Below are 115,343 nucleotides of genomic sequence, written 5' to 3'. Positions count from 1 at the left end.
GCGACGCTAGCTGCGTCTTATCCGGCGTATAAGTTCATTAAATTCAATGTGTTGATAATCGTTTGCATCCGGCACGCCGTTACCGTACCAACCGCAATTGCTGTAAATTGCCGTCGATATGCAAATCGGTTTGTAAGCGGGCAATATCGCGGCACAGAAACGCCATCTCTTTATGGGTTTCTAATTTTTTGCGCCACTTTTCGGCAACCGCATCCAGATTCTCATATATCCCTTCCAGACTCTGAAACTCGACCAGCAGCTGCGTGGCGCTTTTGGGTCCGATCCCCGCAACACCCGGTACCTTTGAACTGCTGATCCCCGCAAGCCCCCAGTAATCGGGCAACTGCTGCGGTTGAACGCCAAATTCTTTATCGATAAATGGCGCATCCAGCCAACGTTTCTGGAAGTAATCACGAATACGTAATGTCGGTGAAAGTAACTGACAGTAGCCTTTATCTGTCGAAACAATCGTTGCCTGATGCCCGGCCTGTGTCACTTTGACCGCCAGCGTGGCGGCTAAGTCATCGGCTTCGTTACCGCTGGCTGACCAGCACGGGACGCCGCGTTGCTCAAAGGCGGTGCGTAGTGCAGGCATCTCGTCGTGCAACTCTTCCGGCATTGGCGGTCGACCCGCTTTGTAATCTGGTAAACGCTGATGACGCCAGCCGCTACTGCGGTTTTCATCATCAAAAACGGCGACCGCGTGGGTTGGCTGGCTGTGCATAATGAGCTGATCGAGCGCGTGCTGGCAGGTTTCGACACAGGGCGAACCCTGAACGGCATGAACACGACGAATAAGATTCAGTGCATCGACAATAAGCAAATGAACAGCCACGATAACCCCCTTAAAGATCAGGCGATAAGGGTAACATTCGATGCCGGAACAGGCTATGGCTGGTTGAGAAAACGGGAAGAGGCCTCGCAAAACGAGGCCTCCGGGAGAGATTAATCGCAGGCAACGATCTTCATTGCCAGGCCACCGCGAGAGGTTTCGCGGTACTTGGCGTTCATATCTTTACCTGTTTCGTACATGGTCTCGATAACTTTATCGAGGCAGACGCGCGGCTCGCTGGTACGGCGCAGCGCCATACGCGCGGCGTTCACCGCTTTTACTGCCGCAATGGCGTTACGCTCGATGCACGGTACCTGCACCTGTCCAGCAACCGGGTCACACGTCAGACCGAGGTTATGCTCCATGGCGATTTCCGCCGCGATGCACACCTGCGCCGGGCTTGCGCCTAACAGTTCTGCCAGACCAGCTGCCGCCATAGAGCACGCCACGCCAACTTCACCCTGGCAACCCACTTCGGCACCAGAAATCGACGCGTTCATCTTATAAAGAGAACCAATGGCGCTGGCTACCAGCAGGTAACGAGCCAGTGAGTTAGCGTTCACTTCGCGGATAAACTTATCGTAGTACGCCAGCACAGCCGGGATAATCCCGCACGCACCGTTAGTCGGCGCAGTCACCACGCGACCGCCAGCAGCGTTCTCTTCGTTCACTGCCAGTGCAAACATGTTGATCCAGTCAACAACCGCCATCGGGTCAGTGGTGGTTTTATCCTGGCTGACCAGCATCCGGCGTAGTGCCGCAGCACGGCGTGGTACGCGCAGTTTGCCAGGCAACACGCCTTCGGTAGAAATACCGCGCTCAATACCGCCGCGCATGACTTCCCATACGTTCGCCAGGTGCTGTTCCAGCTCTTCTTTGCTGTGCAGCGCCAGCTCGTTTTTCATCATCAGGCCAGAGAGTGACAGCCCGGTTTCCTGACAATGTTTTTGCAGATCGGCTGCTGAACTATACGGATAAGGAACTTCAACCGGTGCGCTATCCTGCTGGCCAAAATGTTCTTCATCAACGATAAAGCCACCGCCGATAGAGTAGTAAGTCTGGCTGTAAACGACTTTATCGCCCGCCAGCGCGGTAATGCGCATACCGTTTTCATGCAGAGAAAGGTTGTCGGCATGGAAGTTCATGCACTGATCAACCGGGAACTCCACTTCATGCTGACCGTTTGCCAGCATCAGGCGACCATGAGTATTCACATCCTGAATAAAACCAGGGATGGAATCGATATCCACGGTATCCGGCAGGTTACCCGCCAGGCCCATAATAATGGCGATATCAGTGTGGTGGCCTTTACCAGTCAGAGAGAGCGAGCCGTACACGTCAACCACCACGCGGGTCACGTCTTTAAGCAGGTTACGGGCAATCAGATCGTCGGTAAATTGTTTACCCGCTTTCATTGGTCCAACGGTATGAGAACTGGAAGGGCCAATGCCGATTTTGAAAATATCGAATACGCTAATCATAGGAAATACATCGCGTTAAAACGGAGGAAGCGCCGCCCGAAAGCGGCGCGAAAGGACTTAGCTGAACAGAGAGTAGAAGATTGCGGAGATTGCAATCAGACCCATCACGACAACGAATACGTTGCTGATGTGACCGCTGTACTTACGCATTGCCGGTACTTTCTGAATTGCGTACATCGGCATCAGGAACAGGATCATCGCGATGATTGGGCCGCCCAGGGTTTCAATCATACCCAGGATGCTCGGGTTCAGGGTGGCAACAATCCAGGTCGTTACCAGCATGAACAGCGCAGTGATACGGTTCAGCTTGTTGATTTCGATAGACTTACCTTTACCACGCAGAGATTTAATCACCATACCGTTGAAGCCTTCACGTGCGCCCAGGTAGTGGCCGAGGAAGGATTTGGTGATAGCGATAATCGCGATAATCGGAGCCATCCACGCGATAACCGGTGCGTTAAAGTGGTTAGCCAGGTAAGACAGAATCGAGATGTTCTGCTCTTTAGCCGCAGCCAGGTCTGCCGGAGTCAGGCTCAGTACGCAGCTGAATACGAAGAACATTACGGTCAGCACCATCATGATGTGTGCGAATGCCAGGATCTTCGAGCATTTCTGTTCTGCCATATCGCCGTACTCTTCACGCTTCGCAACAGCGAAAGAAGAGATGATCGGAGAGTGGTTGAACGAGAACACCATTACTGGAATTGCCAGCCACAGGGTCATCCACAGACCGTTTCCGGTTGCCGATGCAGTGTCCAGAGACAGCGTTTCCAGTGCTGCGCCGTTCCACTGCGGGATCAGGTACAGAGCCAGCAGCATCAGTACGCCAACAAACGGGAATACCAGAATACTCATCGCTTTAACGATCATCTGCTCACCGAAGCGAACGATGGTCATCATACCCACGATCAGGATCAGCGACAGAATCGCACGCGGCGGTGGTGTCATACCCAGCTGGTGAGACATGAAGCTTTCAACTGTATTGGTGATTGCCACGCTATAAACCAGCAGGATCGGGTAGATAGCGAAGAAGTAGAGCAGGGTAATCAGTTTACCTGCGCCAATACCAAAGTGTTCTTCTACAACCTCGGTGATGTCTTCGCCTGGGTTTTTACCAGACAGTACGAAGCGAGTCAGGCCGCGGTGAGCAAAAAATGTCATCGGGAACGCAAGGATAGCCATGATGATCAGCGGGATCATACCGCCAACACCGGCGTTGATTGGCAGGAACAGCACGCCCGCGCCGATTGCCGTGCCGTAAAGGCCCAGCATCCACATGGTGTCTGTCTTGCGCCAGGCACTACGAGAGTCTTTCGACGCAATCGTGCTGGTTTGAGTCGTTTCCATCTATTTCTCCTGGAGGAATGCAAATAATTCAGCTTTTAGCCAGTTCAGCCCGGGAAGGTGCCTGACCGTAAAAATGAAATCTGTCTATCGGCGATGGCTTAATCATTTACCGCCGTAATAATTTGAGGGCGGAAAGATACACACAAGTTATGTATCTATCAGTGATCTTGATCCCAAATACAATAATCTACTTGGAAGATAGATTATCCCAACGCTTTACTCTGTAAATCAAAAGTAAAAGAGAATTTAAGGGCAATATTTGCCCATTAAACGACATCTGACTTCTTCCGGGGCGCGCAATATATGTAGGTTGAACTGAAAAAATCAATACTTTTAGTTAATCATGGCGATAATTTCTTTTTCATAGCGATAAAATGTGGTTTATGAAAATAGGGAAACGTTTGCGTTGCAATATAAATTGTATGACATATTAACTGTGATGATATTTGTTGCGTGAGGGTGGTAAGAAACATTCATATAACAAATGAAATGAGTTGATGAGTAAGTGACCAAAAACGAGAAAACCCGGCAACAAACGTCACCGGGGGAGGGGAGATTACGTGCAGATTTCGTAGCAAGGGATGTAGGCTGAGCCTGGCAACTTCATACGATGCTGGGCAACAAAACCCTGTAGCAGGTCATCCATACGACGCATAATCTCTTTATCGCCGTTGATTTTATAAGGACCAAACTCTTCAATGGCGCGAATACCGACTTCTTTTACGTTACCCGCCACAATACCGGAGAACGCACGGCGCAGGTCGGCAGCCAGCACTTCAACGGGTTGATCCGGGTAAAGCTTCAGATTAGCCATATTCTCGTGAGACGGCTCAAACGGCATTTGCAAATCTGGCGCAATGCGCATTGACCAGTTAAAGCTGTAGGCATCGCCTGTGTCGCGGCGATTTTCTTTCACCAGCGGCATCGATTTTTTCATCTGACGAGCGACTTCAGCGGCGTCATCAATGATGATGCGGTAATGGCGGCGCGCGTTTTCACCCAACGTATGCACGACAAACTCGTCCAGTACGCGGAAGTAGTCGGCGCTCTCTTTCGGGCCGGTGAGGATCAATGGTAAAACCTGATCTTTGTTGGCCGGGTTCATTAAAATTCCCAGCAAATACAGCAACTCTTCTGCCGTACCCACACCGCCAGGGAAGATAATGATACCGTGAGCGATACGGACAAACGCTTCCAGACGTTTTTCGATATCCGGCATGATGATCAATTCGTTGACCAGCGGGTTAGGCGGTTCAGCGGCGATAATCGACGGCTCTGTCATACCAATAAAACGACTGTCTTTGTAACGCTGCTGTGCGTGTCCGACCGCAGCGCCTTTCATCGGCGCTTCCATCGCTCCCGGACCACAGCCGGTGCAGATATTCAGCTCACGCAGGCCCAGCTGATTCCCTACGCGACGGGCATACAAATACTCGTTTTCGTTAATTGAGTGCCCGCCCCAGCAGACCACCATATTTGGCGCTTCACCAACATGCAGCGCGCGAGCGTTACGCAAGATGGAAAAGACCAGGTTAGTGATGTGGACGGAGTTGTCGAGATTCAGGTTGGGAAAACGAACGGTGTTATGGATTTGCCCGTAAACGAAGAGAATGTCACGCAGAACCGCGAACAAGTTGGCCTGCAAAGCGCGAATAATTCGCCCATCGACAAAAGCCTCTTCCGGGGGATTAATCAGTTCCAGCTTTACGCCGCGTTCACGGCGCAGGACGTTAATATCGAAATTTTCAAAACGAGACAGCAATTCTTTGCTGTTATCGGTCAAACTACCGGAGTTCAGTACGGCAAGTGAACAGTTGCGAAACAGTTGATAGAGGTCGCTGCTGGCGGTGCGTTTAAGCATATCCACTTCCAGCTGCGACAACATATCCATGGAGCCAAGCGGGCTAATATGTGTAATCAAGAAAAACTCCTTATGGGACGAATATCGTCATTCCCTTTGATTACAATAGCCCTGCCTGATGACCTTTCACAACCTTCTGCGTGAATCCAGCACGCAAAATTGAGAAAAAATTTATTGCCGAACCAGTCTTGTGGTCGATGGGACAAAATCGCTATTACTGCGCCACGGGTTAATGTCCAGACCGCCACGACGGGTATAACGTGCGTAAACGCTCAATTTCTCTGGCTGGCAGAAGCGTAACAGGTCATTAAAGATGCGTTCCACGCACTGTTCGTGGAACTCGTTGTGATGACGGAAAGAAACCAGGTAACGCAGCAGTTTTTCTCTGTCAATTTGGCGTCCACGATACTGAATTTGGATCGATCCCCAATCTGGTTGATGGGTGATCAGGCAATTTGATTTCAGCAGGTGGCTGACGAGCGTCTCTTCTACTACTTTTTCTCCACTGGTGGCATTCTCCAGATAGTCAGTAGTGAATTCATAGTTATCGATAGTGATATCCTGGTCATCAATGCAAGTGCCATTGAAATGACCTATCGGTTGGCCTTCCAGTTCATCAAGACGATATAACGCCACGCTAACCTTACCCTGAGCGCAAGTGCTTAAGTCGCGCTCCAGCGTCTGGCGCACCTCATCCCAGTTATTAAAACGCGTCTGGTTAAAACTGTTGAGATAGAGCTTAAAACTCTTCGACTCAATCAGATTTGCGCTGGTGTAATCAAGTTCAACATGACCGACGGCGACCTGCGGCAAACCTTTCGCATTCAGCCAGGAAAGTTCATATAGCGTCCAGATATCCGTACCGTGAAAAGGCAGGTTATCCGCTTTCAGACCCAGCGGATCGCGATTCAGACTACGCGGAACGCCTTGCAGTAGGCTGGCGTCATAGGTATCCCGGTAATCGGTTGATTTTCCAAGAGTCAGGCCCGCAAGTACCTGATGGTTTGCATAAGAAGACATGTTTCACCGTCATAAACCAGATAAACTAAACGACAAGTGTATCTGGTTTAAGTGAAGAGAGAAATTAGTGGACGATTTGACCGCACAAGCCCTGAAAGATTTTACTGCACGCTACTGCGATGCGTGGCATGAAGAGCATAAAAGCTGGCCGTTGAGTGAGGAACTGTACGGCGTTCCTTCACCGTGCATTATTTCAACCACCGAAGACGCCGTATACTGGCAACCCCAGCCGTTTACCGGGGAACAAAATGTAAACGCGGTTGAACGCGCTTTTGATATTGTGATACAACCCACAATTCATACCTTTTATACGACTCAGTTTGCCGGGGATATGCACGCGCAGTTTGGCGATATTAAACTGACATTGCTGCAAACCTGGAGTGAAGACGACTTCCGTCGGGTGCAGGAAAATCTGATTGGTCATCTGGTGACTCAGAAAAGGCTAAAATTGCCGCCCACGCTATTTATCGCGACGCTGGAAGAAGAGTTAGAGGTGATCTCGGTGTGTAATCTCTCCGGTGAAGTGTGTAAAGAGACGCTGGGAACACGTAAACGGGCGCATTTAGCCTCAAATCTTGCGGAATTCCTTAATCAACTTAAGCCTCTTCTGTAATCCAAATACCCCATTTGGTTGTGAGAGATCTCTTACAGACTCTGTAGGAGATCGCCAGGAAATAAGCGAATACTTAAAAAGATAAGAATCGTTATTTTCATTTAAAATCAATATATTGCTTGTTAATCCTTAACTTTCATATGAAATTTTCCTTAAGGCATTGTCTGTAAGCGCCTTGTAAGACTTCGCGAAAAAGACGATTCTATCTTCGTCGACAGGGAGTCAGACAACGAAGTGAACATCAGGATGATGACACTTCTGAAGGACACACCAGGATGGTGTTTCAGGGAAAGGCTTCTGGATGAAGCGAAGAGGATGACGCAGGACGCGTTAAAGGACACCTCCAGGATGGAGAATGAGAACCGGTCAGGATGATTCGGTGGGTCAGGAAGGCCAGGGACACTTCAGGATGAAGTATCACATCGGGGTGGTGTGAGCAGGAAGCAATAGTTCAGGATGAACGATTGGCCGCAAGGCCAGAGGAAAAGTTGTCAAGGATGAGCAGGGAGCAACAAAAGTAGCTGGAATGCTGCGAAACGAACCGGGAGCACTGTGAATACAGTGCTCCCTTTTTTTATTCCTGCTATTCTTCGCGGCAGTTTTTCTTATTGAGGTTGCTTTATGACCACTCATGACCGCGTTCGTCTCCAGTTGCAGGCGCTTGAAGCGTTACTGCGTGAACATCAGCACTGGCGAAACGATGAACCCCAGCCGCATCAATTTAATAGTACCCAACCGTTCTTTATGGACACCATGGAACCACTGGAGTGGTTGCAGTGGGTGCTGATCCCGCGAATGCACGATTTGTTAGAAAACAACCAGCCGTTACCGGGCGCTTTTGCCGTTGCTCCCTATTATGAAATGGCGCTGGCGACGGACCACCCGCAACGCGCGCTTATTCTGGCTGAGCTGGAAAAACTGGATGCTCTTTTTGCGGATGATGCGAGCTAATGCTGGAAATACTCTATCAGGATGAATGGCTGGTTGCGGTAAATAAACCCTCCGGCTGGCTGGTTCACCGCAGCTGGCTGGATCGCGACGAGAAAGTAGTGGTCATGCAAACCGTGCGTGACCAGATAGGCCAGCATGTGTTTACTGCTCATCGTCTGGACCGACCAACTTCTGGTGTGTTGTTGATGGGATTATCCAGCGAGGCCGGACGGCTGCTGGCACAACAGTTTGAACAGCACCAAATCCAGAAACGTTACCATGCGATTGTGCGCGGCTGGTTGATGGAAGAAGCAGTTCTGGATTATCCACTGGTGGAAGAACTGGACAAAATCGCTGATAAATTTGCCCGCGAAGATAAAGGCCCACAGCCAGCAGTGACGCATTATCGCGGTCTGGCGACCGTAGAAATGCCGGTAGCGACCGGACGTTACCCGACCACGCGCTACGGCCTGGTGGAACTGGAGCCGAAAACCGGACGCAAGCACCAGCTCCGTCGCCATCTTGCCCATTTGCGCCACCCGATTATTGGCGACAGCAAACATGGTGATTTACGCCAGAATCGCAGCGGTGCTGAACATTTTGGCCTTCAGCGGTTAATGTTGCATGCCAGTCAGTTGTCATTGACGCATCCTTTTACTGGCGAGCCGCTGACTATTCACGCGGGCCTGGACGACACCTGGATGCAGGCGTTATCACAATTTGGCTGGCGCGGTCTGCTTCCTGAAAATGAAAGGGTTGAGTTCAGTGCGCCATCGGGTCAGGATGGAGAGATAAGTTCCTAATCCAGGGAGAAAACGGTATGGCGGAAATTGGTATTTTTGTCGGCACCATGTACGGAAATTCGCTGTTAGTGGCGGAAGAAGCAGAAGCAATTCTGACCGCACAGGGCCACAAAGCAACGGTATTTGAAGATCCTGAATTAAGCGACTGGCTGCCCTATCAGGATAAGTATGTTCTGGTGGTTACGTCCACGACCGGGCAGGGCGACCTTCCTGATAGCATTGTGCCGCTCTTTCAGGGAATCAAAGATACCCTGGGCTTCCAGCCGAATCTGCGTTATGGCGTGATTGCGCTCGGCGACAGTAGTTATGTGAATTTCTGCAATGGCGGCAAACAGTTCGATGCCTTGTTGCAGGAACAGAGCGCTCAGCGAGTGGGAGAAATGCTGTTGATTGACGCCAGTGAGAACCCGGAACCGGAAACGGAATCAAATCCGTGGGTCGAACATTGGGGCACGCTGTTGTCCTGATACGTTCAGCGAGCGGTAAATGCCGTTTTAGCGGTGTAAATGCCGTTTTAGCGGTGTAAATGCCGTTTTAGCGGTGTAAATGCCGTTTTAGCGGTGCTGAATCGAATCTTTTCAGGCAAATGCCAGTAAAAACTGCTTCATAGCGCGGATTTTTACTGGCGTTTGCCTGGAGTCAAGCGATCCATTTCATACTCTTCTTTATTTCTTCGTTTTAACCCTTCCTTTCTTGTTCTTGTTTTCATTTCCGTGAAGTGGATTCCACCGTCCAGGGCTAATGCCAAAATTGGGCCTCATTGAACGCATTAATGTTGTGTTGTTGCACGGTGAGCCGCTATGGCGCGCTTTTTATACTGCTATTGCCAGATATAAACACGCGCCGTATTCGGCGAACGACCTATAAAAACGGCAAAAAACACCCTACGTCACCTCTGATTTCCTGGCGATGTCGCAGTCCAGAGTGAGCGTGGCTAACGCGAATTTTCAGGAGTGCAACAATGAGTTCTTTAAGTCAGGCTGCGAGCAGTGTGGAAAAACGCACGAATGCTCGTTACTGGATAGTGGTGATGTTGTTTATCGTCACATCCTTCAACTACGGCGACCGCGCTACGCTTTCTATTGCCGGTTCGGAAATGGCCAAAGATATCGGCCTTGATCCCGTGGGAATGGGCTATGTGTTCTCTGCCTTCTCATGGGCTTATGTTATCGGGCAGATCCCTGGTGGTTGGTTGCTGGATCGTTTTGGTTCAAAACGCGTCTACTTCTGGTCGATCTTTATCTGGTCGATGTTTACCTTGCTGCAAGGCTTCGTCGATATCTTTAGTGGATTCGGCATTATCGTTGCCCTGTTTACGCTGCGCTTCCTGGTCGGGCTTGCTGAAGCGCCATCTTTCCCCGGCAACAGTCGCATTGTTGCGGCCTGGTTTCCGGCGCAGGAAAGGGGAACGGCGGTGTCGATTTTTAACTCCGCTCAATACTTCGCAACGGTGATCTTCGCGCCGATTATGGGCTGGCTGACGCATGAAGTGGGCTGGTCACACGTCTTCTTCTTTATGGGCGGTCTGGGGATTGTCATCAGCTTTATCTGGTTGAAAGTCATCCACGAGCCAAATCAACATCCGGGGGTAAATCAGAAAGAGCTGGAGTACATCGCCGCGGGTGGCGCGCTGATCAATATGGATCAGCAAAACACCAAAGTTAAAGTGCCGTTCAGCGTGAAGTGGGGGCAGATCAAACAACTGCTCGGGTCACGGATGATGATCGGCGTTTATATCGGTCAGTACTGTATCAACGCCCTGACTTACTTCTTTATTACCTGGTTCCCGGTTTATCTGGTGCAGGCGCGTGGGATGTCGATTCTGAAAGCGGGCTTTGTGGCTTCCGTTCCGGCGGTTTGCGGTTTTATCGGCGGTGTGCTGGGTGGGATTATTTCCGACTGGCTGATGCGCCGCACGGGATCGCTGAACATTGCGCGTAAAACACCGATCGTAATGGGCATGTTGCTGTCGATGGTGATGGTGTTCTGCAACTACGTCAACGTTGAGTGGATGATCATCGGCTTTATGGCGCTGGCCTTCTTCGGTAAGGGCATCGGGGCGCTGGGTTGGGCAGTAATGGCAGATACCGCGCCAAAAGAGATCAGCGGTCTTTCCGGTGGCCTGTTCAACATGTTCGGTAACATTTCTGGCATCGTCACGCCAATCGCAATTGGTTATATCGTTGGCACGACTGGCTCCTTTAATGGGGCGCTGATTTATGTTGGTGTTCATGCCTTAATCGCGGTACTGAGCTACCTGGTGCTGGTGGGCGATATCAAGCGTATCGAGCTGAAACCTGTCGCGGGGCAATAAGATGACGACACAATCCAGTCCTGTTATTACTGATATGAAAGTCATTCCGGTCGCCGGGCACGATAGCATGTTGCTTAATATTGGTGGGGCGCATAACGCATATTTCACTCGCAATATTGTGGTACTCACCGATAACGCCGGGCATACCGGCATTGGTGAAGCGCCAGGCGGAGAGGTGATTTATCAGACATTGGTCGATGCTATTCCGATGGTGCTGGGCCAGGAAGTTGCGCGCCTGAATAAAGTGGTTCAGCAGGTGCATAAAGGTAATCAGGCAGCCGATTTTGATACCTTCGGCAAAGGTGCCTGGACTTTTGAATTGCGCGTTAATGCCGTGGCGGCGCTGGAAGCCGCCTTGCTTGACCTGCTAGGTAAGGCGCTGAATGTTCCGGTCTGCGAACTGTTGGGGCCAGGCAAGCAACGCGAGGCTATTACCGTCCTCGGTTATCTGTTTTATATCGGTGATCGGACCAAAACCGATCTTCCTTATCTGGAAAATACGCCGGGCAACCATGAGTGGTATCAATTGCGGCATCAGAAAGCGATGAACAGCGAAGCCGTTGTGCGTCTGGCGGAAGCTTCACAGGATCGCTATGGCTTTAAAGATTTCAAACTTAAGGGCGGGGTGTTACCTGGCGAGCAAGAAATCGACACTGTTCGTGCATTGAAGAAACGCTTCCCGGATGCGCGAATTACCGTTGATCCCAACGGTGCATGGCTGCTTGATGAAGCAATTTCTCTGTGCAAAGGGCTGAATGATGTTCTCACCTATGCTGAAGATCCATGCGGCGCTGAGCAGGGTTTCTCCGGTCGTGAAGTGATGGCTGAGTTTCGACGGGCGACCGGCCTGCCCGTCGCGACCAACATGATTGCCACCAACTGGCGCGAAATGGGCCATGCGGTAATGCTTAATGCGGTGGATATTCCACTTGCCGATCCGCATTTCTGGACGCTTTCCGGTGCAGTCCGCGTAGCGCAGCTTTGCGACGACTGGGGGCTGACCTGGGGCTGCCATTCCAATAACCACTTTGATATCTCTCTGGCGATGTTTACCCATGTGGGTGCGGCGGCACCGGGTAATCCTACCGCTATCGATACCCACTGGATTTGGCAGGAGGGCGATTGTCGCCTGACCAAAAATCCGCTGGAGATTAAAAACGGAAAAATTGCCGTTCCTGATGCGCCCGGTCTGGGCGTGGAACTGGACTGGGAGCAGGTACAAAAGGCGCATGAGGCCTATAAACGTCTGCCTGGCGGTGCGCGTAACGACGCGGGCCCGATGCAGTACCTGATCCCCGGCTGGACCTTTGACCGTAAACGTCCCGTTTTCGGCCGTCATTGATTTTGAAAAAGGACATAAATATGAGTTCTCAATTTACGACGCCTGTTGTTACTGAAATGCAGGTCATCCCGGTGGCGGGCCATGACAGTATGCTGATGAATCTGAGTGGTGCACACGCACCGTTCTTCACGCGTAATATTGTGATTATCAAAGATAATTCTGGTCACACTGGCGTAGGGGAAATTCCCGGCGGCGAGAAAATCCGTAAAACGCTGGAAGATGCGATTCCGCTGGTGGTGGGTAAAACGCTGGGTGAATACAAAAACGTTCTGACGCTGGTGCGTAATACATTTGCCGATCGTGATGCCGGCGGGCGCGGTTTGCAGACATTTGACCTGCGGACCACTATTCATGTGGTTACCGGGATAGAAGCGGCAATGCTGGATCTGCTGGGGCAGCATCTGGGGGTTAACGTGGCATCGCTGCTGGGCGATGGTCAACAGCGTAGCGAAGTCGAAATGCTCGGTTATCTGTTCTTCGTCGGTAATCGCAAAGCCACACCGCTGCCGTATCAAAGCCAGCCGGATGATAAATGTGACTGGTATCGCCTGCGTCACGAAGAAGCGATGACGCCGGATGCGGTGGTGCGCCTGGCGGAAGCGGCATATGAAAAATATGGCTTCAACGATTTCAAACTGAAGGGCGGTGTACTGGCCGGGGAAGAAGAAGCAGAATCTATTGTGGCACTGGCGCAACGCTTCCCACAGGCGCGTATTACCCTCGATCCTAACGGTGCCTGGTCGCTGAACGAGGCGATTAAAATTGGTAAATACCTGAAAGGTTCGCTGGCTTATGCAGAAGATCCGTGTGGTGCGGAGCAAGGTTTCTCCGGGCGTGAAGTGATGGCAGAGTTCCGTCGCGCGACAGGTCTGCCGACTGCAACCAATATGATCGCCACCGACTGGCGGCAGATGGGCCATACGCTCTCCCTGCAATCCGTTGATATCCCGCTGGCGGATCCGCATTTCTGGACGATGCAAGGTTCGGTACGTGTGGCGCAAATGTGCCATGAATTTGGCCTGACCTGGGGTTCACACTCTAACAATCATTTCGATATTTCCCTGGCGATGTTTACCCACGTTGCCGCTGCTGCACCGGGTAAAATTACTGCTATTGATACGCACTGGATCTGGCAGGAAGGCAATCAGCGTCTGACCAAAGAACCGTTTGAGATCAAAGGCGGGCTGGTACAGGTGCCGCAAAAACCAGGATTGGGCGTAGAAATCGATATGGATCAGGTGATGAAAGCCCACGAGCTGTATCAGAAACATGGGCTTGGTGCGCGTGACGATGCGATGGGAATGCAGTACCTGATTCCTGGCTGGACGTTTGATAACAAGCGCCCGTGCATGGTGCGTTAAGACAGAAAACCAAAACCGGCTCTTTCAGGAGCCGGTTTGAGACTGATGCCAAACGCAAAATTGCCTGTTGCGCTACGTATCAGGCCAACATACTTTTTAATTCATTGAATTTAATTGGTTTTGTAGGCCGGATAAGGCGTTAACGCCGCATCCGGCATAAACACAGGCACCTTGTCACCAATCTGAAACCAGCGTCATAAAAAGCCGATTGCTACTCGACAAGACGTCCATTACCCGAGAATTTTGCTGGCTTCGCGCGCTACATTATCCATCTCGTCCAACAGTTCCAGCAGCTCCGGCTCCAAATCTTCTTCTTTAGTACCGCTACGTAGCTGTTGTTCGATCAGTTGGCAGAGATTCTTCATACGCGGCACACCGCTATAGCCGCAACTGCCATGCAGTTTATGAATCAAATCAACCAGGCCTTCCGGGTTTTCTCCAACCAGCTGTTCCTCAACTTTGTTGCGAACTTCAGGCAGGAAATCGAGTAACATTTGCAGCATATCGCGCGCTAAATCGGTTTTTCCTGCTGCCTGGCGTAGTGCCAGTTGCCAGTCGAGGGTCGCATTCGGGTTCACCACAATTTCGTTGACTTCGGGCGTCACGACGCGAGAGGAAATACCGCTGCCAGGCTTGTAGCGCAACAGCAAATTATGCAATCGTTCTTCTTCAATCGGTTTCGCCAGATAATCGCTCATCCCTGCGCCAAGCAGCTTCTCTTTTTGCCCGGCCATTGCATGCGCCGTTACCGCGATAACTGGCGTTTGTTGCTGATGGGGGAGCTGGTGGATGAGTTCGCAGGCCCGAATGCCGTCCATGTCCGGCATTTGAATATCCATTAAGATCAAATCGAACGGCATCTGTTTCGCCCGTTCAACCGCCTGATGCCCGCTATCGCAAAGTTCCACATGTTGCACCATATCTTCCAGCAATGCGCCGATAAGTTTCAGGTTAGCGGGGTTGTCATCAACCGCCATGACTGTCATTGCCAGCTTACTTTCATCGGTTACAGGCAAAAGCGTGTTTTGTTTGTGATGACAAAATTCCGTCAGGGCAGGTAACAGGCGCGTAGGTGTTAATGGTTTCAGCAGACACGCGCCGATACCATCTTGCTTAAGTTTTTCAGCATTGACTTGTGCATGGCAAGGAAGTGCCAGCATCAGAAAATCGGTCATCGATACCGCTTTCGCTAATCGCTCATGTTGCATTGTTAGCGGCTCGCGGAAGGTCACCGCAATGCCTAATAACATCATGTCGTAATGCGCGGGAGGCAGCGCGGAGAACGTTGGGCTATAAACCACTTCCAGCGGCGTTTCACTTAAAATATCCAGCGTGCATTGCGCTGCTGCGGAGTTTGGTTCGACATAGGCCAGGCGCTTGCCGGCGAGGCATTGGGTGGATGGCCCTTCGATAATAATGTTCGGATTCAGATCGAGATTAATGTGGAACCAGAAAGTTGAACCGCGATTCGGCTGGCTATGGAACGAAATATCGCCGCCCATTTCATTAACCAGTTTTTGTGTAATCACCAGCCCCAGCCCGGTGCCACCATGACGGCGGGAAATACTGGCATCAGCCTGTCGGAAGGCCTGGAATAAGCGCGATTGATCGCGTTCCGGAATACCAATGCCGGTATCCCGAATCTGCACTTCAATCTGCACTTTGGTATTACTCAGCGCACGTTTTTCTACCAGAATATCAATGTTGCCATTCTCGGTGAATTTAATTGCATTCCCTACCAGGTTAGTGATGATTTGCTGTAATCGTAGTGGGTCGCCGATAACGTTATCAGGCACGTCGCTTTTAATATTGAGCGTCAGTTCCAGCCCTTTATCGTGAGAAGAATGTGCCAGCAGGGTAACGACTTCATCCAGCGTGCTGCGTAGTGGGAATGGAATACTTTCCAGAATCAGCTTACCTGCTTCCAGTTTCGAGAAGTCGAGAACATCATTAATAATTGCCAGCAAATTATTTGCCGAACGTTCAATCGTATTCAGGTGATCGCGCTGCGTTGGTGTTAATTCTGTTTTCAGCGTCAGGCGGGTAAAGCCAATAACACCATTCAGTGGTGTACGCAGTTCGTGTGACATATTTGCCAGAAACTCGGATTTAATACGCGCCGCTTCCTGGGCGCGCTTTTTCGCCAGATCCAACTCAACGTTCTGAATTTCCATCTGCTCCAGCGTTTCACGCAGATCGGACGTCGCCTGGTCGATATTGTGCTGCATCTCTTCGTGATAAGCAGCCAGCGACATTGCCATCGAGTTGATACCGTTTTTCAGCATATCCAGCTCACCAAGCATAAATCCTTCCACCCGGCTGTCGAGTTGCCCGCGACGGATGCGGTCGACGGTATTCACCATGTTGCGAATCGGACCGGTTACATCGCGCATTAAGCGCCAGCCAAAAATAAGCGCAATACCGATACAAAACAGCATCATCACGCTGGAAATAAAGATCTCTTTATATTGCTGCAAGCGAACCGATTTAAGATCCAGCTCCAGCGCAATATATCCCAGCATATTTTGACTATTTTTGGCATCGCTACTGGGCGATTCGTCGGGGGAGTAACTCTCAGAAATAATCGGCGTGCGGAGGATCATAATATCGCCGTCACGAGTGACAGTGAGCTGGCGAGGAAACGGCACGTTGCTGCCGAGCTGCATTGATGAGGGATCAAGATGAAAATTGGAAGTGACAAAGAGTCGGTTATTTTCATCATAAACCGAAATCGCGCGAACAATATCGGAATGGCGACGATGCAGTACGCTTATTAACTGACCGATAGATTCGCGATTTTGCAGGCTCATGCCATATTCAGTAGAAACTGCAAGCGGCTCAATAATGCTGGCTCCGGCATCTTCCAGTTGACGCTGCAAGTCGTTATAGCGATGCACAACGAAAAAGATACTCAGCAATAAACCAATAAGGACGGTCGGTGCCAGGATCAGAATCATCATGCGTGCGCGCAGGCTGTAGTTGGTCATGGAGTTCCGTTATGGGACAATTAAGGTCACACTGTTAAATTGAGAAAGTCTCGCCAATGGCGCAATTCTACTCTGCAAAACGACGCACGACGACGCGTCAGATCATAACTGTTTCAGTCAACGACCTCGACTCTTTTGGTCAGGGCGTGGCACGACATAACGGCAAAGCGTTATTTATTCCTGGATTACTGCCACAGGAAAACGCGGAAGTTACTGTTACTGAAGATAAAAAACAATACGCCCGCGCTAAAGTCGTACGCCGGTTAAGCGATAGCCCGGAACGCGAAACGCCACGCTGCCCTCATTTTGGCGTATGCGGCGGCTGTCAGCAACAACACGCCAGCGAGGATTTACAGCAGCGAAGCAAAAGTGCGGCACTCGCCCGATTAATGAAACACGAGGTCTCTGAAGTGATCGCCGATGTTCCCTGGGGCTATCGCCGTCGCGCGCGTTTAAGTTTGAACTACTTACCGAAAACACAGCAACTTCAGATGGGGTTTCGCAAAGCGGGCTCCAGTGACATTGTCGACGTTAAACAATGTCCCATTTTAGTGCCCCAACTTGAAGCATTGCTGCCCAAAGTCAGGGCATGCCTGGGCAGCTTACAAGCTATGCGCCATCTTGGTCATGTTGAACTGGTACAGGCAACCAGCGGCACGCTGATGATTTTGCGCCATACCGCACCGCTAAGTTCGGCAGATCGCGAAAAACTGGAACGCTTTTCGCATTCTGAAGGCCTGGATCTGTATCTCGCCCCCGATAGTGAGATACTCGAAACCGTCTCTGGTGAGATGCCCTGGTATGACTCAAACGGGTTGCGCTTAACTTTTAGCCCGCGCGATTTTATTCAGGTCAATGCGGGTGTGAACCAAAAAATGGTAGCGCGTGCGTTGGAATGGCTGGATGTGCAACCTGAAGATCGCGTACTGGATCTGTTCTGCGGTATGGGCAACTTTACACTGCCATTGGCGACACAAGCTGCCAGTGTGGTGGGTGTAGAAGGTGTTCCGGCGCTGGTGGAAAAAGGCCAGCAGAATGCGCGTCTTAATGGCTTACACAATGTGACGTTTTATCACGAAAATCTTGAAGAAGATGTCACAAAGCAGCCGTGGGCGAAAAACGGCTTCGATAAAGTGTTGCTGGACCCGGCGCGAGCAGGTGCCGCAGGAGTTATGCAGCAAATTATAAAACTGGAACCTATTCGTATAGTTTATGTATCCTGTAACCCTGCAACGCTGGCTCGGGATAGCGAAGCGTTATTAAAAGCAGGATATACCATTGCGCGACTGGCGATGCTGGATATGTTCCCACACACGGGACATCTGGAATCGATGGTACTTTTCTCGCGCGTTAAATAGTTACGATTTGCCGATTTCGGCAGGTCTGGTCCCTAAAGGAGAGGACGATGGTTGCGGTAAGAAGTGCACATATCAATAAGGCTGGTGAATTTGATCCGGAAAAATGGATCGCAAGTCTGGGTATTACCAGCCAGAAGTCGTGTGAGTGCTTAGCCGAAACCTGGGCGTATTGTCTGCAACAGACGCAGGGGCATCCGGATGCCAGTCTGTTATTGTGGCGTGGTGTTGAGATGGTGGAGATCCTCTCGACATTAAGTATGGACATTGACACGCTGCGGGCGGCGCTGCTGTTCCCTCTGGCGGATGCCAACGTAGTCAGCGAAGATGTGCTGCGTGAGAGCGTCGGTAAGTCGGTCGTTAACCTTATTCACGGCGTGCGTGATATGGCGGCGATCCGCCAGCTGAAAGCGACGCATACCGATTCTGTTTCCTCCGAGCAGGTCGATAACGTTCGCCGGATGTTATTGGCGATGGTCGATGATTTTCGCTGCGTGGTCATCAAACTGGCAGAGCGTATTGCTCATCTGCGCGAAGTAAAAGACGCGCCGGAAGATGAACGCGTACTGGCGGCAAAAGAGTGCACCAATATCTACGCGCCGTTGGCGAACCGTCTTGGGATTGGACAACTGAAATGGGAGCTGGAAGATTACTGCTTCCGTTATCTCCACCCGACCGAATACAAACGCATCGCAAAACTGCTGCATGAACGCCGTCTCGACCGCGAACACTATATCGAAGAGTTTGTCGGCCATCTGCGCGCTGAGATGAAAGCTGAAGGCGTTAAAGCTGAAGTGTATGGTCGACCGAAACACATCTACAGCATCTGGCGCAAAATGCAGAAAAAGAACCTCGCCTTCGATGAGCTGTTTGATGTGCGTGCGGTACGTATTGTCGCCGAGCGTTTACAGGATTGTTATGCCGCACTGGGGATAGTGCACACTCACTATCGCCACCTGCCGGATGAGTTTGACGATTACGTCGCTAACCCGAAACCAAACGGTTATCAGTCTATTCATACCGTGGTTCTGGGGCCGGGTGGAAAAACCGTTGAGATCCAAATCCGCACCAAACAGATGCATGAAGATGCAGAGTTGGGGGTTGCTGCGCACTGGAAATATAAAGAAGGCGCGGCAGCTGGCGGCGCACGTTCGGGACATGAAGACCGAATTGCCTGGCTGCGTAAACTGATTGCGTGGCAGGAAGAGATGGCTGATTCCGGCGAAATGCTCGACGAAGTACGCAGCCAGGTCTTTGACGACCGGGTGTACGTCTTTACGCCGAAAGGTGACGTCGTTGATTTGCCTGCGGGATCAACGCCGCTGGACTTCGCTTACCACATCCACAGTGATGTCGGGCACCGCTGCATCGGGGCAAAAATTGGCGGGCGCATTGTGCCGTTCACCTACCAGCTGCAGATGGGCGACCAGATTGAAATTATCACCCAGAAACAGCCGAACCCCAGCCGTGACTGGTTAAACCCAAACCTCGGTTACGTCACAACCAGCCGTGGGCGTTCGAAAATTCACGCCTGGTTCCGTAAACAGGACCGTGACAAAAACATTCTGGCTGGGCGGCAAATCCTTGACGACGAGCTGGAACATCTGGGGATCAGCCTGAAAGAAGCAGAAAAACATCTGCTGCCGCGTTACAACTTCAATGATGTCGACGAGTTGCTGGCGGCGATTGGTGGCGGGGATATCCGTCTCAATCAGATGGTGAACTTCCTGCAATCGCAATTTAATAAGCCGAGTGCCGAAGAGCAGGATGCCGCCGCGCTGAAGCAACTTCAGCAAAAAAGCTATACGCCGCAAAACCGCAGTAAAGATAACGGTCGTGTGGTGGTTGAAGGTGTCGGTAACCTGATGCACCACATCGCGCGCTGCTGCCAGCCGATTCCTGGAGATGAGATTGTCGGCTTCATTACCCAGGGACGCGGTATTTCAGTACACCGCGCCGATTGCGAACAACTGGCGGAACTGCGCTCCCATGCGCCAGAACGTATTGTTGATGCGGTATGGGGCGAGAGCTACTCCGCCGGATATTCGCTGGTGGTCCGCGTGGTGGCTAATGATCGTAGTGGGTTGTTACGTGATATCACGACCATTCTCGCCAACGAGAAGGTGAACGTACTTGGCGTTGCCAGCCGTAGCGACACCAAACAGCAACTGGCGACCATCGACATGACCATTGAGATTTACAACCTGCAAGTGCTGGGCCGCGTGCTGGGTAAACTCAACCAGGTGCCGGATGTTATCGACGCGCGTCGGTTGCACGGGAGTTAGTCTTACATAGCTGGATATGGCGTCAGCCGTATCCAGCGATATCTTTTACTCGAAGGTATTACACCTGACAGACCCGCAATTTTCAGGACATTCTAATGAATCAAATCGACCGTTTGCTCACTATTATGCAGCGCCTGCGCGATCCGGAAAACGGCTGCCCGTGGGATAAAGAGCAGACATTTGCCACCATTGCGCCTTACACCCTTGAAGAAACCTACGAGGTGCTGGACGCCATCGCCCGTGAAGATTTTGACGATCTTCGCGGTGAACTGGGCGATCTGCTGTTCCAGGTGGTGTTTTACGCACAAATGGCTCAGGAAGAAGGGCGCTTTGACTTTAATGATATATGCGCCGCGATCAGCGATAAATTAGAACGTCGCCATCCGCATGTTTTTGCTGACAGTTCTGCCGAAAATAGTAGTGAAGTGCTTGCCCGTTGGGAGCAAATCAAAACCGAAGAGCGCGCGCAGAAAGCGCAGCATTCGGCGCTGGACGATATTCCTCGTAGTTTACCGGCTTTAATGCGTGCGCAAAAAATCCAGAAACGTTGCGCCAACGTTGGTTTTGACTGGACGACGCTTGGTCCGGTAGTCGATAAAGTCTACGAAGAGATCGACGAGGTGATGTACGAGGCACGGCAGGCTGTTATCGACCAGGCTAAACTGGAGGAGGAAATGGGCGACCTGCTGTTTGCCACGGTCAATCTGGCTCGTCATTTAGGGACAAAAGCGGAAATCGCATTGCAAAAAGCGAACGAAAAATTCGAGCGTCGTTTTCGCGAAGTGGAGCGTATTGTTGCCGCGCGTGGACTGGAAATGACAGGTGTTGACCTCGAAACAATGGAAGAAGTCTGGCAACAGGTAAAACGGCAGGAAATTGATCTCTAAGGGAATTACGTGGTCAAGCGCGATTTGTGTCATTTTTTAAATGACAAGCGCTTGATTTGCGTCAAAAACATTTACCCCAAAGGGGCTATTTTCTCACTCCTGATTTCAATAGTGCGCTGGCAAAGAGGAGGGATAATGAAAGTTTGTGGCACAGGTCATGTTCGGGTATACTGCTTTCCCGTCCTGGTTATTCCATCGTCTTTTCAACCTAACTTCTCAGGTTCAGCATGACAACGAACTATATTTTTGTGACCGGCGGGGTCGTATCCTCTCTGGGTAAAGGTATTGCCGCAGCCTCCCTCGCAGCCATTCTTGAAGCCCGTGGCCTCAATGTGACCATCATGAAACTGGATCCGTACATCAACGTCGATCCAGGTACTATGAGCCCAATCCAACACGGGGAAGTGTTCGTTACCGAAGACGGCGCTGAAACCGACCTGGACCTGGGGCACTACGAGCGTTTCATTCGTACCAAAATGAGCCGCCGCAACAACTTCACCACGGGTCGTATCTACTCTGACGTTCTGCGTAAAGAACGCCGCGGTGACTACCTCGGCGCAACCGTACAGGTTATTCCGCACATCACTAACGCTATCAAAGAGCGCGTGCTGGAAGGCGGCGAAGGTCATGACGTGGTACTGGTCGAAATCGGCGGTACAGTAGGTGATATCGAATCCCTGCCGTTCCTCGAAGCGATTCGCCAGATGGCTGTTGAAATTGGCCGTGAGCACACCCTGTTTATGCACCTGACGCTGGTGCCGTACATGGCAGCGTCTGGTGAAGTCAAAACCAAACCGACTCAGCACTCTGTAAAAGAGCTGCTCTCCATCGGTATCCAGCCTGACATCCTGATTTGTCGTTCAGATCGCGCCGTTCCGGCGAACGAACGTGCGAAGATTGCATTGTTCTGTAATGTTCCGGAAAAAGCGGTTATTTCTCTGAAAGACGTCGATTCCATCTATAAAATTCCGGGCCTGTTGAAATCGCAGGGGCTGGACGATTATATTTGTAAACGATTCAGCTTAAACTGCCCGGAAGCGAATCTGTCCGAATGGGAACAGGTTATCTTCGAAGAAGCGAATCCGGTAAGTGAAGTCACCATTGGTATGGTCGGCAAGTACATTGAACTGCCGGACGCTTACAAATCCGTGATTGAAGCACTGAAACACGGTGGGCTGAAGAATCGTGTCAGCGTCAACATCAAACTGATCGATTCACAAGATGTTGAAACGCGCGGCGTTGAAATCCTTAAAGGTCTGGACGCAATCCTCGTACCTGGCGGTTTCGGCTATCGTGGCGTAGAAGGCATGATTACGACCGCGCGTTTTGCGCGTGAGAACAATATTCCTTATCTGGGCATTTGCCTGGGTATGCAGGTGGCGTTAATTGATTACGCTCGCCATGTTGCCAACATGGAGAACGCCAACTCTACGGAATTTGTGCCAGACTGTAAGTACCCGGTTGTGGCGCTGATTACCGAGTGGCGCGATGAAAACGGCAACGTTGAAGTTCGTAGCGAGAAGAGCGATCTCGGCGGTACCATGCGTCTCGGCGCACAGCAGTGCCAGTTGGTTGACGATAGCTTGGTTCGCCAGCTGTACAATGCGCCGACAATTGTTGAGCGTCATCGTCACCGTTACGAAGTCAACAACATGCTGTTGAAACAGATTGAAGATGCAGGTCTGCGCGTTGCGGGCCGTTCCGGGGATGATCAGTTGGTCGAGATCATCGAAGTTCCGAATCACCCGTGGTTCGTGGCTTGCCAGTTCCATCCGGAGTTTACTTCTACTCCACGTGATGGTCACCCGCTGTTTGCAGGCTTTGTGAAAGCCGCCAGCGAGTTCCAGAAGCGTCAGGCGAAGTAAGAAAAAAGTTAGAACGGCAACGCGTACCCTGGGTACGCGTTGTTTGTCTGGAGTTTCAGTTTAACTAGTGACTTGAGGAAAACCTAATGTCCAAAATCGTAAAAATCATCGGTCGTGAAATCATCGACTCCCGTGGTAACCCGACTGTTGAAGCCGAAGTACATCTGGAGGGTGGTTTCGTCGGTATGGCAGCTGCTCCGTCAGGTGCTTCTACTGGTTCCCGTGAAGCTCTGGAACTGCGCGATGGCGACAAATCCCGTTTCCTGGGTAAAGGCGTAACCAAAGCTGTTGCTGCGGTAAACGGCCCGATCGCTCAGGCACTGATTGGTAAAGATGCCAAAGATCAGGCTGGCATTGACAAGATCATGATCGACCTGGACGGCACCGAAAACAAATCCAAATTCGGCGCGAACGCAATCCTGGCTGTATCTCTGGCTAACGCCAAAGCTGCTGCTGCCGCTAAAGGCATGCCGCTGTATGAGCATATCGCTGAACTGAACGGCACTCCGGGCAAATACTCCATGCCGGTTCCGATGATGAACATCATCAACGGTGGTGAGCACGCTGACAACAACGTTGATATCCAGGAATTCATGATTCAGCCGGTTGGCGCGAAAACTGTGAAAGAAGCCATTCGCATGGGTTCTGAAGTTTTCCATCACCTGGCAAAAGTTCTGAAAGCGAAAGGCATGAACACTGCTGTTGGTGACGAAGGTGGCTATGCGCCGAACCTGGGTTCCAACGCTGAAGCTCTGGCTGTTATCGCTGAAGCTGTTAAAGCTGCTGGTTATGAACTGGGCAAAGACATCACTCTGGCGATGGACTGCGCAGCTTCTGAATTCTACAAAGATGGTAAATACGTTCTGGCTGGCGAAGGCAACAAAGCGTTCACCTCTGAAGAATTCACTCACTTCCTGGAAGAACTGACCAAACAGTACCCGATCGTTTCTATCGAAGACGGTCTGGACGAATCTGACTGGGACGGTTTCGCATACCAGACCAAAGTTCTGGGCGACAAAATCCAGCTGGTTGGTGACGACCTGTTCGTAACCAACACCAAGATCCTGAAAGAAGGTATCGAAAAAGGTATCGCTAACTCCATCCTGATCAAATTCAACCAGATCGGTTCTCTGACCGAAACTCTGGCTGCAATCAAGATGGCGAAAGACGCTGGCTACACTGCAGTAATCTCTCACCGTTCTGGCGAAACTGAAGATGCTACCATCGCTGACCTGGCTGTTGGTACTGCTGCAGGCCAGATCAAAACTGGTTCTATGAGCCGTTCTGACCGTGTTGCTAAATACAACCAGCTGATTCGTATCGAAGAAGCTCTGGGCGAAAAAGCACCGTACAACGGTCGTAAAGAGATCAAAGGCCAGGCATAAGTCTGACTTTATCTGATTTAAAAATGCCAGCCTTCGGGCTGGCATTTTTTATGGTTGAGTTACCAGCGACCGGACGCGCCGCCACCGCCAGAAGAACCGCCCCCGCCGCTAAAGCCACCGCCTGAGCCTCCGCCACTTGAGCCGCCACCGGAAGAGGATGAAGAAGAACCTTTTCTTGAAGCTCTTTCTTTACCGAGCTTCTTGTATTTAGCGCGTAGCTTTTTATTAACGATAAGCCAAAAAATAAGCAGTGGTACGATGGCAAAAGGCGTGAGCATACCGCAGGCAACGATTAAATTGGTCCATGGTCCTGGCTCGGCAACATAGAGGAATACCATCCCGTAAATGGCGCCAGTGAGAGTGATCCAGGGTAAATTCGACGGATCGGTAAAAACAATAAAATATGAAAGTACCGCCAGCAATATAATTACAGCAAGCGATAATGGAATAAAGGGATTGATACTGTAATAATCCCCCCTGTCTTCCGATAATTCACCATTCAACAGAAGCGCGCCGATATTTTCGCTTGCCAGTGTTAATCCACCCATCAGGTCATCACTTTTGAAGGCAGGGATCAAAATATCTCTGATAATCTTCGCCGCTTGCAGGTCGGTAACCACCCCTTCCAGCCCGTAGCCAACCTCAATACGAACAGCATGCTCCTCCCAGGCAACCAGAAGTAAAATACCATCGTTTCTCTGCTTATCTCCCAGTTTCCAGCTATCAAAAACGCGTGCTGCATATTGTTCAATGGAATCGTCTCCGGTGGACGGCACTACTAATACAGCGACCTGCGCCCGTGTTTTATGTGTAATATCCTGCAGCTGCTGCGTTAGCGATTGCTGTTCAGACGTGCTTAACGTACCAGTAATATCAGTCACTTGTTGGCGCAGCTCCGGCACAGCAATTTGCTGGGCAAGCCCGGGAAGGCTCCACAAAGCAAGTAGAATAAAGATTAAGCGCATTACGATCACCAACGGCCGGATGAACCGCCGCCTCCTGAAGAACCGCCACCACCGCGGAAAGAATTTCTCGACGAAGAGCGAGAATGAGCATTACGATTCCCCGTTTTCCTGTTGCTTTTTTCTCCTGATCCCAGCTTAAGATTGCCAGTAAATTTGGCCACAATGATCAGCAGAACGATGCCAGCAATGGTTATTGGGCCGATAAAATGATCAATTAACCCAATAATTGTTGAGATGAATGCAATATCTTTATTACTGGCGAACACCAGGCACCATCCCACAATAATTATCAGCATCACGACAAACAATGAATTTCGTCCTGATTCACGAACCTGCGGAGTCTTCTTTTGTTTTTTCACTTTAGCGTTTTTATTTTTTGGGGTCAGCATCATAGGAAATACGCGGCACATATTAAAAACTACCGCGAGACGCTGCTTGCAGGTTGTTGCTAACAATAAACTAAAACAAACGACCGATACCCGCCGAATGATGACATCGTCCTGAAAGGAGAAAAACCAGACCATAGGGGTAATCATCGATATCATCCATATGCCACGCCCTGGGCGGCTGGCAAATCGCCAGAGGACAACGATGGCAACGATCATCAGCAGTGTCCAGGCAAGACAAGGCAGCGAACGTTGCGGATTAGCAAACAGATGATTGGCTAAAGCATCCAAAGGGCTAAGGTTCGCTTTGATATGGGTAAACTGTGCGATGCTTTCAATTCCGCCCGTTAATCCAGCAAAGAGATTGTTTTTTTCGAATTCTGGCTGCATATGGTAACGAACAATTTGCGAAGCTTGTTCCGGCGGCAACATCTGTTCCAGTCCATGTCCAATCTTCATTGACGCCAGCCCTTCCGGCCATACGACGAGAATTAAGATACCTTCGCCATATCGCTTCTCTCCAACGGGTTTCCAGTGATATACCCCGTATCTCTGCGAGGCTGCAAGTTTAATGTTTTTGCCCCCTGTGGTCGGCGTGACCAACACGGCCACCTGGAAGTGGTTTTGCTGCTCGAGAGTCTGTAATTGTTGAGTTAAAGCAGTTTGTTCTTCTGTCGTTAATGTCCCGGTTAAGTCAGTTACTGAAGGCAATTGTTCAGCGAATACCTGAAAACCGCATAGCATCAGAAGTAAGAGAAAAATACGCATATCAATTCCTTTTGTTACCAGCGCCCGGAAGCGCCACCGCCACCAGATGAACCGCCACCACCGCTGAAATTGTCATTGTTGAATGAAGAGGATGACGATGATGAATAGTGGGAGGAAGAATTGCTTCTTGTATGGCGTGATGGCTGGTTGGCATCACGCATCGAATCCCGAACCTTTTTGCCGAAGGGGGTAAAAGCGATGGCGACAGCCAGGAACGGTGTGGCGAAGCAGAGTAATGTTGCGAGTACTCCCCAGCTTCCGCTGAAGCCTGCTATAGGTAAAACAAAGGCCAGTACAATAGCTGCGAAGCAAATTACTCCCAGCGTTTTGATATATCCTCTGGCAGAAATAAACGTCAGTACTATCGCCCAGACTAACAAAGCCCACCAACCGCTAAAAGGCAAAGGGTGATCGGTCGGTGTTATCGTTGCTAAATTATTCCCCGTCAGACGACTTTCAATATCGCTGATTCCCTTTTGCAAACCACCAGCCAGGTCCCCTTTTTTAAATGCCGGAATAATACTGTTGCGAATAATTTTCCCGGACTGTGCATCCGTAATAATACCTTCCAGTCCGTAACCGATTTCAATACGCACGGTATGATCCTGCCAGGCGACTAACAGTAGAACGCCATCATCGTGGTCTTTATCACCCGGTTTCCAGCTATCGAATACCCGCGTTGCGTACTGCTCGATGGTTTCATCGCCAGTTGTTTCAACCACTAACACGACCAACTGTGCGTAGTTTTTTTGCGTCAGGGCTTTAATCTGGTTGGTCAGGGTGTTTACTTCGCTGTTTGTTAATGTGCCGGTTAAGTCATTCACATACTTGGGTGATTCAGGTACTGGAATTTGTGTGGCAAACACAGATGAACAGAAGAAAGCCATAAGGAAGATAAAATTTCGCATAGAACTTCCCCGCTTAATGAGCATTAGCATTCTGGCTAAAATCTATTGTTGGGGCTTTACTTACTGCGGCGACATCATCCGGCAAATAATTTTTCTTTGGTGTGTAATCCATGACCTTTGCGGTTAACACAGCGGGGAATTTGCGGATAGTGACATTATATTGTTCAATGGCTTTAATATATCTTCCTCGCGCAACGGCAATCCGATTTTCACTTCCTTCAAGCTGTACCATTAAATTTTGATAGAGTTCCTGAGATTTTAACTCAGGGTAACGCTCACTAATTATCGTTAACTGACCGAGAGTGCGAGTCACCTGCGCTTGAGCCTGTTGCCAGGCTTGTAATTTTTGTTCATCGCCCGGAGTTTGCTGAAGATCGCTACTGGCGCGATTAGCCTGGCTACGAGCCAATGTTACGGCTTCCAGTACATCTCGTTCATGGCTGGAATAACCTTTAATGCTGGCGACAAGATTAGGAATAAGATCGGCGCGACGTTGATATTGATTCAATACCTCAGACCAGGAGGCGTTAACCTGCTCATCATAGGTTTGAATATCGTTATATCCACAGCCTGATAAATTGAAAATAAATATAATTACGATGAATATTCTGAGCATGTTTAAATCCCTTTTAATTAATTCCTTAAAACATAATACTCTGCTTCATTTTATTCTTTATGATCTAATCCACTTTTTGCCTTAAAACTGCCTGTAACAGAATGTTAATAAGACATGATTGTTGTGGCAGGATCTGCAATAATTAACAATTATCCACTTCACAGAGAATGCTATGCAGTACCCGATTAACGAGATGTTCCAGACCCTGCAAGGTGAGGGTTACTTTACCGGCGTCCCCGCCATTTTTATTCGTTTACAGGGATGCCCGGTTGGCTGTGCCTGGTGCGACACCAAACACACCTGGGAAAAGCTTGAGGATCGGGAAGTCTCCCTTTTCAGCATTCTGGCGAAGACCAAAGAGAGTGATAAGTGGGGGGCGGCGAGCAGTGAAGACTTGCTGGCTGTCATTGGTCGCCAGGGATACACCGCGCGGCATGTGGTGATTACGGGTGGTGAGCCTTGCATTCATGATTTGCTGCCACTGACTGACCTGCTCGAAAAGAACGGTTTTAGCTGCCAGATCGAAACCAGTGGTACTCATGAGGTACGCTGCACACCGAATACCTGGGTTACCGTATCGCCAAAGCTGAACATGCGCGGCGGCTATGAAGTGTTGTCACAGGCACTGGAGCGAGCCAACGAAATCAAGCATCCAGTGGGACGCGTACGTGATATTGAAGCACTGGATGAACTTTTGGCGACGCTGACCGATGATAAACCGCGAGTCATTGCACTGCAGCCGATTAGCCAAAAGGATGATGCCACACGATTGTGCATTGAAACCTGCATTGCTCGTAATTGGCGTTTGTCGATGCAAACACATAAATATCTAAATATTGCCTGATTAAACATTTATAAGCGTTATAAATGGGTGGAACCTGTAAAGATTTCTACTCATTTATATTGTTTGTCGCCTCTGAAAACTCCTCCATTTTACCCATCCAGGGCTAATCATTAGCATTCTCTACAAATTCTGCGGCATTAATTTTTCGCTGGAGTGAAAATTATTGCGGTAAAGTTTGGTAGATTTTAGTCGGTATAGGATTACTTTAAATATTTAGCTTTTCAATCAATGGATTAAGTGCTCTTTAACATAATGGATGTGTTGTTTGTGTGATACTATAAAGTTGGTAGATTGTGACTGACTTAAAAAATCAATAATTAATAATAGGTTATGTTTAGTGAGTTCCCCGCGCCAGCGGGGATAAACCGTCTGGGCCGGATTCGATCCCGCGCGTACCGGAGAGTTCCCCGCGCCAGCGGGGATAAACCGTACAATCCCGCATCGAAACTGAATACCCCGATGAGTTCCCCGCGCCAGCGGGGATAAACCGTTGCCCAGGCTTTTGCGAAAATTTGTGATTTGGAGTTCCCCGCGCCAGCGGGGATAAACCGACACGGGGCAGATTGAGCAGGACTGCGACCTCGAGTTCCCCGCGCCAGCGGGGATAAACCGGCAGCAGATTTACAAACAGATCGGAGATTACTGAGTTCCCCGCGCCAGCGGGGATAAACCGCGCGGCCTGCGCTCGCGTAAAATCAGTTGCAGGAGTTCCCCGCGCCAGCGGGGATAAACCGTCCGCGCAAGCCTATATAAACCAGATTGATCAGAGTTCCCCGCGCCAGCGGGGATAAACCGCGAAATCGCACGCGCTTCCCGCATGGGGGAAAGAGTTCCCCGCGCCAGCGGGGATAAACCGTGTAAAAGTCTTGGTTTTGGCGCATCATTTGTGAGTTCCCCGCGCCAGCGGGGATAAACCACCATATAACCCGTTATCTCTTTCTCAAGTTTTTATATTAGCAGTACTCGTATTAAGCAATATATCCACGTAACACCTCATGTTCAAAATAGCTCTCCATATATGAGAAGTTCACAATTATCGATACAAAAAATCAAATTTAATTAAAGTGTTAGTTGTATGATACTTAAATCATTAAGAAATTATCATATATTATTTTTTTAATATTGAATTGATGTTTGTTAATTTTTTCTTTAGGATAGTAGTTTGTTTTTTAAGCTTATTATTCATTGATTAAGTAATAAATCTGGAAATTTGTCTTTGTTTTGAGGCTAATGAGTGGTTTTACATAATCGCCTCTATACGCTGTTGATGAATAGTTCTTATGAATAAAGATATCCAGTTCATACTTTAAGTGAAAATTGATAAAGTGCGATTCGTATTGTCTTTTATTCTAAAGACATCGAGTGTAGTTAATATTCCTTGTAAAAACAGGGATAAACCGAACTAGTTAAAGTTTTTATTATGTTCCCTGCATCAGCGGGGATAAACCGGACTTGTTATCATTTTTTAAGTTGTCGAACTTATGTTCCCCGCGTCAGCGGGGATAACCATTCAGGTACGTTCATGCCGGGCAGTTTCCCGCCCGGCCTTCCTCACTTACGCATTCGACCAGCTCTGGATCGAATCCGCATTCCCCAATTCCCCATGCATCACTTCATACGATTTTTTCAGGATTACATCAGTATGTTTGGTTAACTCCTTGAAAATGCCTTTATTCATCGCGTCGTAGCGTTTGGCATTGTTCTCAACAGGCATAAAGATATCTTTCACGCGAACCATTTTGTCGACAGCCGTTGCGTAATCCGGGTATAGCCCCAGACCTACCGCCGTATTGATCGCTGCCCCCAGACTTGCACAACCATTAATGGCGTTACGGCGTGCCGGAAGGTTGAACACGTCGGCAAAAATCTGCATAAACAGATCGCTGTTCGAACCGCCGCCAGTAATGATCACATGTTTGGCAAAGTGATTCATTTCATTACACATATTGTCGTAATTGTTCTTCAGCGTCAGCGCCACGCTTTCCAGTATCGAACGATATATCCATGCGTAATCCATGCTGGAATCAAAGCCGATCATAATCCCGCGTTTGTACGGTTCCCACGGATTGGTCAGCCAGTCCAGCACCGTCATCAGACCATTACAGCCAGGCGGCACACAAGACGCTTTCTTGTTGAGTAAATCTTCCGGTGAAAGATCCTGTGCTTTGGCATCCTGAATTAACGACTCGCCTAACATGTCGCGCAGCCAGCTCACTGTCCACATGCCTTTGCGGATACCGTAACCTTCATACAGCAATGTTTGCGGAATAGAAGACATAATTGGCCAGTACGCCACCGGATCTTTCGGCAGTGCTTTGCCGTTCATCATCAATGCGATGTAAGTGCCAAGAGAAATTACCGCAGTTTCATTATCCAGTAATCCGGCCCCCAGAGCTTCTACCGGTTTATCACTGGTGGTACAAACAACCGGCAGTCCTGCCGGGAAATGTGTCGCCAGTGCGGCTTGTGGTGTGATATGTCCGAGGACGGTGCCAGGCATTTGCACATCAAAAAGCATATGACGGGGGATATTAAACTTCTCCATGACTGCGGCATCTTCACTCCATGCCCAGGTCTTATAATCCACCGGCCACTGACCAAAATAGTTGGCGATATTGTCTTTAAACTCGCCGGTTAAGCGATGCGTCAGATAACCTGAAAAAGAGGTGACATATGCCACGTCAGGATTCGTATGTTCGTAAGGGCGTGTAACGCGTGCATCCTGCCAGCTAATCAACGGCGCAGCTGGCGTGCCATCGGCTTTCAATAACGCACGGCAGCAACGGATGGATCCCAGACCAATACCGACAATATCTTCTTTATTCCCGGCAAACTGACTCATCAAATCGTGACCGGCAAAACATAATGATGCCCATAAATCGTCGTCAGGATGTTCTGCGGTATCGGCATCTGGCGTGTGCATCGGCTGCAATAAGCCTTTGCCTTCGCAAACCACATTACCTTCCAGATCATACATCACCACTTTTGTGCTCTGACTTCCGCCATCAATCCCTATGATGTATTTTTTCGACATGATTTTTCTCCTGTAATTTTCTGGACTTACTTGCTGCTAGCCATAGCAGGGGCGCTATCAGCAGTACGAATTTTTTGGAACAGCAAAAAGGTAAAGACGATCACCATGGCAAGCGCCGCCATGCCCATCAGCCACATATTGCGGTAGGCTTCTGCAGCGGGCAGGGTGTCTTGCCAGTAGCCGATAATCGGGTAAACGAAGACATCCGGCAGGAATCCAATCACCGAACAAATACCTACCGTGGTGCCCATAATGTAAGACGGTGTTCTCGCTTCGCCAGGGCAGGCCCAGTACAGCCCGCGTGAGGCGTAACAGGTGAATCCCAGCAGTAAAATCAGGCCAATCCCCATCGCGACCGATTGCGGGTTAGAGTTCGTGACGAGCAGGGCAGTTAACGCCAGCAAGCCGAGTACGGAAAGGATTTGGATCACGCGGGTAGGGGATTTCACTTTGCTGTAGGTGGTGATAATGCCACCAAGTGGGCCGCACAGTGCGCGGAAGATTTTGTTGATCACAATCCCCATGTAGCTCGCCGCCACCAGCGACATGCCGTACATTTCGGTCAGATAGTTGGTGGAGTAACTCAGAATGGCGTAGATGGTGAAGACACCAAAAATCACCATGCTGCAATACCAGGTGGTGCTGATGCGCAAAACAGCCAGGATGTCGCTAAGCTGGAATGACTGTTTTTCTTCGTTATTGGTATTGCGCAGGTTGTTGTTATCGCTAACAAAAAACCAACACAAAATGCCCAGCAGAATGTAAACCACACTATAGATAATAATGACCGTTTTCAGGCTGGCGCTGTCATCCGGTGCAAAGCGAGAAAAGACCCACATGGTAAACACCGCCAGCGACATTACACCGACGCCGCGCAGCCCTTCCATCCAGCCCATAATTTTCCCTTGCTCGCTATGATCGCCCAGCAACGAGGCGGCTTTAATCGACACCGACCACAGCATTAAAATCGTCGTTATCGCAAAGGCGACCTGAATACAGAGCATTACCCACAGCGGTGGATATGTTGCCATTAACAGACCCAGTAATCCGGTAATGATCATCGCGGAAGTAATCATTTTGCGGTGTGAAAATTTATCGGCAATAACGCCGCTGGGGGCATAAAGAATAATAGCCGCAATACCAAAGGTACTCATTATTAAACCTATCTCGGTATTGCTGAATCCCATAAATTTCGCCATGGGAATTTGATAAATATAACGTAAATAAGCCAGGTCGAAACTAACGCCGCCGCTAAAACTAATTATCGCGAGGGTTATCCAACGGCGATATGAGTTGTGTTGCATATCGTATTCCCATTTGTAATAGACAAAAAAAAGAGAAAAGTAAGCCGCCCTTTCAGGTGGATTACTTTTCTCAGGTCTCTAGTAATTGCAATAAGAAATAACATGGAAAGCAGTGGTGTTGTGTGAGAGTAATCACGCTTCTGCTTTTTAAAATTATTTGACAATTCGAATATAACACTGTGATTACGATCACATTAGCGATTATGCCCTTATGATAAAAATTATCTCCAGTTACCAGAGATAATGAGAAAGGTAACTTCCCTCTCGCGGGGGAAGTTACCTTTCTTTTTTTTTGCCTTACGGAAATTGGAGCTAACTATGTCAATCGAATCTCTCAATGCGTTCTCAATGGATTTTTTCTCCCTGAAAGGTAAAACCGCAATTGTTACCGGCGGGAATAGCGGTTTAGGCCAGGCATTTGCCATGGCGCTGGCCAAAGCAGGCGCAAATATCTTTATTCCAAGCTTCGTTAAAGATAACGGCGAAACAAAGGAAATGATTGAAAAACAGGGTGTTGAGGTGGACTTCATGCAGGTGGATATCACCGCAGAAGGCGCGCCGCAGAAGATAATCGCCGCCTGTTGCGAACGTTTCGGTACCGTCGATATTCTGATTAACAATGCCGGTATTTGTAAGCTGAATAAGGTGCTGGACTTCGGTCGTGCCGACTGGGACCCGATGATTGATGTGAACCTGACCGCCGCATTCGAGTTAAGCTATGAAGCTGCAAAAATTATGATCCCGCAGAAAAGCGGTAAAATCATTAATATCTGTTCATTATTCTCTTACTTAGGTGGACAATGGTCACCTGCATATTCTGCCACTAAACATGCTCTTGCCGGATTCACCAAAGCTTACTGTGATGAACTAGGTCAATATAATATTCAGGTAAATGGTATTGCCCCTGGCTATTATGCAACAGATATTACGCTGGCGACACGCAGTAATCCAGAAACCAATCAGCGCGTTCTTGATCATATTCCGGCAAACCGTTGGGGCGATACTCAGGATTTAATGGGCGCAGCCGTATTCCTCGCAAGTCCGGCATCGAATTATGTCAACGGACATTTATTAGTGGTTGATGGTGGTTATTTAGTGCGCTAATCCATAACGGTGGTTTCTGTTTTCTCTTATTAATGATTATTCCATTTTTATTATCAGGAAGGAATTACTATGTCTTTATCTCGCGCAGCGATTGTCGACCAGCTAAAGGAAATTGTTGGTGCAGATCGCGTAATTACCGATGAAACAGTATTAAAGAAGAACAGTATTGACCGTTTTCGCAAATTTCCGGATATTCATGGCATTTATACTTTGCCGATTCCGGCAGCGGTCGTAAAACTCGGTTCCACAGAACAAGTATCCCGTGTGCTGAATTTTATGAATGCGCACAAAATTAACGGTGTGCCGCGTACCGGTGCTTCCGCTACCGAAGGTGGGCTGGAAACCGTTGTGGAAAACTCGGTGGTGCTCGACGGCTCTGCCATGAATCAAATCATTAATATTGATATTGAGAATATGCAGGCCACGGCGCAATGCGGAGTTCCGCTGGAAGTGCTGGAAAACGCGTTGCGTGAAAAAGGTTACACCACGGGGCATTCTCCGCAGTCAAAGCCGCTGGCGCAGATGGGCGGCCTGGTAGCAACCCGCAGTATCGGGCAGTTCTCCACACTCTACGGCGCAATCGAAGATATGGTCGTTGGTCTGGAAGCAGTATTGGCTGATGGCACCGTAACACGCATTAAAAACGTACCACGCCGCGCGGCAGGCCCGGACATTCGTCACATCATCATCGGCAACGAAGGTGCATTGTGCTATATCACTGAAGTAACTGTGAAAATCTTTAAGTTCACCCCGGAAAACAACCTCTTCTACGGCTATATCCTGGAAGACATGAAAACCGGCTTCAACATCCTGCGTGAAATCATGGTGGAAGGGTATCGTCCGTCGATCGCTCGTTTGTATGACGCTGAAGATGGCACCCAACACTTCACCCATTTTGCTGACGGAAAATGCGTGCTGATCTTTATGGCTGAAGGTAACCCTCGCATTGCGAAGGCGACGGGCGAAGGGATTGCTGAAATCGTGGCACGTTACCCGCAATGCCAGCGAGTGGACAGCAAGCTGATCGAAACCTGGTTTAACAACCTGAACTGGGGACCGGATAAAGTAGCTGCCGAACGTGTGCAGATCCTCAAAACCGGCAACATGGGCTTTACCACCGAAGTGTCCGGCTGCTGGAGCTGCATTCACGAAATCTACGAAAGCGTTATTAACCGTATTCGTACCGAGTTCCCGCACGCCGACGACATCACCATGCTGGGCGGTCACTCCTCTCACAGCTACCAGAACGGCACCAACATGTACTTCGTTTACGACTACAACGTTGTTGACTGTAAGCCGGAAGAGGAAATCGACAAGTACCACAATCCGCTCAACAAAATCATCTGCGAAGAAACCATTCGCCTCGGTGGTTCGATGGTGCACCACCACGGCATTGGTAAACATCGCGTTCACTGGAGCAAGCTGGAACACGGCAGCGCGTGGACGTTGCTGGAAGGTCTGAAAAAGCAGTTCGATCCTAACGGCATTATGAATACGGGTACTATCTATCCGATTGAAAAATAATGTGTCAGGCAGCGTTCCGCGATGACGGGGCGTTGCCTTTTCGGCTTCTCAGGCGAGAAGCCGTTCTTATTACCGGACAATGAAGGGATAAAGATGAACACTTCACCGGTGCGAATGGATGATTTACCACTTAACCGTTTTCACTGCCGCATTGCTGCGCTCACTTTCGGCGCACACCTGACCGACGGTTATGTCCTCGGCGTCATTGGTTACGCCATTATTCAGCTTACGCCCGCCATGCAACTGACGCCGTTTATGGCGGGAATGATTGGCGGCTCAGCACTCCTTGGTTTGTTTCTTGGCAGCCTGGTTCTGGGCTGGATCTCCGACCATATTGGGCGACAAAAAATCTTCACCTTCAGCTTTTTGCTGATTACGCTTGCTTCGTTTTTACAATTTTTTGCCACCACGCCAGAGCATCTTATTGGACTGCGCATTTTGATTGGCATTGGTCTGGGAGGCGATTACTCAGTCGGTCACACCTTGCTGGCTGAATTTTCCCCGCGCCGCCACCGCGGTATTTTGCTGGGCGCGTTCAGCGTGGTGTGGACTGTAGGCTATGTGCTGGCAAGTATTGCCGGACATCACTTTATTAGCGAAAGCCCGGAGGCCTGGCGCTGGCTGCTGGCATCGGCAGCTCTGCCCGCATTGTTGATTACGTTATTACGCTGGGGAACGCCAGAATCGCCACGCTGGCTACTGCGCCAGGGGCGTTTTGCAGAAGCTCACGCTATCGTGCATCGCTATTTTGGTCCCCATGTTTTACTGGGCGATGAAGTGGCAACGGCGACCCATAAACACATCAAAACCTTGTTCTCTTCGCGCTACTGGCGGCGCACAGCGTTTAACAGCGTCTTCTTTGTCTGCCTCGTAATCCCATGGTTTGTGATTTATACCTGGCTGCCAACTATCGCCCAGACTATTGGTCTGGAAGATGCGTTGACCGCTAGCCTGATGCTTAATGCGTTGTTAATTGTGGGTGCGCTGCTGGGATTAGTTCTGACGCACCTGCTGGCACATCGCAAATTTTTGCTGGGAAGTTTTTTGCTGCTGGCGGCAACGCTGGTAGTGATGGCTTGTTTGCCTTCCGGCAGTTCATTAACGCTGCTGCTTTTTGTTCTCTTCAGCACCACCATTTCGGCAGTCAGTAATCTGGTGGGCATTTTGCCTGCGGAAAGTTTTCCTACTGACATTCGCTCGCTGGGCGTCGGTTTTGCCACCGCCATGAGTCGGTTGGGCGCGGCGGTAAGTACTGGCCTGCTGCCGTGGGTGCTGGCGCAGTGGGGAATGCAAGTCACCTTATTGCTCCTGGCGGCAGTGTTGTTGGTTGGTTTTGTCGTGACCTGGCTATGGGCACCAGAAACCAAAGCACTCCCGCTGGTGGCGGCGGGAAATGTTGGAGGTGCGAATGAACATTCTGTTAGCGTTTAAAGCCGAACCGGATGCCGGAATGCTGGCGGAAAAAGAGTGGCAGGCGGCGGCTCAGGGTAATAGCGGACCGGATGTTTCGCTTCTGCGAAGTTTGCTCGGTGCTGATGAACAGGCTGCCGCCGCGCTGCTGTTGGCGCAGAGAAAAAACGGTACGTCGATGTCTTTAACCGCGTTGAGCATGGGGGATGAACGGGCGTTGCACTGGCTGCGCTATCTTATGGCTCTTGGGTTTGAGGAAGCTGTATTGCTGGAGACGGCGGCAGATCTGCGCTTTGCGCCGGAATTTGTCGCTCGCCATATTGCCGAATGGCAGTACCAGAATCCGCTGGAGCTGATAATTACTGGCTGCCAAAGCAGCGAAGGGCAGAATGGGCAAACGCCATTTTTGCTGGCGGAAATGCTGGGCTGGCCCTGCTTCACCCAGGTGGAGCGTTTTACTCTCGACGCGCCGTTTATCACCCTTGAACAGCGTACTGAAAACGGGCTGCGCTGTTGCCGGGTTCGCTTGCCTGCGGTGATTGCCGTGCGTCAGTGTGGTGAAGTGGCCTTGCCAGTACCGGGAATGCGCCAGCGAATGGCTGCGGGGAAAGCAGCAATTATCCGTAAAACTGTTGCTGCCGAATCGCCAGCGATGCAGTGTCGGCAACTGGCAAGAGCAGAGCAACGACGCGGAGCGACGCTGATTGATGGGCAAACGGTAGCAGAAAAAGCGCAAAAGCTATGGCAGGACTATTTACGCCAAAGGATGCAGCCATGAATATCGCAATTGTGACAATAAATCAGGAGAATGCCGCAATAGCGAGCTGGCAGGCGGCGCAGGATTTCAGCGGTTGTACCCTGGCGCACTGGAAGATTGAACCTCAGCCCGCTGTGGCGGAACAGGTGCTGGATGCGCTGGTGGAACAGTGGCAGCGAACGCCTGCGGACGTTGTTCTCTTTCCGCCGGGAACGTTTGGCGATGAACTGTCGACCCGGCTGGCCTGGCGTTTACATGGTGCAAGCATCTGCCAGGTGACTTCGTTAGATATTCCAACCGTAAGCGTGCGCAAATCCCACTGGGGAAATGCGCTAACGGCGACGCTGCAAACAGAAAAACGCCCGCTATGCCTTTCCCTGGCGCGTCAGGCGGGAGCAGCGAAAAACGCCACGTTGCCCTCTGGTATGCAGCAACTGAACATTGTCCCAGGTGCGCTTCCCGACTGGCTGGTTAGCACAGAGGATCTGAAAAATGTTACCCGTGACCCATTAGCTGAGGCCAGACGGGTGCTGGTGGTGGGGCAGGGCGGAGAGGCAGATAACCAGGAAATCGCTATGCTGGCAGAAAAGCTGGGAGCCGAAGTGGGCTATAGTCGGGCGCGAGTAATGAACGGTGGCGTTGATGCCGAAAAAGTGATTGGTATTTCCGGACATTTGCTGGCACCTGAGGTGTGTATTGTTGTTGGCGCTTCCGGCGCAGCAGCGTTAATGGCGGGCGTACGCAATAGCAAGTTTGTGGTGGCGATTAATCATGACGCCAGCGCGGCGGTATTTTCACAGGCAGATGTTGGCGTGGTTGATGACTGGAAAGCGGTGCTGGAGGCACTGGTGACAACCATTCACGCAGATTGCCAATAACGTGCTGCCGGATGATCCTGCCTACGGTTCTGGCCTGGGGACTTGTAGGCCTGATAAGACGCGTCAAGCGTCGCATCAGACGCTGAATGTCGGATGTGGCGTGCAGCCTACAAATCACACAAATTCAATTCGTTACGATTATCCCGTCAAAGCAATTTTTTCGCTAGCGTCCAGACCCCGGTATTCGTGGTGGAAAGCGCCACGACACCTGCGTTAATCGCATTACGCGCATCTTCTTCATCGCACACCAGCCCGCCAGCAATCAGCGGTTGGCGGATTTTCTCCGTCACCCAGCCCAGCACTTTGGGCATACAGCCTGGCAGGATCTCAATACAATCCGGATTCGATTGCGCAACTTGCTTATCAATGTTGTGAAACGAAATTGAATCAACAATAAACAGGCGATGAATACAGAAAAAACCTTCCGCTCTTGCCGCTTTCAACATTGAGGCTTTGGTACTGATAATGCCGTCCGCCTCAGTCACCAGTTTCAAAAACTGAATCACCACTTCTTTATTTGACGCGCCTTCCAGCAAATCAACATGAATAAAAGCATATTTTCCGGCGTTCTTAATCTTTTTAACGATATTACTGATGGTGCAGATATTGCCGTACAACACGGAAATAAACTGGCATTCAGAGTCGATTGCCAGTTGCAGGCTGGCATTATCTTTAACGGCAGCAATCACCGGATTCTGGCGGAGCAGGTGTAAGAGGGGCATAAATTATCCTTATTATTTATCCAAAACGGTAGGTGATGCCGAATCCGGAAGGCGGATAGCGCCACTGTTGTAGTGTTGATTCGTCGCACAGCAAACGGCAGGTGCCACACTCCAGGCAGCCGCGATAATCAACGCGTAAGTCACCTTCCGGTGTGAGCGAAAAAAGACCAGCCGGACAAGCGTTAATCAACCGTTGTACCGTCTGACGCTCAACGGAGTCAGCCGGAACAATGTGCGGCGCATCGGCAACGCGCCAGAGATTACGGGCTACAGACATCGCAGACTCATGATAACATCGCCCGCCAGATGCCACAGGCCGTGACGACGTAAATGACGCCAGAATAACTGGCGCAGCGGTGGAACAGGTTTATCACCCTGATCCCATAAATCACGGGAAATATCCTGCATTAACGCAGGCCATGCACGGTACCATCCAGGGCGTTGCAAAAGCGCCGGAACATGCTGATAACGTTGTAGAACATCCCATAGCAGGCTGCGCTCTATGTTGTGATGATAAAGCGCAAACAGATTTTGCGGCTCGCGGTGCTGGCAGGCGCTTATCAGCGTTTGTGCCGCCGCCTGCGCGCCAGTCAGCGCCATATCCATGCCGCGCACGGAAATTCCGGTATTGACGCAACTGCGCAACGCATCGCCCAGCAGCAGCCAGCCGTTACCGGCGTATTGCACCGGCATACTGTGCAAGCCACCTTCTGGCACCAGATGCGCACCATACTCCAGTGATTCCGTGTTTTTGATAAGCGGGCGCACTGCCGGATGCGTTTTAAAGCGAGCCAGCAGCTCGCTTGCCGGAACACGACTTTGCGTAAGGGAAGAGAGCGGGCAAACAATCCCTAACGAGAGCGTTTGTTGATTAGTATAAAGAAATGTGCCGCCGGGTAAGTCATCACAGATCCCGCCGCTGAACAGCAACGCTGCGCCTTCGTTATTCTCCAGATGAAAACGTTCTTCAATAGCGGATGTTTCAAGCGCCAGCACTTCTTTGATCCCCAACGCCATCGCTTCGCCAGCAGGACGAGTCACTAACCCGTGACGTTCAGCCAGGACGCTGTTGGCTCCTTCTGCCAGCACCACATAACGGGCGCGGAGAATATCGTCACCACAAATGACACCACACACCCTGCCGTTTTCTTCATACAGCGCATCCACCGTCGCACCGGGGATGCATTCGACACCTTCTTTTTCGGCTTCGGCAACCAGCCACGGATCGAACCGTGCACGTAATACACTCCAGGATTCACCGCCGGGCTGTAAGCTGGAAAACGTCGTTGCGCCATCCGGCGTTAACAGGGAAAGGCTTTCGTGAGTGATGCGTCGTTCAAGAGGCGCGGTCAGATGAAATTGTGGGAGGAGTTCCGCGAGCGCCTGGGTATATAAACGCCCGCCGGAAAGATTTTTGCTGCCGGGGATTTCAGCGCGTTCCAGTAACAAAACGGATAAACCCGCTCGCGCGCAGCGTAACGCGCAAGCGGTGCCTGCAATACCGGCACCAATAATAATAATGTCGCAGTCGTCTTCCATGTCATGCCCCAGATATCCAGAACACAACACCCTAACATAGCGTTACTTAAGGGAAATTGACCGCCGACACACTCTTATCATTCGCCGCGATAGATGCAACCTGCGGTGCAGGTTTCTTTCACCATAACCGCACTTAACAGCGGAACAACCGGTTTAACCTGATCCCAAATCCATTTTGCTAAAACCTCGCTGGTCGGGTTTTCCAGGCCAGGAATATCATTGAGATAATAGTGATCGAGGCGCTCGTAGGTTGGCTTAAACGCCGCTTTTAGTTCAGCGAAATCGATAATCCAGCCCGTATGCGGATCGACTTCCCCGGTAATTTCCAGTCGCACCATAAAGGAATGCCCGTGCAGGCGACCACATTTATGCCCTTCCGGGACGTGTGGTAAGCGGTGAGCGGCTTCGAAGGTGAAATCTTTAAATAACGTGGTGGACATCATAATTTCTCTACAGGACGATAAAACCGCCGTAGAGTACCGGAAAGGCTGTTTTTTCGCATTATCTAAAACGACTTTGTTGCGCAAAATCGCTGATTTATCTTAATGATTGGCTAAATTCATTTGTTTTTCATTGGGTTGGTTAATCTGTTTTGTTGTTAAAGACTATTGCTAAAACAGGTTAGTCGATTTGGTTATTAGTTATCGCTATCCCGTCTTTAATCCACACCGTTCACCCCGTTAACCTTACCTTCTCTTCTGTTTTATGGGCGCTGACAGGGCGCAGAAACAGCTTTGCTTACTGGAACATAACGACGCATGACGACACAGGTCCCACCTTCCGCGTTGCTTCCGTTGAACCCGGAGCAACTGGCACGCCTTCAGGCGGCCACGACCGATTTAACTCCCACCCAGCTTGCCTGGGTTTCTGGCTATTTCTGGGGCGTGCTCAACCAGCAGCCTGCTGCGCTTGCAGCGACGCCAGCGCCCGCCGCAGAAATGCCGGGTATAACTATTATCTCCGCCTCGCAAACCGGCAATGCGCGCCGGGTTGCTGAAGCATTACGCGATGATTTATTGGCGGCAAAACTGAACGTTAAGCTGGTGAACGCGGGCGACTATAAATTCAAACAAATCGCCAGCGAAAAACTGCTTATCGTGGTGACGTCAACGCAAGGGGAAGGGGAACCGCCGGAAGAAGCCGTCGCGCTGCATAAGTTCCTGTTCTCCAAAAAAGCGCCGAAGCTGGAAAACACCGCATTTGCCGTGTTTAGCCTCGGCGATAGCTCTTATGAATTTTTCTGCCAGTCCGGGAAAGATTTTGACAGCAAGCTGGCGGAACTGGGCGGTGAACGCCTGCTCGACCGTGTCGATGCCGACGTTGAATACCAGGCTGCTGCCATCGAGTGGCGCGCCCGCGTGGTTGATGTTCTGAAGTCCCGTGCGCCTGTCGCGGCACCTTCGCAATCCGTCGCTACTGGCGCGGTAAATGAAATCCACACCAGCCCGTACAGCAAAGACGCGCCGCTGGTGGCGAGCCTTTCGGTTAACCAGAAAATTACCGGGCGTAACTCTGAAAAAGACGTTCGCCATATCGAAATTGACTTAGGTGACTCTGGCCTGCGTTATCAGCCGGGTGACGCGCTGGGCATATGGTATCAGAACGATCCGGCACTGGTGAAAGAACTTGTCGAACTGCTGTGGCTGAAAGGCGATGAAACTGTCACCGTTGACGGCAAAACGCTGACCCTGAGCGAAGCGCTCCAGTGGCACTTTGAACTGACCGTCAACACCGCCAACATTGTTGAGAACTACGCCACGCTTACCCGCAGCGAAACGCTGCTGCCGCTGGTGGGCGATAAAGCGAAGTTACAGCATTACGCCGCGACCACGCCGATTGTTGACATGGTGCGTTTCTCTCCGGCGCAACTGGATGCCGAAGCGCTGATTAATCTGCTGCGCCCGCTGACCCCGCGCCTGTATTCCATCGCCTCCTCGCAGGCGGAAGTCGAGAACGAAGTGCACGTTACCGTTGGTGTGGTGCGTTACGACGTGGAAGGCCGCGCCCGTGCGGGTGGTGCCTCCAGCTTCCTCGCGGATCGTGTGGAAGAAGAGGGTGAAGTCCGCGTCTTTATCGAACATAACGATAACTTCCGCCTGCCAGCCAATCCGGAAACGTCGGTGATTATGATTGGCCCAGGCACCGGCATCGCGCCGTTCCGCGCCTTTATGCAGCAACGCGCCGCCGACGAAGCGCCGGGGAAAAACTGGCTGTTCTTTGGCAACCCGCACTTTACGGAAGATTTCCTCTACCAGGTGGAATGGCAGCGCTACGTCAAAGAGGGCGTGCTGACGCGTATCGATCTTGCCTGGTCGCGCGATCAAAAAGAAAAAATTTACGTACAAGACAAACTGCGCGAACAGGGCGCGGAGCTGTGGCGCTGGATCAATGACGGTGCCCACATTTATGTCTGCGGCGACGCTAATCGCATGGCGAAAGATGTTGAGCAGGCACTTCTGGAAGTGATTGCCGAATTTGGTGGCATGGACACCGAAGCGGCGGATGAATTTTTAAGTGAGCTGCGCGTAGAGCGCCGTTATCAGCGAGATGTCTACTAATGAGCGAAAAACATCCAGGGCCTTTAGTGGTCGAAGGAAAACTGACAGACGCCGAGCGCATGAAGCTTGAAAGCAACTACCTGCGCGGCACCATTGCGGAAGATTTAAACGACGGTCTGACCGGCGGCTTTAAGGGCGATAACTTTCTGCTGATCCGCTTCCACGGCATGTATCAACAGGATGACCGCGACATTCGCGCCGAACGTGCTGAACAGAAGCTGGAGCCGCGCCACGCGATGCTGTTGCGCTGCCGTCTGCCGGGTGGCGTGATCACCACCAAACAGTGGCAGGCGATCGATAAATTTGCCGGTGAAAACACCATTTATGGCAGCATTCGCCTGACCAACCGCCAGACGTTCCAGTTCCACGGCATTCTGAAAAAGAACGTCAAACCGGTGCACCAGATGCTGCACTCGGTCGGTCTTGATGCGCTGGCGACTGCTAACGACATGAACCGTAACGTACTCTGCACCTCGAACCCTTACGAGTCGCAGTTGCACGCGGAAGCATATGAATGGGCGAAGAAAATCTCTGAACATCTGCTGCCGCGTACCCGCGCGTATGCGGAGATCTGGCTCGATCAGGAAAAAGTCGCCACCACCGATGAAGAACCGATCCTCGGTCAGACTTATTTGCCGCGTAAATTCAAAACCACGGTAGTGATCCCGCCGCAGAACGATATCGATCTGCACGCCAACGACATGAACTTCGTGGCGATCGCCGAAAACGGCAAGCTGGTGGGCTTTAACCTGCTGGTGGGCGGTGGGCTTTCCATCGAGCACGGCAACAAGAAAACCTACGCCCGCACGGCGAGTGAGTTTGGTTATCTGCCGCTGGAGCATACGCTGGCGGTGGCAGAAGCCGTCGTGACGACTCAGCGCGACTGGGGTAACCGTACCGATCGTAAAAATGCCAAAACCAAATACACGCTGGAGCGCGTGGGGGTTGAGACGTTTAAAGCGGAAGTGGAGCGTCGCGCGGGGATCAAATTTGAACCGATCCGTCCATATGAGTTCACCGGACGCGGCGATCGTATTGGCTGGGTTAAAGGCATTGATGATAACTGGCACCTGACGCTGTTTATCGAAAATGGTCGCATCCTTGATTATCCTGGGCGTCCGCTGAAAACCGGCCTGCTGGAGATCGCGAAGATCCACAAAGGTGATTTCCGCATTACGGCGAACCAGAATCTGATCATCGCCGGAGTGCCGGAAAGCGAGAAAGCGAAGATCGAGAAGATCGCCAAAGAGAGCGGGTTAATGAATGCCGTCACGCCACAGCGTGAAAACTCAATGGCCTGCGTGTCATTCCCGACTTGCCCGCTGGCGATGGCCGAAGCGGAGCGTTTCCTGCCGTCTTTTATCGACAACATCGATAATTTAATGGCGAAACATGGTGTCAGCGATGAGCATATCGTGATGCGTGTAACAGGCTGCCCGAACGGTTGTGGTCGCGCGATGCTGGCGGAAGTGGGCCTGGTGGGTAAAGCGCCGGGTCGCTACAACCTGCATCTTGGCGGCAACCGCATTGGGACACGTATCCCACGGATGTATAAAGAAAACATCACCGAACCGGAAATCCTGGCGTCGCTTGATGAACTGATAGGGCGCTGGGCGAAAGAGCGCGAAGCGGGTGAAGGCTTCGGCGACTTTACGGTGCGTGCGGGCATCATTCGCCCGGTGCTCGATCCGGCGCGCGATTTGTGGGATTAACCATCAGCCCGGTCTTGTAGGCCTGATAAGACGCGTGAGCGTCGCATCAGGCAAGGCAAACAGTGAGGAATCTATGTCCAAACTCGATCTAAACGCCCTGAACGAACTGCCGAAGGTAGATCGCATTCTGGCGCTGGCAGAAACTAACGCCGAACTGGAAAAACTGGACGCTGAAGGCCGCGTTGCCTGGGCGCTGGATAATCTGCCCGGTGAATATGTACTTTCTTCCAGTTTCGGCATTCAGGCGGCGGTGAGCCTGCATCTGGTGAATCAGATTCGCCCGGATATTCCAGTGATCCTCACCGATACGGGTTACTTGTTCCCGGAAACCTACCGCTTTATTGACGAGTTAACGGACAAACTCAAACTCAACCTGAAAGTGTACCGTGCTACCGAAAGCGCAGCCTGGCAGGAAGCACGCTACGGTAAACTATGGGAGCAGGGCGTTGAAGGCATTGAAAAGTACAATGACATCAACAAAGTCGAACCGATGAACCGGGCGCTGAAAGAACTGAATGCGCAAACGTGGTTTGCTGGCCTGCGCCGCGAACAATCCGGCAGTCGCGCCAATTTACCGGTGCTGGCAATTCAGCGTGGCGTATTTAAAGTGCTGCCGATTATCGACTGGGATAACCGAACGATATATCAGTATCTGCAAAAACATGGCCTGAAATATCACCCATTATGGGATGAAGGATATTTATCGGTCGGTGATACCCATACAACCCGTAAATGGGAACCCGGCATGGCGGAAGAAGAAACGCGTTTCTTTGGCTTAAAAAGAGAATGTGGGTTACACGAAGGGTAAATATTGCCGGATAAATTAAACGCCTCTGTCAGAAATGATGGGGGCGTTTTTATTTTGCGAGCAGCATTCCTGATTTTAAACGTGAACGCCGCTGGAAGAATTATCAGGTATAGAATGGCGTTGGGTGCTTGAGGCTGTCTGGCGTTAAGCATTCGCGAGGTTCCAGATGGACAAAAGCCCCAGGCGATATTTCTATCAACCTGAGGCCAGCGTTCGAACCTAAGCAATTCGAATGTTAGTCTCTTCTTTGCAGGGAGGCAAGACATGCTGACAAAATATGCCCTTGTGGCAATCATCGTACTGTGTTGTACAGTACTGGGATTCACGCTGATGGTAGGCGACTCGTTGTGTGAGTTGAGTATCAGAGAACGTGGTATGGAGTTTAAGGCAGTTCTCGCTTACGAATCGAAGAAGTAGCCACCACGCGGGGGTAAAACCCCGCGTATTGAATTGTGATGGTTTGGTCTCCTGCACCCTTTTTTAATTTATATTGTTTATGTGAATATTATGCCTATGTTTATTATTCATATATATTACTGATGAAAATTATTTGATTATTCATAATGTAAATATTTTATTGGACGATATATATCACAGATAATTTTTAATATATGCGTAAATATCCTTTAAGTTTACTGAAGGATAAAAATATTGTGACTTTTTTTGATTTCTGGGGAAAAACCCGACGCGGCGAGAAAGACGGGGGCGACGACTATCACCTTCTTTGCTGGCATTCGCTGGATGTAGCCGCGATGGGCTATTTAATGGTTAAAAGCAATTGCTTCGGACTGGCTGACTATTTTCGTCAATTAGAGATTTCTGACAAGGAACAGGCGGCTCAATTTTTCGCCTGGTTGTTGTGCTGGCACGATACTGGTAAATTTGCCCGCTCATTTCAGCAACTTTACCTGCACCCGAAACTCAGGGTTCCGGAAGGTGCTAGAAAAAATTACGAAAAAATCTCTCATTCAACGCTGGGCTACTGGTTGTGGCATCATTATTTAAGTGAATGTCAGGAGTTACTTCCTTCCTCTTCACTCTCTCCCCGCAAACTTACACGTGTAATAGCGATGTGGATGCCCATAACTACCGGGCATCATGGTCGCCCGCCTGACCGTATTGATGAACTGGATAATTTTCTGCCTGAAGACAAAGCTGCCGCGCGAGATTTTCTTCTTGAAATCAAACCACTGTTTCCGCTCATAGAGATCCCCGCATTCTGGGATGATGATGAGGGCATTGAACTTATAAAACACCTTTCCTGGTATATCTCTGCAACCGTCGTACTCGCAGACTGGACGGGATCGTCAGCGCGGTTTTTTCCACGCGTTGCACAGGCAATGGATATTAAAGATTACTGGCAGAAGGCTTTAGTTCAGGCTCAAAACGCCTTAACCGTCTTTCCTCCAAAAGCACAAACCGCGCCTTTCACCGGAATTAATACGCTGTTTCCTTTTATTGAGAATCCGACACCGTTACAGCAAAAGGTGCTGGATCTGGATATCAGCCAGCCAGGGCCACAGTTATTTATTCTGGAAGATGTGACTGGCGCAGGTAAAACGGAAGCGGCGCTTATCCTGGCGCACAGGTTGATGGCTGCGGGTAAAGCGCAGGGTTTGTTTTTTGGCCTGCCAACAATGGCAACGGCCAATGCCATGTACGATCGACTGGTCAAAACCTGGCTTGCTTTCTATTCGCCAGAGTCCCGCCCCAGCCTGGTGCTGGCACACAGTGCCCGAACATTAATGGACCGCTTTAATGAATCACTCTGGTCCGGTGATTTAGTCGGGTCAGAAGAACCGGATGAACAAACGTTCAGTCAGGGATGTGCGGCCTGGTTTGCCGACAGTAACAAGAAGGCGCTACTGGCTGAAATTGGCGTCGGCACGCTGGATCAGGCGATGATGGCTGTGATGCCGTTCAAACATAATAATCTGCGGCTTCTGGGACTGAGTAACAAAATCCTGCTGGCTGATGAGATCCATGCCTGTGACGCTTACATGTCATGCATTCTTGAAGGGCTGATCGAGCGGCAGGCGCGTGGCGGAAACAGCGTCATTTTGCTTTCTGCCACGTTATCTCAACAGCAGTGCGACAAACTCGTTGCTGCCTTTGCGCGTGGTACAGAGGGCCAGCAAGAAGCTCCGTTCCTGGAAAAGGATGATTACCCCTGGCTGACGCACGTTACGAAATCCGATGTGCATTCACACCGGGTAGCGACGCGCAAAGACGTTGAGCGTAGCGTGAGCGTGGGTTGGCTTCATAGCGAACAAGAATGTATTGCGCGTATCGAATCGGCAGTAAGTCAGGGGAAATGCATCGCCTGGATCCGGAATTCTGTCGATGACGCTATTAAGGTTTATCGTCAGTTGCTTGCCCGCGGCGTCATTCCTGCTTCCAGCCTTTCTCTGTTTCATAGCCGCTTTGCTTTTAGCGATCGCCAGCGAATTGAAACGGAAACGCTGGCACGCTTCGGTAAAGAAGATAGCTCACAGCGTGCCGGAAAAGTCCTCATTTGTACTCAGGTCTTAGAGTCGAGCGTTGATTGCGATATGGACGAAATGATTTCCGACCTGGCCCCTGTTGATTTGCTGATCCAGCGAGCGGGGCGATTACAGCGGCATATCCGCGATATTAATGGTCAGTTAAAGCGTGACGGAAAAGACGAGCGTTCCCCTCCTGAATTGCTGATTCTGGCCCCCGTCTGGGACGACGCTCCAGGTGACGAATGGTTCGGCAGTGCCATGCGTAACAGTGCATATGTCTATCCCGATCATGGACGAATCTGGCTGACGCAGCGTGTACTGCGTGAGCAAGGCGCTATTCAAATGCCACACGCAGCCCGCCTTCTTATTGAATCAGTCTACGGTGAGGACGTGGTAATGCCGGAAGGATTTGCCCGCAGCGAGCAGGAGCAAGTGGGCAAATATTACTGCGATCGCGCAATGGCTAAAAAGTTTGTGCTGAACTTCAGGCCTGGCTATGCCGCCAATATCAACGATTACCTTCCGGAAAAGCTGTCGACACGTCTGGCGGAGGAGTCTGTTTCCCTGTGGCTGGCTACCTGTATTGCCAGTGTGGTGAAGCCTTATGCCAACGGTGCTCACGCATGGGAAATGAGCGTTGTCAGAGTGCGTCGAAGCTGGTGGAAAAAACATCGGGATGAGTTTTCTTTACTGGAAGGGGAAGCGTTCAGGCAGTGGTGCATTGAACAGCGGAAAGATCCGGAGATGGCAAACGTGATTTTAGTTACCGATGACGAAAGTTGCGGGTATTCGGCTATGGAAGGATTGACTGGCAAGGTTGGTTGAGATGCCTGCGACAGGGCTCTCTGAATAGTTGATACACCGAAAAGGATGGAATGATGGACAACCGACCTAGGATGGTCTTTTTTACGAGAGGATGCGTATGAACTCGTTTTCACTTCTGACAACCCCGTGGTTGCCCGTTCGTTATAAAGACGGAACGACAGGCAAACTGGCGCCTGTCGATCTGGCGGATGAAAATGTTGTCGATATTGCTGCGCCACGGGCAGATCTCCAGGGAGCGGCATGGCAGTTTTTGCTGGGGCTACTACAAACCAGCTTTGCGCCAAAAGATCATCGTCGTTGGGATGATATCTGGGAAGACGGACTGGAATCTGAAAAGCTACGGGAAGCATTGCTGTCCTTAGAACACGCTTTCCAGTTTGGGCCAGATTCCCCTTCATTTATGCAGGATTTCGAGGCGCTCACAGGAGATAAAGTTCAGGTCGCTTCGCTACTGCCTGAGATTCCCGGCGCTCAAACAACGAAGTTTAATAAAGACCACTTTATCAAGCGTGGTGTAACGGAATACCTGTGCCCACATTGTTCTGCGTTAGCTCTGTTCTCCCTACAGTTAAATGCGCCGTCAGGTGGTAAAGGCTACCGCACCGGTTTACGCGGCGGTGGGCCGATGACCACTCTGATTGAATTACAGGAATATCAGGGCAATCAACAAACGCCCTTGTGGCGCAAACTGTGGCTCAATGTGATGCCGCAGGACGAAGCCGACTTACCGCTACCCAAAAAATTTGACGATCTGGTTTTCCCCTGGCTTGGCCCGACGCGTACCAGCGAACTGGCCGGTGCGGTGGTAACCGATGATCAGGTTAATAAACTCCAGGCGTACTGGGGAATGCCGCGGCGTATTCGTATTGATTTTAATACCACGACAGTCGGCAACTGCGATATTTGCGGCGAGCAGAACGACGCGCTCCTGAGCCTGATGACGACCAAAAATTACGGCGCGAATTATGCCATGTGGCAGCATCCCTTAACGCCTTACCGTGTACCCCTTAAAGAGGGCGGCGAGTTTTACTCGGTCAAACCACAACCAGGCGGTTTAATCTGGCGCGACTGGTTAGGCCTTATCGAAACGGGTAAATCAGAAAACAATACGGAACTTCCCGCGCTGGTGGTGAAACTCTTTAATGCCAGCAGTCTCAAGCAGGCAAAAGTGGGCCTGTGGGGATTTGGTTATGATTTTGACAACATGAAAGCGCGCTGTTGGTACGAACACCATTTTCCGCTGCTGCTCGATAAAAAAGAAGGCCAGATACCGAAGCTGCGGCTGGCTGCGCAAACGGCTTCACGGATTCTGAGTCTGTTACGGAGTGCATTGAAAGAAGCGTGGTTCTCCGATCCAAAAGGTGCACGGGGTGATTTCAGTTTTGTGGATATCGACTTCTGGAACAAAACTCAGCATCGCTTCCTGAGGTTAGTGCGCCACATTGAAGAAGGTCAGGATGCGGATGAATTACTCAGCAAATGGCAAAAGGAAATTTGGTTATTCGCGCGTCAGGATTTTGACGAGCGTGTCTTCACCAATCCATATGAGCCCGTTGATTTGAAACGCGTCATGCCCGCGCGCAAGAAATATTTTACAACATCGGCGGAGAAGCAAAATGCTAAAGCCGCCAGGGAGAAAAAGCAGGAGGCTGCTGAATGAGTATTGTAAAAGAGGAGCACAAAGCCACGCTGCGTAAATGGCACGAAGAGTTGCAGGAAAAACGCGGCAATCGTGCCAGTCTGCGGCGTAGCACAACGGTTAATGATGTTTGTCTGTCAGAAGGGTTTCGTTCTCTGCTGATGCAGACCCACACTTTGTGGAAAATTGAAGCACAAGAGTGGCGTTTTACCGCACTGGCGCTGGTCGCCGCAGTTAGCGCCAATGTTAAAGCTATTGATGAACGGCAGCCTTTTGCCGCGCAGCTGGCGGCGGTAATGTCGGAGGGGCGTTTTACTCGCCTGTCGGCAGTAAAAACGCCTGATGATTTACTGCGTCAGTTACGTCGCGCGGTCAAATTATTAAATGGTTCCGTCAATCTTATCTCTTTGGCAGAAGATATTTTCCGCTGGTGCCAGGAGAGCGACGACCTGCTCAATCATCACCGCCGCCAGCAGCGGCCAACAGAATTTATCCGTATCCGCTGGGCGCTGGAATATTACCAGGCTGGCGACGCCGATAACGAACAAAATTAATAAAGGACTATCTCATGACGACATTTATTCAGCTTCATTTGTTAACCGCTTACCCTGCTGCCAACCTTAACCGTGATGACACCGGTGCGCCAAAAACTGTGGTACTGGGTGGAGCAACGCGTCTGCGCGTTTCCTCACAAAGTCTGAAACGTGCGTGGCGCACTTCTGCACTTTTTGAACAGGCACTGGCGGGCCATATTGGTATTCGCAGTGGGCGTATTGCGCGTGAGGCGGCAACTATCCTGATTGAGAAAGGCATCGAAGAGAAAAAAGCCATCGAATGGGCGGCAAAAATTGCGGATTATCTTGGGAAAGCTAAAAACGACAAAAAACCAAAAGATCCGCTCACTAACGCCGAAACTGAACAGCTAGTCCATATCAGCCCGGCAGAATTTGACGCCGTAAAAGCGCTGGCCCATCAACTGGCCGAAGAAAAGCGCGCGCCAAAAGAGGAAGATCTCGCTTTGTTACGTAAAGATCGCATGGCGGTAGATATCGCTATGTTTGGTCGTATGCTGGCGAATAAACCCGAATTTAATGTTGAAGCCGCCTGCCAGGTCGCGCATGCATTTGGTGTCAGTGAAACGATTGTCGAAGATGATTTTTTCACCGCCGTTGATGATTTGCGCCAGGCTTCTGAAGATGCCGGTGCCGGGCATCTTGGTGAAACCGGATTCGGTTCTGCGCTGTTCTACACCTATATCTGCATCGATAAAGATCTGCTGGTCGAAAACCTCGGCGGTGACGAAGCGTTAGCTAATCAGACCTTGCGCGCCTTTACGGAAGCCGCACTTAAAGTCTCCCCAACCGGCAAACAGAACAGCTTTGCCAGCCGTGCCTACGCCTCCTGGGCGCTGGCAGAAAAAGGCACTGAACAACCACGCTCTCTGGCGGCGGCTTTCTATGAACCCATTAATGGCACCCGGCAGTTAGATGTGGCGGTGCAGCGTATTACAACGCTTCGCGAAAATATGAATACGGTCTATGAACAGAAGACCGAATGCGCAAGCTTTGACGTGATGAACAAACAGGGAAGCATGAAGGACGTGCTGGACTTTATCTGCGCGTAAGGGGCGGCTAATGAGCCAATATTTGATTTTTCAGCTTCATGGGCCAATGGCATCCTGGGGCGTCGATGCCCCCGGCGAAGTGCGTCATACCCATGAACTGCCTTCGCGCTCAGCATTGCTGGGGCTGCTGGCTGCCGGGGTAGGGATTCGGCGTGATGATACCGAACGATTAAACGTGTTTAACCGCCACTATTCACTGGTGGTTTGCGCCAGCCGTAACCCGCGCTGGGCACGGGATTATCACACAATCCAGATGCCAAAAGAGGTGCGTAAAGCGCGTTATTTCAGCCGTCGCGAAGAGTTGAGCGACCCTGATCTTCTGAGCGCGATTATCTCCCGGCGCGACTACTACACCGACGCCTGGTGGATGGTGGCGGTGGCAACAACAGCCGATGCGCCTTACAGCCTCGAACAGTTGCAGGGCGGTTTACGCCATCCAGTTTTTCCGCTTTATCTGGGGCGAAAAAGTCATCCGCTGGCATTACCACTTGCGCCGTTACTGCTTGAAGGCAACGCGTCTGATGTTTTACGTAACGCATATCACCAGTATCAGGAGCATTTCCACGACCTGAAAATCGCACTCCCGAAACTTCAGGATGAATGCTGGTGGGAAGGGGAGCACGACGGCCTGGTCGCGAGCAAAATATTGCGCCGCCGGGATGTTCCTTTAAATCGTCAGCAATGGTTGTTTGGGGAACGCACCGTCAATCAGGGGCCGTGGCTCAGCAAGGAGGAACCATGTACCTCTCAAGAATAACCTTACATACCGGCCAGCTTTCGCCTGCGCAGTTGCTGCATCTGGTGGATCGCGGGGAATATGTGATGCATCAGTGGCTGTGGGATCTCTTCCCTGGCGGCAAAGAAAGGCAATTTCTTTATCGTCGGGAAGAACTCCAGGGCGCGTTTCGCTTTTTTGTACTGTCGCAGGAACGCCCGGCAGAAAGTGAAACGTTCACCATCGAATGCCGGTCATTTGTGCCCGAGCTGCGTACCGGACAACAACTTTGTTTCAACCTGCGGGCGAATCCAACAATCTGTAAAGCGGGCAAGCGCCACGATCTGCTGATGGAGGCGAAACGGCAGGTGAGGGGGCAGGCGGAAGGAAGTGATGTCTGGTTGCATCAACAACAGGCGGCGCTGGACTGGCTGGCAGCGCAGGGGGAGAGAAGCGGTTTTACACTGCTGGATACCTCGGTTGATGCCTACCGACAACAGCAACTGTGGCGGGAAAACTCCCGGCAACTGATCCAGTTCAGTAGCGTGGATTATACGGGGATGCTTACGGTCACCGATCCCGGGTTATTTCTGCAACGTCTGAGCCAGGGGTATGGCAAAAGCCGCGCGTTCGGCTGTGGTCTGATGCTGATCAAACCCGGAGCAGAGGCGTGACGTTTGTACCACTGAGTCCGATCCCGTTAAAAGATCGCACCTCTATGATCTTCCTCCAGTACGGTCAAATCGACGTACTGGACGGCGCTTTCGTGCTGATCGACAAAACCGGGATCCGCACGCACATTCCGGTGGGATCGGTCGCCTGCATTATGCTCGAACCGGGAACGAGAGTTTCCCACGCGGCGGTGCATCTGGCCGCCACGGTGGGGACGCTACTGGTCTGGGTCGGTGAAGCGGGTGTTCGCGTCTACTCTTCCGGACAACCCGGTGGGGCGCGTGCTGATAAGTTACTCTACCAGGCAAAGCTGGCTTTAACGGAAGATCTACGTCTGAAGGTGGTGCGCAAAATGTATGAATTACGTTTTCGTGAGCCACCGCCAGCTCGCCGTTCAGTGGAGCAGCTACGTGGAATTGAGGGATCCCGCGTTCGCCAGACGTATGCATTACTGGCGAAACAATATGGTGTGAAATGGAATGGTCGCAAATACGATCCTAAAGACTGGGAAAAAGGCGATGTTGTGAATCGCTGCATCAGTGCTGCCACATCATGTCTGTACGGTATTTCTGAAGCGGCAGTATTAGCCGCGGGATAAGCGCCCGCTATTGGATTTATCCATAGTGGCAAACCGCTTTCATTTGTTTATGACATAGCCGATATCATTAAATTTGATTCGGTTGTGCCAAAGGCATTTGAAATAGCAGCGAGGCAACCCGCAGAACCAGATAAAGAAGTCAGGTTGGCCTGTCGTGATATTTTCCGTAGCAGTAAGTTAACGGGCAAATTAATTCCGTTAATCGAGGAAGTGCTTGCCGCAGGTGAAATTGAACCACCACAACCCGCGCCGGATATGTTACCGCCTGCCATCCCTGAACCTGAAACGCTGGGCGATAGCGGTCACCGGGGACGCGGCGGATGAGTATGGTCGTCGTTGTTACAGAAAATGTCCCTCCGCGCTTACGTGGACGGCTCGCGATCTGGCTCCTGGAAGTGCGTGCCGGTGTTTATGTCGGAGATACGTCCAAACGTATTCGGGAGATGATCTGGCAGCAAATCTCTCAACTGGCAGGTTGCGGAAATGTGGTAATGGCCTGGGCGACCAATACCGAGTCGGGTTTTGAATTTCAGACCTGGGGTGAAAATAGACGTATTCCGGTGGATTTGGATGGGGTGCGTTTGGTTTCTTTTCTTCCTGTTGATAATCAATAAGTTATCTGTTCTTTAAAAATAAGGAAATGTTTTAATTTAGTTGGTAGATTGTTGATGCGGAATAAATTTGTTTAAAAACAGTTATGTATGCTTAGTGTGTTCCCCGCGCCAGCGGGGATAAACCGATGATCCAGCGCGGCGGCTCATATGAAACTGGGTGTTCCCCGCGCCAGCGGGGATAAACCGAACGACGCACAGGATATAATGCTTGGCCTGGGGTGTTCCCCGCGCCAGCGGGGATAAACCGTGACCGCCGATACGTTTGCTGGCGCGGCAGAAGTGTTCCCCGCGCCAGCGGGGATAAACCGGTTACCGCGACTCATGCGACGATAAAAAATACGTGTTCCCCGCGCCAGCGGGGATAAACCGGTGCCGCGACTCACCAGATAGAAATAACGCAAGTGTTCCCCGCGCCAGCGGGGATAAACCGGCTACCCCATTTGCACGCTGAGTTTGATTTCTGTGTTCCCCGCGCCAGCGGGGATAAACCGGAGTAACCACGGTGGCAAAAATATCAGGGGTGGTGTTCCCCGCGCCAGCGGGGATAAACCGCCACATCCAGCATTTGCTGAGGTGAAATCCAGGTGTTCCCCGCGCCAGCGGGGATAAACCGTTAACTTCCTGCGTCTGCTTGGGGGAATGGCCGTGTTCCCCGCGCCAGCGGGGATAAACCGTTAGCGTGTGATTTTCCGTGTTATAGGTTAGCGTGTTCCCCGCGCCAGCGGGGATAAACCGGCGGGATTGTTCCGTTTGCCCGCGCCACCAGCGTGTTCCCCGCGCCAGCGGGGATAAACCGGGGCCGACGGTCGCAGTGCTGGACCATTTCAAGTGTTCCCCGCGCCAGCGGGGATAAACCGAAGGGGACGGCTACGGGACGCCGCCTATTGACGTGTTCCCCGCGTCAGCGGAGATAAACCGGAAATAGCTTTTGCTGATCATCACGGTTTAACGTGTTCCCCGCGCCAGCGGGGATAAACCGTTTCGCGGTTGCGCAGAGCCGCCGCCGAGGCAGTGTTCCCCGCGCCAGCGGGGATAAACCGGGTAAAAACACGGTCTGAACCGACATTCATGTGTGTTCCCCGCGTCAGCGGGGATAAACCGGACGCACTGGATGCGATGATGGACATCACTTGGAGTTCCCCGCCCCTGCGGTAGAACTCCCAGCTCCTATTTTCAAACCCATCAAGACGCCTTCGCCAGCTCCTTCACCAGCGGTAGCATTATCCGCATAACATCACGGCAGCGACGTTCTATTCTTCCTGGAAGTGCCTTATCAATATGTTGTTGATTATCCAGTCTTACGTCATGCCAGCTATTTCCCGCAGGGAATGCAGCTGTTTTTGCGCGTTGCTGATAACCATCCTTATTCCCAAGATTCCAATTTGTTGCTTCTACCGAAAGTACGGCAATACCGGCTTTGTCGAAAACTTCGGCGTCATTACAACAGCCAGTACCCTTCGGATAATTTTTATTCAAACCCGGATTGGTCGTTGCGGCAATTCCATGACTACGCGCAATTGCCAGCGCCCTGTCGCGCGTTAATTTCCTTACTGCTTCAGGGGTTTTTACGCCGCTGTTGAAATACAATTTATCGCCAACAATTAAGTTATCGAGATTAATCACCAGCAGCGTATTTTTCTTTTCGGTGTCACTCATCCGCTTGAGTAAATTCTCAGCACCTAATTTCCCTTCCTCTTCACCACTGGTCGCCACAAATCGAATACCATACTCGGTAGGCGTATTTTTCAGGCGTTCTGCCAATTCCAGCATGACACCTAAGGAAGGTGCGAACAAGTCCCTGATATGAGATCATGTTTGTCATCTGGAGCCATGGAACAGGGTTCATCATGAGTCATCAACTTACCTTCGCCGACAGTGAATTCAGCAGTAAGCGCCGTCAGACCAGAAAAGAGATTTTCTTGTCCCGCATGGAGCAGATTCTGCCATGGCAAAACATGGTGGAAGTCATCGAGCCGTTTTACCCCAAGGCTGGTAATGGCCGGCGACCTTATCCGCTGGAAACCATGCTACGCATTCACTGCATGCAGCATTGGTACAACCTGAGCGATGGCGCGATGGAAGATGCTCTGTACGAAATCGCCTCCATGCGTCTGTTTGCCCGGTTATCCCTGGATAGCGCCTTGCCTGACCGCACCACCATCATGAATTTCCGCCACCTGCTGGAGCAGCATCAACTGGCCCGCCAATTGTTCAAGACCATCAATCGCTGGCTGGCCGAAGCAGGCGTCATGATGACTCAAGGCACCTTGGTCGATGCCACCATCATTGAGGCACCCAGCTCGACCAAGAACAAAGAGCAGCAACGCGATCCGGAGATGCATCAGACCAAGAAAGGCAATCAGTGGCACTTTGGCATGAAGGCCCACATTGGTGTCGATGCCAAGAGTGGCCTGACCCACAGCCTGGTCACCACCGCGGCCAACGAGCATGACCTCAATCAGCTGGGTAATCTGCTGCATGGAGAGGAGCAATTTGTCTCAGCCGATGCCGGCTACCAAGGGGCGCCACAGCGCGAGGAGCTGGCCGAGGTGGATGTGGACTGGCTGATCGCCGAGCGCCCCGGCAAGGTAAGAACCTTGAAACAGCATCCACGCAAGAACAAAACGGCCATCAACATCGAATCCATGAAAGCCAGCATCCGGGCCAAGGTGGAGCACCCATTTCGCATCATCAAGCGACAGTTCGGCTTCGTGAAAGCCAGATACAAGGGGTTGCTGAAAAACGATAACCAACTGGCGATGTTATTCACGCTGGCCAACCTGTTTCGGGCGGACCAAATGATACGTCAGTGGGAGAGATCTCACTAAAAACTGGGGATAACGCCTTAAATGGCGAAGAAACGGTCTAAATAGGCTGATTCAAGGCATTTACGGGAGAAAAAATCGGCTCAAACATGAAGAAATGAAATGACTGAGTCAGCCGAGAAGAATTTCCCCGCTTATTCGCACCTTCCCTAAACCTGCGGCGTTATCATCCATTCCTTGTAACGTCAGCCCGCCGAGATTGGCATCGGCGTCAGCATCGCTCAGCGGGGCGTAAGTATCCAGATGCGCCATAATGATGATCTGCTGCGGCGCTTTGCCTTCATGAGCGGCAATCACCGTACTTCCCGTCACGTTATGCCAGCTCTTGCGATTATCGCGGGCGGTATAAATATACCGACTATTAAATGTCCGAATATCACTGCGATAACCCATTTGCTGAAACTGTTGGCGAATATAATCGGCAGATAACATTTCTGCTGGAGTTCCGGTCATGCGTCCCGGAAAGAAAGTAGCAATATGTCGTGCCTGAGTATTAGCAAAATCGCCAGGTTTAGATGACGAGGCGTGTACGGGGAGAATAAAGCATACGCCGAGCGCCAGGGCAGCGGTACGGTGGCGCAATGCGGAAAACATAGTGAGTCCTTAAATACCATGCAAATTTTTTTACCGCCATAGTATGAAACTGCCGATGCGCTAAAACAATTTCAAATCTTCCTAAACGCCCGAAATCCGGTGCCTTAAGCACTTTTTGATATTAGCTTTGCCAAATCGTTATTCCGTTAAGGAACTACTCATTCTAATTGGTAATTTCATTCGTTCTCCTGCGCTCCCTATAGTCGAAACATCTGATGGCAAGAAAATAGCGGTATTGCAAAGGAACGGTTATGGATCAAAAACGACTTACTCACCTGCGGCAACTGGAGGCGGAAAGCATCCACATTATTCGCGAGGTGGCGGCAGAATTCTCAAATCCGGTGATGCTCTACTCTATCGGTAAAGATTCCAGCGTCATGCTGCATCTGGCGCGCAAGGCGTTTTATCCAGGTACGCTGCCTTTCCCGTTGCTGCATGTCGATACCGGCTGGAAATTCCGCGAGATGTATGAGTTCCGCGATCGTACGGCTAAAGCCTACGGCTGCGAGCTGCTGGTGCATAAAAACCCGGAAGGCGTAGCGATGGGGATTAATCCATTCGTTCATGGCAGCGCGAAACATACCGATATTATGAAAACTGAAGGCCTGAAACAGGCGCTGAACAAATACGGTTTTGATGCCGCCTTCGGTGGTGCGCGCCGCGACGAAGAGAAATCCCGCGCTAAAGAGCGAATCTACTCTTTCCGTGACCGCTTCCATCGCTGGGATCCGAAAAATCAGCGCCCGGAGCTGTGGCACAACTACAACGGGCAAATTAACAAAGGCGAAAGCATCCGCGTCTTCCCGCTCTCTAACTGGACCGAGCAGGATATCTGGCAATACATCTGGCTGGAAAATATTGACATTGTTCCACTGTATCTCGCTGCGGAACGACCGGTTCTGGAACGCGACGGTATGTTGATGATGATTGATGACAACCGTATCGACCTGCAACCGGGAGAAGTGATTAAAAAACGGATGGTGCGTTTCCGTACGCTGGGCTGCTGGCCGCTGACCGGTGCGGTGGAGTCAAATGCACAAACACTGCCGGAAATCATCGAAGAGATGCTGGTTTCCACCACCAGTGAACGTCAGGGTCGCGTGATTGACCGCGACCAGGCGGGATCCATGGAGTTGAAAAAACGTCAGGGGTATTTTTAAGATGAACACCGCACTTGCACAACAAATCGCCAATGAAGGCGGCGTCGAAGCCTGGATGATTGCGCAACAACATAAAAGCCTGCTGCGTTTTCTGACTTGTGGTAGCGTCGATGACGGAAAAAGTACCCTGATTGGTCGTCTGCTGCACGATACCCGCCAAATCTACGAAGATCAGCTCTCATCGCTGCATAACGACAGTAAGCGTCACGGCACCCAGGGCGAAAAGCTGGATCTGGCTCTGCTGGTGGACGGCCTGCAAGCTGAGCGCGAACAGGGCATCACCATTGACGTGGCTTACCGTTATTTCTCTACCGAGAAGCGTAAATTTATTATCGCCGATACCCCAGGGCACGAGCAGTACACTCGCAATATGGCGACTGGCGCATCGACATGTGAACTGGCGATCTTACTGATCGATGCCCGTAAAGGCGTGCTCGATCAAACCCGTCGTCACAGTTTTATCTCCACACTGTTGGGGATCAAACATCTGGTCGTGGCGATCAACAAAATGGATCTGGTGGGTTACAGTGAAGAGACGTTCACCCGTATTCGCGAAGATTATCTGACGTTTGCCGGGCAGCTGCCGGGTAATCTGGATATCCGCTTTGTGCCGCTCTCTGCACTGGAAGGCGACAACGTGGCTTCGCAAAGTGAAAGTATGCCGTGGTACAGCGGTCCGACACTGCTCGAAGTGCTGGAAACCGTGGAGATCCAGCGAGTGGTGGATGCCCAGCCAATGCGCTTCCCGGTGCAGTACGTTAATCGCCCGAATCTCGATTTTCGTGGCTACGCCGGAACGCTGGCATCCGGTCGAGTGGAAGTCGGGCAACGTGTCAAAGTGCTGCCCTCTGGTGTGGAATCAAACGTCGCGCGGATCGTGACTTTTGATGGCGATCGCGAAGAAGCCTTTGCCGGAGAAGCGATCACCCTAGTGCTGACGGATGAGATCGACATCAGCCGTGGCGATCTGCTGCTGGCGGCAGACGAAGCGTTACCGGCTGTGCAGAGCGCGTCGGTGGATGTGGTATGGATGGCGGAACAGCCGCTTTCCGCGGGCCAGAGTTATGACATCAAAATTGCCGGTAAGAAGACGCGTGCTCGTGTTGATGGTATTCGTTATCAGGTTGATATTAATAACCTTACCCAACGCGAAGTTGAAAACCTGCCGCTGAACGGCATCGGCCTGGTGGATCTCACTTTTGACGAGCCACTGGTGTTAGATCGTTATCAGCAAAATCCGGTTACCGGTGGGCTGATTTTTATCGATCGCCTGAGCAATGTGACCGTGGGTGCCGGTATGGTGCACGAGCCAGTTAGCCAGGCAACTGCTGCGCCATCTGAATTCAGTGCATTTGAACTGGAATTGAATGCCCTGGTTCGTCGCCACTTTCCGCACTGGGGCGCACGCGATTTGCTGGGGGATAAATAATGGCGCTGCATGACGAAAACGTCGTCTGGCATAGCCATCCAGTCACTGTACAACAACGCGAGCTACACCACGGTCATCGTGGTGTAGTGCTGTGGTTTACCGGCCTCTCCGGGTCCGGTAAATCAACGGTCGCCGGGGCGCTGGAGGAGGCGTTACATAAACTCGGCGTCAGTACGTATCTGCTGGATGGCGACAATGTTCGCCACGGATTATGCAGCGATCTCGGTTTTAGCGATGCCGATCGTAAAGAGAATATCCGTCGCGTCGGTGAAGTGGCGAATTTGATGGTTGAAGCCGGACTGGTGGTGCTGACCGCATTCATCTCGCCACACCGCGCCGAACGCCAGATGGTTCGTGAACGCGTAGGAGAAGGGCGCTTTATCGAAGTATTTGTCGATACGCCGCTGGCGATTTGCGAAGCCCGCGATCCAAAAGGCTTATATAAGAAAGCGCGTGCCGGTGAACTGCGCAACTTTACGGGAATAGATTCCGTTTACGAAGCGCCTGAATCGGCAGAAATTCATCTCAATGGTGAACAATTAGTAACAAATTTGGTACAGCAATTATTAGATCTGTTGAGACAGAACGATATTATCAGATCCTGAGACACCACCGGGTTTCCATGCCCGGTTCGTCAAAGTAACAGGATCAAATATGCGTAATAGCCATAACATTACACTAACAAATAACGACAGCCTTACTGAGGATGAAGAAACCACATGGTCACTGCCTGGTGCCGTGGTCGGTTTTATCTCCTGGTTATTTGCGCTGGCGATGCCGATGTTGATTTATGGCTCTAACACGCTGTTCTTCTTTATCTACACCTGGCCTTTCTTTCTGGCACTGATGCCTGTCGCAGTAGTGGTGGGGATTGCGCTGCATTCATTGATGGACGGAAAGCTACGCTACAGTATTGTTTTCACCCTGATGACAGTAGGCATTATGTTTGGCGCACTGTTTATGTGGCTACTGGGCTAATTTGTACTTTCTTGTCTCCTCTGTTCATAATTCAAACCGTAACTAATAATGAGATTATGTTCTGCACGCCCTGGGTATACGTAACAATGGACAAATGTGGTACATTTGCCCGCGTTGTCGCGGTATCCCCAACAGAGGATGTAGAGTCGTCTTCGGATGCATGGGATGATGATGCCGTTTTTCAGGGGGCAGGATGGGTAAACTAACGCTGCTGTTGCTGGCTATTCTGGTCTGGCTACAGTATTCGCTGTGGTTCGGTAAGAACGGTATACATGACTATACCCGCGTCAATGATGATGTGGCGGCACAGCAAGCTACAAACGCGAAACTTAAAGCGCGAAACGATCAACTTTTTGCCGAAATTGACGATCTCAATGGCGGCCAGGAGGCGCTCGAAGAGCGTGCGCGTAATGAACTCAGCATGACCAGGCCGGGCGAAACTTTTTATCGTCTGGTGCCTGACGCGTCGAAGCGCGCACAGTCTGCGGGGCAAAACAATCGATAAATCAGCCCGGGAATTAACATGGCAACCACTCATTTGGATGTTTGCGCCGTGGTTCCGGCGGCCGGATTTGGCCGTCGAATGCAAACGGAATGTCCTAAGCAATATCTCTCAATCGGTAATCAAACCATTCTTGAACACTCGGTGCATGCGCTGCTGGCGCATCCCCGGGTGAAACGTGTCGTCATTGCCATAAGTCCTGGCGATAGCCGTTTTGCACAACTTCCTCTGGCGAATCATCCGCAAATCACCGTTGTAGATGGCGGTGATGAGCGTGCCGATTCGGTGCTGGCAGGTCTGAAAGCCGCTGGCGACGCGCAGTGGGTATTGGTGCATGACGCCGCTCGTCCTTGTCTGCATCAGGATGACCTCGCGCGATTGTTGACGTTGAGCGAAACCAGCCGCACGGGGGGGATCCTCGCCGCACCAGTGCGCGATACGATGAAACGTGCCGAACCGGGCAAAAATGCTATTGCTCATACCGTTGATCGCAACGGCTTATGGCACGCGCTGACGCCGCAATTTTTCCCTCGTGAGCTGTTACATGACTGCCTGACGCGCGCTCTAAATGAAGGCGCTACCATTACCGACGAAGCCTCGGCGCTGGAATATTGCGGATTTCATCCGCAGTTGGTCGAAGGCCGCGCGGATAACATTAAAGTCACGCGCCCGGAAGATTTGGCACTGGCCGAGTTTTACCTCACCCGAACCATCCATCAGGAGAATACATAATGCGAATTGGACACGGTTTTGACGTACACGCCTTTGGCGGTGAAGGCCCAATTATCATTGGTGGCGTACGCATTCCTTACGAAAAAGGATTGCTGGCGCATTCTGATGGCGACGTGGCGCTCCATGCGTTGACCGATGCATTGCTTGGCGCGGCGGCGCTGGGGGATATCGGCAAGCTGTTCCCGGATACCGATCCGGCATTTAAAGGTGCCGACAGCCGCGAGCTGCTACGCGAAGCCTGGCGTCGTATTCAGGCGAAGGGTTATACGCTGGGCAACGTCGATGTCACTATCATCGCTCAGGCACCGAAGATGTTGCCGCACATACCACAAATGCGCGTGTTTATTGCCGAAGATCTCGGCTGCCATATGGATGATGTTAACGTGAAAGCCACTACTACGGAAAAACTTGGATTTACCGGACGTGGGGAAGGGATTGCCTGTGAAGCGGTGGCGCTACTCATTAAGGCAACAAAATGATTGAGTTTGATAATCTCACTTACCTCCACGGTAAACCGCAAGGCACCGGGTTGCTGAAAGCCAATCCGGAAGACTTTGTGGTGGTGGAAGATTTGGGCTTTGAGCCTGATGGTGAAGGTGAGCATATTCTGGTTAGAATCCTCAAAAACGGCTGCAATACCCGTTTTGTGGCGGATGCACTGGCGAAATTCCTGAAAATTCATGCCCGTGAAGTCAGCTTCGCTGGGCAAAAAGACAAACATGCTGTAACGGAACAGTGGTTATGTGCTCGCGTGCCGGGCAAGGAAATGCCCGATCTGAGCGCCTTTCAACTGGAAGGCTGCCAGGTGCTGGAGTATGTGCGGCACAAGCGCAAGCTGCGTTTAGGGGCGCTGAAAGGTAACGCCTTTACCCTGGTTCTGCGCGAAGTGAGCAATCGCGATGACGTTGAACAACGTCTGATCGATATTTGCGTAAAAGGTGTACCGAACTACTTCGGTGCCCAACGTTTCGGGATTGGCGGTAGCAACTTGCAGGGCGCGCTGCGCTGGGCGCAAACCAATACTCCGGTGCGCGATCGCAATAAACGGAGTTTTTGGTTGTCGGCAGCCCGCAGTGCGTTGTTTAATCAGATTGTTGCTGAGCGCCTCAAAAAAGCAGACGTTAATCAAGTTGTTGACGGCGATGCGCTACAATTAGCCGGACGTGGTAGCTGGTTTGTCGCAACCACCGAAGAACTGGCGGAATTACAGCGTCGCGTCAACGATAAAGAGCTGATGATAACCGCCGCATTGCCGGGCAGTGGCGAATGGGGAACTCAGCGTGAAGCGTTGGCATTCGAACAAGCAGCTGTCGCCGCAGAAACTGAATTACAAGCCTTACTGGTGCGCGAAAAAGTTGAAGCCGCGCGCAGAGCGATGCTGCTGTATCCGCAACAATTAAGCTGGAACTGGTGGGATGACGTCACCGTAGAAATCCGTTTCTGGCTTCCGGCGGGTAGTTTTGCAACCAGCGTTGTCAGGGAACTTATCAACACAACAGGTGATTATGCGCATATTGCTGAGTAATGATGACGGGGTACATGCACCCGGTATACAAACGCTGGCGAAAGCCTTGCGTGAGTTTGCTGACGTTCAGGTGGTCGCCCCCGATCGTAACCGCAGCGGCGCTTCAAATTCTCTGACACTGGAATCCTCCCTGCGCACGTTTACCTTTGAAAATGGTGATATTGCTGTGCAAATGGGAACCCCGACCGATTGCGTCTATCTTGGCGTGAATGCTCTGATGCGTCCGCGCCCGGACATTGTTGTGTCCGGCATTAACGCCGGGCCGAATCTGGGGGATGATGTTATTTATTCCGGTACGGTAGCCGCCGCGATGGAAGGCCGTCATTTAGGTTTTCCGGCGCTGGCCGTCTCGCTTGACGGGCATAAACATTACGACACTGCCGCGGCGGTAACCTGTTCAATTTTGCGCGCACTGTGTAAAGAGCCGCTGCGCACCGGACGTATTCTTAATATTAACGTTCCGGATTTACCATTGGATCAAATCAAAGGTATTCGCGTGACGCGCTGCGGTACACGACATCCGGCAGATAAGGTGATCCCGCAGCAAGATCCGCGCGGCAATACGCTGTACTGGATTGGCCCGCCGGGCGGTAAATGTGATGCCGGTCCGGGGACCGATTTTGCTGCGGTAGATGAGGGCTATGTCTCCATCACGCCGCTGCATGTGGATTTAACTGCGCATAGCGCGCAAGATGTGGTTTCAGACTGGTTAAACAGCGTGGGAGTTGGCACGCAATGGTAAGCAGACGCGTACAAGCACTTCTGGATCAATTACGTGCGCAAGGTATTCAGGATGAGCAGGTGCTGAATGCACTTGCCGCCGTGCCGCGTGAAAAATTCGTTGATGAAGCGTTTGAACAAAAAGCCTGGGACAATATCGCCTTGCCGATAGGTCAGGGGCAGACAATTTCGCAGCCGTATATGGTGGCGCGAATGACCGAATTACTCGAGCTGACGCCGCAGTCGCGGGTGCTGGAAATTGGCACCGGTTCGGGATATCAAACGGCAATCCTGGCGCATCTTGTCCAGCATGTTTGCTCGGTCGAACGGATTAAAGGTTTGCAGTGGCAGGCGCGTCGCCGCCTGAAAAATCTTGATTTACATAATGTTTCAACCCGTCATGGCGATGGATGGCAAGGTTGGCAGGCACGTGCGCCGTTTGACGCTATCATTGTTACGGCGGCACCGCCGGAAATTCCAACTGCACTAATGACGCAGCTGGACGAAGGCGGGATTCTCGTCTTACCCGTAGGGGAGGAGCACCAGTATTTGAAACGGGTGCGTCGTCGGGGAGGCGAATTTATTATCGATACCGTGGAGGCCGTGCGCTTTGTCCCTTTAGTGAAGGGTGAGCTGGCTTAAAACGTGAGGAAATACCTGGATTTTTCCTGGTTATTTTGCCGCAGGTCAGCGTATCGTGAACATCTTTTCCAGTGTTCAGTATGGTGCCTTGCACGGTAATTATGTCACTGGTTATTAACCAATTTTTCCTGGGGGATAAATGAGCGCGGGAAGCCCAAAATTCACCGTTCGCCGCATTGCGGCTTTGTCACTGGTTTCGCTATGGCTGGCAGGCTGTTCTGACACTTCAAATCCACCGGCACCGGTAAGCTCCGTTAATGGCAATGCGCCTGCAAATACCAATTCTGGTATGTTGATTACGCCACCGCCGAAAATGGGAACGACGTCTACAGCGCAGCAACCGCAAATTCAGCCGGTACAGCAGCCACAAATTCAGGCTACTCAACAACCGCAAATCCAGCCAGTACAGCCAGTAGCTCAGCAGCCGGTACAGATGGAAAACGGACGCATCGTCTATAACCGTCAGTATGGGAACATTCCGAAAGGCAGTTATAGCGGCAGTACCTATACCGTGAAAAAAGGCGACACACTTTTCTATATCGCCTGGATTACTGGCAACGATTTCCGTGACCTTGCTCAGCGCAACAATATTCAGGCACCATACGCGCTGAACGTCGGTCAGACCTTACAGGTGGGTAATGCTTCCGGTACGCCAATCACTGGCGGAAATGCCATTACCCAGGCCGACGCAGCAGAGCAAGGAGTTGTGATCAAGCCTGCACAAAATTCCACCGTTGCTGTTGCGTCGCAACCGACAATTACGTATTCTGAGTCTTCGGGTGAACAGAGTGCTAACAAAATGTTGCCGAACAACAAGCCAACTGCGACCACGGTCACAGCGCCTGTAACGGTACCAACAGCAAGCACAACCGAGCCGACTGTCAGCAGTACATCAACCAGTACGCCTATCTCCACCTGGCGCTGGCCGACTGAGGGCAAAGTGATCGAAACCTTTGGCGCTTCTGAGGGGGGCAACAAGGGGATTGATATCGCAGGCAGCAAAGGACAGGCAATTATCGCGACCGCAGATGGCCGCGTTGTTTATGCCGGTAACGCGCTGCGCGGCTACGGTAATCTGATTATCATCAAACATAATGATGATTACCTGAGTGCCTACGCCCATAACGACACAATGCTGGTCCGGGAACAACAAGAAGTGAAGGCGGGGCAAAAAATAGCAACCATGGGTAGCACCGGAACCAGTTCAACACGCTTGCATTTTGAAATTCGTTACAAGGGGAAATCCGTAAACCCGCTGCGTTATTTACCGCAGCGATAATTCGGCGGAACCAGGCTTTTGCTTGCTAGTTCCGTCAAGGGATCACGGGTAGGAGCCACCTTATGAGTCAGAATACGCTGAAAGTTCATGATTTAAATGAAGACGCGGAATTTGATGAGAACGGAGTTGAGGTTTTTGACGAGAAAGCCTTAGTTGAAGAGGAACCCAGTGATAACGATTTGGCTGAAGAGGAGCTGTTATCGCAAGGGGCCACACAGCGTGTGTTGGACGCGACTCAGCTTTACCTTGGTGAGATTGGTTATTCGCCACTGTTAACGGCCGAAGAAGAAGTTTATTTCGCGCGTCGCGCACTGCGTGGAGATGTCGCTTCACGTCGCCGGATGATTGAAAGTAACCTGCGTCTGGTCGTGAAGATTGCCCGCCGTTATGGCAATCGTGGTCTGGCGCTGTTGGACCTGATCGAAGAGGGCAACCTGGGGCTGATCCGCGCGGTAGAGAAGTTTGACCCGGAACGTGGTTTCCGCTTCTCAACATACGCAACCTGGTGGATCCGCCAGACGATCGAACGGGCGATTATGAACCAAACCCGTACTATTCGTTTGCCGATTCACATCGTAAAGGAGCTGAACGTTTACCTGCGAACCGCACGCGAGTTGTCCCATAAACTGGACCACGAACCAAGTGCGGAAGAGATCGCAGAGCAACTGGATAAGCCAGTTGATGACGTCAGCCGTATGCTTCGTCTTAACGAGCGCATTACCTCGGTAGACACCCCGCTGGGTGGTGATTCCGAAAAAGCGTTGCTGGACATCCTGGCCGATGAAAAAGAGAACGGTCCGGAAGATACCACGCAAGATGACGATATGAAGCAGAGCATCGTCAAATGGCTGTTCGAGCTGAACGCCAAACAGCGTGAAGTGCTGGCACGTCGATTCGGTTTGCTGGGGTACGAAGCGGCAACACTGGAAGATGTAGGTCGTGAAATTGGCCTCACCCGTGAACGTGTTCGCCAGATTCAGGTTGAAGGCCTGCGCCGTTTGCGCGAAATCCTGCAAACGCAGGGGCTGAATATCGAAGCGCTGTTCCGCGAGTAAGTAAGCATCTGTCAGAAAGGCCAGTCTCAAGCGAGGCTGGCCTTTTTCTTTTGTTTGGGAAGTCGGTGTGTTTTGTCGCCTGGATAAGACTCGTCAGCGTCCTACCCGGCAATCAGCATCCTATTTGCTCATCATCTTGCGCACCAGCTGCATAAACAGCTCCTGCTCTTCTCCACTCAAACGCCCCAAAAATTCCGCATCCACACTGTCACCAATCGGTATCGCCGCAGCAAGTACCTTTTCTCCTTCGGCAGTCAGCCAGACAAAGCGTCGCCGCTTGTCAGCGGCGTCATGTTCACGTCTGACTAAGCCACGATTTTCCATTCTTGCCAACATTTCTGCCAGCGTTGCTTTGGTGCTGACTGCTGCTTCTATCAGTGCCACCTGTTCAATACCAGGCTTATCAGCAATGGCGCGCATCACCGCGTACTGTGGTTTGGTGAGGTCAGGTAACTCGTGCTGCCAGCGAGCCGTGTGCTGCTGAAAAAGCTGTCGTAACTGATGGAACGCTTTATTTCGTAACGCCATGTAAACTCCGGGCAAACTATCTGCCGCTATCATAGCGGTTTTTCAGTGACGAAGAAGATGTTGTTACTTTTCAGTGCTTGCCGCGATGAAAACAGAGGCGTATTTTAATAATAACGTTCGTATACGAACAATTAAGAGAATAAACAATGAGACTGATCGTCGGGATGACAGGGGCTACCGGTGCGCCTCTTGGGGTGGCATTACTGCAAGCGCTGCGGGAGATGCCGAATGTCGAGACTCATCTGGTGATGTCGAAGTGGGCGAAAACCACCATTGAACTGGAAACGCCTTACAGCGCTCGCGATGTTGCCGCCCTCGCAGACTTCAGCCATAACCCGGCGGATCAGGCTGCGACTATCTCTTCCGGCTCCTTTCGTACCGACGGCATGATCGTTATTCCATGCAGTATGAAAACGCTCGCCGGTATCCGCGCTGGTTACGCCGATGGTCTCGTAGGGCGCGCGGCGGACGTCGTGCTCAAAGAAGGCCGCAAACTGGTGCTGGTGCCGCGTGAAATGCCGCTTAGCACAATCCATCTCGAAAATATGCTCGCACTTTCGCGCATGGGTGTGGCGATGGTGCCGCCGATGCCTGCCTTTTATAACCATCCCGAAACGGTAGATGACATTGTCCACCATGTGGTAGCCCGCGTGCTGGATCAATTTGGCCTCGAACATCCTCACGCCAGGCGCTGGCAAGGATTGCCGCAGGCCCGGAATTTTTCTCAGGAGAATGAATAATGGCATTTGATGATTTACGCAGCTTTTTACAGGCGCTTGATGACCACGGCCAGTTACTGAAAATCAGCGAAGAGGTGAACGCGGAACCGGATCTGGCAGCCGCAGCCAACGCCACCGGGCGTATCGGCGACGGCGCGCCCGCGCTTTGGTTTGATAATATTCGCGGCTTTATCGATGCCCGCGTGGCAATGAACACCATCGGTTCCTGGCAGAACCACGCGATTTCCCTCGGCCTGCCGCCAAACACCCCGGTTAAAAAACAGATTGATGAGTTTATCCGCCGCTGGGATAACTTCCCCATTGCCCCGGAGCGCCGCGCCAATCCAGCCTGGGCGCAGAACACCGTCGATGGCGACGAGATTAACCTGTTCGATATTCTGCCACTGTTTCGTTTAAACGACGGTGATGGCGGTTTCTATCTCGACAAAGCGTGCGTAGTTTCCCGCGATCCGCTCGACCCGGATAACTTCGGCAAGCAGAACGTCGGTATCTATCGTATGGAAGTGAAAGGCAAACGTAAGCTCGGCCTGCAACCGGTGCCGATGCACGATATTGCCCTGCATCTGCATAAAGCGGAAGAGCGCGGTGAAGATCTGCCGATTGCGATCACGCTCGGTAACGATCCGATCATCACGCTGATGGGGGCCACGCCGCTGAAATATGATCAGTCCGAGTACGAAATGGCGGGCGCGCTGCGCGAAAGTCCGTACCCGATTGCCACCGCCCCACTGACCGGTTTTGATGTACCCTGGGGCTCGGAAGTGATCCTCGAAGGAGTCATCGAAAGCCGCAAACGCGAGATTGAAGGGCCATTCGGTGAGTTTACCGGCCACTACTCAGGCGGGCGCAATATGACCGTCGTGCGCATTGATAAAGTCTCTTATCGCAGCAAACCCATTTTTGAATCGCTCTATCTCGGGATGCCGTGGACGGAAATCGACTACCTGATGGGGCCAGCCACCTGCGTGCCGCTGTATCAGCAACTGAAAGCCGAGTTCCCGGAAGTGCAGGCGGTGAACGCCATGTACACCCACGGCCTGCTGGCGATTATCTCCACCAAAAAACGCTACGGTGGCTTTGCCCGCGCGGTGGGCCTGCGTGCGATGACCACGCCACACGGTCTGGGCTACGTGAAGATGGTGATTATGGTCGATGAAGACGTTGATCCGTTCAACCTGCCGCAGGTGATGTGGGCGCTCTCCTCGAAAGTGAACCCGGCAGGGGATTTGGTGCAGTTGCCGAATATGTCCGTGCTGGAACTCGACCCCGGCTCAAGCCCGGCCGGTATCACCGACAAGCTGATTATCGACGCCACCACGCCTGTCGCCCCGGACAACCGTGGTCACTACAGCCAGCCGGTGGTGGATTTACCGGAAACCAAAGCCTGGGCTGAAAAACTGACCGCTATGCTGGCCGCACGTAAATAAGGAGAACAAGATGATTTGTCCACGTTGTGCCGATGAACAGATTGAAGTGATGGCGAAATCGCCGGTAAAAGATGTCTGGACGGTCTACCAGTGCCAGCATTGCCTCTATACCTGGCGCGATACCGAACCGCTGCGCCGCACCAGCCGCGAACATTATCCCGAAGCGTTCCGCATGACGCAGAAAGATATTGATGACGCGCCAATGGTGCCGAGCATTCCGCCACTGCTGGTGGCAGATAAGCGTTAATAAAAAAGTGCCGGGTAGAGGCTTTGCCTTACCCGGTCTTGTCATTTTATTTTATAAAACGATAACCGCCCGCTTTCCGGCGAGCCGGTATCAATATAAACCTGATTGGCAAATGTCTGGATATTTGTAAACATCATATGCCCGAAGATAAAACAGTCGGCACCGTTTATTTCTTTTAACTCGCCTTTGAGTGATTTCTGCACGCGATCAACAGGCCAGAGTACCTCTCTTTCCGCTACTTCCTTGCCAAACTGATATTCATCACCCGGATAATCTGCATGTGCGATAACATATTTTATAATATCGTTGGTGATTTCTATAATATGCGGAAGATGATGAAAGCGAAGCAACAGGTCTATTGCTTCTTTTTGTTCTGAATCATTTAACTCAAAGAACCAGTCACCGCCACTGGCAAGCCACATATTGCCATCGCCAGTCGCGAAGGCATCAAGCGCCATTGCCTCGTGGTTGCCTTTAACCGATGTAAACCAGGGCTGGTTTAACAGGCGTAGCACGTTAAGACTATCCGGCCCACGATCAATATTATCGCCTACGGAAATAAGTAAGTCAGTTTCGGGGCAAAAAGAGAGTTGGTGTAAGCGGGATTGTAATAATTGATAATCGCCATGAATATCACCAACGGCCCATATATGGCGATAATTAAATGATTCTATTTTGTGATAGCGAATAGATGGCATTGATTTGAGCATTTTGGTTTGGAGTTAGTCTATTTTTTTTGAAATAATGGCGTTGATCTGTTTATCAGTAAATTGACCTTGGGCTTTGGCTTTATTTAACCAGAGCAACGCTTCTTCTTTATTTATGCCATTTCCATCAAGCCCCCAGGCATAAATTTGTCCTAAAGTAATTTGTGCAATAGGTAAGTTTTGAGTAGCAGCTTTCTCAAACCAGTATTTAGCCTGTCGTATATCTTTGGGAACGCCCTGACCATTAAAAAAAAGTGTCCCGTAATTATATTGGCCGAGTCGCTGACCCTTTTCTGCCGCTATTTTTAAGTGAGGGATAGCTTCAGCATACTTATTCTCTTGAATTCCGATAATCCCTAAGTTTGCATGTGCAATAGGATTGTCCTTCTGTACTGCTTTCTGAAGCCAATACTTGGCTTTGTTAATGTTTTGGAATTCCTGTGGGCCAAATTGATAAATATTCGCACAGTTTATTTGAGCTTGTTCATTCCCTTTTTCTGCCGCTTTCTCATACCAGTATATCGCAATACGATAGTTAGGCCCCGTATTATCATATCCGTAATGATAAATCTGTCCTAAGTAAAATTCAGCTTCATCATAATTTTGCTTTGCTGCAAGGTTGAGCCAATAAAATGCTTTGTTTATATCCTTCACTGAAGGACTTTCAGATAGACCATTCAGGTATATGAGTCCCATCACCGTTTGTGAGGCTTTATCGCCATGTTGAGCCTTGGCAATGATATCCTGCAGTTTATTTCGTGATTCCTTCGTAATATTATTTAATACTTGCTCGGGAATATCAAAATGTGAAGGGGTATCTTCGGCGCCTATTGCAGTGGCGCTAATTATTAAAATTATTGATGCAATCGTTATTCTCATTTTTTTCTTGAATGTTTTGTTCTTAATAGTGTTTATTTTACTCCTTTTTTATCTATCGGATAAGAGATATATGAGCCCCGAAGTTTAATCGGGGCTCATTAATATTACACCAGACTCTTCAAGCGATAAATCCACTCCAGCGCCTGACGCGGAGTCAGTGAATCCGGGTCGAGATTTTCCAGTGCTTCGACCGCAGGCGACGTTTCTTCTGGCACTGACAGCAAAGACATTTGCGTACCATCCACTTGCGTAGCGGCGGCGTTCGGCGAAATGCTTTCCAGCTCACGCAGTTTTTGCCGTGCGCGCTTAATAACCTCTTTTGGCACGCCCGCCAGAGCTGCAACCGCCAGGCCGTAGCTTTTGCTCGCCGCGCCATCCTGCACGCTGTGCATAAAGGCAATGGTGTCGCCGTGCTCCAGTGCATCGAGATGCACGTTAGCCACGCCTTCCATTTTCTCCGGTAACTGGGTCAGCTCGAAATAATGGGTAGCAAACAACGTCAATGCCTTAATCTTATTCGCCAGATTTTCAGCGCACGCCCACGCCAGCGACAGACCATCGTAAGTGGACGTTCCACGCCCAATCTCATCCATCAGCACCAGACTGTACTCGGTGGCGTTATGTAAAATATTGGCGGTTTCGGTCATTTCCACCATAAAGGTTGAACGCCCGGATGCCAGATCATCCGCTGCCCCTACGCGGGTAAAGATGCGATCGATAGGTCCAATCTCGACTTTTTGTGCCGGTACATAGCTGCCGATGTAGGCCATCAGCGCAATCAGTGCGGTCTGGCGCATATAGGTACTTTTACCGCCCATATTCGGACCGGTAATGATCAACATGCGACGCTGCGGCGACAGGTTCAGCGGGTTGGCGATAAATGGCTCGTTCAGTACCTGTTCAACCACCGGATGGCGGCCTTCGGTGATGCGAATACCCGGTTTATCAATGAAGGTCGGGCAGGTGTAGTTCAGGGTATAGGCCCGCTCCGCCAGGTTAACCAGCACATCAAGTTCTGCCAGTGCGCTTGCGCTCTGTTGCAACGCTTCCAGATGCGGCAACAGCAGGTCGAACAGCTCTTCATAAAGCTGTTTTTCCAGTGCCAGTGCTTTGCCTTTTGAGGTGAGAACTTTATCTTCGTACTCTTTTAGCTCTGGAATAATGTAGCGTTCGGCGTTTTTCAGCGTCTGGCGGCGCATGTAGTTAATCGGTGCCAGATGGCTTTGTCCACGGCTGATCTGAATGTAATAACCATGCACCGCGTTAAATCCGACTTTCAGCGTGTCCAGGCCGGTACGTTCACGCTCGCGGACTTCCAGACGCTCCAGATAATCGGTCGCGCCGTCAGCCAGCGCGCGCCACTCATCCAGCTCTTCGTTATAGCCCGATGCGATAACACCACCGTCGCGCACCAGTACCGGCGGTGTGTCGATAATGGCCCGCTCCAGCAGATCGCGCAGTTCGGCAAACTCACCCATCTTCTCACGCAGCGCCTGTACCGGAGCGCTATCGACATTTTCTAACTGCGCACGCAGCTCCGGCAGTTGCTGGAAAGCGTGACGCATACGGGCCAGATCGCGTGGGCGAGCAGTTCGTAAAGCCAGACGTGCCAGAATACGTTCCAGGTCGCCGACCTGACGCAGCACCGGCTGTAGCTCGGCGGTGAAATCCTGCAATGCGCCAATAGTTTGCTGGCGCTCAAGCAACACGCGGGTATCGCGCACTGGCATATGCAGCCAGCGTTTCAGCATACGACTACCCATTGGCGTTACAGTGCAGTCGAGCACTGAAGCCAGCGTGTTTTCCGCACCGCCCGCCAGGTTCTGAGTAATTTCCAGGTTACGACGTGTCGCGGCATCCATAATGATGCTGTCCTGCTCACGTTCCATGGTGATAGAACGAATATGCGGCAGGGTCGTGCGTTGAGTATCTTTCGCATACTGCAACAGACAACCGGCAGCACAAAGTCCGCGCGGCGCGTTCTCGACGCCAAAACCGACCAGATCGCGGGTGCCAAATTGCAGATTCAACTGCTGGCGCGCGGTGTCGATTTCAAACTCCCACAGCGGACGACGGCGCAGACCGCGACGACCTTCAATTAACGACATTTCAGCAAAATCTTCTGCATATAGCAGTTCCGCCGGATTAGTGCGTTGCAGTTCTGCCGCCATCGTTTCCCGGTCAGCCGGTTCGCTCAGGCGAAAACGACCGGAACTGATATCCAGCGTCGCGTAGCCGAAACCTTTGCTGTCCTGCCAGATAGCCGCCAGCAGATTGTCCTGGCGCTCTTGTAACAGGGCTTCATCGCTGATGGTGCCCGGCGTAACGATACGCACAACTTTGCGCTCAACCGGACCTTTGCTGGTCGCCGGATCGCCAATTTGTTCGCAGATGGCAACGGACTCGCCCTGATTCACCAGTTTGGCGAGGTAGTTTTCCACCGCATGGTAGGGGATCCCCGCCATCGGGATCGGCTCTCCCGCCGAAGCACCGCGTTTGGTCAGTGAAATATCCAGCAGTTGCGACGCGCGTTTTGCGTCGTCATAAAACAGTTCATAAAAATCACCCATCCGGTAAAACAGCAGGATCTCGGGATGCTGGGCTTTCAGCTTGAGATACTGCTGCATCATGGGCGTATGGGCATCGAAATTTTCTATTGCACTCATGGGGTTATGTCCGGTTCCCTGATATTAAATGGGGTGTGATGGTTTTTATTTTCGTTGTAATCACATAAGGCGCACATGATACCGGAGTTAATCATTTCAGGGGAAGAAGCGAACGGCGAGTTCTTGATGGTGATTCCGGGAAAGATGCTGTTTTGCAGCTTTTGCGTGATGCTTATGAAGCAAGTACGCAAAATTGTATCGGTTGGCTAACCCTTCTTCTTTAGAGTCATAGTGCCCTTTAAGATTAAGTTGTAATATAAATGCATCTTAATGAGATGGAGGCAGCATGTCCGGCAAGCGTATCTCTCGTGAAAAACTGACGATTAAAAAAATGATCGATCTTTATCAAGCGAAATGCCCGCAGGCGTCAGCGGAGCCGGAGCATTACGACGCGCTGTTTGCCTACGCGCAAAAGCGGCTGGATAAATGTGTGTTCGGCGAAGAGAAACCAGCCTGTAAGCAGTGTCCGGTGCACTGTTACCAGCCTGCAAAGCGTGAAGAGATGAAACAGATTATGCGTTGGGCCGGGCCGAGAATGCTGTGGCGTCATCCGATCTTAACCGTGCGTCATCTCATCGATGACAAGCGTCCGGTGCCGGAGTTGCCAGAAAAATATCGTCCAAAGAAATAAATCTGCCGGAGAGCCATACTCTCCGGCAAATAAGGCGTTTACGCTTTGGTGGCAATCAGGATGGCTGATGCTTTGATCAATGCAATAACGCGCGAGCCAGTGGTGAGTTTCATTTCATCCTGACTTTCATTTGTTACCACTGCCACAATTTCAAAACCCGCATCCGTTTTGATATGGACAGTGGCGTTCACTGCGCCTTCGGTGATTGTCGACACGCTGCCAGCAAATTGGTTGCGAGCAGAGAATTTCAGTCCACAGTCTTCCGTTGCCAGCGTGACCCACGGGGCTTTAATCAGGGCAATCGCTTCTTTCCCTTTTGCCAGACCAAGAGCCTGCTGGCTGCTGTGAGTCACAATTGCCACCAGTTTTGCACCACCTGCCAGCGTCAGTTCTACTTCATCATTCACAGCGCCCATTGCTACTGCGCTAACCGTTCCGGTTAATTGATTTCTTGCTGAAACTGCCATACTGCCTCCTTTCATTGAATGTTGATCGAGTATAACCACATCTGTTAAATCAATGCCGATTTATCAATTCCAAGCCGCTTCATCCGTGACAGCAGGGTCGTGCGTTTCAGCCCCAGACGTTGCGCAGCGCCTTTAGGCCCGGCAACCACGCCGTTAGTTTCTTTCAGCACGCGAACAATCAACTGATATTCATCTTCGCCCTCCTGAGCGACAACTGTTGCGGCAGGCGGCGTTTCTGGTTCCGGTAAAACAATATCTGGCAATGACAGCTGCAGCACGTTGCCGCGTGTCAGCAATACTGCGCGCTCAATGACGTTTTCCAGTTCGCGTACGTTACCCGGCCACTCCATGTTGCTCAAGGTGCGCAGCGTCTCGGCAGGAATGCTGTCGATATTACGCCCCAGACGACGGGCAATTTTGAAGGTAAAGGCTTTCGCCAGCAGCGGAATATCTTCCGGACGCTCGCGTAGTGGCGGCAGGTGGATCGGGAATACGTTCAGGCGGTAATAGAGATCGCTACGGAACTCTCGGTCGGCGACCATTTTTTTCAGATCGCGGTTAGTTGCGGCGATTAGACGCACGTCCGTCTGAATGATTTTGTTGCTGCCGAGACGTTCAAACTCCTGTTCCTGTAATACACGCAGCAACTTCGGCTGTAACTCCAGTGGCATATCGCCCACTTCGTCGAGGAACAGGGAGCTTTTATCCGCCAGTTCAAAACGACCGATACGCTGGGCGCTGGCACCGGTAAAAGCCCCACGCTCATGACCAAACAGATCGCTCTCCAGCAATCCGGCAGGCATCGCCGCGCAGTTCATTTTGACCATGCGGCGATTATTACGCCCACTGAGATTATGGATCGCGCGGGCAATCAGCTCTTTACCTGTACCAGTTTCACCGAGGATCAGAACAGTACTGTCACTTTGCGCCACCATTTCAACTTGTTTAAGTACGCTGTACATGGCTTCGCTGCGGCCAATAATCTCGCCAAATTCACTATCAACATTGTTGAGCTGCTCGGTCAGGGCGAGGTTTTCATCAACCAGCCGTTCTTTCAGACGATGGATTTCCTGATAGGCGAGGGCGTTATCGACAGCGATTGCCACACGTTCGGCAATCTGGCGCAGTAAATTCAAATTGGTAGTGGTAAACACTTTCTCTTCGCATTGCGCCAGTTTCAGCACGCCCAGCATGGTATCGCCAGACATCAGCGGTAACAGGCACAAGGTTTGAATCTGGTTGCCCCAGGTGTCGAACAACATGCGTTCATAGGGGGCTAAATCGTCCCGCTCGTGGAGATTAATCAGCAGCATCTCTTTGCTTTTGAACACGCGTTCGGTGAGGGTTCCGGCTTCATCGACTTCGCTCTGTTCGTGGGCGGGATGTTGTTTATCAAGATAGTGAGTGGAGTAGATGTTGAGTTTGTTTTTACGGTGGCTGCGTAAGACAATGCTGATATCGTCAATGTCGAAATAGTAATGGATTTCTTTGGCGACTTCGCTGACCAGTTCGTCCATATCCAGGCGGGAAAGCACCGCGTTGGTGATGGCGACCAGGATGCGGAAGTTATCGCGTTCCCGGCATAACAACTCATAGTCAACATTGTTAACGACTCGACTCTGGATTTGTTCGGTGACGACAGAAACGATCTGCGTAAATGTTTGCAGACGATTGAACTCTTTTTCGCTCCAGGGGCGATCGTCATAACGAATAAATTCACAGCCACCAAAAATATGCCCTTCTGCCGCCAGTGGCATCAGGCAATAGTGACCAAATTTTGGGTATAGCCCACCTGCGGCCAGCTGCGGCCAGGTTTCACAAAATTCTTCGTAACTGCAATGCAGCGTATCAGGGCGCGACAAAATGCTGCGTACCGGACCGTGTGCCAGAACAGTTTCGTCTTCATATTTAATGGGGGTGTCTTTTTCACGCGACGCGTAATAAGACGCACGTTGAGTCTGCGCTTGCCACAACACAATAGCCGCGTTGTCGGCGAGCGCAGAACGCTTTACCAGTAGCGAAAGAGCCTCACACAGCGAGGCCAGATCGGGCTGCTGCAATAGTGTCCGAGTGATGTCGAACAAACCTTGTTGTCCGAGATCACTCATCGGTGTATATGACATTTTGTTCTTCCAGGAAAGCACCGCAAAGCGGTGCAAAAGGTCATTGACTAACTATAGGAGATTTAGAATTTTATTAGCATATACGCGGTAACGGTTCGGCGTGTGGTAAATCGAGGGTTCGTTTCACGCCATACAGACCGGCAAGACGAACACCTTTACGTTCCACCACTTCACCAATCAGCGCCGCGTCTTTCCCCAGTGGATGGGAATGTAACGCTGCCAGCACTTGCTCTGCCGCGTTGCGTTCAACGGCGATCACCAGTTTGCCTTCGTTGGCAAAGTTAAGGGCGTCCAGTCCCAGCAGTTCGCAAACGCCGCGCACGGCTGGTTTAACCGGCAGTGCCGCTTCTGAAATTTCAATACCACAACCGCAGGCTGCCGCGAACTCATGTACCACCGCGTTTACACCACCACGGGTGGCATCACGCAGCGCTTTCACGCCGGGAATGTCACGCAGCGTCTGAATAAGCGGCGTTAGTACCGCACAGTCGCTGACCAGTTCGCCATCCAGCCCCAGCTGCTCACGCAGGTTAAGGATAGTCGCCCCATGGTCGCCGAGTGTACCGCTAACCAGCAATACATCGCCTGCGGTTAGCGTCTGTGCGCCCCAGTGAATATTCGCCGGAATTGCGCCCATGCCAGCGGTGTTGATAAACAGTTTATCTGCCGCGCCGCGCTGCACCACTTTAGTATCGCCAGTGACGATGGCAATGCCTGCCGCGCGGGCGGTTTCTGCCATGCTGGTCACTACGGCTTTCAGTGTCTCCATCGGCAATCCTTCTTCGAGGATAAAGCCACAGGAGAGATAGCGCGGAATAGCGCCACTGACCGCAACGTCATTCGCGGTGCCGCAAATCGCCAGCTTGCCGATATTACCGCCAGGAAAGAACAGCGGGTCAATGACGTAACTGTCGGTGGAGAACGCCAGACGGTCGCCTTCCGCTACCAGCTGCGCCAGATCAAGACGTGCCTGATCTTCCTGCTCTGCCAGCCACGGGTTGGCAAAGGCTTCCATAAACAGGCTGTTGATTAATTGCTGCATCGCCTGGCCGCCGCTACCGTGGGCGAGTTGGATATTATTCACGCTTCACTCTCCTGCTGACGATACTGATACCACGCGGCGCACGCTCCTTCGGAGGAAACCATCAGCGCACCAAACGCGGTTTGAGGATTACAGGTGTTACCAAACAGCGGGCATTGATGCGGCTTACATTTGCCCGTTAATACTTCGCCACAACGTGCGCGCGGGTCATCGCAGACCTGCTGCGGTGCCGGGCGGAAATGCGCTTCGGCATCGAATCGTTGATAATCCGGCGTCAGGTGTACACCAGAAGATTCAATCACGCCTAAGCCGCGCCATTCGCTGTCGCCGTTGACACAGAACACATCGGCAATCGCCTGTTGCGCCAGCAGGTTACCGGCATCCGGCACCACCCGACGATACTGATTCTCTACCTTGCTGTGGGCCGCTATTTTCTGCTCCACCAGCATCACCACGCCTTGCAGTAGATCAAGGGGTTCGAAACCAGCGACCACCAGCGGACGATGAAAATCGCTGGCGATAAAATTATAGGCATCAGTGCCGATAACCATACTAACGTGACCGGGCGCAAGAAACGCGTCGATACCGTTATCCGGCTCTTCCAGCAAACTGCGCAGCGTCGGGATAAGCGTAATATGCTGGCAGAAGAAGTAAAAATTCTGCACATCACGCGCTTTCGCCTGTTGCAGAGTGATGGCCGTCGTCGGCATGGTGGTTTCAAAACCTAAGCCGAAGAACACCACTTTGCGGGTTGGATTCTCCTGCGCCAGTTTCAACGCATCCATCGGCGAGTAAACGATGCGCACATCGGCACCGCGTGCCTTTGCCTGTAACAGCGAACCCTGTTTCCCTGGTACGCGCATGGCGTCGCCAAAGGTACAGAAGATGACTTCCGGATGGCTGGCAATCTCCACGCAGGTGTCGATTCTGCCCATCGGCAGTACGCACACCGGGCAACCGGGACCGTGGATAAACTCAACGTTTTCCGGCAGCAACTGGTCGAGGCCGAATTTAAAAATGGCGTGGGTATGACCGCCACACACCTCCATAATCCGCAGAGGGCGTTCGGCGGTGTAAGAGAGATGTGAAGCACGTTCGCGCAGATGCTCAATTAACTGCATCACCTGTTCCGGCGCGCGATATTCATCAACAAAACGCATTATTTTTCCTCGCCATACAACAGCGCACCGACATCCGGCTCAACGTCAAACATGTTTTGTAAGGCGTCGAGAGTGTCGCGTGCTTCGGCTTCATTAATTACGCTCATGGCAAAGCCAACGTGAACCAGTACCCACTGGCCCACGCGTGGCTGACCGTTTTCATCGCAGCTGCCGACTAACGTTAAATCGACGTCGCGCTGAATGCCGCAGACGTCGACTTTCGCCTGGTTGCCGTCAATGGTGCGGATCTGGCCGGGAACGCCTATGCACATCGCTGTGTCTCCAGCCAGTTCAGCCACTGGTCCATCCCTTCGCCGCTGGTGGCGGAAATAAGGATGATTTCAATTTCTGGATTGACTTCGCGGGCGCAGGCGATGCACTTCTCAACGTCAAAGTTGAGATACGGCAGCAGGTCAACTTTGTTGAGCAGCATCAGCGAGGCGGCGGCAAACATATGGGGATATTTCAGCGGTTTGTCTTCACCTTCGGTAACGGAAAGCACCGCCACTTTGTGTTTTTCACCGAGATCGAAGCTCGCCGGGCATACAAGGTTGCCAACGTTTTCGATAAACAGAATACCGTTATCGTCCAGTGGCAGGCGCGGCGCGGCGTCGGCAATCATCTGTGCGTCAAGATGGCAGCCTTTACCGGTGTTCACCTGAATCGCTGGTGTGCCGGTAGCGCGAATGCGTGCGGCATCGTTCACGGTTTGCTGGTCGCCTTCAATAACCGCGCACGGAACGCTGTCTTTCAGGCGCATTAAGGTTTCCGTCAGCAGGGTGGTTTTACCGGAACCAGGGCTGGAAACCAGGTTGAGCACCAGTTGCTTGCGGGCAGCAAAGCGCGCGCGGTTGCGTTCAGCCAGACGGTTGTTTTTGTCCAGCACGTCAATTTCAACTTCCAGCATCCGGCGCTGGCTCATGCCCGGCGCGTGAGTGCCCGCTTCGCCATGACCGTAATGCAGGTCGCCTTCTTCAGTCTGGCTGGGGGTAAATTCAGGCGTTTTAATGCCGGTGATTTTCATCTTCGGGCGTGCCGCCGGGGCAAATGGCGCGCTACGAAACGCGGAATGAGGGTTATGTTCATCACCCTCGATATACAGGTTGCCTTCACCGCAACCGCATGTTGTACACATCGCTCACTCCTGGTCTATTTCTATCCGCCGAATCTGTAAACCGTCGTCTGCCACAATCTGTAGCATGTCACCATGACACTGTGGACAGCGGCGGACGCGCTGGGTCAGTAGCGTCACATACTGTTGGCATGTTTCACACCAGCATTCGGCCTCTTGTTCTTCGAGGTGCAGTTTACAACCTTCCGCCACGCTGCCGCGGCAAACCAGATCAAAACAAAAGGCAAGAGAGCTGGTTTCGACACAAGAAAATGCGCCAATTTTGAGCCAGACCCCAGTTACGCGTTTTGCGCCGTGTTTTGCGGCCTGCTGTTCGATCAATTCCAGTGCCCGTTGGCAGAGGGTTATTTCGTGCATATCGCCTCCCATTAACTATTACCAGCCATAAGCAATAATTGTGCCAGTGTTGATTATCCCTGCGGTGAATAATGTCGATGATGTCGAAATGACACGTCGACACGGCGACGAAATTCATCTTTATCTTAAAAATCTGTTTCATAACAATGAATTAAAAGTTGGCACAGAAAATGCTTAAGGCTGGCATCTCTGTTAAACGGGTAACCTGACAATGACTATTTGGGAAATAAGCGAGAAAGCCGATTACATCGCACAGCGGCATCGTCGCCTACAGGACCAGTGGCACATCTACTGCAATTCGCTGGTTCAGGGGATCACGTTATCGAAAGCGCGCCTGCATCACGCCATGAGCTGCGCGCCGGACAAAGAACTCTGTTTCGTCCTTTTTGAACATTTTCGCATTTACGTCACCCTGGCGGATGGCTTTAACAGCCACACCATCGAGTATTACGTCGAAACAAAAGATGGCGAAGACAAACAGCGGATTGCGCAGGCGCAACTGAGCATTGACGGCATGATTGATGGCAAGGTCAACATCCGCGATCGCGAACAGGTTCTGGAACACTATCTCGAAAAAATCGCTGGCGTTTACGACAGCTTATACACCGCCATTGAAAACAATGTGCCGGTGAATTTAAGCCAACTGGTAAAGGGACAAAGCCCGGCAGCATGAGCTGAGGCTTTGCCCGTTTTGCAGGCGTTACGCCTGTTTGGGGATGGGCGTGTCGATGAGTGTCGAAAATGACATTTCATCGGCATGTTTTCGTCAAAAATGACAATCACCTGAGGAATGCCTGGTGAATCGTTTTGTAATTGCTGACTCCACGCTCTGTATCGGCTGCCACACCTGTGAGGCCGCCTGTTCAGAGACGCATCGCCAGCACGGCCTGCAATCAATGCCGCGCCTGCGAGTGATGCTCAATGAAAAAGAATCTGCGCCGCAGCTCTGTCACCACTGTGAAGATGCGCCTTGTGCGGTGGTCTGCCCGGTTAACGCCATCACCCGCGTTGATGGGGCCGTGCAGTTGAATGAAAGTCTGTGCGTAAGCTGCAAACTGTGCGGCATCGCCTGCCCGTTTGGCGCAATTGAATTTTCCGGCAGCCGTCCGCTGGATATTCCGGCAAACGCCAATACCCCGAAAGCGCCACCGGCACCGCCTGCTCCGGCGCGTGTCAGCACATTGCTTGACTGGGTGCCAGGTATTCGCGCGATCGCCGTCAAATGTGACCTTTGTAGTTTTGATGAACAAGGTCCGGCCTGCGTGCGGATGTGCCCTACTAAAGCCCTGCATCTGGTGGATAACACCGATATCGCCCGCGTTAGCAAACGTAAGCGTGAGCTGACCTTTAACACGGACTTTGGCGATCTCACCTTGTTTCAGCAGGCTCAAAGTGGAGAGGCTAAATGAGCGCAATTTCCCTGATCAATAGCGGCGTGGCGTGGTTTGTCGCCGCCGCTGTTCTGGCATTTCTCTTTTCTTTTCAAAAGGCGCTAAGCGGCTGGATAGCCGGAATTGGCGGCGCGGTGGGTAGTCTGTATACGGCAGCCGCGGGCTTCACTGTACTGACTGGCGCGGTTGGCGTGAGCGGTGCGCTATCGCTGGTAAGCTACGATGTGCAAATCTCTCCGCTTAACGCGATTTGGCTGATTACGCTCGGTCTGTGCGGTCTGTTTGTCAGCCTCTATAACATTGACTGGCATCGCCACGCGCAGGTGAAGTGCAACGGCTTGCAGATCAATATGTTGATGGCTGCCGCCGTCTGCGCCGTCATTGCCAGCAACCTCGGCATGTTCGTGGTAATGGCCGAAATCATGGCCCTGTGCGCGGTGTTCCTTACCAGCAACAGCAAAGAGGGCAAACTGTGGTTTGCGCTGGGGCGTCTTGGCACTCTGCTGCTGGCGATTGCCTGTTGGCTGCTGTGGCAGCGTTACGGCACGCTGGATCTGCGCCTGCTGGATATGCGTATGCAACAGCTGCCGCTCGGTTCCGATATCTGGCTGCTCGGTGTGATTGGTTTTGGCCTGCTGGCCGGGATTATTCCGCTGCACGGCTGGGTGCCGCAGGCACATGCTAACGCCTCTGCGCCAGCTGCCGCGTTGTTTTCCACGGTAGTCATGAAAATTGGCCTGCTGGGCATTTTAACCCTGTCACTGCTGGGCGGTAATGCACCGCTGTGGTGGGGGATCGCGCTGCTGGTGCTCGGTATGATCACCGCGTTTGTCGGCGGTCTGTATGCGTTGATGGAACATAATATCCAACGTTTGCTGGCTTACCACACCCTGGAGAATATCGGCATTATCCTGCTGGGGCTGGGCGCTGGCGTAACGGGTATCGCGCTCGAACAACCGACGCTGATTGCCCTTGGTCTGGTCGGTGGTCTGTACCATCTGCTTAACCATAGCCTGTTCAAAAGCGTACTGTTCCTCGGGGCGGGGAGCGTCTGGTTCCGTACCGGTCATCGCGATATCGAAAAACTCGGTGGCATTGGCAAGAAAATGCCGGTTATCTCCATCGCCATGTTAGTCGGGCTGATGGCAATGGCGGCGCTGCCGCCGCTGAACGGGTTTGCCGGGGAATGGGTTATCTATCAATCCTTCTTCAAACTGAGCAATAGTGGCGCGTTTGTTGCCCGTCTGCTGGGGCCGCTGCTCGCAGTGGGTCTGGCAATTACCGGTGCGCTGGCGGTGATGTGTATGGCGAAAGTCTATGGCGTCACGTTCCTCGGCGCGCCGCGTACCAAAGAAGCCGAAAACGCCACCTGTGCGCCGCTCCTGATGAGCGTAAGCGTAGTGGCACTGGCGATTTGCTGCGTAATTGGCGGTGTTGCTGCGCCGTGGCTGCTGCCGATGCTCTCTGCTGCTGTACCTCTGCCGCTGGAGCCTGCTAACACCACCGTTTCTCAACCAATGATCACGTTGCTGCTGATTGCCTGCCCGCTGCTGCCATTCATCATTATGGCGATTTGCAAAGGCGATCGTTTGCCGTCGCGTTCCCGCGGCGCGGCCTGGGTGTGCGGCTACGACCATGAAAAATCAATGGTGATTACTGCTCACGGTTTTGCCATGCCGGTGAAACAGGCGTTTGCGCCGGTGCTGAAACTGCGCAAATGGCTGAATCCGGTGTCGCTGGTACCGGGCTGGCAGTGCGAGGGGAGTGCGTTGCTGTTCCGCCGGATGGCGCTGGTTGAACTGGCGGTACTGGTGGTGATTATTGTTTCACGAGGAGCCTGAGAATGAGTGTTTTATATCCGTTAATTCAGGCGCTGGTGTTATTTGCCGTTGCGCCGCTGCTCTCCGGTATAACCCGCGTGGCGCGCGCCCGCTTGCATAACCGTCGCGGGCCGGGCGTGTTGCAGGAGTATCGCGACATTATCAAACTGCTGGGCCGCCAGAGCGTTGGCCCGGATGCCTCCGGCTGGGTGTTCCGCCTGACGCCGTATGTGATGGTGGGCGTCATGCTGACTATCGCTACTGCGCTGCCGGTGGTGACCGTTGGTTCTCCGCTGCCGCAGCTGGGCGATTTGATCACCTTACTGTATCTCTTTGCCATCGCGCGTTTCTTCTTTGCCATTTCTGGTCTGGATACCGGTAGCCCGTTTACCGCTATCGGCGCGAGCCGTGAAGCGATGCTTGGCGTGCTGGTCGAACCGATGCTGCTGCTTGGTCTGTGGGTTGCGGCGCAGGTTGCCGGTTCCACCAACATCAGCAACATCACCGACACCGTTTATCACTGGCCGCTGAGCCAGAGCATCCCGCTGGTGCTGGCGCTTTGTGCCTGTGCATTCGCCACCTTTATCGAAATGGGCAAACTGCCGTTCGACCTGGCGGAAGCCGAGCAGGAGTTGCAGGAAGGTCCGCTCTCTGAGTATAGCGGCAGCGGCTTTGGCGTCATGAAATGGGGTATCAGCCTGAAACAGCTGGTGGTGTTGCAGATGTTCGTCGGGGTGTTTATTCCGTGGGGACAAATGGAAACCTTCACCGTCGGTGGGTTGCTGCTGGCGCTGGTGATTGCCATCGTCAAACTGGTGGTTGGCGTCCTGGTTATCGCGCTGTTCGAAAACAGCATGGCCCGTCTGCGTCTTGATATTACTCCGCGCATTACCTGGGCTGGGTTTGGCTTTGCATTTTTAGCGTTCGTCTCCTTGCTGGCGGCGTGATTAAAGAGAGTTTGAGCATGTCTGAAGAAAAATTAGGTCAACATTATCTCGCCGCGCTGAATGAGGCATTTCCGGGCGTCGTGCTGGACCACGCCTGGCAGACCAAAGATCAGCTGACTGTCACCGTAAAGGTGAACTATCTGCCGGAAGTAGTGGAGTTTCTCTATTACAAGCAGGGTGGCTGGCTGTCGGTGCTGTTTGGTAACGACGAACGCAAACTGAATGGTCATTACGCCGTTTATTACGTGCTGTCGATGGAGAAGGGCACCAAATGCTGGATAACCGTGCGCGTTGAAGTTGACGCCAACAAACAGGAATATCCGTCCGTAACGCCGCGCGTTCCGGCGGCGGTATGGGGCGAGCGTGAAGTGCGCGATATGTACGGTTTGATTCCGGTAGGGCTGCCGGATGAACGTCGTCTGGTGCTGCCGGATGACTGGCCGGATGAACTTTATCCGCTGCGTAAAGACAGCATGGATTATCGTCAACGTCCGGCACCGACTACCGATGCTGAAACCTACGAGTTCATCAACGAACTGGGCGACAAGAAAAACAACGTCGTTCCGATTGGTCCGCTGCACGTCACTTCTGACGAACCGGGCCACTTCCGTCTGTTCGTCGATGGCGAAAACATTATCGACGCCGACTACCGCCTGTTCTATGTCCATCGCGGCATGGAAAAACTGGCGGAAACCCGCATGGGTTACAACGAAGTGACCTTCCTCTCTGACCGTGTGTGCGGGATCTGCGGCTTTGCTCACAGCACCGCCTACACCACGTCGGTGGAAAACGCGATGGGTATTCAGGTACCAGAACGTGCGCAGATGATCCGCGCCATTCTGCTGGAGGTAGAACGCCTGCACTCGCATCTGCTCAACCTCGGCCTCGCCTGTCACTTTACCGGCTTCGACTCCGGCTTTATGCAGTTCTTCCGCGTGCGTGAAACCTCCATGAAAATGGCAGAGATCCTTACCGGTGCACGTAAAACCTACGGCCTGAACCTGATCGGCGGGATTCGTCGCGATCTGCTGAAAGACGACATGATCCAGACCCGCCAGCTGGCACAACAGATGCGTCGTGAAGTGCAGGAGCTGGTGGATGTGCTGCTGAGCACACCGAACATGGAACAGCGCACCGTCGGCATTGGTCGTCTGGACCCGGAAATTGCCCGCGACTTCAGTAACGTTGGCCCGATGGTCCGCGCCAGCGGACACGCTCGCGATACCCGCGCCGATCACCCGTTTGTTGGTTATGGCCTGCTGCCAATGGAAGTCCACAGCGAGCAGGGCTGCGACGTTATTTCCCGTCTGAAAGTTCGTATCAACGAAGTCTATACCGCGCTGAACATGATCGACTACGGTCTGGATAACCTGCCGGGCGGTCCGCTGATGGTGGAAGGCTTTACCTATATTCCGCACCGTTTTGCGCTGGGCTTTGCCGAAGCGCCGCGCGGCGACGATATCCACTGGAGCATGACCGGCGACAACCAGAAGCTGTACCGCTGGCGCTGCCGTGCCGCGACCTACGCGAACTGGCCGACCCTGCGCTACATGCTGCGTGGCAACACTGTTTCCGATGCGCCGCTGATTATCGGTAGCCTGGACCCTTGCTACTCCTGTACCGACCGCATGACCGTGGTCGATGTACGTAAGAAGAAGAGCAAAGTGGTGCCGTACAAAGAACTCGAGCGTTACAGCATTGAGCGTAAAAACTCGCCGCTGAAATAAGGAATCGCCATGTTTACCTTTATCAAAAAAGTCATCAAAACCGGCACGGCGACCTCGTCTTATCCGCTGGAGCCGATTGCGGTTGATAAAAACTTCCGTGGTAAGCCAGAGCAGAACCCGCAGCAGTGCATCGGCTGCGCGGCCTGCGTCAATGCCTGCCCGTCAAACGCCTTAACGGTTGAAACCGACCTCGCCACAGGAGAGCTTGCCTGGGAGTTCAATCTTGGACGCTGCATCTTCTGTGGACGCTGCGAAGAAGTCTGCCCGACGGCGGCGATCAAACTGTCGCAAGAGTACGAACTGGCGGTGTGGAAGAAAGAAGACTTCCTGCAACAGTCCCGTTTCGCGCTGTGTAACTGCCGCATCTGTAATCGTCCTTTCGCCGTCCAGAAAGAGATCGACTACGCCATTGCACTGCTTAAGCACAATGGTGACAGTCGCGCGGAAAACCACCGCGAAAGCTTTGAGACTTGCCCGGAATGTAAGCGCCAGAAATGCCTGGTGCCGTCCGACCGTATTGAACTGACTCGCCATATGAAAGAGGCCATCTGATGAGCAATTTATTAGGCCCCCGTGACGCCAACGGCATTCCGGTCCCGATGACGGTGGATGAATCCATCGCCAGCATGAAGGCGTCGTTACTGAAAAAAATCAAACGTTCTGCCTACGTTTACCGCGTGGACTGCGGCGGCTGCAACGGCTGCGAAATCGAAATTTTCGCCACTTTGTCGCCGCTGTTCGATGCAGAACGCTTCGGCATTAAAGTCGTTCCTTCACCGCGTCATGCGGATATTTTACTGTTTACCGGCGCGGTCACCCGTGCAATGCGATCCCCTGCGCTGCGTGCGTGGCAGTCCGCGCCGGACCCGAAAATCTGTATCTCCTACGGTGCCTGCGGTAACAGCGGTGGCATTTTCCACGATCTCTACTGCGTGTGGGGCGGTACGGATAAAATCGTCCCGGTGGATGTCTACATTCCGGGCTGCCCGCCAACGCCTGCCGCTACGCTATACGGCTTTGCAATGGCGCTCGGCCTGCTGGAGCAGAAAATTCACGCCCGTGGGCCGGGTGAGCAGGATGAACAACCGGCGGAGATCCTGCATGGCGATATGGTGCAGCCGCTGCGTGTGAAAGTAGATCGCGAAGCACGCCGCCTGGCGGGTTACCGTTACGGTCGCCAGATTGCCGATGACTTCCTGACACAGTTAGGGCAGGGCGAAGAGCAGGTTGCACGCTGGCTGGAAGCGGAAAACGATCCGCGTCTGAACGAGATTGTCAGCCATCTGAATCATGTTGTTGAAGAGGCGCGTATCCGATGAGTGAAAAGGTGGTGTTCAGTCAACTGAGCCGTAAATTTATTGATGAGAACGATGCCACGCCCGCCGAGGCGCAGCAGGTGGTCTATTACAGCCTGGCGATTGGTCACCACCTTGGGGTTATCGATTGCCTGGAAGCGGCGCTCACCTGCCCGTGGGATGAATATCTGGCATGGATTGCCACTCTGGAGGCGGGCAGCGAAGCCCGCCGCAAAATGGAAGGCGTGCCGAAATATGGTGAGATCGTCATCGACATTAACCATGTGCCGATGCTGGCCAACGCATTCGATAAAGCCCGGGCAACGCAAACTTCGCAGCAGAAAGAATGGAGTACAATGCTGTTAAGTATGCTGCATGATATTCATCAGGAAAACGCCATCTATTTGATGGTGAGGAGATTGCGTGACTGACGTTTTACTCTGTGTTGGCAATAGCATGATGGGCGATGATGGCGCAGGCCCGCTGCTGGCGGAAAAGTGCGCCGCCGCGCCGAAAGGTAACTGGGTGGTGATTGACGGCGGTAGCGCACCGGAAAACGACATTGTCGCTATCCGCGAACTGCGCCCGACACGACTGCTGATTGTCGACGCCACGGATATGGGGCTAAACCCCGGCGAGATCCGCATCATCGACCCGGATGACATCGCCGAGATGTTTATGATGACTACCCATAACATGCCGCTGAACTACCTTATCGACCAGTTAAAAGAAGATATTGGCGAAGTGATTTTCCTCGGCATCCAGCCGGATATCGTCGGCTTTTACTACCCGATGACCCAGCCGATTAAAGACGCCGTAGAAACCGTTTATCAACGGCTGGAAGGCTGGGAAGGGAATGGCGGCTTCGCACAGTTAGCGGTGGAAGAAGAGTAGTTTTTCAGTAAGGAATCAGGACAGGGATGTTCTTGATGAGGGAATCAGAACTGATAGCAAACGCCAGATTGCCCGATGCGCTGCGCTTATCGGGCCTACCTGGTTCGTGCGACATGTAGGCCGGATAAGGCGTTCACGCCGCATCCGGCACTGTTACTTACTCTAAATCTTCACCGTTACTGGCAATCACTTTTTTATACCACCAGAATGATTTCTTACGCGTGCGCGCCAGCGTACCGTTGCCTGCGTCGTCACGGTCTACGTAGACAAAACCGTAGCGTTTGCTCATTTCACCCGTTGAGGCGGAAACTAAATCAATACAGCCCCAGGTGGTGTAGCCCATCAGCGGAATGCCGTCTGCAATCGCTTCGCCCATTGCGCGGATATGTTCGCGTAAATAGCTGATGCGATAGTCGTCGTTAATCTCACCATTGGCAGCAAATTCATCTTTTGCGCCGAGGCCGTTTTCCACCAGAAACAGCGGCTTCTGATAACGGTCGTACATCATATTCATGGTGATACGCAGACCGAGTGGATCAATACCCCAGCCCCAGTCGCTTACCTGTAGATATGGGTTACGCAGCGATTTCACCACGTTCGCCGCACTGCTGTTGTTGGCGTTCATCTCCGCCGAGGCGCAGCGCGAGGCGTAATAGCTGAAGGAGACAAAATCGACGGTGTTTTTCAGGATTTCATCATCGCCCGGTGCTTTGTCGATGGTTACCCCTTTTTCGAGGAATACGCGGGCAGAGTAAGCCGGATACGCGCCCCGCGCCTGCACATCGATAAAAAACAGGTTTTCCCGGTCTTTCTCCAGCGCCGCCCAGACATCTTCCGGCTTGCAACTGTAAGGGTAGAAGTTACCGCCCGCCAACATACAGCCCACCTGATTTTGCGGGTTAACCTCATGGGCGATTTTGGTGGCTAACGCACTGGCAACCAGCTGGTGATGCGCAGCCTGATATTTCACCTGATCCTGATTTTCCCCTTCTTCAAACACCAGACCCGCGCCGGAGAACGGGCTATGCAACATAATGTTGATTTCATTGAAGGTTAGCCAGTATTTCACCAGACCATCAAATGCTTCAAAGCAGGTTCTGGCGTAGCGGCTGAAAAACTCCACCAGCTTGCGGTTACGCCAGGAGCCATATTCGGTGACCAGATGCATCGGCACATCGAAGTGGCACAACGTGACCAGCGGTTCGATACCGTACTTTTTACACTCTTCAAAGACAGAACGGTAAAAAGCAATGCCCTGCTGGTTGGGCGTCAGTTCATCGCCCTGCGGGAAGAGGCGGCTCCAGGCAATTGAGGTACGGAACACTTTGAATCCCATCTCTGCCATCAGGGCGATATCTTCTTTATAACGATGATAAAAATCCGTCGCCTCATGGCTGGGATAAAACTCGTCATCGCGCAACTGAAAACGTTTTTCCAGCCCCAGTTTCACCGCCATTCGATGCTCGCCGTGCGGGATCATATCGACCGTGGTCAGTCCTTTGCCGCCTTCGCGGAACGCACCTTCAGACTGGTTGGCGGCAAGCGCGCCGCCCCATAAAAAACCTTCTGGAAATACTGACATTTTCATCCTCAATTAAGACTTACTTCTTTGGCGATGGTCGGTTGTACGCTCTGATGCTTTCGCGCCTGGGCAGCCGCTTCCTCAACAGGAATATCCTCAAAGCCGAGCAACAGTGTGAGGATAAACGACAGCACGACCGCCAGCGCCATGACCGCGAACACCCAGACGATGCTCATTGGATTCGCCGGATCGAAGAACTGCACGCTGGTAAATAGCCCCGGCGCTGCCATTGAGTGGCTGGCAAGCCCCGCCATACCGGCAACCGCGCCGCAAATAAAACCGCTGATAAGACTGGCGATAAGCGGACGTTTCAGGCGGATCGCCACGCCATATAACGCCGGTTCGGAAATCCCCGCCATAATGGCTGATGCCGCCGCAGCCAGCGCCGTCTGGCGCAGTTCCGGGTTTTTCGTTTTCCACGCCACCGCCAGTGATGAACCGCCCAGCGACAGGTTAGCGCCGATCTCTGACGGCATGACCATCCCTTCTTTGCCGGTTTCGGCAATGGTCTGAATGATGGTTGGCGTAAAGACGCGGTGCATCCCGGTCATTACCAGCAGAGGCCACAGCGCGCCCATAATGGCGACTGAAAGCCAGCCCAGATAACCATGAATGGTGTAAACCAGCGCCGAAATGGCGCTACCGATCCAGATACCAATCGGGCCAATCAGCAGAATTGCCAGCGGTGCGGCAATCAACACAATCAGCATTGGCTTGAGGAAGTTTTTAGTCACCGCCGGTGTAATGCGATCCACCCAGCGTTCGATATATGACAGGCACCAGGTCATCACCAGCGCCGGGATCACCGTGTAGGTGTATTTCACCGCGGTGACCGGGATCAGGGCAAATTCTACATGTTCACCCTGGGCCGCTTTCGCCATTAATTCAATAAAACTCGGATGTACCAGCACACCCGCGATGGCAATCGCCAGCGACATATTGGTTTTAAATTTGATGGCGGCAGATGCCGCGACCATTAGCGGCAGGAAGAAGAAAGCACCGTCACCAATCACATTCAGAATGGTTAAAGTCGGCGATCCTTTTGTCAGCACGCCGCTCATCTCGAGGATCATCGCCAGCAGTTTGACCATCGATCCGCCGATAATCGCCGGGATCAGCGGTGACATGGTACCGATCAGCGCATCGAGGATCCCCGCACCAATGCGACGTAGCGTAAGTTTGGGTTTACCCACGGGCTGTGCGGGCTGCATATCTCCCGGCAGCAGGCTGACGACTTCCTGAAAGGCTTGTGAAACGGTATTGCCGATAATCACCTGACACTGGTTGTCACTACGTACCACGCCGAGCACGCCGGAGATGGTTTTCAACGTCGGACTGTCGATAAGCTGGTCATCTTTGATAACAAAGCGCAAACGCGTCATACAGTGCGTGACTGCCGAGATGTTATCAACGCCGCCCAGTGCCGCTATCACCGAGCGTGCCAGCGCCGCATAATTTTTGGCCATCGGATTTTATCCTGTTATCAGTAGGGTAGATGTAGTTGTTATCAGTCGACGTGACGGAAAAATGCCGATGCTGAAACGGAATTAAGAAACCGGTTTCACAAAATCATGAATAGTTGTCACTAAATAAGCAAGAGAGTTAATTGTTCATTTTTTATATTTGTGAAACCGGTCACCTGAATATTTTTCCCGCCGATTGCGCAAGGACAATCGGCAAACGGTGCAGTACACTGCGTTAATTGCGTGTAAAGGGATGAAAATGATGACGACGATGCTGGAAGTGGCGAAGCGCGCCGGGGTTTCAAAAGCGACCGTTTCCCGCGTGCTTTCAGGTAATGGCTACGTCAGCCAGGAGACTAAAGATCGCGTGTTTCAGGCGGTAGAAGAGAGCGGTTACCGTCCAAACTTGCTGGCGCGCAATCTGTCGGCGAAGAGTACTCAGACGCTGGGGCTGGTAGTGACCAACACACTTTACCACGGCATTTATTTTAGTGAATTACTCTTTCATGCCGCGCGAATGGCGGAAGAGAAAGGGCGACAGTTGCTATTGGCAGATGGTAAACACAGCGCCGAAGAAGAGCGCCAGGCGATTCAGTATCTGCTGGATTTGCGCTGCGACGCCATTATGATTTACCCGCGTTTTTTAAGCGTGGATGAGATTGATGACATCATTGACGCACACAGTCAGCCGATAATGGTGCTTAATCGCCGCCTGCGCAAAAATAGCAGCCATAGCGTCTGGTGCGATCATAAACAGACCAGCTTTAACGCCGTGGCAGAGTTGATAAACGCCGGACATCAGGAGATTGCTTTCCTTACCGGCTCGATGGATTCCCCCACCAGCATTGAACGTCTTGCCGGGTATAAAGACGCGCTGTCGCAGCATGGTATTGCGCTCAATGAAAAACTTATCGCTATCGGTAAATGGACGCCCGCCAGCGGGGCCGAAGGGGTAGAAACGTTGCTCGAACGTGGGGCTAAATTTAGCGCGTTAGTTGCCAGTAACGACGATATGGCGATAGGTGCGATGAAAGCGTTGCACGAGCGCGGCGTAGCGGTGCCAGAGCAGGTGTCAGTTATCGGATTCGATGATATCGCAATTGCCCCCTACACCGTTCCGGCGCTCTCCAGCGTAAAAATTCCGGTGACTGAGATGATTCAGGAAATTATTGGACGGCTGATTTTTATGCTCGATGGCGGGGATTTCTCACCGCCGAAAACCTTCAGCGGAAAACTGATCCGCCGCGGCTCCCTCATTGCTCTTTCGCGATAAACATTGTCATCACATGTCATCGTCACTAGTGTCGATGACATCGTTTTTCCTGCATTACAGAAATTAATTTCCTTAAATAACAGTGTATTAAAAACTGGCATGATTTGTGAATGTATCGGCGCATTAACTGTCATTGCTGGAGAATTTGATGAACCGTTTCATCATTGCTGACGCGAGTAAATGTATTGGTTGCCGTACCTGTGAAGTGGCGTGCGTGGTTTCTCATCAGGAAAATCAGGACTGTGCATCGCTGACCCCGGAAACATTTTTACCGCGTATCCATGTCATTAAAGGTGTGAACATTTCCACGGCGACAGTTTGCCGTCAGTGTGAAGATGCACCGTGCGCTAACGTCTGCCCGAATGGTGCTATCAGCCGTGATAAAGGGTTTGTTCATGTGATGCAGGAACGTTGCATTGGTTGCAAAACCTGCGTTGTGGCTTGCCCGTATGGCGCGATGGAAGTGGTGGTACGTCCGGTGATTCGCAACAGCGGCGCGGGGCTGAATGTACGGGCTGACAAAGCCGAAGCCAATAAATGCGACCTCTGTAACCATCGTGAAGACGGCCCGGCGTGTATGGCGGCTTGCCCGACCCATGCGCTGATTTGTGTCGATCGTAATAAACTTGAACAACTGAGTGCAGAAAAACGTCGCCGTACGGCGCTGATGTTCTAAAAATCTTACTGAACTGTTCTGGCATCAAAGGAATTCCCGGAAATATTCGTAGAATACGGAGCGGGCGGTATCGCCGACCTGTGATTGCCGGATACGACGCTGTCGTGTCCGGCAGGGCGGGTTACGCAATTCATGATGGCGGGAATAACTCAATGGCAAAAAACACATCTTGCGGTGTCCAACTGCGTATTCGTGGCAAAGTGCAGGGCGTCGGTTTTCGTCCGTTTGTCTGGCAGCTGGCACAGCAATTAAATCTTCACGGCGATGTCTGTAATGACGGCGATGGAGTGGAAGTCCGGCTGCTGGAAGACCCGGAAACGTTTCTTGTGCAGTTGCATCAGCACTGCCCGCCGCTGGCGCGTATTGATAGCGTCGAGCGTGAGCCGTTTATCTGGTCACAACTGCCCACCGAGTTCACTATACGCCAGAGCACAGGCGGCACCATGAATACGCAAATTGTTCCCGATGCCGCTACTTGCCCTGCCTGTCTTGCCGAAATGAATACCCCGGGCGAGCGGCGTTATCGTTATCCGTTTATCAACTGTACCCACTGCGGCCCACGTTTCACCATTATTCGCGCGATGCCTTACGACCGCCCGTTTACCGTGATGGCGGCGTTTCCGCTGTGTCCGGCCTGTGACAAAGAATATCGCGACCCGCTCGATCGTCGCTTCCACGCCCAGCCGGTGGCCTGCCCGGAGTGTGGCCCACATCTTGAATGGGTAAGTCATGGTGAACATGCAGAACAAGAGGCGGCATTACAGGCGGCTATCGCACAGTTAAAAATGGGCAACATTGTCGCCATCAAAGGGATTGGCGGATTTCATCTCGCCTGCGATGCGTGTAACAGTAACGCGGTGGCGACACTTCGGGCGCGCAAACATCGCCCGGCGAAACCGCTGGCGGTCATGTTGCCAGTGGCAGAAGGTTTACCAGACGCTGCGCGCCAGTTGCTTACCACGCCCGCCGCGCCGATTGTGCTGGTGGATAAAAAATACGTACCTGAGCTTTGTGATGATATCGCCCCTGGCCTTAACGAAGTCGGGGTAATGTTGCCTGCGAACCCGCTTCAGCATTTGCTGTTACAGGAACTGCAATGTCCGCTGGTGATGACCTCCGGCAACCTGAGCGGTAAACCACCGGCTATCAGCAACGAACAGGCGCTGGCGGATTTGCAGGGCATTGCCGACGGATTCTTGCTACATAACCGCGACATCGTGCAGCGGATGGATGATTCGGTGGTGCGCGAAAGCGGCGAAATGCTGCGCCGTTCGCGGGGGTATGTGCCGGATGCGCTGGCTTTGCCTCCGGGCTTTAAAAATGTTCCGCCTGTGCTGTGTCTCGGTGCGGATCTGAAAAACACCTTCTGCCTGGTGCGCGGCGAACAAGCGGTGTTGAGTCAGCATCTGGGCGATTTAAGTGACGATGGCATCCAGATGCAGTGGCGCGAAGCGTTACGCCTGATGCAAAACATCTACGATTTCACCCCGCAATACGTTGTGCATGACGCGCACCCGGGCTATGTCTCCAGCCAGTGGGCGCGCGAAATGAATCTGCCGACACAAACGGTGCTGCATCATCATGCTCATGCGGCGGCGTGTCTGGCAGAACATCACTGGCCACTGGATGGCGGTGATGTCATTGCGTTGACGCTCGACGGTATCGGTATGGGGGAGAACGGCGCTTTATGGGGCGGCGAATGCCTGCGGGTGAACTATCGCGAATGTGAGCACCTGGGCGGCTTGCCTGCGGTGGCGCTTCCGGGGGGCGATTTGGCTGCAAAGCAGCCGTGGCGTAACCTGCTGGCGCAGTGCCTGCGCTTTGTGCCGGAGTGGCAGAATTACCCTGAAACGGCAAGTGTGCAACAGCAAAACTGGAGCGTGCTGGCGCGGGCCATTGAGCGTGGAATTAACGCGCCGCTGGCGTCATCGTGTGGACGTTTGTTCGATGCTGTGGCGGCGGCACTGGGCTGTGCGCCAGCCACGTTAAGTTATGAAGGTGAAGCGGCTTGTGCTCTGGAGGCGCTCGCAGCCTCATGCGACGGAGTGACGCATCCGGTGACGATGCCGCAGGTGGACAATCAACTGGATCTCGTCACTTTCTGGCAGCAGTGGCTGAACTGGCAGGCACCGGTTAATCAACGCGCGTGGGCGTTTCATGATGCGCTGGCGCAGGGTTTTGCCGCGTTGATGCGTGAGCAGGCCACGATGCGCGGTATCACTACGCTGGTATTTAGCGGTGGGGTTACTCATAACCGATTGCTGCGTACACGCCTGGCGCATTATCTCGCTGATTTCACATTACTCTTTCCGCAGAGTTTACCGGCGGGTGATGGCGGCTTGTCTCTGGGGCAGGGGGTTATTGCTGCGGCGCGCATCCTGCATGCTGCATAGTGGCGGATGTGGCGTAACTAAGCGTAAAAAGAGCGCGGACAGTCCCCTCGCCCTTTGGGCGAGGGAGAAAACCATGCCTACACCGGCAACGTTTTCAACAATCCAAACGCCTCTTTCATCCGATCCTCACTGACCACAAAGGCGCGAAGCTGGTCGGCATCATCAACACCGCGCGCCACCATTCCCTGGCGTTCGGTATTAATTTGCCAGCGTAAATCCTGACGCTGGGTTTCGCCTGCCAGATGCAGCGGTAATTCTGGCGTTTTGATTTTCACCAGCATCGCAGGGAGTTTCAGCGGCGTGTTATTGCCGAGAAGATTTTTTGCCAGCACCATCGCGCTAAGTTGAATCGGCTGGAGGAACGGCAATACCTGACCGTTAATTTCCGTGCAATCGCCCAGCGCATAAATATCGGCATTACTGGTTTGCAGATAACTATCGACGCAAACGCCGCGATTAATCGTCAGCCCGGCGCGTCGTGCCAGGGCGGTTTCCGGGCGCAGTCCGGTGGCGGCAATTACCGCATCCACTTCGATGCTGCGCTGGCGGTCCAGCGTTGCCAGAATGCCAGAATCCGTTTTTTCCAGCCCCTGCAACTGAGATTTCAACAGCAGATGAACGCCCATCTCCGTCAACCGATGCTGCAAGCGGCTGCTTACTTCCGGTGGCATTAACGACGCCAGAATACTGGCAGCGTTGTCGATTAGCGTGACCGCTTTGCCTGCACGACAAAAATCCATCGCCAGTTCGCTACCAATCAAGCCACCGCCAACAATCAACACGCGTCGGGCATCCCGCAGTTGCGTTTCACAGGCGCGATACTCTTGCTGACTATTTAACGTCAGCATTAACTCACGCCCAGGCACTGGCGGGACAAAGGCACTGGCACCAGTTGCCAGCACCAGCTTGTCGTATTGCCACTGATTATTCTGGCTTTTCACCACATGGGCTTCGGCATCGATATCCATTATCCAGGTGTGCGGAAACAGGTGCAGATTAAACTGCTCGGCAAATTCACCCGCCGTCTGGCGGGTAAGGTCATCGGCACGTTGCCTCTGGCTGATAACATGGCTGAGGTCCGGTTTGTTGTACTCATCCATGCTGTCGGCGGCAATCAGGGTTAATGGAATACAGGCGTCCTGTTTGCGAATATTTTTCACCAGTTGGCGGGCGGCGAAGCCCGAACCAATGATCACAATGCCGTTGCTCATTTTGCCTCCGATGCCAGTTCGTCAAAGACGTCTTTGCCAAGGGAGCATTCCGGGCACAGGAAGTTATCCGGGACTTCACTCCACGGCGTTCCTGGCGCAACGTCCTGCATTGGCTCGCCTTTTGCCGGATCGTAAATCCACTGGCAGACGCTGCACTGCATCCGTGGGCCGAGGTCAGCCGTCGTGGTGGCAGAGGTTTCTTCTTTAACCACCGTATTCACCGTGCTCTGCGGCAGCGGCGCGAGCGCCCACTGACGGGCGATTTCGCGACCGTGTTCACGACATAGCTCCAGAGCGTCCTGGTCCGGTCGCCATTTGGCTTTCAGGCTAAGCGACATTTCGAAACCCGCATCCTGCAGGCGCGTGGAAAGACGATCCACCGCACCGCCGCTCCAGCCGTGAGAGCCGAAAGCACTGGCGCGTTTGTTACGAAAGCGTAATCCGGTCATCTCCTCCACCAGCCCGGCGATTTTCGGCATCATCACGTTATTCATCGTCGAAGTGCCGACCAGCACGCCTTTTGAGCGGAAGACATTGGTCAGGATTTCGTTTTTATCGCTTCGGGCGACGTTGAAAATTTTCACCGCCACGCGTGGGTCGGTTTCCGCAATCCCCTGGGCGATAGCGTCAGCCATCATGCGGGTGTTATTCGACATGGTGTCGTAGAAAATGGTGATTCTGTCTTCCTGATAATCAGCCGCCCATTTCAGGTACAGCTCGACAATTTGCGTTGGGTTATCGCGCCATACCACGCCGTGAGAGGTCGCTATCATATCGACTGGTAAGTTAAAGCCCAGGATCTCGGTAATTTTCGGCGTTACCAGGCGGCTGAACGGCGTAAGGATATTGGCGTAGTAACGCTGGCACTGCTCAAAAAGCTCCGTCTGATCCACTTCATCGTTGAACAGATGCTCGTCGCAGTAGTGCTGACCGAAAGCATCGTTACTGAACAGCACCGCGTCGCCTGTCAGGTAAGTCATCATGCTGTCCGGCCAGTGCAGCATTGGTGTTTCGACAAAAATGAGCTGTTTGCCGTTGCCGATACCCAGCGTGTCGCCAGTTTTCACCACATTAAAATTCCACTCCGGATGATGGTGATGACCATTTATCGAGTCGATAGCGTTGGCTGTACAGTAGATCGGCGTATCGGGAATTTGTGCCATCAGTTCGGTCAGCGCCCCGGCGTGGTCCTCTTCTGCATGGTTAATCACGATGTAATCGATATCCGCCAGATCGATTTCATTACGCAGGTTCTGCACAAATTCGCGGCTGAATTTATGGTCGACGGTGTCGATCAGTACGTTTTTTTCTTCGCGAATGAGGTAGCTGTTGTAGCTGCTGCCGCGCAGCGTTTTATATTCTGTGCCGTGAAAATCACGCACTTCCCAGTCACGTTGACCAACCCAATGAATGTTATTTTTCACCACAATAGACATAGCAACCTCAATTTATTCAGCGTGTTCTAAAAAGATGTCTTGCTAATTGCAGATTGCGTGCCAGTTTTTTATCTGATTGATTTTTACGTGTAAATTAATTCATGCTCATTAATGAGTAGTCAAAATGACTATTAATCAAATGGTCGATATGACAATATCTATAGTCAAATTGACAGTGAGGCAAAGATGAGTTTTTCCGTTGATGTGCTGGCGAATATCGCCATCGAATTGCAGCGTGGGATTGGTCATCAGGATCGTTTTCAGCGCCTGATCACCACGCTGCGTCAGGTGCTGGAGTGCGATGCGTCTGCATTGCTGCGTTACGACTCGCGGCAGTTTATTCCGCTTGCCATCGACGGGCTGGCAAAGGATGTACTCGGTAGACGCTTTGCGCTGGAAGGGCATCCACGGCTGGAAGCGATTGCCCGCGCCGGGGACGTGGTGCGCTTTCCCGCAGACAGCGAATTGCCCGATCCCTATGACGGTTTGATTCCCGGGCAGGAGAGTCTGAAGGTTCACGCCTGCGTTGGTCTGCCATTGTTTGCCGGGCAAAACCTGATCGGCGCATTGACGCTCGACGGGATGCAGCCCGATCAGTTCGATGTTTTCAGCGACGAAGAGTTACGCCTGATTGCCGCGCTGGCGGCGGGAGCGTTAAGCAATGCGTTGCTGATTGAGCAACTGGAAAGCCAGAATATGCTGCCGGGCGATGCCGCGCCGTTTGAAGCGGTGAAACAGACGCAGATGATTGGCTTGTCGCCAGGCATGACGCAATTGAAAAAAGAGATTGAGATTGTGGCGGCGTCCGATCTCAACGTCCTGATCAGCGGTGAGACGGGAACCGGTAAGGAGCTGGTGGCGAAAGCGATTCATGAAGCCTCGCCACGGGCGGTGAATCCGCTGGTCTATCTCAACTGTGCCGCACTGCCGGAAAGTGTGGCGGAAAGTGAACTGTTCGGGCATGTGAAAGGGGCGTTTACTGGCGCTATCAGTAACCGCAGCGGGAAGTTTGAAATGGCGGATAACGGCACACTGTTTCTCGATGAGATCGGCGAGTTGTCGTTGGCATTGCAGGCCAAGTTGCTGCGAGTGTTGCAGTATGGCGATATTCAGCGTGTTGGCGATGACCGCAGTTTGCGGGTCGATGTGCGCGTGCTGGCGGCGACTAACCGTGACTTACGGGAAGAGGTACTGGCAGGGCGATTTCGCGCCGATTTGTTTCATCGCCTGAGCGTGTTTCCACTTTCAGTGCCGCCGCTGCGTGAGCGGGGCGATGATGTCATTCTGCTGGCGGGGTATTTCTGCGAGCAGTGTCGTTTGCGGCTGGGGCTCTCCCGCGTGGTATTAAGTGCCGGAGCGCGAAATTTACTGCAACACTACAATTTTCCAGGGAACGTTCGTGAACTGGAACATGCTATTCATCGGGCGGTAGTGCTGGCGAGAGCAACCCGCAGCGGCGATGAAGTGATTCTTGAGGCGCAACATTTTGCTTTTCCTGATGTGACGTTGCCGCCGCCAGAAGCAGCGGCGGTGCCCGTTGTTAAGCAAAATCTTCGTGAAGCGACAGAAGCGTTCCAGCGTGAAACCATTCGCCAGGCACTGGCACAAAATCATCACAACTGGGCTGCCTGCGCGCGAATGCTGGAAACTGACGTCGCCAACCTGCATCGGCTGGCGAAACGTCTGGGATTGAAGGATTAAATAATCCCGGCCTGATAGAAATCCTGCAAGTTAATTGCGCCGGTGAGTTTGCCGTTTTCATCCACCACCGGTGCGGCAGTGATTTTGCGCTTCATCAGGATCTCTTTGGCGTCGATGGCGCGACTTTGTGCCTGTAATGTGGTGCCGCCTGTCGTCATCGCTTCATTAACTGGCGTGGTGAGTGCGCCGCCGCCAACCAGCCAGCGACGTAAATCGCCGTCGGTAAAGACGCCTTGTACCTGTTGTTGAGCGTCACATACCGCCACCAGCCCCAGACCAGTGCGGCTGAGTTCCAGCATCGCATCCATCACGCTGGCGGTTAACGCTACCTGCGGGATAGCGTCATCACGGCGCATCAGATGATGCACTTTATTCAGCAAGCGAGCGCCCAGTGCCCCGGCTGGGTGGGAGCGGGCAAAATCTTCTTCATTAAATCCGCGCGCCTGCATGACCGCCATCGCCAGCGCGTCACCCATCATCAGGGTATTCACGGTGCTGGAGGTCGGCGCAAGGTGCATCGGACAGGCTTCGCGTTCTACGGAGATATCCAGCACCGCTTTCGCCGCCAGGCCCAGCGGTGACGTCGGTTTGCCGGTCATCGCCAGCAGCGCGATAGATTTATCTTCCAGACGCGGAATAATCAGATCCAGTTCCTTCGCGCCACCGGAGTAAGAGATAAACAGCATCACATCGCGGCTTTCGATCATCCCCAGGTCGCCGTGCAATGCCTCTGCCGGATGGACAAAAAAAGCCGGTGTGCCGGTACTGGCAAGTGTTGCGGCGATTTTCTTACCAATGTGGCCCGATTTGCCAATTCCCGAAACCACCACTTTGCCTTCGCAGTGCAGGATGATATTGGCGGCGCGAACAAAATCATCGCCCAGACGTTCCGGTAAACGGCTTGCTTCCTGCAACTCCAGCATTAACGTCTGACGTCCCGCGTTCAGTAGTGCTTCACTCATTGCTCTCTCCGGTTATGATCACATCGATCCCTTTCTTTTCCAGCGCCTGACGAAACGCTGGATCGATACCTGCGTCGGTAATTAGCTTATCGACGCTTTCAAGACTGCAAACTACGTTGGGGCTTTTACGGCCAAACTTTGATGAGTCCGCCATCAAAATCACTTCGCGCGCGGCATTGCACATTGCCTTACTGACGGTATAAACCTCGTTGAACGTGGTTACGCCCGCATTGAGATCGATGCCGTCGGTGCCCATAAACAATTTATCGAAGGTGAAATGCTCGAAGGCATTCTCTGCCAGTTGCCCGTGAAATGAGGCCGATTTTTTACGAAATGTTCCGCCTGGCATCAGGATAGTTTGTTCGTTATCCAGTTCGGATAGCGCATTGACGATATGCAGGCTGTTGGTCATCACTGTGATGTTATTAAAGCGCGAGAGCAGGGGAACCATCTGCAAAACGGTACTGCCAGCATCAAGAATGATCGAATCGCCATCATGGATAAAACTAACGGCAGCTTCTGCAATCAGCTCTTTCTTGTGGGTGTTGATGAGTGTTTTATGATCGATAGGCGGATCGGATTCCTCTTTATTCAACACCACTCCGCCATAAGTACGAATGACGGTTCCGGCATGTTCCAGAATGACCAGATCTTTGCGAATGGTTGTGCCTGTGGTGTCAAAGTATTGCGCCAATTCTTCAACCGAGCATTTACCCTGCTTTTGCAGATACTCCAGAATGGCGGCCTGACGCTGACGAGGTTTCATGGGCGTGATTACCTGATTTAGGTTTCAAAATGATAACTTCGCAAGCAAGTAACATTCACAACGAAATTATCCACGTTTCAGTTTAAGCGCCAATGATAGAGCATTCTGTGATAGTGGATCATGGGGAAAGATCACATCGGGCTGTAAATCACCCGCATACATACCGGTAATTGCGGGAATTTTTTGTGGTCGGGCGAAGACGGTCAGTCCTTTCATAAACAAGGTGTCGACGATGCGTTGCTGATCGTCCAGGGCGATGACGACCACGACCCGCGGTTTAAAGCGCCCGCTGGAACGGCCCACGCCAACCCGCCCTTGCTGGCATAGTGTGTCGAAGGCACGGTTAAAACGAGAAATTTGCCAACCGCCTAAGGCCAGTTGCGCACACCAGGCGATAACGGCGACGGTGATGAGTGCGGATACCATAACTTTTCCTTAATGTAGTGGCGGAAGTCCTGTATGCCTGATGAGCGTAGCGCATCAGGCATTTTATTAGTCTCGCGGAGATCCTTAACGGATCTCCGCTGTTAATCAGAACATCACCTGACCGCCGGTGACATTGATCGACTGACCAGTGCAGTACGACGCCTTAGGACTGGCGTAGAACAGCAGCATATTCAGCACATCCTGATAATCGCAGCCGCGTTTGAGCGGTACTTTGTCGATGTAATACTGCTCGACTTGATCCGGTTTGATACCCAGCTTGGTCGCATATTGTGGCAATAGCGACTGAAACATCGGCGATTTCAGCAGATTACCGAGCATCAGTGAATGCACCGTAATGCCGTACTCCGCCAGATCCAGCGCCAGTGATTGAGTCAGCCCGACGCCACCAAATTTCGCGGCGCTATAACCAGAGTTGTGTTTGCTGCCCACTTTGCCGGATTTCGAGTTGATCTGAATAATGCGTCCCTGAATGCCGTCGCGGATCATCAAACGCGAAAATTCACGGGCACACAGGAAATAGCCCACCAGATTCACCTGTAGCGAGCGGTCAAAATCTCCAAGCTGGAAATCGCTGATAAAGGCTGCTTTTGCTATTCCGGCGCTGTAGACCAGCAAATCCACGCGACCAAAGATTTCATCTACCCCACGAGAAAGCGCCAGAACGCTTTGCTCGCTGGTGGCGTCAGCACCAAAACCGTACGCTGTTCCTTCACCATATTCGGCGTTAATTTCTTGTGCCACATTTGCAGCTTTGTCGCTCTGAATATCGACAACCGCGACGCGATACCCCTCGGCAGCCAGACCGTGGCACAGGAACGCGCCTAAGGTTTGCCCACCACCGATGACAACGGCAACCTGATTCATTTTTTACTCCTTAACAGATTCAAACTTCAAAACCGATCCCGGCGCGATATCGTCGGGTACAGGGCCTGCCACATGGACAGTGCCCGGAAATTCCGCTTCGCTTAAACCATCGAAGCGCAGGGTGACATGACCCAGTTCGCGAAGGTTGTCTTCCGCCACGCTGCCAACGGCGGTCACCGGATAGCGATGCTGCCCGAGCGAAAATTGCAAACCGGGATGGAGTGCACCTTTCAACTCGCCGTGGCAATGAATGAAGCAATACTCTTCGAGATCCGCAGGCGCGCCTTCACGAAAGGTGATGAGCATCTGGTCGCTGAGGGCGTCAGTGGCACTCGCGCCGATACGGGTGATGGTGGTCTGATAAATAACGGTCATGTTTCAGCCTCTATTGATAGATAAAACCGGAGACAAACCAGGCGATCAGTACAGTCGGCGCGCCGGTTAAAAAGCGGCTCACCAGTACAGAAGGGACACCGACGCGAACCGTGTCCTGACGGGCTTCCGCCAGCGACAAACCGACCGGGATGAAGTCGCAGGCCGCCTGCGCGTTGATGGCAAACAGTGCAGGTAAAGCCAGATGAGGCGGAATATTGCCGAGACCAATCTGCACGCCAATCAATACGCCGATAACCTGTGCGATAACTGCGCCTGGGCCGAGGAAAGGTGAAAGCAGCGGGAAGGAGCAGATGAGCGCCAGCATGACCAGCCCCAGAGGATGGCTAGCCAGCGGAGCAAGACCGTGGGCAATCCAGTCGCCAAGACCGGAAGCCATAATGATGCCGATAAGCGCCGAGACGAACGCCATAAACGGCAGAATGGTTTTTAATACAGTGTCGATGGTGTCACGACCAGATTGAAACAACACGGCAACGGCAGAACCCATACCCATTCCCACCTTCGCCAGTAAACCATCGCTTTGTTCGGTGATTTTCTTGCTGGTGTCATAGTCACGGCCCACGGAAGAGGGTTGTGGTGTCGCATCACCCACTACAGTGATGTTTTCTTCTTTTACGCCAGAGACATAAATATCTTCTACAATGTACTGCGCCAGTGGACCGGACTTGCCCGTCGAGTGGATATTAATGGTGGGAATACGTCGTTTCGGATAGATGCCGCAGCGTAATGTGCCGCCACAGTCGATTACCGCGACACCAATTTCCGCCTCCGCGGGTTCACCTTCTTTAAATCCGTCAATAGCCTGCCAGCCAGTAAGCTGTGCCAGTTTGTCGACAATCGCAGGCCGGGTACCGGCGGTGATATAGACGATTTTTTTGCCCGGCGTGGCTTCCAGCTCAAGCGGGCCGCCCCAGCCACCCGTTCCTTTTTCGATCCGAATACGCGTCATGATGTTGCTCCTGCCAGATGAACTTTTTGTTCAAGTTGAATGCCCATCTTTTTCTCAAAAATGGCGGTGGTCAGATCGGTCACCCAGCCGCGGAAGAAGTTGGTGACCAGACCAACCAGCAGATAACTCACCGCCAGTGGGCCAAGTGGCAGGTTCAGTGTTGTCAGACCGCTGGCAATGCCAAGATAAACAAACAGTTCGCCTGGGTTGATATGGGGGAAGAGGCCATTCATTGAGTGGCAGCTATAAGAGGCGGCCGCGTAGTAGCTGGGTTTGTACTTTTCCGGCATAAAGCGACCCAGGCTTAAGGTCATCGGATTGCAAAAGACAAACGTGCCAATGCACGGTAGCAGCAGGTAACGGGAAACAGGGTTACCGGCGCAACGTTGAGCAAAACGTTCAATACGATGCTGACCGATAAAATTAATCAGTGCGTTCATGATAACCAGCAGGCTAATCAACAGCGGAAGAATGCCGGTCACCATCCCGGTAAACACCTCTCCGCCCTTTTGGAACAGCCCGATAAACCACTCTGCACCATGAGTAATGGTTTCTATCATTGTTCTCTCCTTCAGGATTTATTGTTTTATTACCAAACGGCAACCTAATCTAATCAGATTGAAAGATTTAAAAGTGTTATTTTGATCGCAAAATGAAAGATAAATATTTTAACTTGAAAGTTTCAATAAAAGGATAGCGAGGAGAATGAGTTGAGTTATGTAAAGTCCGTATCGGGCAGTGACTACCGCTTCCTTGTGCGGGGCGTGATGCTTTACCATACTTGCCCCTGGTTGAATCTGTTAAATGGACCCCTCATGTTCAAGCGTCGTTATGTAACATTGCTTCCCCTTTTTGTGTTGCTTGCCGCCTGTAGCAGCAAGCCAAAACCTACTGAGACTGAAACGACCACCGGAACGCCGTCTGGCGGCTTCCTGCTTGAGCCGCAGCACAATGTGATGCAGATGGGCGGCGATTTCGCTAATAACCCGAATGCCCAGCAGTTCATCGACAAAATGGTGAACAAACACGGTTTCGATCGTCAGCAGTTGCAGGAAATTCTCTCCCAGGCGAAACGTCTGGATTCGGTACTGCGGCTGATGGATAACCAGGCACCAACCACATCGGTGAAACCGCCATCAGGTCCGAACGGCGCATGGCTGCGTTATCGCAAAAAATTTATTACGCCGGACAACGTGCAGAACGGTGTGGTTTTCTGGAATCAGTATGAAGATGCGTTGAATCGCGCGTGGCAGGTGTATGGTGTACCGCCGGAAATTATCGTCGGGATTATCGGCGTTGAAACCCGCTGGGGGCGCGTGATGGGGAAAACCCGTATCCTCGATGCGCTGGCAACGCTGTCATTTAACTACCCACGCCGCGCGGAGTATTTCTCTGGCGAGCTGGAAACTTTCCTGCTGATGGCGCGCGATGAGCAGGACGATCCGCTCAATCTGAAAGGTTCCTTTGCCGGGGCGATGGGCTACGGACAGTTTATGCCGTCGTCTTACAAACAATATGCGGTAGATTTCAGCGGCGACGGGCATATCAACCTGTGGGATCCGGTTGATGCGATCGGTAGCGTGGCGAACTATTTCAAAGCGCACGGCTGGGTGAAAGGTGATCAGGTTGCGGTGATGGCAAACGGTCAGGCTCCAGGCTTGCCAAATGGCTTCAAAACCAGGTACAGCATTTCGCAGCTTGCCGCGGCAGGTTTAACGCCACAGCAGCCGTTGGGCAACCATCAACAAGCCAGCCTGCTGCGTCTGGATGTCGGTACCGGTTACCAGTACTGGTACGGTCTGCCGAACTTCTACACCATCACCCGTTACAACCACAGTACCCATTACGCAATGGCGGTCTGGCAGTTAGGACAAGCCGTGGCGCTGGCGCGCGTGCAGTAACTATTTGCAAGAGGGGAGCGTGAGCTTCCCTCTGGCTAATCAGCTTTTTTCTGAATCCTCCTCGTAAAATTGCAACGCCAACACCATCTTCCTGACGAAAGTGCTATCTTGTCCGGCATAAATTTTTGACTGACAGAGGTTGTGATGACTGACAGTGAACTGATGCAGTTAAGCGAACAGGTTGGGCAGGCGCTGAAAGCCCGTGGCGCAACCGTAACAACTGCTGAGTCTTGTACCGGCGGTTGGGTAGCGAAAGTGATTACCGATATTGCCGGCAGTTCCGCCTGGTTTGAACGCGGATTTGTCACCTACAGTAACGAAGCCAAAGCGCAAATGATCGGCGTACGTGAAGAGACGCTGGCGCAGCATGGCGCGGTGAGCGAGCCTGTCGTGGTGGAAATGGCGATAGGCGCACTGAAAGCGGCTCGTGCTGATTATGCTGTGTCTATTAGTGGTATCGCCGGGCCGGATGGCGGCAGTGAAGAGAAGCCTGTCGGCACCGTCTGGTTTGCTTTTGCCACTGCCCGTGGTGAAGGCATTACCCGGCGGGAATGCTTCAGCGGTGACCGTGATGCGGTACGTCGTCAGGCTACTGCGTATGCATTGCAGACCTTGTGGCAACAATTTCTACAAAACACTTGATACTGTATGAGCATACAGTATAATTGCTTCAACAGAACATATTGACTATCCGGTATTACCCGGCATGACAGGAGTAAAAATGGCTATCGACGAAAACAAACAGAAAGCGTTGGCGGCAGCACTGGGCCAGATTGAGAAACAATTTGGTAAAGGCTCCATCATGCGCCTGGGTGAAGACCGTTCCATGGATGTGGAAACCATCTCTACCGGTTCGCTTTCACTGGATATCGCGCTTGGGGCAGGTGGTCTGCCGATGGGCCGTATCGTCGAAATCTACGGACCGGAATCTTCCGGTAAAACCACGCTGACGTTGCAGGTGATCGCCGCAGCGCAGCGTGAAGGTAAAACCTGTGCGTTTATCGATGCTGAACACGCGCTGGACCCAATCTATGCACGTAAACTGGGCGTCGATATCGACAACCTGCTGTGCTCCCAGCCGGACACTGGCGAGCAGGCACTGGAAATCTGTGACGCCCTGGCGCGTTCTGGCGCAGTAGACGTTATCGTCGTTGACTCCGTGGCGGCACTGACGCCGAAAGCGGAAATCGAAGGCGAAATCGGCGACTCTCACATGGGCCTTGCGGCACGTATGATGAGCCAGGCGATGCGTAAGCTGGCGGGTAACCTGAAGCAGTCCAACACGCTGCTGATCTTCATCAACCAGATCCGTATGAAAATTGGTGTGATGTTCGGTAACCCGGAAACCACTACCGGTGGTAACGCGCTGAAATTCTACGCCTCTGTTCGTCTCGACATCCGTCGTATCGGCGCGGTGAAAGAGGGCGAAAACGTGGTGGGTAGCGAAACCCGTGTGAAAGTGGTGAAGAACAAAATCGCTGCGCCGTTTAAACAGGCTGAATTCCAGATCCTCTACGGCGAAGGTATCAACTTCTATGGCGAACTGGTTGATCTGGGCGTGAAAGAGAAGCTGATCGAGAAAGCAGGTGCGTGGTACAGCTACAAAGGTGAGAAGATCGGTCAGGGTAAAGCGAATGCGACTGCCTGGCTGAAAGATAACCCGGAAACCGCGAAAGAGATCGAGAAGAAAGTACGTGAGTTGCTGCTGAGCAACCCGAACTCAACGCCGGATTTCTCTGTAGATGACAGCGAAGGCGTAGCAGAAACTAACGAAGATTTTTAATCGTCTTGTTTGATACACAAGGGTCGCATCTGCGGCCCTTTTGCTTTTTTAAGTTGTAAGGATATGCCATGACAGAATCAACGTCCCGTCGCCCGGCATATGCTCGCCTGTTGGATCGTGCGGTACGCATTCTGGCGGTGCGCGATCACAGTGAGCAAGAACTGCGACGTAAACTCGCGGCACCGATTATGGGCAAAAATGGCCCGGAAGAGATTGATGCCACGGCAGAAGATTACGAGCGCGTTATTGCCTGGTGCCATGAACATGGCTATCTCGATGACAGCCGATTTGTGGCGCGCTTTATCGCCAGCCGTAGCCGCAAAGGTTATGGACCTGCGCGTATTCGTCAGGAACTGAATCAGAAAGGTATTTCCCGCGAAGCGACAGAAAAAGCGATGCGTGAATGTGACATCGACTGGTGCGCACTGGCGCGCGATCAGGCGACGCGAAAATATGGCGAACCTTTGCCAACTGTCTTTTCAGAAAAAGTTAAGATCCAGCGTTTTCTGCTCTATCGTGGCTATCTGATGGAAGATATCCAGGATATTTGGCGAAATTTTGCCGACTGAACGCATACGGTATTTTACTTCCCAGTCAAGAAAACTTATCTTATTCCCACTTTTCAGTTACCAGCCCGGCGGTTAAGACACGCTGGAGCTGGTGGCGATATTTCGTTAGCTTGATTTCAGGATAATTATGAGCAAGAGCACCGCTGAGATCCGTCAGGCGTTTCTCGACTTTTTCCATAGTAAGGGACATCAGGTAGTTGCCAGCAGCTCCCTGGTACCCCATAACGACCCAACTTTGTTGTTTACCAACGCCGGGATGAACCAGTTCAAGGATGTGTTCCTTGGGCTCGACAAGCGTAATTATTCCCGCGCTACCACTTCCCAACGCTGCGTGCGTGCGGGTGGTAAACACAACGACCTGGAAAACGTCGGTTACACCGCGCGTCACCATACCTTCTTCGAAATGCTGGGCAACTTCAGCTTCGGCGACTATTTCAAACACGATGCCATTCAGTTTGCATGGGAACTGCTGACCAGCGAAAAATGGTTTGCCCTGCCGAAAGAGCGTCTGTGGGTTACCGTCTATGAAAGCGACGACGAAGCCTACGAAATCTGGGAAAAAGAAGTAGGGATCCCGCGCGAACGTATTATTCGCATCGGCGATAACAAAGGTGCGCCATACGCATCTGACAACTTCTGGCAGATGGGTGACACTGGTCCGTGCGGCCCGTGCACCGAAATCTTCTACGATCACGGCGACCACATTTGGGGTGGCCCTCCGGGAAGTCCGGAAGAAGACGGCGATCGCTACATTGAGATCTGGAACATCGTCTTCATGCAGTTCAACCGCCAGGCAGATGGCACGATGGAACCGCTGCCGAAGCCGTCTGTAGATACCGGTATGGGTCTGGAGCGTATTGCTGCGGTGCTGCAACACGTTAACTCTAACTATGACATCGACCTGTTCCGCACGCTGATCCAGGCGGTAGCGAAAGTCACTGGCGCGACCGATCTGAGCAATAAATCGCTGCGCGTAATCGCTGACCACATTCGTTCTTGTGCGTTCCTGATCGCGGATGGCGTAATGCCGTCCAATGAAAACCGTGGTTATGTACTGCGTCGTATCATTCGTCGCGCAGTGCGTCACGGCAATATGCTGGGCGCGAAAGAAACCTTCTTCTACAAACTGGTTGGTCCGCTGATCGACGTAATGGGCTCTGCGGGTGAAGACCTGAAACGCCAGCAGGCGCAGGTTGAGCAGGTGCTGAAGACTGAAGAAGAGCAGTTTGCCCGTACTCTGGAGCGCGGTCTGGCGCTGCTGGATGAAGAGCTGGCAAAACTTTCTGGTGATACGCTGGATGGTGAAACGGCTTTCCGTCTGTACGACACCTATGGCTTCCCGGTTGACCTGACGGCTGATGTTTGTCGTGAGCGCAACATCAAAGTTGACGAAGCTGGTTTCGAAGCAGCAATGGAAGAGCAGCGTCGTCGCGCGCGCGAAGCCAGCGGCTTTGGTGCCGATTACAACGCAATGATCCGTGTTGACAGTGCATCTGAATTTAAAGGCTATGACCATCTGGAACTGAACGGCAAAGTGACCGCGCTGTTTGTTGATGGTAAAGCGGTTGATGCCATCAATGCAGGCCAGGAAGCTGTGGTCGTGCTGGATCAAACGCCATTCTATGCGGAATCCGGCGGTCAGGTTGGTGATAAAGGCGAACTGAAAGGCACTAACTTCTCCTTTGCGGTGGAAGATACGCAGAAATACGGCCAGGCGATTGGTCACATCGGTAAACTTGCTGCGGGTTCTCTGAAAGTGGGCGACGCGGTGCAGGCTGATGTTGATGAAGCTCGTCGCGCCCGTATTCGTCTGAATCACTCCGCAACGCACCTGATGCACGCTGCGCTGCGCCAGGTTCTGGGTACTCATGTATCGCAGAAAGGTTCACTGGTTAACGACAAAGTGCTGCGCTTCGACTTCTCACACAACGAAGCGATGAAACCAGAAGAGATTCGTGCGGTCGAAGACCTGGTGAACGCACAGATTCGCCGTAACTTGCCGATCGAAACCAACATCATGGATCTCGAAGCGGCGAAAGCGAAAGGTGCGATGGCGCTGTTCGGCGAGAAGTATGATGAGCGCGTACGCGTGCTGAGCATGGGCGATTTCTCCACCGAGCTGTGTGGCGGTACTCACGCAAGCCGCACCGGTGATATTGGTCTGTTCCGCATCATCTCTGAATCGGGTACTGCTGCAGGCGTTCGTCGTATCGAAGCGGTAACCGGAGAAGGCGCTATCGCCACCGTTCATGCAGACAGCGATCGCTTAAGCGAAGTCGCGCATCTGCTGAAAGGCGATAGCAATAATCTGGCTGATAAAGTGCGCTCAGTACTGGAACGTACGCGTCAGCTGGAAAAAGAGTTACAACAGCTTAAAGAACAAGCTGCCGCACAGGAGAGCGCAAATCTTTCCAGTAAGGCAATTGATGTTAATGGTGTTAAGCTGTTGGTTAGCGAGCTTAGCGGTGTTGAGCCGAAAATGTTGCGTACCATGGTTGACGATTTAAAAAATCAGCTGGGGTCGACAATTATCGTGCTGGCAACGGTAGTCGAAGGTAAGGTTTCTCTGATTGCAGGCGTATCTAAGGACGTCACAGATCGTGTGAAAGCAGGGGAACTGATTGGTATGGTCGCTCAGCAGGTGGGCGGCAAGGGTGGTGGACGTCCTGACATGGCGCAAGCCGGTGGTACGGATGCTGCGGCCTTACCTGCAGCGTTAGCCAGTGTGAAAGGCTGGGTCAGCGCGAAATTGCAATAATATAAGCGTCAGGCAATGCCGTGGACTCGCTTCACGGCATTCGCATTAACGCTATCGACAACGATAAAGTCAGGTTGAAGTTGTGTATATCGGCTAAACTTAGGTTTAACAGAATGTAATGCCATGACTGCTTACATGTAATGTGTTTGTCATTGCTTACTTTTTGGCGTTATATGATGGATAATGCCGGGATACAGAGAGACCCGACTCTTTTAATCTTTCAAGGAGCAAAGAATGCTGATTCTGACTCGTCGAGTTGGTGAGACCCTCATGATTGGGGATGAGGTCACCGTGACAGTTTTAGGGGTAAAGGGCAACCAGGTACGTATTGGCGTAAATGCCCCGAAGGAAGTTTCTGTTCACCGTGAAGAGATCTACCAGCGTATCCAGGCTGAAAAATCCCAGCAGTCCAGTTACTAATCTTTCCGCGTCTCATCTTTATCGGTGAGACGCACCCTCAAAATTTCTTCTTCACTCCATTGTCTTTTCGCTTTACTCCCGTTCATTCAACTTAAGTCTCCATTTTTTTGCATTACTGCTATCTGACAGACCTCCGTTTTTTTGTTGATAAAACACTCTTTTTGACGTTTTTACAGACTAATTGAGCGTGAAGTGTGCAAACGATAAAAGTGTGGGAAAAATTGTTTGACTTATAAGTCTCAGAAAGTAATATGTGCGCCACGCAGCGACGATGAGCGATAAACAAGTTCTTCGAAGCACTCGTAAGAGGCGTGTGGTGAGGTGGCCGAGAGGCTGAAGGCGCTCCCCTGCTAAGGGAGTATGCGGTCAAAAGCTGCATCCGGGGTTCGAATCCCCGCCTCACCGCCATTTGCATCCGTAGCTCAGCTGGATAGAGTACTCGGCTACGAACCGAGCGGTCGGAGGTTCGAATCCTCCCGGATGCACCATATTCT

The 115,343-nt window shown here is 52.0% G+C and carries 103 protein-coding genes, 2 tRNA genes, 4 pseudogenes and 2 CRISPR repeat arrays; of the genes and pseudogenes, 69 read left to right on the top strand and 40 right to left on the bottom strand.

The window, feature by feature from the left end; translation table 11 throughout:
* Positions 1–79 precede the first annotated feature (79 nt).
* From xni to queF, 5 genes are all read right to left on the bottom strand, one after another.
* On the bottom strand, positions 80–835 hold the full coding sequence (gene xni / locus G434_RS14585) for a flap endonuclease Xni (protein WP_001309702.1): 756 nt from the start codon (positions 833–835) through the stop codon (positions 80–82).
* A 110-nt stretch (positions 836–945) separates the two neighbouring features.
* A complete protein-coding gene (gene sdaB, locus G434_RS14590) occupies positions 946–2,313 on the bottom strand; it encodes an L-serine ammonia-lyase II (RefSeq protein ID WP_000626404.1) in 1,368 nt (455 codons plus the stop codon).
* A gap of 57 nt (positions 2,314–2,370) precedes the next feature.
* Positions 2,371–3,660: an HAAAP family serine/threonine permease SdaC gene (sdaC, locus tag G434_RS14595; protein ID WP_000450476.1), complete on the bottom strand. Its 1,290-nt coding sequence runs from the start codon at positions 3,658–3,660 to the stop codon at positions 2,371–2,373.
* A gap of 556 nt (positions 3,661–4,216) precedes the next feature.
* Entirely contained in the window at positions 4,217–5,581 is a 1,365-nt protein-coding gene (gene ppnN, locus G434_RS14600; protein ID WP_000627995.1) for a nucleotide 5'-monophosphate nucleosidase PpnN, read from the bottom strand.
* 111 nt (positions 5,582–5,692) lie between these two features.
* A complete protein-coding gene (gene queF / locus G434_RS14605; protein ID WP_000100441.1) occupies positions 5,693–6,541 on the bottom strand; it encodes an NADPH-dependent 7-cyano-7-deazaguanine reductase QueF in 849 nt (282 codons plus the stop codon).
* A gap of 67 nt (positions 6,542–6,608) precedes the next feature.
* Between queF and syd the strand changes: the two genes are divergently transcribed.
* The 7 genes from syd (at position 6,609) to gudD (ending at position 13,904) form a co-directional block, all read left to right on the top strand.
* Positions 6,609–7,154 carry a SecY-interacting protein gene (gene syd, locus G434_RS14610; RefSeq protein ID WP_000342428.1) on the top strand — a complete coding sequence of 182 codons (546 nt, stop codon included), beginning with the start codon at positions 6,609–6,611 and terminating at the stop codon, positions 7,152–7,154.
* A gap of 621 nt (positions 7,155–7,775) precedes the next feature.
* On the top strand, positions 7,776–8,105 hold the full coding sequence (locus G434_RS14615; RefSeq protein ID WP_000206993.1) for a YqcC family protein: 330 nt from the start codon (positions 7,776–7,778) through the stop codon (positions 8,103–8,105).
* Entirely contained in the window at positions 8,105–8,887 is a 783-nt protein-coding gene (truC, locus tag G434_RS14620) for a tRNA pseudouridine(65) synthase TruC (RefSeq protein WP_000890001.1), read from the top strand. The genes G434_RS14615 and truC overlap by 1 nt, the downstream gene beginning before the upstream one ends.
* A gap of 17 nt (positions 8,888–8,904) precedes the next feature.
* On the top strand, positions 8,905–9,354 hold the full coding sequence (locus G434_RS14625; protein ID WP_000807756.1) for a flavodoxin: 450 nt from the start codon (positions 8,905–8,907) through the stop codon (positions 9,352–9,354).
* 494 nt (positions 9,355–9,848) lie between these two features.
* Positions 9,849–11,201, top strand: a complete 1,353-nt coding sequence (gene gudP, locus G434_RS14630) for a galactarate/glucarate/glycerate transporter GudP (RefSeq protein WP_000097082.1) — start codon at positions 9,849–9,851, stop codon at positions 11,199–11,201.
* A 1-nt stretch (position 11,202) separates the two neighbouring features.
* The gene (locus G434_RS14635; RefSeq protein WP_000211753.1) at positions 11,203–12,543 is read left to right on the top strand and encodes an enolase C-terminal domain-like protein; all 1,341 of its coding nucleotides are present in this window, start codon (positions 11,203–11,205) and stop codon (positions 12,541–12,543) included.
* Positions 12,544–12,563: 20 nt separating this feature from the next.
* Positions 12,564–13,904 (top strand): glucarate dehydratase, encoded by a 1,341-nt coding sequence (gene gudD / locus G434_RS14640; RefSeq protein WP_000098243.1) that lies wholly within the window; start codon positions 12,564–12,566, stop codon positions 13,902–13,904.
* A 230-nt stretch (positions 13,905–14,134) separates the two neighbouring features.
* Here the strand turns inward: gudD and barA are convergent, their stop codons facing one another.
* On the bottom strand, positions 14,135–16,891 hold the full coding sequence (gene barA / locus G434_RS14645) for a two-component sensor histidine kinase BarA (protein ID WP_000186450.1): 2,757 nt from the start codon (positions 16,889–16,891) through the stop codon (positions 14,135–14,137).
* A 56-nt stretch (positions 16,892–16,947) separates the two neighbouring features.
* On the opposite strand from barA, the gene rlmD reads away from it, so the two are divergent.
* From rlmD to eno, 5 genes are all read left to right on the top strand, one after another.
* On the top strand, positions 16,948–18,249 hold the full coding sequence (rlmD, locus tag G434_RS14650) for a 23S rRNA (uracil(1939)-C(5))-methyltransferase RlmD (RefSeq protein WP_000046780.1): 1,302 nt from the start codon (positions 16,948–16,950) through the stop codon (positions 18,247–18,249).
* A 47-nt stretch (positions 18,250–18,296) separates the two neighbouring features.
* Positions 18,297–20,531 carry a GTP diphosphokinase gene (gene relA / locus G434_RS14655; protein WP_000226815.1) on the top strand — a complete coding sequence of 745 codons (2,235 nt, stop codon included), beginning with the start codon at positions 18,297–18,299 and terminating at the stop codon, positions 20,529–20,531.
* 95 nt (positions 20,532–20,626) lie between these two features.
* Positions 20,627–21,418 (top strand): nucleoside triphosphate pyrophosphohydrolase, encoded by a 792-nt coding sequence (gene mazG, locus G434_RS14660; RefSeq protein WP_001071643.1) that lies wholly within the window; start codon positions 20,627–20,629, stop codon positions 21,416–21,418.
* A gap of 227 nt (positions 21,419–21,645) precedes the next feature.
* The gene (gene pyrG / locus G434_RS14665; protein WP_000210878.1) at positions 21,646–23,283 is read left to right on the top strand and encodes a glutamine hydrolyzing CTP synthase; all 1,638 of its coding nucleotides are present in this window, start codon (positions 21,646–21,648) and stop codon (positions 23,281–23,283) included.
* 86 nt (positions 23,284–23,369) lie between these two features.
* Positions 23,370–24,668 (top strand): phosphopyruvate hydratase, encoded by a 1,299-nt coding sequence (gene eno, locus G434_RS14670; protein WP_000036723.1) that lies wholly within the window; start codon positions 23,370–23,372, stop codon positions 24,666–24,668.
* A 59-nt stretch (positions 24,669–24,727) separates the two neighbouring features.
* Here the strand turns inward: eno and G434_RS14675 are convergent, their stop codons facing one another.
* The 4 genes and pseudogenes from G434_RS14675 to G434_RS14690 form a co-directional block, all read right to left on the bottom strand.
* Positions 24,728–25,642 (bottom strand): TPM domain-containing protein, encoded by a 915-nt coding sequence (locus tag G434_RS14675; RefSeq protein ID WP_001513379.1) that lies wholly within the window; start codon positions 25,640–25,642, stop codon positions 24,728–24,730.
* Positions 25,639–26,787 carry a TPM domain-containing protein gene (locus tag G434_RS14680; protein ID WP_001217975.1) on the bottom strand — a complete coding sequence of 383 codons (1,149 nt, stop codon included), beginning with the start codon at positions 26,785–26,787 and terminating at the stop codon, positions 25,639–25,641. Before G434_RS14680 ends, G434_RS14675 begins: the two co-directional genes overlap by 4 nt.
* Positions 26,788–27,023: 236 nt before the next feature.
* Positions 27,024–27,695 (bottom strand): annotated as a pseudogene (locus G434_RS14685) (TPM domain-containing protein); the annotation flags it as partial.
* A 13-nt stretch (positions 27,696–27,708) separates the two neighbouring features.
* Positions 27,709–28,311 (bottom strand): LemA family protein, encoded by a 603-nt coding sequence (locus tag G434_RS14690; RefSeq protein WP_000944226.1) that lies wholly within the window; start codon positions 28,309–28,311, stop codon positions 27,709–27,711.
* Between the two features lie 172 nt (positions 28,312–28,483).
* Between G434_RS14690 and queE the strand changes: the two genes are divergently transcribed.
* Positions 28,484–29,155: a 7-carboxy-7-deazaguanine synthase QueE gene (queE, locus tag G434_RS14695; RefSeq protein ID WP_001199973.1), complete on the top strand. Its 672-nt coding sequence runs from the start codon at positions 28,484–28,486 to the stop codon at positions 29,153–29,155.
* Positions 29,156–29,494: 339 nt separating this feature from the next.
* A CRISPR array of direct repeats spans positions 29,495–30,072; the repeat unit is 29 nt; unit sequence GAGTTCCCCGCGCCAGCGGGGATAAACCG.
* Positions 30,073–30,710: 638 nt separating this feature from the next.
* Here queE and G434_RS14700 read toward each other — a convergent pair.
* Together G434_RS14700 and G434_RS14705 are read right to left on the bottom strand one after the other, a co-directional pair.
* Positions 30,711–32,189 carry an FGGY-family carbohydrate kinase gene (locus G434_RS14700; RefSeq protein WP_000039725.1) on the bottom strand — a complete coding sequence of 493 codons (1,479 nt, stop codon included), beginning with the start codon at positions 32,187–32,189 and terminating at the stop codon, positions 30,711–30,713.
* Positions 32,190–32,215: 26 nt separating this feature from the next.
* Positions 32,216–33,493, bottom strand: coding sequence for an MFS transporter (locus tag G434_RS14705; protein WP_001164554.1), 1,278 nt, complete (start codon positions 33,491–33,493; stop codon positions 32,216–32,218).
* Positions 33,494–33,811: 318 nt separating this feature from the next.
* Between G434_RS14705 and G434_RS14710 the strand changes: the two genes are divergently transcribed.
* From G434_RS14710 to G434_RS14730, 5 genes are all read left to right on the top strand, one after another.
* Positions 33,812–34,597: an SDR family oxidoreductase gene (locus G434_RS14710; RefSeq protein WP_000021318.1), complete on the top strand. Its 786-nt coding sequence runs from the start codon at positions 33,812–33,814 to the stop codon at positions 34,595–34,597.
* Positions 34,598–34,666: 69 nt separating this feature from the next.
* Entirely contained in the window at positions 34,667–36,121 is a 1,455-nt protein-coding gene (locus G434_RS14715; protein WP_000059301.1) for an FAD-binding oxidoreductase, read from the top strand.
* Positions 36,122–36,142: 21 nt separating this feature from the next.
* Complete coding sequence (locus G434_RS14720; protein ID WP_000147654.1) at positions 36,143–37,552, top strand: MFS transporter; 1,410 nt, start codon at positions 36,143–36,145, stop codon at positions 37,550–37,552.
* Entirely contained in the window at positions 37,530–38,309 is a 780-nt protein-coding gene (locus tag G434_RS14725; protein WP_001309699.1) for an adenine nucleotide alpha hydrolase family protein, read from the top strand. Before G434_RS14720 ends, G434_RS14725 begins: the two co-directional genes overlap by 23 nt.
* Complete coding sequence (locus G434_RS14730; RefSeq protein WP_001309698.1) at positions 38,306–39,166, top strand: electron transfer flavoprotein subunit alpha/FixB family protein; 861 nt, start codon at positions 38,306–38,308, stop codon at positions 39,164–39,166. The genes G434_RS14725 and G434_RS14730 overlap by 4 nt, the downstream gene beginning before the upstream one ends.
* A gap of 146 nt (positions 39,167–39,312) precedes the next feature.
* On the opposite strand, the gene G434_RS14735 is transcribed toward G434_RS14730, so the two are convergent.
* The 4 genes from G434_RS14735 to queD form a co-directional block, all read right to left on the bottom strand.
* Positions 39,313–39,888, bottom strand: a complete 576-nt coding sequence (locus tag G434_RS14735; protein WP_001130266.1) for a glycerol-3-phosphate responsive antiterminator — start codon at positions 39,886–39,888, stop codon at positions 39,313–39,315.
* 16 nt (positions 39,889–39,904) lie between these two features.
* Entirely contained in the window at positions 39,905–40,165 is a 261-nt protein-coding gene (locus tag G434_RS14740) for a ferredoxin family protein (protein WP_000109536.1), read from the bottom strand.
* Positions 40,156–41,427, bottom strand: a complete 1,272-nt coding sequence (locus tag G434_RS14745) for an FAD-dependent oxidoreductase (protein ID WP_001323317.1) — start codon at positions 41,425–41,427, stop codon at positions 40,156–40,158. Before G434_RS14745 ends, G434_RS14740 begins: the two co-directional genes overlap by 10 nt.
* A 77-nt stretch (positions 41,428–41,504) precedes the next feature.
* A complete protein-coding gene (queD, locus tag G434_RS14750; protein WP_000108296.1) occupies positions 41,505–41,867 on the bottom strand; it encodes a 6-carboxytetrahydropterin synthase QueD in 363 nt (120 codons plus the stop codon).
* 318 nt (positions 41,868–42,185) lie between these two features.
* Here queD and cysJ point away from each other — a divergent pair, with 318 nt between their 5' ends.
* The 12 genes and pseudogenes from cysJ to cas2e all read left to right on the top strand — a co-directional run bounded on the left by cysJ (position 42,186) and on the right by cas2e (position 55,678).
* A complete protein-coding gene (gene cysJ / locus G434_RS14755; RefSeq protein ID WP_000211895.1) occupies positions 42,186–43,985 on the top strand; it encodes an NADPH-dependent assimilatory sulfite reductase flavoprotein subunit in 1,800 nt (599 codons plus the stop codon).
* Positions 43,985–45,697 (top strand): assimilatory sulfite reductase (NADPH) hemoprotein subunit, encoded by a 1,713-nt coding sequence (cysI, locus tag G434_RS14760; RefSeq protein ID WP_001290706.1) that lies wholly within the window; start codon positions 43,985–43,987, stop codon positions 45,695–45,697. The genes cysJ and cysI overlap by 1 nt, the downstream gene beginning before the upstream one ends.
* Before the next feature lie 73 nt (positions 45,698–45,770).
* Positions 45,771–46,505, top strand: coding sequence for a phosphoadenosine phosphosulfate reductase (cysH, locus tag G434_RS14765; protein WP_000039850.1), 735 nt, complete (start codon positions 45,771–45,773; stop codon positions 46,503–46,505).
* Between the two features lie 264 nt (positions 46,506–46,769).
* Complete coding sequence (locus G434_RS14770) at positions 46,770–46,922, top strand: Hok/Gef family protein (protein ID WP_000956458.1); 153 nt, start codon at positions 46,770–46,772, stop codon at positions 46,920–46,922.
* A 194-nt stretch (positions 46,923–47,116) separates the two neighbouring features.
* Entirely contained in the window at positions 47,117–49,816 is a 2,700-nt protein-coding gene (locus G434_RS14775; protein ID WP_001233965.1) for a CRISPR-associated helicase/endonuclease Cas3, read from the top strand.
* A gap of 97 nt (positions 49,817–49,913) precedes the next feature.
* Positions 49,914–51,476 (top strand): type I-E CRISPR-associated protein Cse1/CasA, encoded by a 1,563-nt coding sequence (gene casA / locus G434_RS14780; protein WP_016239065.1) that lies wholly within the window; start codon positions 49,914–49,916, stop codon positions 51,474–51,476.
* Positions 51,473–52,009: a type I-E CRISPR-associated protein Cse2/CasB gene (casB, locus tag G434_RS14785; RefSeq protein WP_000029331.1), complete on the top strand. Its 537-nt coding sequence runs from the start codon at positions 51,473–51,475 to the stop codon at positions 52,007–52,009. The genes casA and casB overlap by 4 nt, the downstream gene beginning before the upstream one ends.
* A gap of 14 nt (positions 52,010–52,023) precedes the next feature.
* The gene (gene cas7e / locus G434_RS14790) at positions 52,024–53,079 is read left to right on the top strand and encodes a type I-E CRISPR-associated protein Cas7/Cse4/CasC (RefSeq protein ID WP_000206445.1); all 1,056 of its coding nucleotides are present in this window, start codon (positions 52,024–52,026) and stop codon (positions 53,077–53,079) included.
* A 10-nt stretch (positions 53,080–53,089) separates the two neighbouring features.
* A complete protein-coding gene (gene cas5e, locus G434_RS14795) occupies positions 53,090–53,836 on the top strand; it encodes a type I-E CRISPR-associated protein Cas5/CasD (protein ID WP_000085079.1) in 747 nt (248 codons plus the stop codon).
* On the top strand, positions 53,818–54,468 hold the full coding sequence (gene cas6e, locus G434_RS14800) for a type I-E CRISPR-associated protein Cas6/Cse3/CasE (RefSeq protein ID WP_000281464.1): 651 nt from the start codon (positions 53,818–53,820) through the stop codon (positions 54,466–54,468). The genes cas5e and cas6e overlap by 19 nt, the downstream gene beginning before the upstream one ends.
* A pseudogene (cas1e, locus tag G434_RS0125210) lies at positions 54,465–55,388 on the top strand (type I-E CRISPR-associated endonuclease Cas1e). The gene cas6e and the pseudogene cas1e overlap by 4 nt, the downstream one beginning before the upstream one ends.
* Positions 55,385–55,678, top strand: coding sequence for a type I-E CRISPR-associated endoribonuclease Cas2e (cas2e, locus tag G434_RS14805; RefSeq protein WP_000063172.1), 294 nt, complete (start codon positions 55,385–55,387; stop codon positions 55,676–55,678). The pseudogene cas1e and the gene cas2e overlap by 4 nt, the downstream one beginning before the upstream one ends.
* Positions 55,679–55,774: 96 nt before the next feature.
* A CRISPR array of direct repeats spans positions 55,775–56,779; the repeat unit is 29 nt; unit sequence GTGTTCCCCGCGCCAGCGGGGATAAACCG.
* A gap of 81 nt (positions 56,780–56,860) precedes the next feature.
* Here cas2e and iap (G434_RS14810) read toward each other — a convergent pair.
* A pseudogene (iap, locus tag G434_RS14810) lies at positions 56,861–57,466 on the bottom strand (alkaline phosphatase isozyme conversion aminopeptidase); the annotation flags it as partial.
* Positions 57,467–57,525: 59 nt separating this feature from the next.
* On the opposite strand from iap (G434_RS14810), the gene G434_RS14815 reads away from it, so the two are divergent.
* Positions 57,526–58,506, top strand: coding sequence for an IS5-like element IS5 family transposase (locus G434_RS14815; RefSeq protein ID WP_000019400.1), 981 nt, complete (start codon positions 57,526–57,528; stop codon positions 58,504–58,506).
* A 144-nt stretch (positions 58,507–58,650) separates the two neighbouring features.
* Here the strand turns inward: G434_RS14815 and iap (G434_RS14820) are convergent.
* Positions 58,651–59,097, bottom strand: a pseudogene (gene iap / locus G434_RS14820) (alkaline phosphatase isozyme conversion aminopeptidase); the annotation flags it as partial.
* A gap of 251 nt (positions 59,098–59,348) precedes the next feature.
* Here iap (G434_RS14820) and cysD point away from each other — a divergent pair.
* From cysD to rpoS, 12 genes are all read left to right on the top strand, one after another.
* On the top strand, positions 59,349–60,257 hold the full coding sequence (gene cysD, locus G434_RS14825) for a sulfate adenylyltransferase subunit CysD (RefSeq protein ID WP_000372392.1): 909 nt from the start codon (positions 59,349–59,351) through the stop codon (positions 60,255–60,257).
* A 1-nt stretch (position 60,258) separates the two neighbouring features.
* Complete coding sequence (gene cysN / locus G434_RS14830) at positions 60,259–61,686, top strand: sulfate adenylyltransferase subunit CysN (RefSeq protein ID WP_001090392.1); 1,428 nt, start codon at positions 60,259–60,261, stop codon at positions 61,684–61,686.
* Complete coding sequence (cysC, locus tag G434_RS14835) at positions 61,686–62,291, top strand: adenylyl-sulfate kinase (protein ID WP_001173673.1); 606 nt, start codon at positions 61,686–61,688, stop codon at positions 62,289–62,291. Before cysN ends, cysC begins: the two co-directional genes overlap by 1 nt.
* Before the next feature lie 49 nt (positions 62,292–62,340).
* Positions 62,341–62,664, top strand: coding sequence for a DUF3561 family protein (locus tag G434_RS14840; RefSeq protein ID WP_001246103.1), 324 nt, complete (start codon positions 62,341–62,343; stop codon positions 62,662–62,664).
* A 193-nt stretch (positions 62,665–62,857) separates the two neighbouring features.
* Positions 62,858–63,169: a cell division protein FtsB gene (ftsB, locus tag G434_RS14845; RefSeq protein WP_000517476.1), complete on the top strand. Its 312-nt coding sequence runs from the start codon at positions 62,858–62,860 to the stop codon at positions 63,167–63,169.
* Positions 63,170–63,187: 18 nt separating this feature from the next.
* Positions 63,188–63,898, top strand: coding sequence for a 2-C-methyl-D-erythritol 4-phosphate cytidylyltransferase (gene ispD / locus G434_RS14850; protein WP_000246141.1), 711 nt, complete (start codon positions 63,188–63,190; stop codon positions 63,896–63,898).
* A complete protein-coding gene (gene ispF / locus G434_RS14855; protein ID WP_001219242.1) occupies positions 63,898–64,377 on the top strand; it encodes a 2-C-methyl-D-erythritol 2,4-cyclodiphosphate synthase in 480 nt (159 codons plus the stop codon). Before ispD ends, ispF begins: the two co-directional genes overlap by 1 nt.
* Positions 64,374–65,423 carry a tRNA pseudouridine(13) synthase TruD gene (truD, locus tag G434_RS14860; protein ID WP_000568953.1) on the top strand — a complete coding sequence of 350 codons (1,050 nt, stop codon included), beginning with the start codon at positions 64,374–64,376 and terminating at the stop codon, positions 65,421–65,423. Before ispF ends, truD begins: the two co-directional genes overlap by 4 nt.
* Complete coding sequence (gene surE / locus G434_RS14865; RefSeq protein ID WP_001305779.1) at positions 65,404–66,165, top strand: 5'/3'-nucleotidase SurE; 762 nt, start codon at positions 65,404–65,406, stop codon at positions 66,163–66,165. The genes truD and surE overlap by 20 nt, the downstream gene beginning before the upstream one ends.
* Positions 66,159–66,785 carry a protein-L-isoaspartate O-methyltransferase gene (pcm, locus tag G434_RS14870; protein WP_000254708.1) on the top strand — a complete coding sequence of 209 codons (627 nt, stop codon included), beginning with the start codon at positions 66,159–66,161 and terminating at the stop codon, positions 66,783–66,785. Before surE ends, pcm begins: the two co-directional genes overlap by 7 nt.
* Positions 66,786–66,924: 139 nt before the next feature.
* Entirely contained in the window at positions 66,925–68,064 is a 1,140-nt protein-coding gene (nlpD, locus tag G434_RS14875) for a murein hydrolase activator NlpD (protein ID WP_001272592.1), read from the top strand.
* 62 nt (positions 68,065–68,126) lie between these two features.
* Positions 68,127–69,119, top strand: a complete 993-nt coding sequence (gene rpoS, locus G434_RS14880) for an RNA polymerase sigma factor RpoS (RefSeq protein WP_000081550.1) — start codon at positions 68,127–68,129, stop codon at positions 69,117–69,119.
* A gap of 120 nt (positions 69,120–69,239) precedes the next feature.
* On the opposite strand, the gene G434_RS14885 is transcribed toward rpoS, so the two are convergent.
* Positions 69,240–69,647, bottom strand: coding sequence for a MarR family winged helix-turn-helix transcriptional regulator (locus tag G434_RS14885; protein WP_001208065.1), 408 nt, complete (start codon positions 69,645–69,647; stop codon positions 69,240–69,242).
* Positions 69,648–69,793: 146 nt separating this feature from the next.
* Here G434_RS14885 and G434_RS14890 point away from each other — a divergent pair, with 146 nt between their 5' ends.
* From G434_RS14890 to G434_RS14900, 3 genes are read left to right on the top strand one after another with little or no spacing between them, the layout of a single operon-like run.
* Positions 69,794–70,387, top strand: a complete 594-nt coding sequence (locus tag G434_RS14890) for a non-oxidative hydroxyarylic acid decarboxylases subunit B (RefSeq protein WP_001237176.1) — start codon at positions 69,794–69,796, stop codon at positions 70,385–70,387.
* Entirely contained in the window at positions 70,387–71,814 is a 1,428-nt protein-coding gene (locus G434_RS14895; RefSeq protein ID WP_000863184.1) for a non-oxidative hydroxyarylic acid decarboxylases subunit C, read from the top strand. The genes G434_RS14890 and G434_RS14895 overlap by 1 nt, the downstream gene beginning before the upstream one ends.
* Before the next feature lie 10 nt (positions 71,815–71,824).
* On the top strand, positions 71,825–72,061 hold the full coding sequence (locus tag G434_RS14900) for a non-oxidative hydroxyarylic acid decarboxylases subunit D (protein ID WP_000562983.1): 237 nt from the start codon (positions 71,825–71,827) through the stop codon (positions 72,059–72,061).
* Between the two features lie 41 nt (positions 72,062–72,102).
* Here the strand turns inward: G434_RS14900 and pphB are convergent, their stop codons facing one another.
* The 3 genes from pphB to mutS form a co-directional block, all read right to left on the bottom strand.
* Complete coding sequence (gene pphB, locus G434_RS14905; protein ID WP_001139307.1) at positions 72,103–72,759, bottom strand: protein-serine/threonine phosphatase; 657 nt, start codon at positions 72,757–72,759, stop codon at positions 72,103–72,105.
* A 24-nt stretch (positions 72,760–72,783) separates the two neighbouring features.
* Positions 72,784–73,647, bottom strand: a complete 864-nt coding sequence (locus G434_RS14910) for a tetratricopeptide repeat protein (protein WP_001223109.1) — start codon at positions 73,645–73,647, stop codon at positions 72,784–72,786.
* 104 nt (positions 73,648–73,751) lie between these two features.
* A complete protein-coding gene (mutS, locus tag G434_RS14915) occupies positions 73,752–76,313 on the bottom strand; it encodes a DNA mismatch repair protein MutS (RefSeq protein WP_001272891.1) in 2,562 nt (853 codons plus the stop codon).
* A 75-nt stretch (positions 76,314–76,388) separates the two neighbouring features.
* On the opposite strand from mutS, the gene G434_RS30320 reads away from it, so the two are divergent.
* The gene (locus G434_RS30320; protein WP_000611938.1) at positions 76,389–76,523 is read left to right on the top strand and encodes a hypothetical protein; all 135 of its coding nucleotides are present in this window, start codon (positions 76,389–76,391) and stop codon (positions 76,521–76,523) included.
* Positions 76,524–76,599: 76 nt separating this feature from the next.
* Positions 76,600–76,944 (top strand): nitrous oxide-stimulated promoter family protein, encoded by a 345-nt coding sequence (locus G434_RS14920; RefSeq protein WP_000015479.1) that lies wholly within the window; start codon positions 76,600–76,602, stop codon positions 76,942–76,944.
* 38 nt (positions 76,945–76,982) lie between these two features.
* Here G434_RS14920 and G434_RS14925 read toward each other — a convergent pair whose 3' ends face one another.
* The 7 genes from G434_RS14925 to hypA form a co-directional block, all read right to left on the bottom strand.
* Positions 76,983–77,411: a TOBE domain-containing protein gene (locus G434_RS14925; protein WP_000301062.1), complete on the bottom strand. Its 429-nt coding sequence runs from the start codon at positions 77,409–77,411 to the stop codon at positions 76,983–76,985.
* Between the two features lie 44 nt (positions 77,412–77,455).
* Positions 77,456–79,534, bottom strand: a complete 2,079-nt coding sequence (gene flhA, locus G434_RS14930) for a formate hydrogenlyase transcriptional activator FlhA (RefSeq protein ID WP_001377010.1) — start codon at positions 79,532–79,534, stop codon at positions 77,456–77,458.
* A 73-nt stretch (positions 79,535–79,607) separates the two neighbouring features.
* A complete protein-coding gene (hypE, locus tag G434_RS14935; protein WP_001059912.1) occupies positions 79,608–80,618 on the bottom strand; it encodes a hydrogenase maturation carbamoyl dehydratase HypE in 1,011 nt (336 codons plus the stop codon).
* Complete coding sequence (gene hypD, locus G434_RS14940; RefSeq protein WP_001212973.1) at positions 80,615–81,736, bottom strand: hydrogenase formation protein HypD; 1,122 nt, start codon at positions 81,734–81,736, stop codon at positions 80,615–80,617. Before hypD ends, hypE begins: the two co-directional genes overlap by 4 nt.
* Positions 81,736–82,008, bottom strand: a complete 273-nt coding sequence (gene hypC, locus G434_RS14945) for a hydrogenase 3 maturation protein HypC (RefSeq protein ID WP_000334881.1) — start codon at positions 82,006–82,008, stop codon at positions 81,736–81,738. The genes hypD and hypC overlap by 1 nt, the downstream gene beginning before the upstream one ends.
* Positions 81,999–82,871 (bottom strand): hydrogenase nickel incorporation protein HypB, encoded by an 873-nt coding sequence (gene hypB, locus G434_RS14950; RefSeq protein WP_000337682.1) that lies wholly within the window; start codon positions 82,869–82,871, stop codon positions 81,999–82,001. Before hypB ends, hypC begins: the two co-directional genes overlap by 10 nt.
* A 3-nt stretch (positions 82,872–82,874) precedes the next feature.
* Positions 82,875–83,225, bottom strand: a complete 351-nt coding sequence (gene hypA / locus G434_RS14955; protein ID WP_001299100.1) for a hydrogenase maturation nickel metallochaperone HypA — start codon at positions 83,223–83,225, stop codon at positions 82,875–82,877.
* A gap of 211 nt (positions 83,226–83,436) precedes the next feature.
* On the opposite strand from hypA, the gene hycA reads away from it, so the two are divergent.
* The 9 genes from hycA to hycI all read left to right on the top strand — a co-directional run bounded on the left by hycA (position 83,437) and on the right by hycI (position 91,299).
* On the top strand, positions 83,437–83,898 hold the full coding sequence (hycA, locus tag G434_RS14960; RefSeq protein ID WP_000158056.1) for a formate hydrogenlyase regulator HycA: 462 nt from the start codon (positions 83,437–83,439) through the stop codon (positions 83,896–83,898).
* Between the two features lie 124 nt (positions 83,899–84,022).
* A complete protein-coding gene (gene hycB / locus G434_RS14965) occupies positions 84,023–84,634 on the top strand; it encodes a formate hydrogenlyase subunit HycB (protein WP_001079186.1) in 612 nt (203 codons plus the stop codon).
* Entirely contained in the window at positions 84,631–86,457 is a 1,827-nt protein-coding gene (gene hycC / locus G434_RS14970; RefSeq protein ID WP_001274395.1) for a formate hydrogenlyase subunit 3, read from the top strand. Before hycB ends, hycC begins: the two co-directional genes overlap by 4 nt.
* A 2-nt stretch (positions 86,458–86,459) precedes the next feature.
* Entirely contained in the window at positions 86,460–87,383 is a 924-nt protein-coding gene (gene hycD / locus G434_RS14975; protein ID WP_000115226.1) for a formate hydrogenlyase subunit HycD, read from the top strand.
* Between the two features lie 17 nt (positions 87,384–87,400).
* On the top strand, positions 87,401–89,110 hold the full coding sequence (gene hycE / locus G434_RS14980; protein WP_001288125.1) for a formate hydrogenlyase subunit HycE: 1,710 nt from the start codon (positions 87,401–87,403) through the stop codon (positions 89,108–89,110).
* 9 nt (positions 89,111–89,119) lie between these two features.
* Complete coding sequence (gene hycF / locus G434_RS14985) at positions 89,120–89,662, top strand: formate hydrogenlyase subunit HycF (RefSeq protein ID WP_000493782.1); 543 nt, start codon at positions 89,120–89,122, stop codon at positions 89,660–89,662.
* Entirely contained in the window at positions 89,662–90,429 is a 768-nt protein-coding gene (hycG, locus tag G434_RS14990; RefSeq protein WP_000067399.1) for a formate hydrogenlyase subunit HycG, read from the top strand. The genes hycF and hycG overlap by 1 nt, the downstream gene beginning before the upstream one ends.
* Positions 90,426–90,836, top strand: a complete 411-nt coding sequence (gene hycH, locus G434_RS14995) for a formate hydrogenlyase assembly protein HycH (RefSeq protein WP_001291922.1) — start codon at positions 90,426–90,428, stop codon at positions 90,834–90,836. Before hycG ends, hycH begins: the two co-directional genes overlap by 4 nt.
* Complete coding sequence (gene hycI, locus G434_RS15000; RefSeq protein ID WP_000132961.1) at positions 90,829–91,299, top strand: hydrogenase maturation peptidase HycI; 471 nt, start codon at positions 90,829–90,831, stop codon at positions 91,297–91,299. The genes hycH and hycI overlap by 8 nt, the downstream gene beginning before the upstream one ends.
* Before the next feature lie 157 nt (positions 91,300–91,456).
* On the opposite strand, the gene ascB is transcribed toward hycI, so the two are convergent.
* On the bottom strand, positions 91,457–92,881 hold the full coding sequence (ascB, locus tag G434_RS15005) for a 6-phospho-beta-glucosidase AscB (protein WP_000110331.1): 1,425 nt from the start codon (positions 92,879–92,881) through the stop codon (positions 91,457–91,459).
* 8 nt (positions 92,882–92,889) lie between these two features.
* A complete protein-coding gene (ascF, locus tag G434_RS15010) occupies positions 92,890–94,347 on the bottom strand; it encodes a PTS cellobiose/arbutin/salicin transporter subunit IIBC (RefSeq protein ID WP_001107885.1) in 1,458 nt (485 codons plus the stop codon).
* A gap of 259 nt (positions 94,348–94,606) precedes the next feature.
* Here ascF and ascG point away from each other — a divergent pair, with 259 nt between their 5' ends.
* The 3 genes from ascG to hypF all read left to right on the top strand — a co-directional run bounded on the left by ascG (position 94,607) and on the right by hypF (position 98,686).
* A complete protein-coding gene (gene ascG / locus G434_RS15015) occupies positions 94,607–95,617 on the top strand; it encodes a DNA-binding transcriptional regulator AscG (RefSeq protein WP_001309690.1) in 1,011 nt (336 codons plus the stop codon).
* 148 nt (positions 95,618–95,765) lie between these two features.
* A complete protein-coding gene (gene hydN, locus G434_RS15020) occupies positions 95,766–96,293 on the top strand; it encodes an electron transport protein HydN (RefSeq protein ID WP_001078777.1) in 528 nt (175 codons plus the stop codon).
* A gap of 152 nt (positions 96,294–96,445) precedes the next feature.
* Positions 96,446–98,686 (top strand): carbamoyltransferase HypF, encoded by a 2,241-nt coding sequence (gene hypF / locus G434_RS15025; protein WP_001107663.1) that lies wholly within the window; start codon positions 96,446–96,448, stop codon positions 98,684–98,686.
* Positions 98,687–98,763: 77 nt separating this feature from the next.
* Here hypF and norW read toward each other — a convergent pair whose 3' ends face one another.
* Together norW and norV are read right to left on the bottom strand one after the other, a co-directional pair.
* On the bottom strand, positions 98,764–99,897 hold the full coding sequence (norW, locus tag G434_RS15030; protein ID WP_000064692.1) for an NADH:flavorubredoxin reductase NorW: 1,134 nt from the start codon (positions 99,895–99,897) through the stop codon (positions 98,764–98,766).
* Positions 99,894–101,333, bottom strand: coding sequence for an anaerobic nitric oxide reductase flavorubredoxin (norV, locus tag G434_RS15035; protein WP_000029644.1), 1,440 nt, complete (start codon positions 101,331–101,333; stop codon positions 99,894–99,896). The genes norW and norV overlap by 4 nt, the downstream gene beginning before the upstream one ends.
* A 186-nt stretch (positions 101,334–101,519) precedes the next feature.
* Here norV and norR point away from each other — a divergent pair, with 186 nt between their 5' ends.
* Positions 101,520–103,034 carry a nitric oxide reductase transcriptional regulator NorR gene (gene norR, locus G434_RS15040; RefSeq protein WP_000010723.1) on the top strand — a complete coding sequence of 505 codons (1,515 nt, stop codon included), beginning with the start codon at positions 101,520–101,522 and terminating at the stop codon, positions 103,032–103,034.
* Here the strand turns inward: norR and gutQ are convergent.
* The 7 genes from gutQ to srlA all read right to left on the bottom strand — a co-directional run bounded on the left by gutQ (position 103,031) and on the right by srlA (position 107,978).
* The gene (gene gutQ / locus G434_RS15045) at positions 103,031–103,996 is read right to left on the bottom strand and encodes an arabinose-5-phosphate isomerase GutQ (protein ID WP_001287415.1); all 966 of its coding nucleotides are present in this window, start codon (positions 103,994–103,996) and stop codon (positions 103,031–103,033) included. The two genes, norR and gutQ, sit on opposite strands and share 4 nt — an antisense overlap.
* Positions 103,989–104,762, bottom strand: a complete 774-nt coding sequence (srlR, locus tag G434_RS15050; protein ID WP_000804552.1) for a glucitol operon DNA-binding transcriptional repressor SrlR — start codon at positions 104,760–104,762, stop codon at positions 103,989–103,991. Before srlR ends, gutQ begins: the two co-directional genes overlap by 8 nt.
* 66 nt (positions 104,763–104,828) lie before the next feature.
* Positions 104,829–105,188, bottom strand: coding sequence for a transcriptional regulator GutM (gene gutM / locus G434_RS15055; protein WP_000252917.1), 360 nt, complete (start codon positions 105,186–105,188; stop codon positions 104,829–104,831).
* A 105-nt stretch (positions 105,189–105,293) separates the two neighbouring features.
* The gene (gene srlD, locus G434_RS15060; protein ID WP_001077351.1) at positions 105,294–106,073 is read right to left on the bottom strand and encodes a sorbitol-6-phosphate dehydrogenase; all 780 of its coding nucleotides are present in this window, start codon (positions 106,071–106,073) and stop codon (positions 105,294–105,296) included.
* A 3-nt stretch (positions 106,074–106,076) separates the two neighbouring features.
* The gene (gene srlB, locus G434_RS15065; protein WP_000216203.1) at positions 106,077–106,448 is read right to left on the bottom strand and encodes a PTS glucitol/sorbitol transporter subunit IIA; all 372 of its coding nucleotides are present in this window, start codon (positions 106,446–106,448) and stop codon (positions 106,077–106,079) included.
* 10 nt (positions 106,449–106,458) lie between these two features.
* On the bottom strand, positions 106,459–107,418 hold the full coding sequence (srlE, locus tag G434_RS15070; protein ID WP_000196934.1) for a PTS glucitol/sorbitol transporter subunit IIB: 960 nt from the start codon (positions 107,416–107,418) through the stop codon (positions 106,459–106,461).
* The gene (gene srlA / locus G434_RS15075) at positions 107,415–107,978 is read right to left on the bottom strand and encodes a PTS glucitol/sorbitol transporter subunit IIC (RefSeq protein ID WP_000573321.1); all 564 of its coding nucleotides are present in this window, start codon (positions 107,976–107,978) and stop codon (positions 107,415–107,417) included. Before srlA ends, srlE begins: the two co-directional genes overlap by 4 nt.
* Positions 107,979–108,233: 255 nt before the next feature.
* Between srlA and mltB the strand changes: the two genes are divergently transcribed.
* The 8 genes from mltB to G434_RS15115 all read left to right on the top strand — a co-directional run bounded on the left by mltB (position 108,234) and on the right by G434_RS15115 (position 115,337).
* On the top strand, positions 108,234–109,319 hold the full coding sequence (gene mltB, locus G434_RS15080) for a lytic murein transglycosylase B (protein WP_000476837.1): 1,086 nt from the start codon (positions 108,234–108,236) through the stop codon (positions 109,317–109,319).
* Between the two features lie 144 nt (positions 109,320–109,463).
* Positions 109,464–109,961, top strand: coding sequence for a nicotinamide-nucleotide amidase (pncC, locus tag G434_RS15085; protein ID WP_000132231.1), 498 nt, complete (start codon positions 109,464–109,466; stop codon positions 109,959–109,961).
* A 79-nt stretch (positions 109,962–110,040) separates the two neighbouring features.
* Entirely contained in the window at positions 110,041–111,102 is a 1,062-nt protein-coding gene (gene recA / locus G434_RS15090; RefSeq protein ID WP_000963143.1) for a recombinase RecA, read from the top strand.
* Between the two features lie 68 nt (positions 111,103–111,170).
* Positions 111,171–111,671: a recombination regulator RecX gene (gene recX / locus G434_RS15095; RefSeq protein ID WP_000140506.1), complete on the top strand. Its 501-nt coding sequence runs from the start codon at positions 111,171–111,173 to the stop codon at positions 111,669–111,671.
* Positions 111,672–111,798: 127 nt separating this feature from the next.
* Positions 111,799–114,429: an alanine--tRNA ligase gene (gene alaS, locus G434_RS15100; protein WP_000047199.1), complete on the top strand. Its 2,631-nt coding sequence runs from the start codon at positions 111,799–111,801 to the stop codon at positions 114,427–114,429.
* Positions 114,430–114,663: 234 nt separating this feature from the next.
* A complete protein-coding gene (gene csrA, locus G434_RS15105; protein WP_000906486.1) occupies positions 114,664–114,849 on the top strand; it encodes a carbon storage regulator CsrA in 186 nt (61 codons plus the stop codon).
* A 315-nt stretch (positions 114,850–115,164) separates the two neighbouring features.
* Positions 115,165–115,257 (top strand) — tRNA-Ser (locus G434_RS15110).
* Positions 115,258–115,260: 3 nt separating this feature from the next.
* A tRNA-Arg gene (locus G434_RS15115) sits at positions 115,261–115,337 on the top strand.
* Positions 115,338–115,343: the final 6 nt, after the last annotated feature.

The sequence above is a fragment of the Escherichia sp. KTE172 genome (assembly GCF_000408845.1).
In the GTDB taxonomy this organism is placed as follows: Bacteria; Pseudomonadota; Gammaproteobacteria; order Enterobacterales; family Enterobacteriaceae; genus Escherichia; species Escherichia coli.
The sequence above is the reverse complement of the archived record's forward strand: the minus strand, read 5'-3'. Positions and strand labels throughout refer to the sequence as shown.

Coding starts and splice junctions, on each gene's coding strand:
- queE (WP_001199973.1), top strand. CDS start 28,484: ATGCAGTACCCGATTAACGAGATGTTCCAGACCCTGCAAGGTGAGGGT.
- norR (WP_000010723.1), top strand. CDS start 101,520: ATGAGTTTTTCCGTTGATGTGCTGGCGAATATCGCCATCGAATTGCAG.
- mutS (WP_001272891.1), bottom strand. CDS start 76,313: ATGAGTGCAATAGAAAATTTCGATGCCCATACGCCCATGATGCAGCAG.
- ascB (WP_000110331.1), bottom strand. CDS start 92,881: ATGTCAGTATTTCCAGAAGGTTTTTTATGGGGCGGCGCGCTTGCCGCC.
- norW (WP_000064692.1), bottom strand. CDS start 99,897: ATGAGCAACGGCATTGTGATCATTGGTTCGGGCTTCGCCGCCCGCCAA.
- srlD (WP_001077351.1), bottom strand. CDS start 106,073: ATGAATCAGGTTGCCGTTGTCATCGGTGGTGGGCAAACCTTAGGCGCG.
- G434_RS14690 (WP_000944226.1), bottom strand. CDS start 28,311: ATGCTCAGAATATTCATCGTAATTATATTTATTTTCAATTTATCAGGC.
- alaS (WP_000047199.1), top strand. CDS start 111,799: ATGAGCAAGAGCACCGCTGAGATCCGTCAGGCGTTTCTCGACTTTTTC.
- gutQ (WP_001287415.1), bottom strand. CDS start 103,996: ATGAGTGAAGCACTACTGAACGCGGGACGTCAGACGTTAATGCTGGAG.
- G434_RS14705 (WP_001164554.1), bottom strand. CDS start 33,493: ATGCAACACAACTCATATCGCCGTTGGATAACCCTCGCGATAATTAGT.
- truD (WP_000568953.1), top strand. CDS start 64,374: ATGATTGAGTTTGATAATCTCACTTACCTCCACGGTAAACCGCAAGGC.
- G434_RS14815 (WP_000019400.1), top strand. CDS start 57,526: ATGAGTCATCAACTTACCTTCGCCGACAGTGAATTCAGCAGTAAGCGC.
- cysC (WP_001173673.1), top strand. CDS start 61,686: ATGGCGCTGCATGACGAAAACGTCGTCTGGCATAGCCATCCAGTCACT.
- cysD (WP_000372392.1), top strand. CDS start 59,349: ATGGATCAAAAACGACTTACTCACCTGCGGCAACTGGAGGCGGAAAGC.
- G434_RS14895 (WP_000863184.1), top strand. CDS start 70,387: ATGGCATTTGATGATTTACGCAGCTTTTTACAGGCGCTTGATGACCAC.
- G434_RS14710 (WP_000021318.1), top strand. CDS start 33,812: ATGTCAATCGAATCTCTCAATGCGTTCTCAATGGATTTTTTCTCCCTG.
- cas6e (WP_000281464.1), top strand. CDS start 53,818: ATGTACCTCTCAAGAATAACCTTACATACCGGCCAGCTTTCGCCTGCG.
- srlE (WP_000196934.1), bottom strand. CDS start 107,418: ATGACGCGTATTCGGATCGAAAAAGGAACGGGTGGCTGGGGCGGCCCG.
- eno (WP_000036723.1), top strand. CDS start 23,370: ATGTCCAAAATCGTAAAAATCATCGGTCGTGAAATCATCGACTCCCGT.
- surE (WP_001305779.1), top strand. CDS start 65,404: ATGCGCATATTGCTGAGTAATGATGACGGGGTACATGCACCCGGTATA.
- cas7e (WP_000206445.1), top strand. CDS start 52,024: ATGACGACATTTATTCAGCTTCATTTGTTAACCGCTTACCCTGCTGCC.
- nlpD (WP_001272592.1), top strand. CDS start 66,925: ATGAGCGCGGGAAGCCCAAAATTCACCGTTCGCCGCATTGCGGCTTTG.
- srlA (WP_000573321.1), bottom strand. CDS start 107,978: ATGATAGAAACCATTACTCATGGTGCAGAGTGGTTTATCGGGCTGTTC.
- hydN (WP_001078777.1), top strand. CDS start 95,766: ATGAACCGTTTCATCATTGCTGACGCGAGTAAATGTATTGGTTGCCGT.
- G434_RS14730 (WP_001309698.1), top strand. CDS start 38,306: ATGAATATCGCAATTGTGACAATAAATCAGGAGAATGCCGCAATAGCG.
- cas5e (WP_000085079.1), top strand. CDS start 53,090: ATGAGCCAATATTTGATTTTTCAGCTTCATGGGCCAATGGCATCCTGG.
- relA (WP_000226815.1), top strand. CDS start 18,297: ATGGTTGCGGTAAGAAGTGCACATATCAATAAGGCTGGTGAATTTGAT.
- sdaC (WP_000450476.1), bottom strand. CDS start 3,660: ATGGAAACGACTCAAACCAGCACGATTGCGTCGAAAGACTCTCGTAGT.
- gudP (WP_000097082.1), top strand. CDS start 9,849: ATGAGTTCTTTAAGTCAGGCTGCGAGCAGTGTGGAAAAACGCACGAAT.
- G434_RS14775 (WP_001233965.1), top strand. CDS start 47,117: ATGCGTAAATATCCTTTAAGTTTACTGAAGGATAAAAATATTGTGACT.
- pncC (WP_000132231.1), top strand. CDS start 109,464: ATGACTGACAGTGAACTGATGCAGTTAAGCGAACAGGTTGGGCAGGCG.
- hypD (WP_001212973.1), bottom strand. CDS start 81,736: ATGCGTTTTGTTGATGAATATCGCGCGCCGGAACAGGTGATGCAGTTA.
- ispF (WP_001219242.1), top strand. CDS start 63,898: ATGCGAATTGGACACGGTTTTGACGTACACGCCTTTGGCGGTGAAGGC.
- hypB (WP_000337682.1), bottom strand. CDS start 82,871: ATGTGTACAACATGCGGTTGCGGTGAAGGCAACCTGTATATCGAGGGT.
- srlB (WP_000216203.1), bottom strand. CDS start 106,448: ATGACCGTTATTTATCAGACCACCATCACCCGTATCGGCGCGAGTGCC.
- barA (WP_000186450.1), bottom strand. CDS start 16,891: ATGACCAACTACAGCCTGCGCGCACGCATGATGATTCTGATCCTGGCA.
- pyrG (WP_000210878.1), top strand. CDS start 21,646: ATGACAACGAACTATATTTTTGTGACCGGCGGGGTCGTATCCTCTCTG.
- G434_RS14740 (WP_000109536.1), bottom strand. CDS start 40,165: ATGTCTGTAGCCCGTAATCTCTGGCGCGTTGCCGATGCGCCGCACATT.
- hycF (WP_000493782.1), top strand. CDS start 89,120: ATGTTTACCTTTATCAAAAAAGTCATCAAAACCGGCACGGCGACCTCG.
- norV (WP_000029644.1), bottom strand. CDS start 101,333: ATGTCTATTGTGGTGAAAAATAACATTCATTGGGTTGGTCAACGTGAC.
- G434_RS14625 (WP_000807756.1), top strand. CDS start 8,905: ATGGCGGAAATTGGTATTTTTGTCGGCACCATGTACGGAAATTCGCTG.
- rpoS (WP_000081550.1), top strand. CDS start 68,127: ATGAGTCAGAATACGCTGAAAGTTCATGATTTAAATGAAGACGCGGAA.
- mltB (WP_000476837.1), top strand. CDS start 108,234: ATGTTCAAGCGTCGTTATGTAACATTGCTTCCCCTTTTTGTGTTGCTT.
- cysI (WP_001290706.1), top strand. CDS start 43,985: ATGAGCGAAAAACATCCAGGGCCTTTAGTGGTCGAAGGAAAACTGACA.
- ascF (WP_001107885.1), bottom strand. CDS start 94,347: ATGGCCAAAAATTATGCGGCGCTGGCACGCTCGGTGATAGCGGCACTG.
- pcm (WP_000254708.1), top strand. CDS start 66,159: ATGGTAAGCAGACGCGTACAAGCACTTCTGGATCAATTACGTGCGCAA.
- queD (WP_000108296.1), bottom strand. CDS start 41,867: ATGTCCACCACGTTATTTAAAGATTTCACCTTCGAAGCCGCTCACCGC.
- G434_RS14680 (WP_001217975.1), bottom strand. CDS start 26,787: ATGCGTATTTTTCTCTTACTTCTGATGCTATGCGGTTTTCAGGTATTC.
- G434_RS14615 (WP_000206993.1), top strand. CDS start 7,776: ATGACCACTCATGACCGCGTTCGTCTCCAGTTGCAGGCGCTTGAAGCG.
- hypC (WP_000334881.1), bottom strand. CDS start 82,008: ATGTGCATAGGCGTTCCCGGCCAGATCCGCACCATTGACGGCAACCAG.
- G434_RS14910 (WP_001223109.1), bottom strand. CDS start 73,647: ATGAGAATAACGATTGCATCAATAATTTTAATAATTAGCGCCACTGCA.
- pphB (WP_001139307.1), bottom strand. CDS start 72,759: ATGCCATCTATTCGCTATCACAAAATAGAATCATTTAATTATCGCCAT.
- cas2e (WP_000063172.1), top strand. CDS start 55,385: ATGAGTATGGTCGTCGTTGTTACAGAAAATGTCCCTCCGCGCTTACGT.
- sdaB (WP_000626404.1), bottom strand. CDS start 2,313: ATGATTAGCGTATTCGATATTTTCAAAATCGGCATTGGCCCTTCCAGT.
- hycD (WP_000115226.1), top strand. CDS start 86,460: ATGAGTGTTTTATATCCGTTAATTCAGGCGCTGGTGTTATTTGCCGTT.
- hycH (WP_001291922.1), top strand. CDS start 90,426: ATGAGTGAAAAGGTGGTGTTCAGTCAACTGAGCCGTAAATTTATTGAT.
- cysH (WP_000039850.1), top strand. CDS start 45,771: ATGTCCAAACTCGATCTAAACGCCCTGAACGAACTGCCGAAGGTAGAT.
- G434_RS30320 (WP_000611938.1), top strand. CDS start 76,389: ATGATACCGGAGTTAATCATTTCAGGGGAAGAAGCGAACGGCGAGTTC.
- hypA (WP_001299100.1), bottom strand. CDS start 83,225: ATGCACGAAATAACCCTCTGCCAACGGGCACTGGAATTGATCGAACAG.
- hycE (WP_001288125.1), top strand. CDS start 87,401: ATGTCTGAAGAAAAATTAGGTCAACATTATCTCGCCGCGCTGAATGAG.
- hycC (WP_001274395.1), top strand. CDS start 84,631: ATGAGCGCAATTTCCCTGATCAATAGCGGCGTGGCGTGGTTTGTCGCC.
- G434_RS14720 (WP_000147654.1), top strand. CDS start 36,143: ATGACGGGGCGTTGCCTTTTCGGCTTCTCAGGCGAGAAGCCGTTCTTA.
- ascG (WP_001309690.1), top strand. CDS start 94,607: ATGACGACGATGCTGGAAGTGGCGAAGCGCGCCGGGGTTTCAAAAGCG.
- G434_RS14700 (WP_000039725.1), bottom strand. CDS start 32,189: ATGTCGAAAAAATACATCATAGGGATTGATGGCGGAAGTCAGAGCACA.
- hycA (WP_000158056.1), top strand. CDS start 83,437: ATGACTATTTGGGAAATAAGCGAGAAAGCCGATTACATCGCACAGCGG.
- G434_RS14890 (WP_001237176.1), top strand. CDS start 69,794: ATGAGACTGATCGTCGGGATGACAGGGGCTACCGGTGCGCCTCTTGGG.
- flhA (WP_001377010.1), bottom strand. CDS start 79,534: ATGTCATATACACCGATGAGTGATCTCGGACAACAAGGTTTGTTCGAC.
- casB (WP_000029331.1), top strand. CDS start 51,473: ATGAGTATTGTAAAAGAGGAGCACAAAGCCACGCTGCGTAAATGGCAC.
- cysJ (WP_000211895.1), top strand. CDS start 42,186: ATGACGACACAGGTCCCACCTTCCGCGTTGCTTCCGTTGAACCCGGAG.
- gudD (WP_000098243.1), top strand. CDS start 12,564: ATGAGTTCTCAATTTACGACGCCTGTTGTTACTGAAATGCAGGTCATC.
- G434_RS14925 (WP_000301062.1), bottom strand. CDS start 77,411: ATGGCAGTTTCAGCAAGAAATCAATTAACCGGAACGGTTAGCGCAGTA.
- G434_RS14885 (WP_001208065.1), bottom strand. CDS start 69,647: ATGGCGTTACGAAATAAAGCGTTCCATCAGTTACGACAGCTTTTTCAG.
- ispD (WP_000246141.1), top strand. CDS start 63,188: ATGGCAACCACTCATTTGGATGTTTGCGCCGTGGTTCCGGCGGCCGGA.
- truC (WP_000890001.1), top strand. CDS start 8,105: ATGCTGGAAATACTCTATCAGGATGAATGGCTGGTTGCGGTAAATAAA.
- G434_RS14635 (WP_000211753.1), top strand. CDS start 11,203: ATGACGACACAATCCAGTCCTGTTATTACTGATATGAAAGTCATTCCG.
- hycG (WP_000067399.1), top strand. CDS start 89,662: ATGAGCAATTTATTAGGCCCCCGTGACGCCAACGGCATTCCGGTCCCG.
- rlmD (WP_000046780.1), top strand. CDS start 16,948: ATGGCGCAATTCTACTCTGCAAAACGACGCACGACGACGCGTCAGATC.
- mazG (WP_001071643.1), top strand. CDS start 20,627: ATGAATCAAATCGACCGTTTGCTCACTATTATGCAGCGCCTGCGCGAT.
- gutM (WP_000252917.1), bottom strand. CDS start 105,188: ATGGTATCCGCACTCATCACCGTCGCCGTTATCGCCTGGTGTGCGCAA.
- srlR (WP_000804552.1), bottom strand. CDS start 104,762: ATGAAACCTCGTCAGCGTCAGGCCGCCATTCTGGAGTATCTGCAAAAG.
- casA (WP_016239065.1), top strand. CDS start 49,914: ATGAACTCGTTTTCACTTCTGACAACCCCGTGGTTGCCCGTTCGTTAT.
- recA (WP_000963143.1), top strand. CDS start 110,041: ATGGCTATCGACGAAAACAAACAGAAAGCGTTGGCGGCAGCACTGGGC.
- cysN (WP_001090392.1), top strand. CDS start 60,259: ATGAACACCGCACTTGCACAACAAATCGCCAATGAAGGCGGCGTCGAA.
- G434_RS14715 (WP_000059301.1), top strand. CDS start 34,667: ATGTCTTTATCTCGCGCAGCGATTGTCGACCAGCTAAAGGAAATTGTT.
- csrA (WP_000906486.1), top strand. CDS start 114,664: ATGCTGATTCTGACTCGTCGAGTTGGTGAGACCCTCATGATTGGGGAT.
- G434_RS14900 (WP_000562983.1), top strand. CDS start 71,825: ATGATTTGTCCACGTTGTGCCGATGAACAGATTGAAGTGATGGCGAAA.
- ftsB (WP_000517476.1), top strand. CDS start 62,858: ATGGGTAAACTAACGCTGCTGTTGCTGGCTATTCTGGTCTGGCTACAG.
- queF (WP_000100441.1), bottom strand. CDS start 6,541: ATGTCTTCTTATGCAAACCATCAGGTACTTGCGGGCCTGACTCTTGGA.
- G434_RS14770 (WP_000956458.1), top strand. CDS start 46,770: ATGCTGACAAAATATGCCCTTGTGGCAATCATCGTACTGTGTTGTACA.
- G434_RS14745 (WP_001323317.1), bottom strand. CDS start 41,427: ATGGAAGACGACTGCGACATTATTATTATTGGTGCCGGTATTGCAGGC.
- recX (WP_000140506.1), top strand. CDS start 111,171: ATGACAGAATCAACGTCCCGTCGCCCGGCATATGCTCGCCTGTTGGAT.
- G434_RS14725 (WP_001309699.1), top strand. CDS start 37,530: ATGAACATTCTGTTAGCGTTTAAAGCCGAACCGGATGCCGGAATGCTG.
- G434_RS14735 (WP_001130266.1), bottom strand. CDS start 39,888: ATGCCCCTCTTACACCTGCTCCGCCAGAATCCGGTGATTGCTGCCGTT.
- G434_RS14840 (WP_001246103.1), top strand. CDS start 62,341: ATGCGTAATAGCCATAACATTACACTAACAAATAACGACAGCCTTACT.
- hypF (WP_001107663.1), top strand. CDS start 96,446: ATGGCAAAAAACACATCTTGCGGTGTCCAACTGCGTATTCGTGGCAAA.
- G434_RS14920 (WP_000015479.1), top strand. CDS start 76,600: ATGTCCGGCAAGCGTATCTCTCGTGAAAAACTGACGATTAAAAAAATG.